Here is a 115,343-nt window from a genome sequence, read left to right on the forward strand (position 1 = left end):
GATAATTTCACCTTGTGTTGCTGTACTTTGACGTTTAATAATTATAGTATCTTTATCAATAATACCTGCCTCAACCATAGAATCACCTTTAACTTCCAAGGCATAATACTCACCTAAACCAATCATGTCTGATGGGAGAGAAAGTGTATTTGTTTGCTGTTGTATTGCCGAAATAGGTACGCCAGCAGCAATACGGCCCATAATAGGGATAGTAATATTTTGTTTGTTTTTCTTGTCAGAACGATCAAGATTATCAAAGTTTTGAAATGTTTTTTTTGTGTTTTTTTCTACCGTACTTGGAAAAATTTTACGTGCAGAGGAAAGATTGAATGTTATTTTATCAGGAAGCCTGATAACTTCTACTGCACGAGCACGGTTTGGTAAACGACGTATAAAACCACGCTCTTCTAAAGCTGTAATAAGCCTATGAATGCTGGATTTTGAAGCAAGCTCTAATGCATTTCTCATCTCATCAAAAGAAGGGGGGATACCAGTTTCTTTCATATGATTGTAAATGAATAAAAGTAGCTCATATTGTTTACATGTCAGCATTCAACATTCCAATCAAAAAATCGAAAAAGAAAAATAGAAGACAAAGCATAGGTATTTCATGATTGTTCTTACAATTTTTCATAAAATAACGCAAAAGTCTTTACTTTATTTTTCAGTCTAGGAATTTGAGCCTAGAAAAAAGAGTGCGGATTCATTTGTTTTTTATCTGACAATTATTCGTATATATTATCGTCAAATTTATTTTTATAACCTAACGGCTATATGTGGAGTATCGTATTTAGAATTGCTCAGACTTAATTTATATTAGTTATATTTTAAATAGATATATAGTTTGTAGTGCGATTTTATAGGTATCAACCAAGACTTTTCTCAAGTTGAATAAATAATTTACATGATTTTATGATCAGTTTTTAAAGAGTGTTATCTCTACCTTATAAGATAGACATAAATATTTTGCTTACTTTCTATTATAAAATAAATCAATTAAAGAACAATTTTTCAATTGAGTGTGGCCAGTTACATTACATAGTTAAAATCACTTTATCAAATGATTAATTCACAACAATGTTGCTACTGTTTAAAAGATTAAGTCACACTAAAATTGCGCAAAAAAGAAGTAAAGGATTCTTAAAAATTTGAGTCATTAATATTCTGTTTTTATTTGAATGATGTCATTTGCATTTACTGAAAAGCATATCTTCTACCTATATTAATGGGTATAAAGAGTACAATATGCTGTCGTGTATTATTTTGTATCCTAAAGAGTGCATAAAATAAGTAGGAAAGGTGGGTGCAATAAAGAGTATTTCGCTAAACAAAGTAAAAAATAATATTTTTTCATAAAAAGTGTTGACCAAATGAAAAGTCGACCGTATGTTCCCATTCATTTTCCACAAGCAAAATAATTGTGTGGGAGCGCGTAGCTCAGTTGGTAGAGCAACTGACTTTTAATCAGTAGGTCCAGGGTTCGAATCCCTGCGCGCTCACCATAAATAATGTTTCCAAATTCCTCGTAAATTGGTAAAAATTATTTATGCTATTTGTAAATTATACCTGTTTGCTATTATTCATATAAAGTACGCTCGGCTTAATTCACAGTTTATATTATGATGTTTTATTTCTGATTTTATATTTATAACTTATTGATTTTGTTTAACTTTCATCAACGTTAGGTATACCTCACCTCTTATAAATTATAACAAATATTCTTTTATATCACGTTAATAGCTTGATGGAAGATTGATTTTTAGAATACCATAAATCTAACAAATATGGTCATTAACGGATATAAATTTTCCTACCATACACAAAGAATGTAATTTCCATGTTTACAATAAAAGCTAAAAAAGGGTAAGCGGGCTGATAAATGCTTTTAAATAGTAAAAGAAAGTTAACCTCCGTTGTTGAAATGATATTTCAATTTATGCCTATGATTGCTGCTGTTGGTTTATTAACAGCTTGTGCAAATCAAACAACACAATTTGCAGAGAAAAGTCCCACTAATACAACATCTAAGGTAAAGGTGGTAAAGGCTGTTACTGTACCTGAAAAGGTTTTAAATACACAGCATAAATCAAAAAATAAAGGCAGTAGAGCTGTTGTTGGTAAGCCTTATCAAATAAAAGGAAAATGGTATTATCCAGAAGAAAATCCAACTTATAAACGTGTTGGTCAAGCATCATGGTATGGTTCAGATTTTCATGGACGTTTAACTGCAAATGGTGAAATCTATGATATGAATCTCTTAACTGCTGCTCATCCTACGATGCCTTTGCCCAGTTATGCTCGCGTTACAAACCTAGAAAATGGTTCTTCTATTATTGTTAGGGTAAATGACCGTGGTCCTTTTATAAAGGATAGAATTATTGATTTATCCAAACAAGCTGCAATAATTCTTGGTTATGTCAATAAAGGGGTGACAAATGTTAAAGTAGAGTATATCAGTAAAGCGCCTGTAAATGATTATGATAGTGCTTATTTAATGGCTTCTTATACATCTGGAGATTATAATTCATCTATGATGTTAGCATTAGCAAATACTCTAGAAGACAAGGAAGATAATGTATTTTTTGCGTTTAATACAAGTCATCCAAAACAGCTGATGAAGGCTACAGTAAATTCAAAACAATCAGTTGGGACTTTTTTGATAAAATTACCAGATATTGGCCCTGTTTTGATTAATAAACCCACATCACTTAATCAAGTAGCTTTTGCTCATAAACTCAATAAAGAAAATTCAGGATAAACCTATTGTAATTGTCTTAAGAAAAAACGCTGTATTTTTTATAATATGCATAAAAAAGTAACAAATGATCCAGAAAAATATAAAAACAAAGCTGAATTAAATATATTTACAGCAAGCCAATAACTGAATGAAATGTTATAAGTAAATTTTATATAACAAAAAAGTTATAGTATATAATGCATTACACTGTTTATATAATGTATTATATGAGTTTTCTTTGCTAACTATAAAAAACATAAAAAATTTTTCAATTTATAACTATATTTTTTGTGAAAAATGAATAAGCTCTTTTCTTATACAATCTGCTTTTTATGCTGATTTTTTGTGCAAAAAGGAAACAATCGCATAATAGTAATAGCATTAAAGTTTTTTCCTTATTTTTGGGATTAATGTTTAATGGATAAAAGCGCAAAATTTAAAATCTCTACACCATAATCGCTATTATTGATGATGCGTGATAATATTAAAAAAGATAGAGTAATATTATCTTTTTCCTATTTTCATTAGCAAAATTAATGACAATTGAAGTAATATTTTATTTATTTTAAAAATGCGCTTTATAAAATAACAATTGGATGCTTAAAAAAATACTTATAATATAAGCCAAAGTAAGAAATTAAGGTTTATACGTGTCAGGTTATTTTATTACATTTGAAGGAGGGGAGGGAGCGGGTAAAACGACTCAAATTTCTTTGCTTGCGCAGTATCTTCGTAGCAAAAACTATGATGTTGTTATAACCCGAGAACCTGGAGGTACAGCGGGCGCTGAAGCAATGCGCTATGTTTTATTATCAGGTAATACGGAACAATATGGTGCATTCATTGAAGCAGTCTTATTTACAGCAGCACGTGTTGACCATGTTAGTGAAGTTATTTTACCTTCTTTGCAGGCAGGAAAAATTGTTTTATGCGATCGTTTTATTGATTCTATGCGGGTTTATCAGGGGCTTAATAGTAAGGTGAATTCTCACCTTCTTTCTGTTTTAGAACGTATCGGTCTGGGTACAGTTATGCCCAATTTGACATTTTTGTTAGATATACCAGCAACGTTTGGTATGAAGCGCACAGATTTACGAAGGAAAGAAATCGGAAAGATCGACTATTTCGAAAAAGATCAATTAAATATTCAAGAGCAAAGACGACAGGCTTTTCTCCAATTGGCTAGAAATGAACCCTTTAGATTTCGTGTAATTGATGCAACCTGTGCAGTGGAAATGATAGCATCACAAATAAAAGATATCTGTCATCAGTTAATATTGAGTCATGTGCCATGAGTGATATCAATTTTTTGCGTCAATATGACGATATCGAAGGGATTTTATCACCATCACAAAATAACATCATCATTGGTCATAAAGAAGTTCGTCACTTTTTGGCGCAAATACGTAAAGAAGGGCGTGTACATCATGCATTATTATTTGAAGGAGAGCGGGGAATTGGTAAAGCAACATTAGCATTTCACTTTGCTTGGAATATTTTAAGTAATCAAGAAAGTGGTTTTTTGCAGCCAGAACATGATTCAGTTGTATGGCACCAGATAATGCAGGGTAGTCACCCTGGTCTTATACACGTTTCTCGCCATTTTGATTTAAAAACACAAAAGTTCAAGACAAGTATATCAATTGATGATATCCGCGATGTCGCACATTTTTTGAACCAAACATCGCAAGATGGTGGATGGCGTATTATTATTATCGATTCTGCAGATGATATGAGTAGAAGTGCTGCTAATGCAATTCTTAAAATGCTTGAAGAGCCTCCCGTAAAGGCTTTATTTATTATTATTACACATTGTTCAGGAAAATTACTTCCGACAATTCGTTCACGCTGTCAACAGATCTCTTTGCGGCCATTGTGTGATGATGAGATAAAACAGGTTATTTCACATATTTTTTCTGATCAAGGGGAAGTTGATAGAGAGACTATGGAAATGGTTATTCAGAAATCCCAAGGAAACCCTCGAAAAGCGCTCCTACTTACATGTTATGGTGGGCTTGAAATTGTTCAAACTATTGATAGTTTGTTAGAACAATCGGTTTGTAATCTAGCTCTTGTTCACAATCTTGCTCAGACACTTTCGTCATCGGATTCGGATGTCAAATTTCAACAATTTTGTGATGAAATTCTTAATAAGATTCAAAAAAGAGCTATTATTTCGGCCGAAAAGGGGATTCTCGCTCTTTCAAAAAAATATGCACAAACATGGCAAGAGATTTATCAGGAAATAGCACAACTGCAATCATTTAATCTTGATAAAAAGCAATTTATTATCAATCTGCTTTTTAAAGTTCATAAGATCGTTCATGAATCTAAGCTTTTTCCGTGACAATGTAATTAATAGGCGTTATGTCATTGTATCCTTTTTTATATTTCAACTGGGTATAACATGCGTGACACATATTATATAACGACTCCAATTTTTTATCCTAATGGTGCTCCGCATATTGGGCATGCTTATAATGCAATTGCGAGTGATTGTTTAGCCCGTTTTCAACGATTAGACGGTAAAGACGTATTTTTTCTATCTGGCACGGATGAGCATGGTCTCAAAATGCAACAGACAGCAGAAGCGTTGAACATAACACCTCAGCAACTTGCAGATCGTAACAGCGCTATCTTTCAAAAAATGCTTACAAAATTAAATTGCTCTAATGATGATTTCATTCGCACGACAGAAGAAAGACATTACCAAACCTGTCAAGTGATTTGGAAAAAAATGGAAGCTAATGGAGATATTTATCTTGATCGTTATGCTGGTTGGTATTCGGTCCGTCAAGAATCTTATTATGAAGAAAAGGATACCCAAATTGGGGAAGATGGAATCCGTCGTGAAAAAGAGCTAGGATCTCCAGTTGAGTGGAATGAAGAAGAAAGTTATTTTTTTAAGCTTTCCCGTTATGAAAAAGCTCTTCTTGAGCATTATGAAAAATATCCTGATTTCATTGCTCCCAATAAACGGCGTAATGAGATTATAAGTTTTATCAAATCAGGTTTGAAAGATATTTCTATTTCACGGACAAATTTTAATTGGGGGGTTGGTGTCCCAAATAACTCAAAGCATGTAATGTACGTTTGGGTTGATGCACTTACAAATTATCTTACAGCAATTGATTTTTTCAATGAAACATCAAAAAAACGTCATTTTTGGTCTGCAAGTACTCATATTATTGGCAAAGATATTATTCGTTTCCACGCAATCTATTGGCCGGCGTTTTTGATGTCAGCTGGGATTGAACTACCTAAACGTATTTTTGCACATGGTTTTTTGTTAAATCGCGGTGCAAAAATGTCAAAATCTGTTGGAAATGTAGTTGATCCTTTTGAAATAATCGACCGTTATGGTCTTGATCAAGTCCGTTATTTTTTTCTTCGTGAAGTACCATTCGGGCAAGACGGTAGTTATAATCACGAAAGTTTTGTAAATCGTATCAATGCAGATCTTGTTAATGATCTTGGCAATTTAGCGCAGCGCTCTTTGTCTATGATACAAAAAAATTGTGATGCAAAAATTCCTGTGCCAACTGAATTTTTAGCTCAAGATGAACAACTTTTAGAACAATCTCTTCAGATAGTTGAGGTTGCACGCCAAGCTATGTTACGCCAGGCACCCCATTTAGCGCTCTCAGCCATTTTTTCAGTTGTGGCAGATGCTAACCGATATTTTGCCAGTGAAGAGCCTTGGAGTTTATGTAAAAGTAATCCAGAAAGATTTTTTACAGTTCTTTATGTAACTTTGGAAGTTTTGCGACGGATAGGTATTATGCTTTTGCCTTTTATTCCTCAATCAGCTGCTAAACTTCTTGATAGTCTTGCAATTGCTAAAGAAGATCGCTTATTACATCATATAGGCGATTCAAAAATTAAAGAAGGTGAAAATCTTCCATTGCCGGTACCGATTTTTCCCCGTTATGTCTTTAAGAAAGCTGATGTGAATGATGTTGATTGATACGCATTGTCATCTTGATTTTGAAGATTTTTCTCGGGATTTGGATGGTGTTATTCAACGGGCTTTAGCTGTTGATGTTGGACGTATGATAACAATTTCGACACATGTTCATAAGTTGGATAAACTTTTAGCAATCGCAAAAGCTTATGAACAGGTTTTTTGTTCTGTTGGTACTCACCCCAATCATGTGTGTGAAGAGCAAAATATTAAAGCTGAAAATCTTATTTGTTTATCAAAACATCCCAAAATTATCGCATTTGGTGAGTCTGGGCTTGATTATCATTATAATTATACTTCATCAGAAGAACAAAAGAAGAGTTTTCAGGAACATATCATTGCTTCTCGGGAAACACAGTTACCTCTTGTAATTCATTCACGTAATGCGGATGCTGATATGGAACAGATATTACGTGAACAAATGAAGGAAGGAGAATTTCCATTTATTTTTCATTGTTATTCGTCTGGCATGCAGCTTGCTCGTGCTGGCATTGAGCTTGGTGGCTATATATCTTTTTCAGGTATTCTCACTTTTAAAAATGCACTCGAAATTCGTGAAATAGCAAAAATTGTGCCTCATGAACGTTTGTTAATTGAAACAGATTCACCATTTTTAGCACCTGTTCCTTACCGTGGACAAACAAATGAGCCGTCTTTTGTGCGTCATACAGCGGTTATTTTGGCTGAAACTATCGGCTTAAGTATTGAAGAAATCGCTCAGATAACAACACAAAATGCTTTTCGTTTATTTAGCAAAATGAAATAAAAAGAATGTTTGATTGTTACCGATTTACGATATTGGGTTGTGGTTCGTCTCCAGGAGTACCGCGTCCCAATGGTTATTGGGGAGCCTGTGATCCGAATAATCCGAAAAATAAACGCTATAGAACTTCTCTTTTAGTTGAACGAATTGATAAATCTGGAAAGAAAACAACAGTTGTTATTGATACAGGTCCAGATTTTCGATCACAAATGATAAAATCGCATGTTAACCATCTTGATGCTGCTGTCTATACACATCCTCATGCAGATCATGTCCATGGTATTGATGATTTACGTAGTTATGCGCTTGCACAAAAATGTTTAATAGATATTTATGCAAATGCATTTACGTTAAAGTATCTTAACGAGTCTTTTGGCTATTGTTTTCAAACACCAAAGGGTTCCAATTATTCCCCTATTTTAAAGGCACATCTTATAAATGAAAACAGTGAATTTATAATTCAAGGGCAGGGCGGAGCAATTACTTTTAACACACATTTACAATTTCATGGTGCCATTAACTCTTTGGGTTTTCGTATTGGCAATGTTGCTTACTGTACAGATGTAAATCAATTTCCTGTAGAATCATTGCAAAATCTTATAGATTTAGATGTTTTAATTATTGACTCTCTTCAGTTTAAACCTCATCCAAGTCATTTTTCGGTTGATCAAGCATTGCACTGGATAAAATATTTAAAGCCTAAGCGGGCTATATTGACTCATATGGATAATTCTCTTGATTATAATGATGTTTTAAATCACATCCCACCAAATGTTGAGCCTGCTTATCAAGGTCTTACTTTTGAAACAAATGTACTTTAGAATATATAAAATTATTAAATTTGCGTACAATAAAGTCATAAAATAGAGAATAATTCGAATTTTAATGTCAATTGAAAGCAAACTAAATTAAACAGAGTATATGGCTTTATCTAACAATCGTAGTGTATATTACATATTCTTTACATAATTATTCTCCCTTTTTTGCAAAATTAAGTGTCAATATATTTCCTTTGAGAAGTGGATCCAATACAATTTTCTAGGTACTATAGTGTTACAAAAAAGGTTTGTGTAGAAAAATTAAAAAAAGAAAATATGCATTTTAGTTTATATTTTCTATTTTTATAGAAGGGTAAATTTTATTAATGTTAAAGAAAGTCATGATCGTAGAAGATAACGAACTGAATATGAAGTTGTTCCGTGATCTTGTAGAGGTGAGTGGCTATGAAACCGTTGAAACACGTAATGGTCTTATTGCATTAGATTTAGCGCGCTCAACAATGCCCTCTCTTATTATTATGGATATTCAGTTACCTGAAGTTTCAGGGATTGATGTTATTAAACAACTAAAAGAGGATGAAGAACTTAAATCTATTCCTATTGTCGCTGTAACAGCTTTCGCTATGAAGGGAGATGAAGAGCGTATTCGTGCAAGTGGGTGTGAGGAATATATGTCAAAACCTATTTCTGTTCCGCATTTTATTACAATGCTGAAGTCTTTTTTAGACTAAAGTTGTTATTCAGTTTTCTTTTTTAATGGTAATAGGAAGATAAACTGAGAGTACAATTTCCAAAAATAATTTTTAAATATACAGTTAAAATAAAAACCCCACTAAAAAGTGGGGTTTTACGTATCATACAAGAATTGAAAATTAACGTTTTGAGAATTGGAAAGAGCGGCGCGCTTTCGCTTTACCGTATTTTTTACGTTCAACAACACGACTATCTCGTGTAAGAAAACCACCTTTTTTTAAGATAGGACGAAGTTCTGGTTCATAGTAAGTTAAAGCTTTAGAAATTCCATGACGTACTGCACCTGCTTGGCCAGAAAGACCACCACCAGCAACAGTTGCAACAATGTCAAATTGGGTATCTCTATTGGTTATAACAATCGGCTGACGAAGAATCATTCTAAGAACAGGACGGGCAAAATATTTATCAAACTCTTTATTATTAATAGTAATTTTTCCAGAGCCTGGCTTGACCCATACACGAGCAACAGCATCTTTACGTTTTCCTGTTGCATAAGCACGCTTTTGTGAATCAAGTTTTTGCACGTGAATAGGAGCAGCAACACGTTCATTTTTATTATTAACTTCTACAGTTGATATTGTTGCACCAAGTTCAGAAAGAGAATTAATTTCAGCCATAATTTAAGCAATCCTTTTATTTTTGCGGTTTAGAGCACCGACATCAAGAGCTTCGGGCTGTTGCGCTGCATGCGGATGTTGACTACCGGCATAAACACGTAAATTTTTCATTTGACGGCGACCGAGTGGACCACGGGGAATCATGCGCTCTACTGCTTTTTCAACAATTCGCTCAGGAAAACGACCTTCAAGAATTTGACGAGCTGTACGCTCTTTAATGCCACCGATATAGCCAGTATGCCAATAATATTTTTTATCAGTATATTTTTTGCCAGTAAGAGCCACTTTCTCTGCATTGATAACAATAACATTATCACCATCATCAACATGGGGGGTAAAAGTAGTTTTATGTTTGCCACGTAAGCGATTGGCAACGAGCGTGGCAAGACGACCTAAAACAAGGTTTTCTGCGTTAATAATAACCCATTTCTTTACCACTTCAGTTGGCTTTTGTGAAAAAGTTGCCATAGAAGTATCCTTTATTAAAGCCCTTTAATATGAAAACATCTTTTATTATTTTATGTTGTGAATGATTGCCACAACAAAATACATCTCAGTATATATTATCTGTCTGATATAATGTCTTATGATTTGCGTCAAGAAAAATAAAAGCTAAAAAATAACGCAATTACAAATAAGAGCATTATAATGCTCTTAAGTGTAACAGTCTATTCATATCATGAGACAAAATATGATGCTATATAAAATGTTTCATCTTTTAAGTGGTAATTGTATTTTAGCTACTTTCGTTGTACATAAAAGGTAATGCAGTTACCCTATTATTGTCTCAATGTTAAATCTTCTGCTTGTGATCAAGCTTGGGTAGATCCTCTTGATATTCAAGGGATCAATAATGCTCGTGCTATTTCTCAAAAATTTGGTTTTCCAGATCAATTAGCTCGGGTTCTTGCAGCAAGAAACGTTGATGAATCTGAAGCTGTTTCTTTTATTAATCCCACGCTACGCAATCTATTACCTAATCCAGAAAGTTTTACGGATATGCAATGCGCAGCAGAGCGCTTGGTTAAAGCTATTATGAACCGAGAGAAAATAGCTGTTTTTGGTGATTATGATGTTGATGGAGCTTGTTCATCAGCGCTTTTGGCGCGTTTTTTACGTTATTTTGGTATGACAGTTAAAATCTATATTCCTGATCGTATCGTTGAGGGCTATGGCCCAAATGAACAAGCAATGAAGATGTTGGCACAAGAAGGGGCGAGTTTAATTATTACCGTTGATTGTGGTGCAAACAGTCCAGATGCAATAAAGGCAGCTAGGCTTGCAGGTGCTGATGTTGTGGTTTTAGATCATCATCAAATGTCAGATGTTCATCAAGAGGCTGTTGCTCTTGTTAATCCTAATCGTCCTGATGATTTTCTGAACAAGGGCATTTATGTGCTGCTGGCATCGTATTTGTTACATTAGTATGGGTAAATCATTTATTGCGAAAGCAAAAATGGGTAGAGACTGTTCCTGACCTTTTAAGTATGCTTGATCTTGTTGCATTAGCCACTGTATGCGATGTGGTTCCATTGCGAGGTGTTAATCGCGCTTTTGTGGTTAAAGGGCTTCAAGTAGCGCGTTCTATGCACAATGCTGGGATAGCTGCTTTAGCAAAGGCTGCACGTATAGGTGAGCCAATTAATAGTTTTCATTTAGGTTTTTTATTAGGGCCTAGAATTAATGCAGGAGGGCGCATTGGGGACCAAGCTTTGGGAGCGCGCTTGCTTAGTTGTGATAATAGAGATGAAGCTGATAAAGTGGCAGAACAATTAAGTCAGCTTAATCAGGAACGTCAAGAAATGGAAGCTATTCAATTAGCTCAAGCAGAGGCTTATATTGATTCTGTTCATCACGATAAAGAAATGTCGTCATCACTTGTAGTTGCTTGCCAAGAATGGCATCCAGGAATTGTTGGTATTCTTGCATCCCGTTTAAAAGAACGTTTTTTTTGTCCTGTTTTTGTAATTGCTTTGAAAGAAGATGGTAGCGGTACAGGATCAGGGCGTTCAATTAGTGGTGTAGATTTGGGAGCACTTGTTCATGAAGCTGTCGCATTAAACTTATTAGAAAAAGGGGGGGACATAGTATGGCGGCTGGGATTACGATTCAATCTACGAAAGTTAAAGCTTTTCAAGAATGGTTAGAAGAAAAAGTTTCTGTGATAGTTTCGCAATTACGTGCTAAAAAGTCTCTCAGTATAGATGGCTTTCTTTCTGCTTCTGGTGCTAATAAAGATCTTTTTGATATGATTGAAAAAGCAGGTCCTTTTGGTTCAGAAAATGCTACACCTGTTTTTGTTCTTCCTTCTCATCGGTTGGTTAGTGTATGTGAGGTTGGGAAGGGGCATTTACGCCTATTTGTTTCTGATCTTGAAGGTAAAAAGCTCCAAGGAATAGCTTTTCGTTCAATAGGAACATCCCTTGGTAATTTTCTTTTTGAAAATGTTGGTGAAACTATTCATATAGCGGGTAATCTTAGTTTAAATTACTGGAATGGAACGGTCACACCACAATTGCGTGTTATTGATGCGGCGGCAGTGGTTTGATAAATATTTTTTCGATCAGATATCAAGATTATGGGCGAAAGTTGAATTTTCTTGTATGAATCGAAACCGTGCTTCTGGTTTTGACCCCATTAAGCTTTCTACTGTATCTTTAGTTTTTTGCATTTCAACCGCGTTGATAGAAATGCGCAAAAGTATGCGTTTTTGGGGATGCATAGTTGTTTCTTTAAGCTGTTCAGCACGCATTTCTCCAAGACCCTTAAAACGTCCAATTTCGATTTTAGCTTTTCCAGTAAATTCAGTTTTTAGCAACTCATCCTTATGGGCGTCATCACGCGCGTAGGCAATTTTCCCCCCTTGTGATATTCTGTAGAGAGGAGGTACAGCAAGATACAAATGCCCTCCATGGATGAGATCAGGCATTTCTTGAAAGAAAAAGGTTATTAAGAGTGAAGCAATGTGTGCACCATCAACATCAGCGTCAGTCATAATAATAATACGTTCATATCTAAGATCATCTTCACGATATTTAGAACGTGTTCCACATCCAAGCACGAGGATAAGATCACTAATTGTTTGGCTTGTAATCATCTTCTCGCGTGCAGCACTGGCTACGTTTAAAATTTTTCCCCGAAGAGGTAAAATTGCTTGGTTTGCTCTATTGCGTGCTTGTTTGGCAGAGCCACCAGCGGAATCTCCTTCAACAATGAATAATTCAGCACCAGCTGCAGAATTTTGGCTGCAATCTGCTAATTTACCGGGCAGACGTAATTTACGTACAGCCGTTTTTCGATTTATTTCTCTATCTTGACGTCGTTTTACACGTTCTTCTGCTCGTTCAATAACCCACTCAAGAAGCTTTGTTGCTTCTTGTGGAGAATTAGCAAGCCAATGGTCAAAAGGATCACGTATTGCATTTTCAACGATACGTTGTGCTTCAATTGTAGCCAATCGATCTTTAGTTTGCCCAACAAATTCAGGCTCTCTAATAAAGACTGAAAGCACCGCGACGGCTGATGCCATAACATCATCGGAAGTAATAATAGCGGCGCGCTTGTTTCCTATTAATTCAGCGTATGCTTTCAGTCCACGTAAAAGAGCTTGTCGTAACCCTATTTCATGGCTTCCACCTTCCCGCGTAGGAATGGTGTTACAGTAGGATTGTACACCAGCATCACCACTATGCCAAGCTACTGCCCACTCAACTGAGCCATGATTGGCACGTTGTTTCGTTTTACCAGAAAAGATTTCAGTTGTTATACAATATTTATTATTCAATGATGATGATAAATAGTCTTTAAGCCCATCTGGAAAATGAAAAGTAGCTTTTTCAGGAATGTTATTAATACCTTCAAGTACTACCGGATCACAACTCCAGCGAATTTTAACTCCACTAAAAAGATAGGCTTTAGAACGTGCCATTTTATAAATTTTTTCTGGTTCAAAAGCTATTTTTTCTCCAAAAATTTTACTATCAGGATGAAAACGAACTCGTGTACCGCGACGATTGTAGACATCACCTAAGTCTTCTAATTCAGATTGAGGAATACCGCGTGAAAAACGCTGACGGTAAAGTTTTCGTTCTCGTGCTACTTCGACTTCTATATCGTCAGAAAGAGCGTTGACAACGGAAATACCAACTCCATGTAAACCACCAGAGGTTTGATAAGCTTTCCCATCGAATTTCCCCCCTGAGTGAAGTTGTGTCATAATGACTTCAAGAGTAGATTTATCTGGCATTTGAGGATGGTTTTCAATGGGAATTCCACGTCCATTATCTGTAACTGTTAAATAACCATCTTTATCCAGTGATACATCAATTAAATCAGCGTAACCAGCAACAGCTTCATCCATTGCATTATCAATGATTTCGGAAAATAAATGATGAAGTGCTTTGCTATCTGTTCCACCGATATACATTCCAGGTCGCAAACGCACAGGCTCCAAACCTTCAAGTACTCGTATAGATGACGCATTGTAGTCATTTGTTTCTGTATTATCTTTAGAGGTCGATACAGACACTTTTGAAGGTATTGCTTTTGAATTTACAGGAGTTTTCTGACTGTTCGCTTTCGTTTCCATACGAAGCTGAGCTTTATTTAAAATACTAAAAAGATCTTTATTATTATCGCTCATAGCATTCAATTATCTATCTAAATTTAAGTTATTTAAAATAAACGTTTAATCTAAATAAGTTTTATGCCTGCTTTTCGTTTAAAAATCAACGTACTTAAGAAACATCAATTGTTGGGCCAAAAATTTGTTCAAATGCGTGTTTTAAAGCAATATCAACATCATGTATCGTTACAGGTAAACCCAGATCAATTAAGCTGGTTACACCATAATCTGCAATTCCGCACGGAACAATTCCTGAGTAGTGATCTAAGTTAGGATCAACGTTGATAGCAATTCCATGAAAACTTACCCACTTACGTACACGGATACCAATAGCAGCAATTTTATCTTCACAAGAAGTGCCTTTTATTGTTTGTGGACGATCTGGCCGTGTAACCCAAACACCAATCCTATCTTCACGGCGTTCACCTTTAATATTAAATTGTACAAGTGTTTGGATAATCCACTGTTCTAATGCACTAATAAAAGCGCGTATGTCTTGTTTTCTGTGTTTCAGATCAAGCATAATATAAGCAATACGCTGTCCTGGGCCATGATATGTAAATTCACCACCACGGCCAGCTTCATAAACAGGAAATAAATTAGGTGTTAGAAGATCCTTTTTGTTGGCACTTGTACCAGCTGTATAAAGGGGAGGGTGTTCAAGAAGCCAAACTTGTTCATGTGCGGTTTTTGCAAAAATATTTTCTACGCGTTCTTGCATATAACGGAGTGCTTCCGGATATTCGACTAAACCATCGCTTATTTTCCATTCAATTGGTGAGGTGGAAGAAGCTGTTTTAAAATCATACGATAAATGATCACGATTAGTGCGTTTCAATTTAGATGTCATCGGAAATATTTATATTAATAAAGGTTATATTGTATTTTTGCCATTAGCAACATTGTGTAACAAGATATGGGGTTATGGATTAAAATCAAAATAGAAAAAGAGTGATATCAATATTTTTATATATTAGTGAAAGCATTTAATTATTTCTACCATTTTAGTTGAGTAGAAAGCTGTTAATTAAAATATAAACAAATAAGTCAGAATTTGATATGAAACTAGCTAATTAAACTATAAATATATGATGTCACTGCATTGCAGTAACTGACCCAAAATTTATATCATTAATTGTCGTTATGCTTAAAAGATGAAATAAGTATTAGGATATCGTTTTAAACGTAACATTGAAGCATAAAAAAAATACTTTACTCCATCTGAGCAGCTCAGAAATAAGTTAGAAATTAAGGTGTTTTGTGACAAATACCAATGAGCATTTTACCATTTTCTTGATGCTCTACCATTTCCTGATGAATCTCCTCTACCTTTAAACCTACTACCAGTTGAATATCTTTCCAATCTTCCATCAGAATGTTTTTTCTAGTATTTATATTAGTAAACCAAAGCGTAAAAACTATACCCATCCCGTGATATTTTCATAGACTTACTTTTTATTAAAAATTATTGCAAGAATCGGCAAACTAATCACTAGAAAAAAGATTAAAAAGAAAATAGTATTCGCTATCATTTTTTTCAGTTTGTTTACTTTCCATTTCAACAATTTTAGCCTTTGCTTTGATTCTAGACATAACATCGGAATCACTTCCTGTAATAACTTTAGTAATTGCGTTAACTGCTTTAATGATTCTTTTTTGATGATTTTCTTCACGAAAATTAGACAGAATAAAATTGTTAATAATGACTGCAGAAATCGCATCTGTTAGCTCTTTTTCCAAACTATAGCCGACTTCAATACATACTTTGCACTCGTTTGATGCAACGACAAGTAATACACTGTTATTGATCTTTTTTGCCAAGCTCTATGTGCGAAACAGAGAATTGCTGTAAGTTTTTATATCGATTCCCGAAAGGGTAGGTACAGGTTATAATGACAATTTTGTTACCTGTTTTGTTTTCTAATATGTAGACAGTTTTTCTATCAGACTTTTTATCGTCGTAATATCAAGCAAATGAACTATATCATTAATATGGCTTGTTAAGAGGGAAAATTAGATTTGCGAATACACAATATTATTCAATGTAACAGCCAAAAATAAAGAACTTATGAAGGACCATGAAGGTAAAGAAGCATTACGTTAAATGAGTTAAATAGGATATTGAAATGATACCATTAATTGAAATTAACTTTCGATTATAATACGCTTTTTAATTTCTAATTTATTTCGTCTATGGTCTACGAAAAAAATAAAACAATTTTCAATTTACTTACCCATTGGTTGAAGAGCTTAGAAATTTACTATTATATTTGAAATTTATTGATGTATAAAAAGATTTGGAAAGAGGGAATTATTACAAATTAAATAAACATTTTTGTATGAGATCTATAAAAAATCTTTTCTCTAGCATATTAAGGTTAAACGTTTGCAATTGATTAAGTTTTAACATCGAAGGAGAGGTAAAAGGAGGGGTGTTTTCATAATTTGCTAATTATCACTTTATGCTTTCTAAGATATTGAAAAAGTAGAATAAAAGTAGAAATACTACAGTGATATAGATTGCATAATTTTTAATCGAGAAATCCTATTGGTACTTCCTCTAATGGAAAAAGCCGTATTCGTAATGTTAACTTTAGGAGTTGCTTTACAAATAGAGAATCTAGCGTTGATTATATAGGTTTTTTCTTGGATCTGGGAGGTTATTAGCGGGTAATGATTCAATTCAATGGCTTATAGTAAACAATTATGATTTAGTTTTCGGTATAATATTGTTTTGTTGTTTAATATTTTTGGTAATCATGATAATTTTTTTACTTACAAATCATTGAATTATAATAAAAAATCATTATTTAACATTCTGTAGAACTTATTTTTTATGATTGTGTCATTTTTATTATAGCTCTTTTTGAAAAGATTATGTAATGGGGATAATGTATCATTATGTGGTTCTCAACATTATCTTCGGAGTAATTCATGAGCACGAAATGTTTAATTAGCACATCTATTATCACTCTATTTACAGCTTCTATAGCACATGCAGCAGATATTATGGTACCTCGAGAGTCGAGGCCCGTTGTTTCATCCACTCAAATGTCAAAGCAAGTTTCACCACCTGTTGAAATGAGTCCTAATTCTGATGTTCCACCAGTTATTTCTGCACCTACTTTTTCTTGGAATGGTTTCTATCTTGGAGGGCAGATTGGTGGCTTTTCAGGTAAAACGGGTATTAGTTTATACGCCAAAAAAGGCTCTGGTACGAGAGAATGGACACCAGTTGAAAAAGACACATTGCCTCAACTTTCCGGTTTTATGGGAGGTCTTTATGCAGGAGCCAATGTTGATTTAGGAAACAGTCTTATTCTAGGTGTTGATACGGATATCGTTTGGTCTAATAAACAGGATACAAAGGTTGTTGCAAAAAGAAATTTTGAAGAACTAGAGTTAGAAGAAGTAGAGGAGGTAGAGGAAGTAGTACAGCCAGAAAGGAGAGAGCGCCAATTATATGGACATGCATCTGTACAATCTCAGCGCGCTGAAAGTCAAGGTAGCCAAGAACATCAAGCATCTAGTGCAAGTAGTTTAAGCGATAGTGCACAATCAAGACAGAGGAGGAGTACTGGCAGCGATGACAGTAGTAGACAAGGAAGAAATACATCATCCACGTCAGATTCTACTGAGCTTCTTCGTGATCTTGTTCAACAAAGGGTTTCAATTTCAGCACATAGTAGTAGTCCAAGGTATGAACCGCGTCTAGTTAACCCTTCTCTTCAACCTCAACAAGCACGACAGTCAGAAATCACACATATAAGGGAAATGGAGCAGGTAGATGAAATAGTGGAAACTGCTAAGATTTATAGTAATACTTTAAAACAAAAATGGTCTGGTGCTACACGGGTACGTATAGGTTTTGCAGTTGATCGTATTGTGCCTTATATTGCTGGTGGTGTTGCTTATGCGCAGATTCAAAATACCTTTTTACGATCAATTGAGGTGGAGACTCGAGAAGTAAGTTCTTCTAGCTTATCAGATACAAAAATGATGGTGGGTTACACCCTGGGTGGCGGTGTTGATTTTGCGATGGCTGATAATGTTATTTTACGTGCAGAATATCGCTATTCAGATTTTGGCAAACAGAAATTTGCTAAAGATAAATTAGAGCTTGATTACCAAACCAATGATTTTAGAGTTGGTGTTGCTTATAAATTCTAATTTATTGTACGACTCAAATCGCTTTAAAAGCTCTATCCTATGGTAGAGCTTTTATTTTTATTCGTTGTTGTGTTTCTCTAAATCAGGGAAGAGGGGTATATTATAGCCGTACCTATATGAAAAGAAAGTTGGAAAACTTTAGAATCCTGGCTTTATCACCTCGTTTCTAAACTTATAAAAATAATAATACAATAAAAGAAACATAAGAAGGTAAAAGATATGGTGGGCAATGAGATCGCCTTATAATACAATAAAATCAGTATGTTATGTAAAAAATAAGGGAATCTAAGACTCTTGATTTTATTGAGTTTTTTTGTGCTCTATCCCTTATTTTTTTGGAGCTTTTCGATTGATTCGAGAGCCAATCTTTTGCGATCAGCAGTCTTTGTGTAGAGAGATGCCATTTGATCATCAGTCCATCCAAAAATTGCTTTAAGTTGTGCGACCGTAGCACCTGCATTGGCAGCTCTTGTTGCAGCTAATTTTCTTAAACCATGAGCTGATTTTTTTATTCCCGCTGCATTGCAAGCATCTCTAAACAGGTTCCCAAAGGTTTCTTTGGTTAGTTTTTTCCCCCCTTTCCCACAAATAAATGTTTCATCACCAATAGGACCCATTTCAAGAGTTTTTGCTAATTCGGGTAGAATGGGAAGAAACACATCTGTTTGAAATTTGCTTTTTTCTGTCTTTAAATGAATGACATTATCCGTGACATCCTTCCATCCGATGCGTACAACATCTCCCCGTCGTAAGCCTGTGTAAAGAAGAACATCAATCCATACCCGTTCATGCGTTCCGAGAGGCCATTGTTGATAATATTTGTCGATGTCCTCTTCTATCCAAGCAGGGAATCCATCCTTGTTTTTGAGAAATGGTGTTTTAACCCCTAAAGCAGGATTATTTTCTAAAAGTCCTTGTTCAACTGCCCATTTAAAAAGGCCATTAACTGCTTTGAGAAAATTCCGAGCATTTGCAGGTGTTTCTTTGCGTCGTTCAACGCCGGCTATGATATGCGACTTTTTAATTGCTTTGTATGGAATATCTCCTATGGCATCTGACACTTTCATTAGAATAAGTTCTTTTTGCCTTTTCGTAGCATGAGCTAGGTTATGCCAAGTGACGCTGTCAAAATATTGTTTCAGGAGCCATATAAAACTACCTTCAACGAGTTTACCAGGTTTAGATTTAGGAAGCTTGTATCCTTGTAACTCAGAAAGAGCATCTTTATAGTCGTCAACAAATTCTTGTGTACCATAGGTTCCACGCACTCTACGCCTTTGACCATGGCCAATACGCACGTACCATACGATTTTACCATAGCGCGTAATTTCTTTGACAAGGTGGGGAGGCCGTGGTTTAGGCATAGCGTGACCTTACATACCAATATCAAAGTCATAATCACCCTTTGAGAGATCTAATAATCTGTCTGGATGAGTAGCAGTATTTGGTATGGCGATATCAGCTTTGAGATAAATTAAGAGTTCACCAGTTGGTTTGATTTCCATTAACTCACAACCTTGCTTTTTAGCTTCTCTTAAAGCTCTTGCAATAGCGGACTGTGTTACGGCAGCGTGGCGACGAGCCATGTTGAATTTCCTTAATTTTGATTGCACTTCACCTGTGGTGAAAAGTGCGCATGTGTGAGAGAGTGATTGAAAATGGGTGGGGGCGCTTAGGGGAGGGAGAACAGCGCCCCCTATGGGTTTAAGCAGCTTGCGTCAAGAATTGCATATCTTGTTCTATTTCTGCTAAAAATGCTTCAACAGCTTTATTGATGAGCTCAATCTGTTCATCATCACGTGGGATGCGTAAAGTTTTGATACACAAATGAGGTGATTTATCTATAAACCAAGGATGATAGCTAACAAAATCACACCATTTTCGTTCTGTGCAAGCCATTTGGAATTGCATTTGTAAAATATATTCAGGTTTGATTTTACCGTCTCGCAAAAAACGGACATGGGTTGTTTCTTGAGGGCATTTGACTTCTATGAGGCCCCCATCTCCAATGAGACCATCAGGACTAGCGCCTGCCATTTCAATTGTCGGATGGGGAATAAACCCACATCGTGTGACAGGAGTATCGTAAAGAAAGCTATATTCTTCAATTGCACTGTCTTCATATTCATTGCCCCATCGCATGGCAGGTGTTTCATAAGATGATATTGTTTTACCAGTTAAACGTTCTGTAATGAGCTTGATTTTGTACTCTTCATATTTACTTGTGGGTAAGCCTTTAGCTGTTTTATCGACGATGCTGTTAATGTTTGAAGCTGTGACTTTACCTAAACGCGCTTGAAACCATTCTGCTGTTCTTTGTTCCATATCACACCCCCGTTGAAGCTTGTTGAATTGGTGTGTGTGGTTGTTTTGGTAAAGGTAAAGCTTGTTGTGCTTCTTCCATTTGTAAGTGTTGTTTTGCTTCCAAACGCCTTAAAACAATTTGCCCTGTCTCATGAGACATTTCTGCGAGATTTGTGACCTTTGCATAAGAGAGTACTTTTGCTTCTTCTGTTTTTGTTTGTTCCATTAAATCTTTGATTTGCTCAAGTAAATCATGAGATATTCTCTCGTTTTGGGGGAGATAGTTAGCCTCATTAATACGATCAGCTTCATCTTCATCATAGATACCAGATAAACCGAATGCATAACGAGCACACTGTATCAGTGCCTTATGACGTAACATGCGAGCAGGACATTGATTCCAAGGTTCTGTATTTCGCTTACATTCTTTGAGATATTCTGTGATTTTTATGGGATATTTCTTATCTTTTAAATGTATAGTGCACGTAACAGAAAACAGATTGCCTTCATTATCAAAGTTTTCTTCAAGTTCTACCCCATCGAGACTAGGGTGTGAATTTATGACCTTAAGCCACCCATCAACAGAGACAGTTGCGATAATGCCGCCCCCTCTTTTAGGGATGGCATATATTTCTTTGTTTAGAGGGTCTAATCCATATTTTTTGGCAAGATAAACAAAGACCAAAAACTCAGCATTAGAAATATTACCGCTAATACATGTTTTGAAAATTGCTTCACGAAATTCTTGTTCTGATAAATCATATTGTTGCGCCATTTTTGCAACGAGAGGAGTTGTCATTATCGTTATCCTTAACTTTGGGTACACCCCACCTGTGGCGTGAAGCACGCGTGTTTTGAAAAAGGTGTGTTTGAATTAATTTTTAGATGTATTGAGAAGAAAACGTTGTTGCTGTTCTTTTAAAATCAGCAACTTTGGCATTAGCAAAGCCGTTAATTTCTTCTTGAGTGTGGATTTGTTTGCAGAGTATCATACTCAGGCGTTTTAATCCTTTAGATGTAATTTTTGCGCTAGGAACGGTTCTTTCTCGTCCACTGATTGTTTGAATGGTTTCGGGTATATAAGCCATCAATCCTTCATTGATTTTACTATAATAAGGCATCAAACTTTTATCAGTACGACAATAAATCCAACGACGATTAATCAAATAGTTCGCTAAATCTTCAGGACACATGTCTAACATTTTTGCTACATCATTTATACTAAGCAAATCATCAGAGCGTTCTAAAGGTTTAAGTGCTTCTGTCTTTGGTGTTAATTCAGCAATGATATAATCTTTACGTTCATTTTCATTTTTTAAGTACGTAAAAACACCTAAGATGACCTGAGGATTAGAATAGTCAATTTGAGAAGGGTTCATTTGTTTTGTTTTTCGTTCACACTCAATGAAATATTGACGAGCTTGCTTACCTTTCTCATTACGTTCAATCATAGCAAGTTCTTTAGCCATGTCTAAAGTAAGGTAGTATTCTGTACTTGGACGAGCGTTTTGTTTGGATTTTACTAAAATTTTAGTAAAACTCACAAAGTCCTTATTTTCTAGGAAACCGTACTCTTTAATACGATTAGCTATCCAATCGTTAAAATTGAAGTTAACTTCCAAGAACGTATACAACTCACGTGCATTGACTGTTTGTACAGTTTCTTGATTAATTGTGTGTTCCCAAATGGCGATAGGCATTTCCATTGCAGACCTCATAGTGTTTGGATTGATTTTTCAGATGTGTTGAAAAGAAAATATTATTGCTGACAAGTACTGTAGAATGGATTTTGATATTCCCGTTCTTCTATCTTGTCTAAGACATCACTGTATGCACAGCTGTGAGCTATAAAATGATACGGATCGTCCTCTACAAAGTAATAATTGTCATAATCGTCTAAGTATTTTTGAACATAAAGTTCAGCAACTTCTTCAGAAATATCATCATAGCGGTTTGACATAAGATCAATGCGAAGAATGCTCACAACGGTTTCCATCTGCCCCACAATGTCCATGATTTCAGTTTCATCAATTGGTCCAGGCTTAGCGTAGTAATCATCGTCATAAGTAGACACAATCAACAAGATTTCATTCGCACCTACAAAAACCTGTTTATTCATTTTCCATCCCCTCTCATTCACGTTGGCAAATGGTTCTTTCTAAGTTATGGGGATATTAATACGCTTTTCGTAATAATTAGTCAAGAAATAAATTACGATATACGTATTTTTTTGGATTTATAATCCACATAATAATTATGATTTTAAATATAAGTTGGGAATGTTATGCTAAACAATGAAAGAGAAAAACAGTTATCTGTAATGCTAGATAAGTTATCTGAAAAGGAAAAAATAGCTTTTATAAATTTCGTGCTGCAAGCAAAGATTTTAAAAGGTCCTCAACAATCTTTTTTTCAGAATCATTCGCTTGAGAATATAAATAAAGAAAATCATCTGAGCAAAATCCAGAAACAGGTGAAGAATCTTTAAAAAACTCCATAATTTTAACAAGCTCATCGGCTTTAACATCTCTCATTTCTTTATCTGGATTAAGATTAACAATGTTAGATATAGCTGGTCTACGCACTCCAAGATGGGCTGCAAGTTTTGCTTGACTTCCACGGCCCATTTTATCGAGTTCCTTTTTTATCCAAATTTTTAGCTCTCTTTGTTTAACCATATTTGAATTATTTCTCATTTTCAAAAGTCTTACAATAATTAAAAAAATATAAATACGTTTATCGTATTGACTAAATGTTTCTTATATCGTATTTATTATACATGATAAAAACATGTACAGAAACAGCAAAACTTATAATTACGTATCTTGGTGGATACCAGGCAGTTGCTAATATTATTAATCGCAACGTTGTTGTAGTCAGAAAATGGACTTATCCTTTTGAGAAGCGTGAAGGAAAAGGTGGCATTATTCCCGCTAAATATCAAGTTATGCTTTTGAATTACGCTAAACGCAACGACATAGACTTACGTCCTGATGATTTCTTTTATCCCGAGCGTTTGCAAGACTTAATGCAGAAAAAAGAAACACCCCCATCGTGTGAGTTTGTAGATGGTTGTGTAGTAAGCAGGGCAGGGTATGAGCAAACCGATGCGCAACAGTCATTAGGTGGGTAGAGATGAGTATATCAAAGAAATACGAGTTTGTAGAAGAAGGTACGTTGTTTAAGCCTTTCAGTTTTAATAAGGCATATATCTGTACTCTTTACCGAATTAGAGCCTTAAGAGATTTTGGTAATGTTAGCGCCGGTGAGCTTGGTGGTCTTATAGAGAAAGAAGATAATCTTTCTCATGATGGTGATTGTTGGGTTGGGTATGGTGCACTAGTTTACGAAAATGCTCGCGTTCACGGTGATGCAGAAGTTAGCATTAATGCACGGGTTTGCGGTAGTGCACAGGTTTATGATGATGCTCATATTTGTGGTAATGCATATGTTTCCGGTAAAGCAGAAGTTTACGGTGGTGCTTGGGTTTATGATCATGCTCGTGTTTACGACAATGCTCGTGTTTACGGTCGCGCACAAGTTTACCGTGATTCACGAGTATATGATAATGCAGAAATTTCCGGTGATGCACAAGTTTATGATGATGCACGCGTTTATGATGATGCTTTTGTTTACGGTAATGCTCACGTTTATAGGGATGCACGGGTATATGAAAATGCGCATGTTTATGGGGATGTAAAAGCTGGCTATAATACACACATTTGTGGCGATACACGAGTTTATGAAAATGCAAAGATTAAAGACGAAATATGCTTTGCAAGTGGTATTTTTAATTGTTGGCAGTCTTCCCCGGCTTTAAACCAGTTTAGATAAACATTTTAACGAAACGTCAGATGACTGACACGCTTTTCTGTCTTTGTTTAGAGGCACGAAGACAGGCTGGGCAATTTTATACTTAAAGAAAGAAGGAGATATGTGATGGCCACGAAATCATCCTGGGTAAAATTTTATCCTGGCCAATTTTTAATTGAGCTTATGCTTTTGAAGCCAAAAGAAACAGCTATTTATACAACACTGGTCTTGCTCATGCTTCATGAGCGCGCACCTATTTTTAATGATGCTTCTCATTTATCAAGTTTGTGCAGCTGTTCAGCGTGGACGTTTCGAAACATATTAGAATCTTTAATGAGCCGTGGTTATATCATTCGTTTAGAGAGTGGCCGTTTGTGGTACACATCATCAGCAGTTGATCTTGATATCAGTAGTACATCTTCAGAAAAAAAGGGGGAAAGCTATGTCAACTAAAATGCCGTGGATAAGATTCTACCTGGATGACTGGACCAGCGGTACAGGCGGAATGACACCAGAGCAAAGAGGAATTTATATTATGCTTCTTATTCGCATGTATGACAAAAAGTCACCTGTGAAAGAAGATTTCAAAACACTTGCACGCATATGCAATTGCACTCAAAAAAAGTTCACAACTGTTGTCGATTATTTAATCAAAAATGACAAGTTAATCCAAACAGATGAAGGATTATGGAATCTTCGTGTTGAAGAAGAGCTTAAAGATTTTACTGATAAACAAGAGCATATATCACAAGTGCGCAGTGAAGCTGGAAAAAAAGGTGTACAAGCAAAAATGCTTAAAAAACAATTTGCTAATGATTTTGTTGAAGCAAACGATAAGCAAAACGATTTTTTGCTTCAAGCAAACGACAAGCAAAATCAAGCTATCCAGAATCAGAACCAGATATATAAAAAAACTAACACTATCGTGTTATCAAAAAAGAAAATGCTTCAGAAGATTTAGCAACTGAAGTTTCGGTTCAGAGTGAAACAACCGATGATGCTGTTGAGCAGCAGTTGGATCACGATACACCCTCATCAGAAAACCAATCACCCATTTCACAGCAAAAAAGCACTGAAAAGAAAACCAAACGGTCTAGGAGTGAACGGGGATGTCGCATTCCTGAGGATTTCGAACCTGATTACGATTTTGCAATTCAAGAGGGATTGCCTCCAGAGCGGGTTAAAGTCGAGATTGAAAAATTTCGAGATTATTGGAAAGCCAAGTCTGGTCAAGGTGCAACCAAAACGGATTGGCCAGCAACATGGCGTAACTGGGTAAGAAAGGCTGTCGAGGATCTTAAGAAAGGAAAAAACTATGGAAAACCAGGCATTGAACAAACAAAACAACAACGTGGGTGGAATTATCGAGTTGCACAGCACATGTCCAATATCAAAACTTCAGACAGTGTTTTCAAATTTTTATTCGAGGATGACGAAAGAACCACCGTTCCTTTGGAAGACGGGGCAAAAACCATCGATTGCAGAAGCGAAGAAAGCTACCTCATTGGTCCATGATGCACTGAAAAAACTTGAGAAAAAGGCCACTGAGGAAGAAATCCAAACAGCGTATCTTGTCCTTTCAAGCGGTTTAAAAAACCAATTAGGATCAGATGAAAAATCAACATCGCTTGCGTATTTCTACGCTCTTGATGGCATAAGCAGCTGGGTATTGCAAACGGCGACAAAGGATGCCTTGAAAGGAAAAGCAGAAGGATTAAACACGACCTTTATGCCATCAACAGCAGATTTTTATCATTACTGTGAAAAAGTTGAACACCGTATTCGCACAAATGCTAGGTGTATTCTTAAAGATCTTCAAAAGCCCGAGTTAGAGAGCAAGAAACAGGAGAAGTTGGTAACGTCAGAACGTCTGGAAGCTTTTAGAAAAGAACTTCGCAAAACATTTGAGACAGCAAAATAGAGAGAAATGGTGATCACTTTTGGATTAGATATGCGTTTAAATCGACAGAAAGGCACCTTAGAGAGAGATTTAGAAGTTTTTTGATGAATTCCACATTGGGAACATAGAATGCTCTGTACGGGGCTAATTTAAGGAAATTACAACAGATGTAAAAATCAGGATGATAATTATGAAATTTATAAAACGTTTTTTGCAAAGAATCTTGACAAGATTAAGGAAATGCGTTTATGTGCAAATCAGGTGCTTGAAAAACACCTTCACTTCACAGCGGATTGGTTACCGAAATAATCAATTTTCCGTGCATTTTTAAAGACTTTGACTCGTTGTATGCGTGTAGCGTATAGTGATCTTGTCGGGTGTAGTTATGCTATACAAGACCCTCACGGGGAAAACATAACGACGGACTGTGAACCGTGTTTTTCAGCGCCCGGCGCTCTTTTTTGAGTGTCAATGAAAAACCTTTAACTTTCACAGGAGTTCATCATGAACGATTTAGTAAACAACACACAAACTATACTGACAATGTCTAGTCGTGAAATTGCAAAATTGTGTGGTAAAAGGCATGACCATGTTATGCGTGATATCAAGAAAATGCTTGAAGAACTTAACGCCCCCAAATTTGGGGTGGTTAATTTTGTCGGTAATTACTTTGATAAAAAAGGGGAAAGCCGCCCTTGCTACAATCTTCCTAAACGTGAGTGCCTTATTTTAATCTCAGGTTATAGTACAGTGTTACGTGCTAAAATTATTGATCGTTGGATGGAACTCGAAAGTCAATTACGATTCGATCATGAATTATTTTCTCGTGATTTATTTAAATCGCCCTCAGGTATTGGTAAAGTTTTAGGAGTAATTGCAAGACGTCTGTCAGATGTAAATGATCTCGAAAACGAGCTTGAACATTACAAATCAGTTACAACAGAAGTAAGACGTGTTTTAGAAAGCCCTGTTGCAAAGGCTGCCTAATTGAAAGAAATATAACTCATACCTTTCCCCTAAAAATGGGGAAAGTGTTGTTTAAGCTTTTTCTAAAGATGTGTGTTCTTTATTTTGGGTGGGTGTTAAGCTAATTTGCAAATTTAAGGCACTCAAAACATTAAGAAAGGTTGAGAGTTTAGGATCACCTTTGTCGCTTAAAGAGCGATAAAGAGATTCTCTTGACAACCCAGCGTTTTTAGCGATTTTGCTCATTCCTTGGTTTTTTGCTATTATCCCAAGAACATGTGCAAGATACTGACTATTTTTAGTTTCTAAAGCGTCTTGTAAAAGAATTTGTTGAGCTTCAGGAGTTTTAAAATACTCACTTGTATCAAATTTAGTGATTTCCATGTTTGAGTTCCTTTACTATTCTCAGGGCTTTTTCGATATCCTTTTGTTGGGTAGATTTATTACCGCCATTAAGGAGTAAAATAATTTCTTGCCCTTGTTTTATAAAATAAACCCGATAGCCAGGGCCATGATTTATTTTTAATTCTCCAATGCCATGAAAGAATTTTACATTACCAAGAAGCCCCGTTTCTATTCTTGCTATCCGTGTCACAATGTGTGCTTGCGCAATCTCATCTTTTAAAGAATCTAGCCACTGTATGAAATATTTTGTCTTGTACACTGTAAACATATGTAACTTATAAGATACAGTTGTTGCAATGTCAAACACAATCTTTTGTTTCAGTGACAGACAAACTTTTCATTTATAGAAGCCATTTTATTAGTTTTATCAGTTAGTTATGAGTATAAGATGAGAAAAACATTTAGATATTTGTAAAATGCTATAAAATGTTTATTTTCAGTTATTTATTTTGTTTATTTATATTAAATAGTTTAATATATTGTGATATAATTCTGTAAAATATAGAAAAAATAGTTTTTTATTCCTATATTTTGTTTCATTAAAACACACACATAATTTTTCTTAGAAAAGATATCCAACATGATCAACAAAGTAATTTTAGTCGGTAATCTTGGTGCCGATCCTGAGAGCAGGACAATGGCATCTGGTGCAGAGGTAGTGAACTTTCGTATAGCCACGTCACAGAGCTATACAGATAAAGCAACAGGTGAAAAGGTAGATAAAACAGAATGGCATTCTGTCGTGGTTTTTAATCCACATCTTGCAAAGGTTGCACTTCAGTATCTGGGCAAAGGTTCCAAGGTTTATGTTGAAGGTCAATTACAGACGCGTAAATGGCAAGATAAAAGTGGGCAAACACGTTACACAACAGAAATTGTTTTGCCGCAATATAAGGGTGAATTGAGGATCCTTAATAGCATTCAAAAAGATGGTATTGATATGGCTTTGGAAGCGATGGAGCAAGAGGATAAGCAGTACTTAGAAACAACTTTGAATGATGATGTCCCGTTTTAATTACTAGGTTTACTGATGAAAAAACGTAAGAAACGGGGAAGACCTAGAATAGAAGGTCAAATAAGAGAACCCAATGGACGTATCTCGCGTGCAAAAACGCCTCGTAAGCCTGTTGATCAGTTAACTCTTGAAATGCGTGCAAAACGTTATGGGGTGAGTATTCAAGATGCGAAAAACCCGATTATGGGCACTTATGTAGGGCGGTTATATTTATTGGAAAAAAAGATTAATCAAGATCAGTATGATGCGTCACAACAGTATATTCAGGTAAGAGATGATTATTTGTGTGCGAAAGGGTTGCAGGGTGGTTATTATGACGGTGTAACGGCTAGCCACGATCAAGATAGTCTTGAAAAGTGGGTTAAAATAACAACTGATCGTTATGAAGCTGTGCGAGACGTTATTAGAGAAACACAAGGATTATATCGTCAGTATAATCTACATGCTGCGTTGCAGTATATTGTTATAGAAGACCAACAACTAAAACATCTTGTCAGTTCTCTATACATTGCTCTGAATGCTCTTCATAAGTTTTTTTCGCAAAAGCGTTAAAATAAGATACACAAACTTTCGAAAAAAAAGACATGACGTAAAACGTTTTTCTGTACAATGCGTTATACTTGTATTACAATGAACACAAAAGGTGAGGAATGTACTATGACGATATCTATTCGATTGCCAAGTGAGCTTGAAACGCGTTTAAATAATTTAGCCCTTAAAACAGGACGTACAAAGTCTTTTTATTTGCGTGAGATTATTGAACAGGGAATAGAGGAAGCTGAGGATTATTATTTAGCTTCACAAGTAAGAGAACGTGTTCGAAAGGGAAATGCTACTTTTTATAGCTCTGAAGAGGTGAGGAAAGAGCTTGGCTTGGACGATTAGATATGAAAAAAAGGCTCTCAATTTTTTAAAAAAATGTGATAAAAAAGAAGCACGACGGATTGTTGATTTTTTAGATAAGCATATTGCTCTGCTTGAAGATGTGCGTGTAGTGGGTAAGCCTTTGAAAGGTCCATTATCAGGTTTGTGGAGATATCGTGTGGGAGATTACAGGATATTATGTGATCTCCACGATAAAGAGCTTTTGGTCTTGGTTTTGGCTGTGGGACATAGAAAAAATATATATAAAAACTAAAATGACCATTTGCGCTTAGAAAATACCATATTTAGATTAATTGAGATAAAAAATACCAGATCATGATTTTTTAGTTGACAGGGAGGTAAAAGTAGTATTTAATGACATCGTGGTGCTGATTTTGCTGCGCCTAAAATTAGGATATGTAATACATTTTTATACCTTTGAAAGCCCTGCGAAAGCGGGGTTTTTTGTTAAAGCAATCCAGTTTATTCATTTTTATTTATTGACATTAATTGACCTCCTCTCTTCCTCCCGAGAGTGAGGTCTTTTTTGTTTAGATCACTTTAAAGGAATCCCCCATGGCATCTGGATCAGATAAGCCTGTGAAGGGAACACCACCTAATGCAGGAGCAGGGCGTGTGAAAGGTGTTCCCAATAAGACAACGCGTATACTTAAAGAGGCTGTGATTAAGGCAGCAGAGCAGGCTGGCAACAAATATGGCAATGAAGGGCTGATCTCTTATCTTGAACGCCAGGCTGTAAAATGCCCCGCTGCTTATTTAGCGTTGTTGGGAAAGATCTTGCCTTTGCAGGTTACCGGTGAAAATGATGAAGCCATCAAGATGATTACACGTGTTGAGATTGTAGCACCTGTTATCAAGGACAAAGATGCTGTTTAAGGGTAATTGAGATGGCTACAGCTCAAGTTGTGATCATCGAGAAATTAATCCCCTTGTTTCAAGGAGCTGCTGATGTGCGTGCTGCGTGGGGAGGGCGAGGATCAGGAAAGACAAGGTCCTTTGCCTTAATGGCGGCCTTAAAGGGCTATGAATATGGTATGGGTGGGATATCAGGGATTATCCTTTGTGCTCGCCAGTTTCAAAATTCGCTTGCTGAGAGTTCATTGCAAGAGATTAAACGAGCGATTGAGACTTATGATTTTTTAAAGGATTATTACAACGTTGGAGAGTCGTCCATTAAGTCGAAAGATGGACGTATATCTTTTCAGTTTTCGGGGCTAGATCGCAATATTGCGAGCATTAAGTCGATGGGACGTATTTTGCTTTGTTGGGTTGATGAAGCTGAACCTGTGACAGAAACGGCTTGGCAAACACTGATACCGACATTGCGGGAAGAAGGAGAGGGCTGGCGTGCAGAGCTTTGGGTGACGTGGAATCCGTTGCGTGAGAATGCACCTGTTGAAAGACGCTTTCGTTTTACAAAGGACGAAAACATTAAAGGAGTAGAAGTTAACTGGTCTGATAATCCTTTGTTTCCCCAAAAGCTGCAAAGAGTACGTCTTGATGATCTTCAAAACCGTCCTGAGAGCTATAAGCATATTTGGGAGGGTGATTATCTTAAAGCTGTGCAAGGGGCTTATTTTCAAAAGGAGATGTTAGCAGCAGAGCAAGAGGGGCGCATAGGGCATGTTGCACGTGATCCTTTAATGCCCATTCGTGCTTTTTGGGATATTGGGGGCACTGGAGCTAAAGCTGACGCAACGGCTATATGGATTGCACAGTTTGTGGGAAGAGAGATCAGGGTGCTTGATTATTATGAAGCACAAGGTCAACCCTTATCGGAGCATATAGGATGGTTGCGTCATAATGGTTATGACAAGGCAGTGATGGTGCTTCCTCATGATGGGGCGACAAGAGACCGTGTTTATAATGTGAGCTTTGAGAGTGCTTTAAATGAGGCTGGTTTTGACACACAGGTTGTGCCCAATCAAGGAGCAGGGGCTGTTAAGATGCGCATTGAAGCGGTGCGTCGTATTTTACCTTGTGTTTGGTTTCATGAAGAAACAACGGTTGCTGGCCGTAAGGCGTTAAATTGGTATCACGAAAAATGGGATGAAAAGCGCGCCATTGGTTTGGGTGCTGAACATGACTGGGCAAGTCATGGAGCCGATGCCTTTGGTTTGATGTGCACTGTTTATGAAGCACCACGTACTCCATCAAAACCAGAGCGTTATAGCGCGACAGAAAGAGAAACGGCATCATGGATGGCATTTTAGAAAACGATGTACAAAAGACGACAAGTCTTGATGATGATGCGCTTTATAGACGTCTTAAGTCTTGGTATGCAGAAGATATAGAGCATGCCAATGAATGGCGTGAGCAAGCGCGTGAAGACTTTGACTTTTATAATGGACGTCAATGGGCAGAAGAAGATTTAGCTGTTTTAAAGGCACAGCGGCGCCCTGTGATGACGTTTAACCGTATTGCTCCTTTGGTGAATGCCATTGTTGGAGCAGAGCGTAACAATAAACGGGAAGTGCAGTTTCAACCAAGACAAGTTGGTGCAGCGATATCCAATGAATTACTCACCGGAGCAGCAGAATGGTTTCGTGATGAAGCTGAAGCTGAATATGCCGATTCCGATGCCTTTCAAGATATGGTCATTTGCGGTATGGGGTGGACAGATACACGGCTTGATTATGAAGAAAACCCTGAAGGTAAACCCACAGTAAGACGCTTAGATCCACTCAAGATGGTGTGGGATGTGAATGCTGTAAGGCCTAATCTGGTTGATGCACAGCGTATGTGGTATGTTGATCGCAAGCCCATTGAGGATGCAAAAAGCTTGTTTCCCAATGTGGCCAGTGAAGATCTGAATGCTGATTGGGCTGTCGATAACACAACCGATCTTGAAGATTATCATGTTTCCCTTGATGCTTATAGTGATGACAATAATAGGATAGATGCCGTTTCAAGGAAACGCTATGTCACGCTTGTTGAGTGTCGTTGGTTTGAACATGAGACCTATTACAAAGCACCTGATCTTCAAACAGGACAGATGCGTGATTATAGTGCCCAAGAGTTTGAACAACTGCAAATGCTTGTGCCGCAAATCCAAGGAGCGAGCTTTCATAAAAAGGTGGTTAAGCGTGCTTTTTTAGGGCGTCGTCTTTTAGGCAAGCCTGACAGACCATTAGCGCCTGATGGGCAACTTGGATGGGAGTGCATTACAGGCACGTTGGATAAGCTTAAAAACCAGTTTTATGGCATTGTGAGGCCGGCGAAAGACCCACAAAAATGGTCGAATAAATATTTTAGTCAGGTGATGTATATCCTCAATAGCCAGGCTAAAGGTGGGATTATGGCTGAACGAGGTGCTTTTGATGATGAGCGCCAGGCCGTGGAGAGCTGGGCAAAGGCTGATACAATCACATGGCTTAAAAGTGGTGCTTTAACTCGTGGAATGATACAGTCTAAACCACGTGCAGAGTTTCCTAATGGTTTCTTTCAGCTGTTTAATGAGGCCTGTGAGGCGCTTACACATGTGACAGGTTTATCTGCTGAGTTTATAGGAACAAGGGAGGTTAATCAGGCGAATGTGTTGGAGAATACACGTCGCCAGTCAACACTCAATTTGCTTGCAGGTTTATTTGATAATTTAAAGCTGTATCGGTGCCGACAAGGAAAGATCATTCTTTATCTGATTCAAACCTATCTTTCCGATGGTCGTTTGGTGCGCATTTCTGGACCAGAGAAGGCTGAGTATGTACCCTTAACGCGTGAGGCTGTCACCACCCTTGAGTATGACATTATCGTTGATGATTCACCAACCAGTCCGAATGAGAAAGAAAGAACCTTTGCAGCGGTTACTCAGATGTTGCCGTTGCTCGGGAATTTCTTAACGCCTGATATGATCCCCGATCTTTTGAAACTCTCGCCATTGCCAGCAACTCTTGTAGCCAGTTTAACGGCTAAAGCCCAGCAAGCGCAAATGCAACAGCAACAACAGCAGATGATGATGCAAAACCAAGGGCCACAATTAAGCCCCGAGCAACAAGCAAAAGTTGCAGCCATTCAACAAGAAACTCAGGCGAAAGGCGTGCTCAATCAACTGGATGCCCAAAGCAAACAAATGGCACTGCAGCAAAAGAATATTGAGCTTTTCTTAAAGCAAGAACAAGCGCGTATGCAGCTTGAACAGCAAAGAGCAAGAAATGAGATAACCCAGCGAGAGATGCAGATCAGAGCATTACAAATAGAGCTTGAAGGTTATCGAGCAGCAACCATCAGAGGCAAAACTTAAACGAAAAGGAACGAAACAATGGAAGAAAAATTAACCCCTGAAGAACAAGCCCTTTATGATGAACAATTTGCAAGCAATTCTCCTGTTGGCGATTATTCTATTGAAAGCGTGCAAGTGGATGAACCTGAGCAAGATGTTAAAACAGATGGAGCAAATGACACAGGTGGGCTAGATGAGGCATCTGAGCAGCCAGGAGAAGAGGTTTCTCAAGAGCCGTTAAATGATGATGCTGGTGAGCAAGAGTCTGAAAAGCCTGATTACGGTGTTGTAGAGCAAGAGCGCCAAGCGCGTCAAAAAGCGGAGCAAGATGCTGCTGAGGCTCGTGAGCTTGCACTGGAGATGGCACAAAAATATGCCACCATGCAGCAAGAAATTACGCGCCGTTCTGATGAAAATGTTCCTTCTTTGGAAAAGGATCCCAAGGCGCATATGGCATGGCTTAGTCAGAAGGTGCAAGAACAGCAAAGATTGCTTCATGAGTTTTCATCGATAAGAGAGCAACAAGAGCGCGTCAATCAAGAGCACTATGAGCGTCAGCAATTAGGGGATTATTTTGAAGCAGCCAAGGCACAGGTTCAAGATAAATACCCTGACTTAGATAGCATGATGGATTATCTTTATGAGTATGCAGACAATGATTTGAAAGAAAATGCCAATCTGTATCCGCAACTTAATGACCCTGCGGTAAGGCAAGAACAACTTGGCACTCAATTGCGTGATATATGTAAGCAGTGTCAAAGGGCAGGTATTAACCCTGTGGAGTTTCTTGTGCAAAAAGCAAAGAAGTCTGGATACTCTGGCCCACAGATGAGAGATGATGTGAGTGCTCTTCAAGAACGCACAACAGCAGCACGTACATTGACAGCCCGTGGGGGGCAAGCTCCAACAGGGGGTGTTGATGTAAAAACACTTTCTTCCATGCCGGAAGCTGAGTTTGCAGCATGGGTTGAGAAAAATCCTGGGAAATTTGAACAAATTATGAGCGGGATGTGAAGGACATGCATCTTAGCTCATCAGAGATAACCAAGTGATGGTGCTTGGTTATGCCGTACTTTTTGCGGCAATTTTTTAAACAATACGAAGAAAGGCATTTTAAAAAATGGCGACAACACAAATAACGATCAATGACCCATTAGCGGTTAGCGCTTGGGCTAAGATGCTCAATACAGAGACCTCAAAAGCGTTGTCTATTGCACCGCTTATGGGGACAAACAAAAATAGTGTCATCCAAGTTCAGGATGAATCAGGAAAATCAGCGGGTGATTCAATCACCATGGGATTGCGTGTTCAGCTTATGGGTGATGGTGTTAGCGAGGGCCAAACGCTGGAAGGCAATGAGGAAGCACTTCAGTTTATGAGTGATAAGATACGCATTAATGAGCTTTCTCATGCTGTACGTGTTAAAAATGAAGGATCGATTGATCAGCAACGTGTTTTGTTTAACTTGCGTAATGAAGCAAAGGATGGACTTGTTGATTGGTATGCAGACCGTTTAAGCATGATGTTCTTTATTCAGGCTGCAGGCTATACAGCACCATGGATGAAGTTTGAAGGGCATACCGTAACGCTTAAGCCTGTGCATTATGGTTTTAATGAACCTTTAGAGCCAAGCAGTAAGCGTGTTATTCGCCCAGGTCAGAAAAAAACGGATGAGACGCTTGCGAAAGAGGATGTGTTTAATCTCAAATTGATTGATCAAGCTGTGCAGCGTGCAAAACTGGCTAATCCTAAGATTAGACCGGTGCGTATCAATGGAGACAGTGTCTATGTGATGTATCTTCACCCAATACAGGTGACCCAATTGCGCACCAATACAGATCCTGGTCAGTGGCTTGACATTACCAAGGCAGTTTTTAATGGAAGCCGCTCTAAAAACCCCATTTTTGATGGATCATTAGGGATGTATAATGGTGTTGTTTTGCGTGAATCTGAACATGTGCCCAATGGTGTTGATTCAAAGACCAAAGAGCCTGTTTTGTCTGTTCGGCGTGCTGTTTTGCTTGGTGCACAAAGTATCATCATGGCTTATGGGCGTTTTAATGGTGGAGCGAAAGGCAATGGAGCAACACGCTATAAATTAGTGGAAGAGATGTTTGATTATGAACGTGAGTTTGGTGTGGCTGCTAAGACTCTTATTGGCATGAAAAAGCCACGCTACGCTTTACCCTATTCTAATCAGGGAGCACAAGACTTTGGCACCATTGTCATTCCATCTTTTGCTGAAGATAACGTATAAACATCAATGAAATGAGTAGGATTTAATTATGACAAAACAACGTCTTATGACACAGACATTTGTTGATTTTACACAAACAACGGATGAGGGCATGCCACCTGTTTTGCAGGGGCGTGATATTCATACACAACAAGTGAGCTTTTTTCGCTCACGTATACAAGCAAGTGACACAGGGCTTACCACATCGGTTGGTGTTTTACCACGGGGTGCTTTGATTAAAAGCATTACTGTTTATACACTGACAGATTTTGAAGGGGCCACTGCAACGATTGGCAAAAAACCAGGGGACAGTGATTATGGGACACAAGTGCTTGAAGCGGAAGGTGTTAAAGAGGTTGAATTGCCTTTAAAAGCACGCAGCGTTCCCCTTCAGTTTGAAAATACGATTTATGTTACACGAGACAAGAAAAGCTCCAAAGGGGATGCTGAGATCATTGTTGAGTTTTACACAAATCGTTAAAAGAAGGGGGCGTTTGTTCCTTACGCTCCCTCCTTTTTAAATGTTGGGAATATTATTGATGGCTATTACGATTCATACAGGCGGTCCCCTTGAGATAAAAGGAGAGATAGTTCCTCATGATCAAAATTTCATTCAGATGGTCGATGATATTCAAGATGAGATTGATGATCAAACCAATGAATATGTTGACCAAGTACAAAAGGTGATATTTTCAGCTATTCGTTTTTGTGAACGGTTTCCCTTTTATTTTAATGAAAGCCGTGAGGTTGTTTTAACCACATTGCAAGGCAAAAGCCGATATGGAGATGAGGCTCACCCTTCAATCAGTGGAGCTATTCAGATTATTGATGCTTATATTGATGGGAATAATCATAGCAAGTCAAAGCTTTTGCGGGTAGATCCGATGGAGATTGAAGGGTTTGATGAGGCTCATCGTGGTTTGCCCACACGCTATGCTTATTTTGCACAAAGGCTTGTTTTCTATCCAACACCCGATAATGTTTATTCTATCAGGCTTATTCTTGATCCTATACGGGTTAAAACTATTGAGAATGCGAGGCAAGCATCTGTATGGTTTTTGGAAGCTTATGAGCTTATCAAAACCCGCGCAAAATATGAGTTATATGCCAATATACTCAAAGAACCACAGATGGCAGCAACAGCCCTTGCGATGTTTCAAGAGCAGTTAAACGCGCTTCAAATTGAGACCTCACGGCGTAAAAACTTTGCACAGATTCAACACACGGATTTCTGATGACTTTTATCCCTATTGCTGAATTTAGACCAGACACTGCATTTATAAACAGTGGCTATTCGAATGAGATTGTGAATGTTTTGCCTGCCCCTCAGGCTTATATTCCCTTTCCAACGGTTGCACCTATTTCAGAACCATTTCCCGATGAGATCTTAGGCGTGTATGCTGTACGCTCATCAGGTGGTGTGCGTATCATTGTGGGTTCACCAACCAAGCTTTACGCGTTTGATAATAGTACGCGTGGATGGAAAGATATCAGCAAGCCTGATACGCTCTATCATGCCAATGAGACAGCACCTTGGTCATTTGCTTCTTTTGGGGATTATATCATTGCTGTTAATAGTAATGATGCACCACAGGTGCTTTCTTTAAAAAAGGATGAGAGGTTTGATGATTTGGGAGGGGAGCCTCCACGGGCTGGTATTGTGCGTGTTTGGGGTGATTTTGTTTGTTTGATGAAGCTTACAGATTATCCAAACCGTGTGCATTGGTCAGGGTTAAATGATGCGCAGTTTTGGACTGTTGGGGAAAACAGCTGTGATTATCAAAATTTTCCAGATGGTGAATATGTTCAAGGTTCAACACAAGCAACCAACCCATTTATTTTTATGCGATCTTCTATTTACCATGCGACATTTGTACCAGGCTCGAAGATTATATTTAGTTTTACGAAAGTAAAGGATAAAATAGGAGCCAAAAGCAGCACAGCCATTGCAAGCCGTGGGGAACATACTTTCTTTGTCGCTGATGATGGGTTTTACCAGATCAATAATGAAGGAGAGATGCTGCCTATTGGTTTTGGTAAAGTCGATAAAACGGTTTTTACACTTTATCATAACTTTTCTATTGATGACATGCACGCGTGCATTGATCCAGTTTATTCACGGGTATACTTTTCGATCAATGACGATATCGCTGGAATGCATATTTATGTGTATGATTGGATCTTGCAAACATGGAGTGTCATCAAGGGGCATGATCTTTTCTTATTTCCCTTATTTGCAGTGGGGTATACCTTAGAAGGTCTCGATGAAGTCTCTAACCGTTTGATAGATTTGCCCGCTTCTCTTGATAGTAAGATATGGCAAAATGGTGCCCCTGTCTTAGGAGCGTTTAATCAAGACAATAGATTTGGGCTTTTTGCTGGCCCGCCGATGGAAGCGGTGATTACCTCACAGACGATGGGTAATACGACAAGACAGATCAACCTGATGAGTGAGGCTTTTGTTCAAGCCGATACAACAGAGGGTTTGTTAAGTGTTGGGGCTGCTTTTATTCTGGATGATGACAATCGGTTTCATTGGGCAGACGAACGTTATGCGGGCTATAATCACGGGATGTATAATATTCGCTCACGAGCGCGTTATCATGGGTTGCGTCTGAGAATACCAGAAGGCACACCATGGACGCATATGACAGGTTTTGAAGTAACGCTCAAACCTGCAGGTATCAGATGAATTTGAAAGTTTATAACACACAGCAATGGAGTGCTGAACAAATAGCACCTTATTGGCGTAATATCTTAAAATCGATTGCTTATTTTATTGATAAGTTTCCCGATGATTATGATCTTGAGACACTTTTGAGCGATATTTTAAAAGGGGAAAAGCTTCTTTGGATTATCGTTGATGAGCACGAAAATTTTATGGCTCATATCACTACACAATTGGATCATCTTATTACAGGGGTAAAGCGTGCGGTTATTGTGACGCTTGGTGGAACAGGTGGGCAGCATTTAAGTCAGATTATTCCACATATTGAGGACTATTACAAAGAACAAGGGGCAGACGAGCTTATCATCATAGGCCGGCGTGGATGGGAGAGATCTCTTAAAGCGCATGGCTACTGCGTTAATCTTTTAGAATATAGAAAGCAGCTTTAACATGGGAAAAAATAAAAAACCAAAGGTGACACAAAACACGACACAGACAAATGCACCTCCTGCGTGGGCACAAGGTATTTTTGAGCTTGGTGCCAATGATGCGATGAATCTTTACAATAGTGGCAGTGGGAAGGAGGTTTATCAGGGGGATCGTGTTACCAATTTGAGTGATCAGACATTGGGTGCGATTACAGGGCTTAACAACACGGCTCAAAGCTATAATAACAGCTATTTAAATGGGCTTGCCACGGGACCAAATGCAGCAAGTCAAAATTTAAGCAACATGGCTTCTGGGGCGCAAATAGGCGCTAACCCTTATTTTAATGAAGCCCTTCAAAACACCTTAAACAATACGGCGAACTCTATTAACAGTTCAATGTCAGGGGCAGGGCGTTATGGTTCAGGGGCACATACGGGTGTTCTTGCCAATGAATTGGGGGGTATTGCAACCCAAGCGATGGCACAGCAATATAACCAAGATGTCAACAATATGATGGCTGCCAATAGTTTGATTGACCAGGCTAACCAAAACCAGCTTGCAGGGGCATCGAATTTCTTCCAAGGTCAAGGTCAGGCGAATATAAATGCGCTTGCGGGAGGCAGTTTGATTGATGCCAATAATCAGCAGAAACTTGATGCAGAGCGGGAAAAATGGGAGCAGCAGAATAATCTTGAATGGGATCAGTTAAGTAAGTTACTGGCCGCAGGAGGGGCTGTTTCTGGCAATTACGGTACACAAACAGGGCAATCGACAACACTTGTTCCAAACAATCCATGGGCAACTATTGGAGGTATTGGGGGTATTTTTGGTGGAATGCCGGGGTTAAGTGATCGAAGAGCAAAAGAGAACATTGTTGAAGTTGGGTATAGAGATGGACACAAGCTCTATGACTATAATTACAAAGGGTGCTCTAAACGCTATCGAGGGGTAATGGCGCAAGATATTCTTGCAACAAATCCTGAGGCTGTTTTCTTAAATACTGTCACCGGCCTTTTGCATGTTGATTATAGCAAGCTTGGTTTTAATATGGAAAGGGTTGCTTAATGTCTAGATTTGATGAGTTAGATCCACCTTTGGGTCAAGAAAATGGCCGCAATAATAAAGGGTTTATGCATTTTTTTGCTCGTTCTGACCCGTTCCTTAAGCATATCAATAAACAAGACAGGCGTTATAATCGACAAAAGGCCACTCTTCAGGATCTTATTCGAGGCGTTTATGATGAACCTGAAGAAACGGGTAAAAAAGGGCTTAAAGATTTAATTGTATCTGTTACAGATTTAAAAAGTCAGATGCCTCCTTTATCAGATTACTCAATCAAAACAAACAATACACCCCAACTCTATCAAGGCAATTCTTTAGAGAATGCTGTGTCGTTGGCGCCCCAATCTGAATTTGTTTCTCCTATTGATATGCCTTCACAAGATGAAGCAGAGCAACAGCAAAAGGATGCAATGAATTATATTGCTGAGCTCAACAGAGGAGGACCTGCCCCAGAGCAATTGCAGGGTGATGCGCCTTTGAATGAAGAGGAGGCTTTGAGTGAGGAAGGGGCTTTACAAGCAAATGATAAGCCAGAGCAAGCTGTAAATGGTGAAGCAGAAGATTTTTTCCAAAGGTTAGTGGGGGGCAATGGAGATACACAGGCGCATGATAAATACAGTGCGAGCGGTTTATGGGATCGTTTTAAGAACTCGGAATTTTCAGAGCGTTTAATGGATTCTTTTGCTGGTCTTGCTTCGGGGCAAACACCTCAAGAGAGCTTTTCAAATGCAGCACTTAAATTGCGCCAGGGCAATAGTGAGCGGGCTCAACGTCAGCAAATTTTAAAAGTTTTACAATCCAAAGGATATAGTGATCAAGAGGCGCAAGCAATTGCACAAAACCCTGATCTTGCTACGAAAATCATGAGCGATACGTTAAGCCCTACTGGCCTTCAGGAGGGGTATAGAATACTCACACCCGAAGAAAAGGAAGCGCACGGCTTGCCCGGTGATATGGCTTACCAAATATCAACACAGACGGGCAAGATTGAACCTCTCAAGGGAACACAAAGAACAGATGATCCTAACAATATGCTTTCAAGGCCTGAGCTTGGACATATGTATGTTAAAGATGAAAATGGCAACATACGTTCTGTACTTATTCCAGGAAGTGATGCAGAGCGTAAAAGAATAGATGAAGAGAACAAGAAAAAAGTAGAATTTGCAAACAAATCTTTTAAAGCAGAACAGTTCATTGGAATGGTAGAAAAATTACAGGAAAAATTGGATAAAAATCATAGCATTGTTGGTTTTTTGGGTTATTGGGAATCGCTCATACCAGGAACACCTGCTTCTCAATTTAAGTCTATGCTTAATGTTATTAAAGCAAACATTGCAATTGATAGATTGATGCAAATGAAAGATCTTGCGCCAAATGGAGCATCAGGCTTTGGGAACTTATCTAACGTTGAATTTATGGCACTGCAGAACTCTATAGCTGCTTTAGAACAAGACCTTTCACCTGAGCAGATGAAAGAATCTTTCCAAACGATTATTGATACTTACAAGAAAGCCAATAAAGCAACGCGGATACTTCTTTTTAGTGAAGGAGAAGTATCACCTGAACTTGTTCAAGAAGCATACGGAATTGAAGCTTATAAAAATCAAGATAAGGCGCAACAGACGCAAGATGAGCAGCCACGTGTGACGGAATATACGCAATTTGATACGTTACCAGAAGGTTATGCATTCCTTGATAGTGACAATCGCGTTAGAAGGAAACAAAGCAATGGCTGAGTTAAGACAACCCATGACAAACGAAAAGCCTTTTGATAAGCGATTAGTTGATAAGCGATTGCTTGATACAAACTATAATAATGCTGAAGTTCTTGGTCATATAAGTGACTTTACTCCAGAACAACTCCGAGAGATTTTCTCAAAAAATAAGGAGTTGCTTGAGAAAGCAAAAAAAAATAAAATTTCATCTCCCCCTCCTTTTGATAAGCGATTAGTTGATAAACGATTGCTTGACACAGACTATAATAATTCTCCTGTTCTTGGTCATATAAGTGACTTTACCCCAGAACAGCTCCGAGAGATTTTCTCAAGGAATAAAGAATTACTTGCTAAAGCAAGACAAAATGGTTCTATCACAAACAATAATAAACCAACGACACAAGAAGATAGTCCTAAAACGAGTACTATGGAGGCTTTGGGATGGGGGACAGTTCACGGAGCGACTTTGGGCTATGATGATGAAATAGGAGCACTTTTTGGAAAAGAAACATATGACGACGGAGTGAAGAGACGGCGTGACTATCAAAAGTTGTTGGCTAAAGAGCATCCTTATGCTTATTTCGCCGGTAATTTAGCTGGTGGTGTGGCAGCCCTAGTTCCTGCAATAGTTGCAGGCCCTGTTGCAGCAGGTGGTGCTGCTGTTGCACGTGGTGCGCTTGCTGCTGGACGTGCTGCTCCTGCTATTGGACGAGGTATAGCTGGTGCTATACGTGGTGCTCCTGCTGCTATGCGCGCTATGCCTTCAGCTGTACGCGCTGTTCCCGCTGCTATGCGTGCTGCTCCTGCTGCTGTTGGACGTGGTGCACTTGCTACTGGACGTGCTATTCCCGGTGCTATACGTGCTACTCCTACAGCAGCAAAAGCTGTAGGTAAAGCTGTAATGAGTCCTGTAAATAAGGCAGCCACAAGAACTTCAGGTGCAGCTGCAGATTATGTAAGTAGAGCAGAGGCAAAAGCATTTCATTCTGCATTAGCGCAAGGAGCCACACGGGCAGAAGCAAAACTTGCAGGGGAAGCAGCTGCAAAGAAAGCCGTAGCAAAGTTTAATACAATACGCGCAGCAAAAATCGGTGGAATCTATGGAGCTATAGCAGGAAGTGGTGAAGGGGAAGGTTGGGGGAATACTATAGTAACTACTGGATTTGGTGGGGCATTTGGTGGTCTTACACCCTTTGCTCTATCAGCAGCAGCGCCTCTTGTCACAAAACCAGCTAGTGCAACGACTTCTTTTGTTAAAAAAACGCTTCCAAAATGGGTTCGTGGAAGTCAACCAGGTGAAGTTCAAATAAGCAACAAAGCGCTTAAAGAGATAAGTCGTGCTTTAGACAATGCAGGTATTCATGATCTTGACAAGGCTTTAAAGTGGAAAGGCTCTGATTCAATGATCATTGATTTAAGTGATCAGCTTGCTGCACGGGCTTTAAGAGAGGCAAAAAAAGACTATCCTACACATTCAATAATGAGCAATCGTTTAGGAGCTAGGCAAGCTGAAAGTACTCAACGTGTAAGGGAAAGACTAAATGAAACACTCGGTAAGAAAGTTAATACACTTGATTTAAAGCAAGACATTATTAACACCGCAAAAAGAGAGGCTGAACCGCTCTATGAAAAGGCATTTACTGCACCCATTGCAGAGTCTGTTATGAAAGATTTACAGCTTTTAGAAGAAAGTCCTGCATTTAATGACGCACGTAAAAAAGCAATTGCGGGCTTGTTAAACGTGGGAGATGAAACAGTTATAGCAAATCGTAAAAATCCAGAAATGAGTATGCAGATTTTGCACAGAATAAAGGGGGACATAGATAATCAGATTAAATTAGCTCTCAGAGAAGATAATCAAACACATGCTGCAGATTTGATGAATGTGAAGGAACGTCTTCTTCGTGTTTTAGATACGTCATCTCCACATTATACCCAAGCAAGAAAGTTTTACCATGATGAGCGCACTCTTGGCAGCGCCTTATCTCAAGGTGAAAAAGCGTTTGATAAGAATGTTACGCTTGATATGATCAAAAATCAGCTTTCAGGCTTGGAATCTAAAGAACTGGATGCGTTTAGAAAAGGTGCACGTTCACAGATAGAACATGCAGCAGCCAATGTACAAAGCCCTGAGAATAGTCTTTCCAATTTGTTTAATACGCAAAGTGGACAAGAGAAATTACGGCTCATTTATGGTAAGGATAAAGCAAACCAAATGGTGAAAGCTTTACGGCCAGAGGTTGAGAGATCAGAGTTATTTGCTCGCCTTCCAAGGAACGAGGGTGAGCTCGGATCAAAGGCAGGAGAAGCACTTGATAATGTAAGTAAGTCTAGCCTTCGTACTACAATAATGAATTTTTTTACAGGGTCAGTCAAGCGTGGAGTGTCGTCAATCGATAGAAATGTCGAGAGAGATATTGCAGAACTCATAACAGCCCATGAACGTGGGGATGTTAGGTTATCGAGACAAAAATCTGTTGAGTTAATTAACAAGTTTCGTAAAGCAGAACAGAAGCGTTTAATCACACAAGAAGAATTTGTAAAGTTCATCAATTTGCTTAATGTTCTATCGACGGGCAGCTATATTAGAGGGCTTAAAAATTAATGATTAATTTTCATCCTGATGTTCACAGTGCCATCTCCCAGGCGGCACAAAGGTATGATTTACCCGAAAGCTTTCTTAAACGCGTGGCGATGATAGAAAGTGGTGGTGATCCCAATGCAAGAAATAAGAACAGTAGTGCAGGTGGGCTTTATCAATTTTTAGATTCAACAGCACGCCAATATAAGTTGGATAACAAGTTTGATCCACTTCAATCGATTGATGCGATGGCACGGTTTACCAAAGACAATATCCGTTATTTGCAAACAGCTTTGGGAAGAGCACCTTCAGAAGCTGAACTTTATTTAGCACATCAACAAGGGCCAGCGGGGGCTGCAAGGCTTATTAAAAACCCAAATGCACCAGCAAGCCAGCTGTTAACCCCCCAGGCAATAGCCCTTAATGGTGGCCGCCCTGGTGCAACAGCAGGTGATTTTATGAATCATGTTTATCAGCTGTACAATAAAACAGCACAGCCTGAGCAAGGTTATAGGCAAGCGGTTCCACCACGTGGCATGCAAAGGCTTCAAAATGTAATGCAGGGTGATCAATTGGTTGCACAGAATATGGCAATGTATCCTCAAATGGTGCCTCCTGAAAATGTTGCACGTACTGATTTTCTAAAAAAAGGCGTGGATGGTTTAACGCAGTTAATCAAAGAGAATGCGCAAAATTATGATCAACAGATACAGATGGCACAAAATCACATGATGCAGCAGCCTGTGTTTTCACAAGCAGGGGCACGCCCTGCAGATCTAACGCCTTTGATTGACCCGTCACGACGTCAACCTGTTTCTTCTTTAAATGGTCGACAAAGAGGAGATCAATTGCGCAAAGAGTTCTTAACAAGGGCAGGAGTTTATAATGTCTGATATTTATGATTGGTCACTGACAGCGGATACAAACGCACACTCAGATGATATTATTAATTGGGCACAAGGTCAGCCGCCCAGTTCTGTTAATAATAGTGCACGTGCTATGATGCAGCGTATACGAGAATATCTTGCAGATAATGGCGGGAGTATTGAAGCAAAGTTTGTCGTCAACAGTCAAGAAAAGACGACATCAATTACACTCAATACAGTTTCTCCTATCACGGAATATAAGAATGATATCTTTATACGTTTTAAGGCAAGCGACACAAATGTTGGTGCGACAACAATAACCGTCAATCGTTTGAGTGAGAAGCCTGTTTATAAGATGACCGATGCAGGTGTTATGCCTTTAGAAGGTGGTGAACTGCAAAAAGATGGCATTTATGAACTGGTCTATAATAACAACACACTAACAAGAAGTCTTGATGGTTGGTATTTATTAAACCCAACCCCAAAAACACCTCCTAAGATAGAAATTTTTCCAGCTGGGTTTATTGCGACATTTGCAATGAAAGAAGTGCCAGGTGGTTGGCTTTTGTGTGATGGTGCAAGCTATGAGCGCAAGAAATATCCTCGGTTGTTCAAGGCAATAGATATATATTGGGGAGCAGATAGCGATACTACTTTTAGAGTACCCGATTTTAGGGGGATGTTTTTACGTGGTTTTGATAATGGGCGTGGTGTAGATCAGGGTAGAAAATTTGCTGAAAAGCAGCAAGATAGCTTGAAAACGCATACACATGGCTGCACCATTGAAATGTCAGGGGCGCATGTACACCAGTATCAGTATGAGGCGTTAAGAAGACCTGGCAGTCCTATTGGTGGAAGAAACCCTGCCTTTTATAGCCAAAATATAAGAGCAAATACAGCCTCAGCAGGTGCACATACGCATAGTGCAACGATTTATTCAACAGGTGGAGCAGAAACACGCCCTATTAATACAACGGTTGTTTACGCCATAAAATCATAAAGGTTTTTTAAAGATGATCAATAATCCCTCGGCAATTGATGAGATTGCCGACACAGGGCAGATTCGTGTTCTTTTTTATGCAAGTCATAAATTAGTTCATGCGCCATTAAATAAGGTTCTTGATAAGGTCAAAGACGATATTCAGCATGATCTTTTGAATGTTTTTACAGCTTACCAAAAAGAGACAGAGCAACGCATTGAGACTTTGCAAGAAGCCGTTGATGAATTGCGTTTGCAACTTGTCAATCTAACACATCCCGAAGATACAAATTAAGGAATTCAAAGCGATGCCTATTCCCTATCACACACACAAGTTTGAAATTGAGCCAGCGACAAATAAGGAAGTCAAAGAAGGTATTTTAGACAATAAAGTTGTTGCACCCTCTTCATTGGGGAGTGCAGCGGCTTATTCTATGGGTTATTTTGCGACTGCTGCTCAAGGAAAGAAAGCTGATGAGGCCGTTGCAAAAAGAGATGTTGGGGCACTTGCTTATAAAGATACGGTTACAGTTAATGATATAAGCACAAGTGGGGATCCTAGTGAGAATACAGTTCTATCGGGTACTGGCTGGATAAAGCTATCGCCTTTGGGAATTGGCGATATGAGTGCTGCTATTTATGATCCTTCTAATGTGATGTCAGATGCCTTTTCTATGGAGAATATGGTTGAAGGTGATACAAAGAAGATTTTGACTGCAGAAGAAAGAGTAAAGCTACAATGGATAAGTTCTGAGTGCCCTACAATAGAAAAATGGAAGAAGGCAGATGAGGATATCAATTATCCTATATCTCCTGCTGATCTTAAAGATACTATCACTCATTTTACATTATCAAAATCTCTTGCGATGTCAAAATCAGTTTATGATCCAGATAAAATAGCAAAGGATGTTTTTGCTATGGATCATATGAAAGAGGGGGAGAAACACCTTATCTTAACGCCTCAAGAACGTATCCAGATTACGAAGATTAATCAAATTGAAGAGGTTGCACAGCAAGCACAAACGACAGCTCAATGTGGGGTCAATGCAGCAGGTGAGGCTAAAGAGACTGCAGATAAAGCACAAGTGGCCGCAGAGAGTGCAAAAGAAACGGCGGCGGTTGCAAAAGAGGCGGCAGTAGCTGCACAAACGACAGCTAATAGTGCAAAGAAAGCCGCTGATACTGCACAAAGCACTGCCAATAAAGCACAAGAAACTGTAGATAAGGTGCAAAGCACTGCAGAGAGTGCAAAGGAAACGGCAGCAGATGCTTTAAGCACAGCAAAGGATGCGCAAAGCACTGCTGATAAAGCACAAGTGGCTGTAGAGAGTGCAAAAGAAGCAGCGACAAGTGCAAAAACAGTAGCTGATAAGGCGCAAGAAACTGCCGTGGATGCAAAAGAGACTGCAGACAAAGCACAAAAAGCAGTTGATCTCATTCACCCTCTTGAAAAGCAAGATTGGATTGATGGCATCAAAGCAGAAAATGCACTGATATCACCGGCTCATCTTGTTGCTTCTATCAAAGCAAATAGTGGCGGCAGTAGTGGGGGCAGCAGCAATAGTGTGGGTGTAGGTGTTAGCAAACCTGTTGAGATTTTCATGACGGAAAGTGGGGAAATTGCATGGCCAGAAGGGACAACTGGAGACACCGAGCTTGAAATATGGGCTTGGGGTGGTGGTAATGCTGGTGATGATAGTGGTCGTCATGGTGGTAATGGTGGGTGTTGTACTTATGTGAGAACAAGGAAAAAGTTTCTTGGCAACAGTAAAGTAACTATCGGCAAGGGTGGAAAAACAGCTGAGAATAGCGGTTTCGCTGGGGAAAAAACAAAAGTTGGTCAGTTTATTACAGCTTCTGGTGGTTCTATCGGATACGATCCTAGTGGTATTCATGGTGCCAGGGGCGATAATGGAGCTGATGCAGAGGATCAAAGTGGTATTGGGGGTGATGGCAAGAATGGTGAAGTTGGTAGGATAGGTGGATTTGGTGGTAATGGGGGGAAAGGGGGCAAAAGCGGTAAAAATAGTACTGGAGGGCGTGGGGGCAGTGGTGGCAGAGGGGGCGATAATTTTTTAAAAAGTGCCGGTAATGGAGGTAAAGGCGGTGATGGTGGGCGTGGCGAGAATGGTGGTAAAGGCGGCGGAGGTGGCGATGGTGGAAACAATATATATAACGGTGGCGGTGTTGGAGGTTGGGGTGGTAAAGGAGGAGATGTAGGTGCTGGTTTAGGTGGTGGAGGTGGTTGGGGTGGTGGAGGTGGTAATAGTATGTGGGGTGGTGGTGGTGGTGGTGGTATTGGAGGTAATGGCGGTGATAGTAACCAAGGAATTGGTGGTAAAGGCGGTTTAGGCGGACGTGGTGGAGACAGTATTTATGGCGGTGCAGGTGGAGGGGCAGGGGGTGGCAAAGGTGGAAAAGGCGAGAAAAACGGTAATAATGGTACTAGTGGACTTGGGGGTCATAGCATGTGGGGTGGTCGTGGTGGACAGGGAAGTATTGGTTACTATGGTGGTGGCGGTGGATATTTTCCCGGAAAAGATGCGACACCTTCATCAAGCGGTGCTGGGGGAGATGGTGCTGTGTTAATTAAAGTGTATTTATAGAAATGGAATGAAACAATGGCACGAAGGATTAGTAAAGACTGTTTAAACTGTTTAAAAAAATGGGAAGGCTTACGATTAAACGCTTATCAAGATGCATCTGGTGTTTGGACCATTGGGTATGGTCATACCGGAAAAGCTGGTAAGCCATTTGTTGTTGAAGGTATGACGATTACCAAGCAAAAAGCTGAAACTATACTTTTAACTGATTTGCAAAAATATGAAGCAGCAGTAGAAAAAGAGGTTTGCGTTGATTTAAATGATGAACAGTTTGGGGCTCTGGTTTCATTTTGTTATAATGTTGGTGTAAGTGCTTTTCAACGTTCTACCTTGCTTAAAAAGCTTAATAAAGGGGATTATGAAGCTGTACCGGCTGAATTACAAAAATGGACAATGGCAGATGGCAAACGTTTGAAAGGTTTAGTTCACCGGCGTGCTGCTGAAGCGGGGTTATGGGCAACGAGTGCTTATGTTTCTTCTAATTATCAAGCTGTAGAAGCAAAAGAATCAACAAGTGCTTTTAAAGTAGAAATGTTAGCGCCTATCATTGGGTCTTTCTCGGGGCTTGGAGGATTACTTGCTGGTAATGGTCCAGTTCAGTGGGCTTTTGCTGCAATTATGGTTTTAGCAGCTTGTGTTGGTATTGCATTTGTTGCTCAACGTTTTTGGGAGCAACGGCTGTGATTTGGTGGGGAAAGAAATATTTACTAATGGTGGCGGCGGCTTTAGCCGCTTTTTTTGTAACTTTAGCTAAGGTTTTTCGGTTTGGAAAGAAAGTTGAGCAACGCAAACGGACTGAGAAAACTTTAAAAATAGCTATAACACGGTTTGAAGTAGAAGATGAAGTTAACAAGAAAAGTGATGTGGATATACGCTCTGATCTGTCTGAGTGGGTGCGTAAAGAATGACTATGTTTCTTGCCTAGGATGGATGCCAATTTATTTGGATAGGCAAGACTACGATGGAATCAGTTCAAACTTAGCACGAGACATTTTAAAGCATAATGAGAACGGAAAACGTTCATGTGGGTGGATGCCTATTAACACAAGTTAAAGGTGATTTATAAGGGTAAGTTGCAAAATCCTATTCCCTAACCTGATTATTTTATCCCTAACCTTAAATAAATATCAATAAAATCAATGGGTTATAGGGGTAAAAAAGGCATATGGTGGGCAATGAGAGACTCGAACTCCCGACATCCTCGGTGTAAACGAGGCGCTCTACCAGCTGAGCTAATCGCCCAATCAATGATTTATCATCGGATGGAAGCTTTTTAAGGAAAATTTTATTTAAACGCAAGAATAAAAGATATTTTTGTTTGAGATTTTTTAAAGGATGCTAAATTTTTATTTTTTTTTGAAAAAAACGTATTAAGAATGCTTGACAGAAACGAATGAACCTCTTACACCAGCTAAACAATTGGTTCGAAAGAAGTGCGCGGGTGTAGCTCAGTTGGTTAGAGTGCTGGCCTGTCACGCCGGAGGTCGCGGGTTCGAGCCCCGTCACTCGCGCCATTTTATAGTATCTTCCTAATTTTTTCTTGTAGTGTACACATTTCATTCGCAAAGTACTAAATTTAGTGTTGGCTATAAAAATCTTTTTAACATCTCACTTTTTTTCCTTTAATTTGATAGTTTCTGAGAATAGGGGCTTGCGTCTTTTTTCGCACTGCTGTACCTATATCAATAAAGAAAAAATTGCACGACATGCCTTTTGAAGCTGTACGAGCGGGAGTAGCGGGACAATTATGATAATTTATGTGCTTATCTAGACAATATCAAATAATTACGTTACTTCAGGCACTTTATTAAAGCGGAAGAAGATGATGACTCATTTGTTGAGTTCTTACTTACCAGTGTTGATTTTTATTATTGTTTCAGCAGTTATTGCAGGGGCTCTTTTAATTACGCCTTACATTGTGGCTTATCGTGCTCCCGATCCGGAGAAATTATCAGCTTATGAATGCGGGTTTAACTCTTTTGATGACGCTCGCATGAAATTTGATATTCGGTTTTATTTGGTTTCAATTTTGTTTATTATTTTTGATCTTGAAATTGCTTTTCTTTTTCCTTGGGCTGTTTCATTTGGCTCAATAGGTATGTTGGGTTTTTGGTCAATGATGATGTTTTTAGCAATTTTGACGATTGGATTTATATATGAGTGGAAAAAGGGGGCTCTTGAATGGGATTAATATTAAATAATTCAACAGTTATAACTCCAAAGTCAAAAGAAGTAACGGGGTTGAGTGCTGGTGAATTGATAGGTTCTCATGATAAATTTTTTCATGATATAAATGCTGAATTGTCTGATAAAGGTTTTTTAGTAACCTCAGCAGATGCTTTGATAACTTGGGCGCGCACTGGCTCATTGATGTGGATGAGTTTTGGGTTGGCTTGTTGTGCCGTTGAAATGATGCAATGCTCAATGCCTCATTATGATAATGAGCGTTTTGGGTATGCACCGCGCGCTTCACCACGTCAATCAGATGTGATGGTGGTTGCTGGTACTTTAACCAATAAAATGGCGCCTGCTTTACGTAAAGTTTATGATCAAATGCCTGAGCCGCGTTATGTGATCTCTATGGGTTCGTGTGCAAATGGTGGTGGCTATTATCATTATTCTTATTCAGTTGTGCGTGGATGCGATCGTATAGTACCGGTAGATATTTATGTTCCAGGGTGTCCTCCTACAGCAGAGGCATTGCTTTACGGTATATTGTTGTTGCAGAAGAAAATCCGTCGTACTGGATCTATAGAGCGATAGAGGCTTCAGAGTGATGTTTGAATCATTAAATGAGCTTTCTGCCTATTTGAAGAATCAATTAGGGGATAAAGTGGAAGAAAGTGTACTTGCATTTGGCGAATTGACGATTGTGTCACGTCTTGATGCAATTACTGATGTTTTAATGTTTGTGCGTGATGATTCTCGCTGTCAGTTTGTTAATATTACAGACATTAGCGGTGTTGATTATCCTTCTCGAGACAAACGTTTTGATGTCTCTTATCAATTATTATCTCCTCGTCATAATTTACGGTTACGTGTTAAGGTGCGGACTGATGAAAATGTTCCGATTCCTTCTGCGTGCTCAGTTTATCCTGGAGCAGAGTGGTATGAGCGTGAAACGTACGATATGTATGGTATTTTATTTTCTGGTCATCCAGATTTAAGACGTATTTTAACTGATTATGGGTTTGAAGGGCATCCTTTACGTAAAGATTTTCCTGTGACAGGATTCGTTGAATGTCGTTATGATAATGAAGTTAAGCGAGTGATCTATGAACCTGTTGTTTTGCGGCAAGAAATGCGTAATTTTGACTTTCTTTCACCTTGGGAAGGTGCTGAATATATTTTGCCGGGTGATAAAAAGGTAAGTGATGAAAAATGATATTGGAACTAACAAGAATAACATTGAAATAGGCAGATTTTAGATGGTTGAATGTTTTTCAAGTGGAGAGGGGATAAATGTTTGCGTGTAGTAAATTGTTATCTTGTATTTTTCGATATGGTAGGCAAAACTTTATTCGCGTTCAATTAGGAGCGTATTTGAATAAGCAAGGGGTTGATTGTGGCTGAAGTCAGTGTCCGAAACTTTAATATTAATTTTGGTCCTCAACATCCTGCGGCGCATGGCGTTTTGCGTATGGTCCTCGAGTTAGATGGTGAAGTTGTTGAGCGTGTGGATCCACATATTGGGTTATTACACCGTGGTACTGAAAAGTTGATGGAAACAAAAACGTACCTTCAGGCATGCCCTTATCTGGATCGTTTGGATTATGTTGCTCCTATGAATCAGGAGCATGCTTTTGTACTTGCTATTGAGAAACTATTGGGTATTGAAGTTCCTAAACGAGGACAGTTGATCCGTGTTCTATTTTCTGAGATTGGGCGCATTCTTAATCATTTACTTAATGTGACAACGCAAACGATGGATGTTGGTGCTTTAACACCACCACTTTGGGGATTTGAGCAGCGTGAACGTTTGATGATTTTTTATGAACGTGCATGCGGTGCGCGTCTTCATGCTAATTATTTTCGTCCTGGTGGTGTGCATAAAGATTTGCCAGAATCTTTAATTGAAGATATTGGTAATTTTATTGATCCATTCCTTGTTGCTCTCGGTAAGCTTGATGCACTTATAACACCAAATCGAATTTTTAAACAGCGAAATGTAGATATTGGAGTGGTAAGTAGTGATGAGGCTTGGGCTCGTGGTTTCTCTGGGGTAATGATTCGTGGTACCGGTGTGCCGTGGGATTTGCGTAAAAGTCAACCTTATGAATGTTATGATGAAATGGAATTTGATATTCCAGTCGGCAAAAATAGTGACTGTTATGATCGTTATCTCATTCGTATGGAAGAAATGCGTCAATCAGCAAGAATTATGCACCAATGTGTGAATCGCTTGCTTAGTACAGAAAGAAACGGGCCGGTTTCAAATTTGGATCATAAAATTGTGCCGCCAAAACGTAGTGAAATGAAAAATTCAATGGAGGCACTTATTCATCATTTTAAACTTTATACGGAAGGATTTCATACTCCTCCTGGTGAAGTTTATGTTGCTGTAGAGGCTCCAAAAGGTGAATTTGGTGTTTATCTTGTTTCTGATGGAACAAATAAGCCTTATCGAGTTAAGTTGCGTGCTCCTGGTTTTGCTCATCTTCAAGCTATGGATTTTTTAACTCGAGGTCATATGCTTGCAGATGCAACAGCTATTTTAGGTTCAATTGATATTGTTTTTGGGGAGGTTGATCGCTAATGTCTGTGCGTCGTCTTGCAGATGATACCCACCAACCATTAGAGTTTTCTTTTACAAAAGAAAATCAAGTGTGGGCGAAAAATACCATAGCAAAATACCCTGTAGGGCGTGAGCAGTCAGCTGTAATTCCCCTCTTAATGCGTGCTCAAGAGCAAGAAGGTTGGGTAACACGTGCTGCAATTGAGTATATTGCTCAAATGCTTTCAATGGCTTATATCCGCGTTTTAGAAATTGCTACTTTCTATACTCAGTTTCAACTTAAGCCAGTTGGTACAAAGGCACATATTCAAGTTTGTGGTACTACTCCTTGTATGTTACGTGGTTCTGGTGAGTTAATTAAAGTTTGCCAAAAGAAAATTCACCCTGAACCTTTTATTACTAACAAAAATGGAACTTTATCGTGGGAAGAGGTGGAGTGTCTTGGTGCCTGTGTTAACGCACCAATGGTTATGATTTTTAAGGATACTTATGAAGATCTTACAGCAAAACGTCTTGAAGAAATTATAGATGCATTTGAGGCGGGAAAAAATTCTGATATAGCTGTGGGACCACAAAATGGTCGTAAATCATCGGAACCTATAGATGGTTTAACTTCTTTAATTGACGAGAATGAGGGGAAGAAGAAATCATCAAAACTTTCAAGAAAAAAATAGTAAAAAATAAAAACAGAGTAAATAACGCTTTGTTAATAGAGTGTTTATTGTTTGTTTATTTGGAAATATTTTAGTAGAAGTAACAAATCTTTTTAAAATACTGAAAAATTATTGGATTTAGGAAAATGTTGAGAACATATTCGATGTTAGAGAAAAAGGTGGGGTATGCTAACTGATAAAGATCGCATTTTCACTAATATTTACGGTTTAAAGGATAAATCATTAAAAGGTGCTATGCTGCGTGGGCATTGGGATGGTACCAAAGCGATTATCGAAAAAGGCCGTGACTGGATTGTTGATGAGGTAAAAAAGTCAGGTTTGCGTGGTCGTGGTGGTGCTGGTTTTCCTACTGGTATGAAGTGGTCTTTTATGCCAAAGCAAAGTGATGGTCGACCACATTATTTAGTCGTGAATGCGGATGAATCAGAACCTGGAACATGTAAAGATCGTGATATTTTGCGGCATGATCCTCATACTTTAATTGAAGGATGTGTTATTGCTACTTTTGCAATAGGAGCAAATGTGGCTTTTATTTATATCCGTGGTGAATATATTCGTGAACGTGAAGCGCTTCAAGCTGCAATTGATGAATGTTATAATGCTGGTTTGCTTGGTAAAAAAACCAAATATGGGTATGTTTGCGATATTATTGTTCATCATGGTGCTGGAGCGTATATTTGTGGTGAGGAAACAGCTCTTTTAGAAAGTCTTGAGGGGAAAAAAGGGCAACCTCGGCTTAAACCGCCATTTCCTGCTAACATGGGGGTTTATGGTTGTCCAACAATAGTTAATAATGTGGAATCCATTGCAGTTATTCCAACAATTTTGCGTCGGGGTGCTTCATGGTTTTCATCGATTGGTCGCTCAAACAATGTTGGAACAAAATTGTTTATGATTTCTGGCCACGTCAATGCTCCTTGTACATTTGAAGAAGCTTTAGGTGTTTCTTTTCGTGAGTTAATTGAAAAACACACAGGAGGTATTCGTGGTGGGTGGGATAATCTTTTGGCGGTTATTCCAGGTGGAGCTTCTTGTCCAGTTGTTCGGGGTGAAGATATGATAGACGCAGTCATGGATTTTGATGGAATGCGTGATGTCGGTTCTTCCTTTGGTACAGGTGGCGTGATTGTTATGGATAAATCAACAGATATTATTAAGGCAATTTGGCGGATAGCAGCTTTTTTCAAACATGAAAGTTGTGGGCAGTGTACACCGTGTCGTGAGGGCACTGGTTGGATGATGCGCCTTTTAGGACGTATGGTTGAAGGGAGAGCTCAAAAGCGTGAAATTGACCTTCTATTTGAAGTTTCTAAACAGGTTGAGGGGCATACTATTTGTGCGCTTGGTGATGCTGCGGCCTGGCCTGTGCAAGGATTGATACGCAATTTTCGCTCAGAGATTGAGCAAAGAATTGATGATTATACGCGAAACATGGTTCAAAGCAAAAATGTTGCTTTGGAAACAGTAGAGTGAAAATTTTATTCTAATGAATAATAAAATGTGAGTTTAGGTGAATTATCTGCGGACTGGATTGATGATGATAAGTATCAAAGTTGATGGTAAAGAGATTAAAGTTCCGGACTACTATACATTGCTTCAAGCCGCTGAAGCTGCTGGTGCTGAAGTGCCACGTTTTTGTTTTCATGAAAGTTTGTCAATTGCTGGAAATTGTCGCATGTGCTTAGTTGAGGTTAAAGGGGCTCCTCCAAAACCTCAAGCTTCTTGTGCGATGGGAGTTCGCGATTTACGATTAGGACCCAATGGTGAAATACCTGAAATATTTACCAATACACCGATGGTTAAAAAAGCTCGTGAAGGTGTTATGGAGTTTCTCCTCATTAATCACCCGCTAGATTGTCCTGTATGTGATCAAGGTGGTGAATGTGATCTTCAGGATCAAGCAATGTTTTATGGTCGTGATTGTTCTCGTTATACGGAAAACAAGCGTGCTGTAGAAGATAAATATATTGGTCCGCTTGTAAAAACTGTTATGACACGGTGTATTCATTGTACTCGTTGTGTTCGTTTTACGACAGAGGTTGCAGGTGTTTCAGAGCTTGGTTTGATTGGTCGTGGTGAAGATGCTGAAATTACGACTTATCTTGAAAAAGCAATGACATCTGAATTACAGGGAAACGTTATTGATCTTTGCCCGGTGGGTGCTTTAACCTCAAAGCCTTATGCATTTCATGCACGTTCATGGGAATTGACTAAAACAGAATCAATTGATGTGATGGATGCGCTTGGTAGCGCCATTCGCATTGATAGTCGGGGTCGTGAAGTTATGCGAATAATACCGCGTACGAACCAGGACGTAAATGAAGAATGGATTTCTGATAAGACACGTTTTATTTGGGATGGGTTACGCACTCAGCGACTTGATAAACCATATGTTCGCAAAAATGGAAAACTTCAGCCTACAAGTTGGTCAGAAGCTTTTACGAGTATTAAGATGGCAGTATCTAAAACATCAGCAGAAAAGATTGGTGCAATTGCAGGAGATCTAGCGTCTGTTGAAGAAATGTATGCACTTAAAGTATTGCTTACTTCACTAGGATCAAAAGTGTTTGATTGTCGTCAAAGAGGTATGGCCTTGTCACCTGAATTAGGGCGTTCAAGTTATATTTTTAACCCGACTATTGTGGGTATTGAGCAAGCTGATGCATTGCTCATTGTGGGCTCTAATCCGCGTACTGAAGCTGCTGTTTTAAATGCGCGTATTTTAAAGCGTCAACGGATGGGGCAATTTCCAATTGCATTAATTGGAGAACAAGTTGATTTACGTTACCCATATTCTTATCTTGGGGCTGGTACTGAAGCGTTAAATGCACTTATTAATGGAGAAAATGCGTTTTTTGATGTTCTGAAAAAAGCTAAACGTCCACTTATTCTTATCGGAGAAGCCGCTGTTTCAGGTAAAGAGGGTTTATCTGTTTTAAAAAATCTTGCAAAATTATCTGATGTTGTCGGTGCTCTCAATAAAGAATGGAATGGATTTGGTGTACTTCATAATGCTGCTTCGACTGTTGGGGGGTTAGATATTGGTTTTGTTTCTAAAATTGGAACTGAAAATATTGTTAAGACCTGTGAAGTTTTATTTTTACTTGGTGCCGATGAAGTAGAATTAACCCATAAAAAGGCATTTACAATTTATATTGGTAGTCACGGTGATAATGGTGCGCATGCTGCTGATGTAATTTTGCCAGCATCAGCTTATACTGAGAAATCAGGGCTTTACGTTAATACAGAAGGTCGTGTTCAAATGACAAATCGAGCCGGTTTTGCTCCGGGTGAAGCAAAGGAAGATTGGGCAATTTTGCGCGCTTTATCTGACGTTTTAGGAAAAAAGCTTCCTTTTGATTCTTTATCTCAATTAAGGCAGAATTTGTTCAATGATTTTCCACATCTTTGTGCAATTGATGATATAGCGCCTGCATGTATAAGTGATCTCAAAGCGCTCGGTTCACAATTAATTGGTTTGAGCAAGCAAACATTCGCTTCTATAATTAAGGACTTCTATTTAACAAATCCAATAGCACGTGCTTCCGCAGTTATGGCTGAATGTTCAGCTCTTGCAAAGAATCATGTTTCTGGATCTGTAGAGTAAGAATAGAAGGGAAAAGGAATATTATGTATGATTTCTTTATGACCGGGCTATTACCATTGCTGATTATAGTAGGTAAGACACTTTTCCTTTTGGTTGTTCTTCTAGTTTTAATTGCGTATCTTCTTTATGCAGATAGAAAAATTTGGGCTGCTGTGCAATTGCGGCGGGGTCCTAATGTTGTTGGTCCGTGGGGGCTATTTCAATCTTTTGCAGATTTAATTAAATTTGCGGTTAAAGAACCTATTATCCCTGCTGGTGCCAATAAAGGTGTTTTTCTTTTGGCTCCTTTTGTTTCTGCTATGCTTGCATTATCAACTTGGGCTGTTGTGCCAGTTAATGAAAATTGGGAAATTGCCAATATTAATATTGGTTTGCTTTATATTTTAGCTATTTCATCTCTTGAAGTTTATGGCGTTATCATGGGGGGTGGGCATCAAATTCAAAATATCCTTTCTTAGGAGCTCTTCGTTCAGCAGCGCAAATGGTTTCTTATGAGGTTTCAATTGGATTTGTTCTTGTAACTGTTATTTTGGTAAGTGGTTCATTAGATCTCACAACAATTGTTCTTGAGCAGAGTAGGGGACTTGGAATGAATCTTGGTTTACCTTTTAACAGTTTTCTTGATTGGAATTGGTTGGTTCTTTTTCCAATGTTCATTATATTTTTTATCTCTGCGCTTGCTGAAACAAATCGTCCTCCTTTTGATTTAGTTGAAGCAGAATCTGAGCTTGTTGCTGGTCACATGGTTGAGTATTCCTCAACTCCTTATATGCTTTTTTTTCTTGGTGAATATGTTGCTATTGTTTTAATGTGTGCATTAACAACCATTTTATTTTTAGGTGGTTGGTTGCCTCCTTTGGATGTTTGGTGGCTTAATTGGGTTCCAGGTGTCATTTGGTTTGTTTTAAAGGTTTGTTTTGTGTTTTTTGGTTTTGCTATGGTTAAAGCATTTGTGCCGCGTTATCGTTATGACCAGTTAATGCGGCTTGGTTGGAAAGTGTTCCTTCCTATTTCATTGGCAATGGTTGTGATAACTGCTGCTGTTCTAAAATATACTAGTTTCGCTTAAAGAGGGGGCGTTTCGTATGTCAGGTCTTATTCAAGCGGCAAAATCATTGCTTTTATTAGAATTTATAAGTGCCTTTTTTTTGGCGATGCGTCAGTTTTTTTCACCAAAACCTACGATTAATTACCCTTATGAAAAGGGAGTTGTTTCTCCGCGTTTTCGTGGTGAACATGCTTTACGTCGTTATCCAAATGGTGAAGAACGGTGTATTGCATGTAAATTATGTGAAGCAATTTGTCCTGCACAAGCTATTACAATTGAGGCGGGACCACGATGCAATGATGGTACACGTAGAACTATTCGTTACGATATTGATATGGTTAAGTGTATTTATTGTGGTTTTTGTCAGGAAGCTTGTCCAGTTGATGCTATTGTGGAAGGACCAAATTTTGAGTTTGCAACAGAATTGCGTGAAGAACTTTATTATGACAAAGAAAAGCTTTTAAGTAATGGAGATCGTTGGGAGAGAGAAATTGCTCGTAATATATTGATGGATGCGCCTTATCGTTAGATGTATCATCAAATAAGTAGTCGAATGATTCTAACTGGCAAATTGTGGTCTGGTATGAATTTTATGCTAATTAGTGGTTATTAATTGAAGGAAATCCTATGCTAACAGGTTCAGCGGCGGTATTTTTCTATATATTTTCTTTTATCATGCTCATAAGTGCAGTTATTGTTGTTGCTGCACGTAATCCAGTGCATTCAGTATTATTTTTAATCTTGGCATTTTTTAATGCAGCGGCTTTATTTATACTTTTGGGGGCTGAGTTTTTGGGGCTTATTTTACTTGTCGTTTATGTTGGTGCTGTAGCGGTTTTATTTTTATTTGTGGTTATGATGCTTGATGTGGACTTCGCTGAATTGAAAAGTGGAGTGCTTCGATATATTCCTGTTGGAGCTTTTATTGGTGTTGTTATTATTGTAGAATTGGTTTCTGTTTTTATTAGTAGTCACTTTTCTCCCATTTTAAGATCTCATGTTACGCAACCGATGCCAGATTTAGCGCAGCGGACAAATACGCAAGCGTTAGGAGATATTCTTTATACAGATTATATTTTCTATTTCCAAATTGCTGGAATGATTTTATTAGTTGCAATGATTGGCGCTATTGTTTTAACGCTTCGTCACAAGTCTGGTGTCAAACGACAATCAATTGCAGTGCAAGTTGCTAGAACAGCAAAAAATGCAATTGAAATTAAACAAGTTGAGTCAGGTAAGGGTATTTAGCGGGGAGACGACTATGCATATTGACATTTCTCATTATCTCACTGTTTCTGCGATAATGTTCACGATTGGCATTTTTGGCATTTTCCTAAACAGGAAGAACGTGATTATTATTCTTATGTCAATTGAGCTTATATTGCTTTCAGTCAACCTTAATTTTATTGCTTTTTCAGCATTTCTTCATGATCTGGTTGGTCAAATATTCGCTTTATTTATTTTGACAGTCGCGGCTGCTGAAGCAGCAATTGGTCTAGCAATTCTTGTTGTTTTTTTCCGTAACCGCGGTTCTATCGCAGTTGAAGATGTTAATGTGATGAAAGGCTGATAAAATGTATTATGCAATTGTCTTTCTGCCGCTTTTGGGTTTTTTAACTGCTGCTGTCGGTGGAAAAACTATAGGCTCTCGTGCAAGTGAAATTGTGACGTCTAGTTTCATGGTAATTGTTGCTGCATTATCATGGATAGCTTTTTTAAATATTGCTATTGGTTATACTTCAGCGGTTAGTGTGCCGGTTTTGCACTGGGTAGCTGTTGGTAACTTAGTTTTTGATTGGACTCTGTACATTGATACATTAACAGCCGTTATGCTTGTTGTGGTTAACAGTGTTTCAGCATTAGTGCATATTTATTCAATTGGTTATATGCATCACGATCCTTCAAGGTCTCGTTTTTTTGCTTATCTTTCTTTATTCACATTTATGATGCTTATGCTGGTGACAGCTGATAACTTAATCCAAATGTTTTTTGGTTGGGAAGGTGTTGGGCTTGCATCTTATTTATTAATTGGCTTTTGGTTTCAGAGAGCTTCTGCTAATAAAGCAGCGATGAAAGCTTTTGTGGTTAACCGTGTTGGTGATTTTGGTTTTCTTCTAGGTATCTTTAGTATTTTTGTTTTGTTTCAATCAGTTAATTTTGCAGATATTTTTGCAAAGACTATAGACAGTAGTTTTATACAAAATATAACATTTTTAGGTTGGCGGCTTGATGGACAAACAGCAATTACTGTGACGTGTCTTCTTTTATTTATCGGTGCTATGGGTAAATCAGCGCAATTTCTTCTACATACGTGGCTTCCTGATGCAATGGAAGGGCCAACACCTGTATCTGCTCTTATTCACGCAGCAACAATGGTAACCGCTGGCGTTTTTATGGTTGCACGTATGTCACCAATTTTTGAACTTTCTTCAACTGCTTCCACTGTGATTGTTATTGTTGGAACAATGACTGCATTTTTTGCAGCAACTGTGGGGCTTGTACAAAATGATATCAAGCGCGTTATTGCTTATTCAACATGTTCACAGCTTGGTTATATGTTTGTTGCTTTAGGGGTTGGAGCTTACGGAGCAGCTGTTTTTCATCTCTTTACACACGCTTTTTTTAAAGCTCTATTGTTTCTCGGTGCAGGTTCTGTAATTCACGCAGTATCTGATGAGCAAGATATGCGAAAAATGGGGGGGTTGCGTAAACATGTACAAACAACTTATTGGATGATGGTTATAGGAACTGTTTCATTAACAGGTGTTGGAATACCGGGAACTTTTTTTGGTACAGCGGGTTTTTTCTCAAAAGATGCAATTATAGAATCCGCTTTTGCGTCACATAATATTGTTTCAGAATATGCTTTTTGGATTCTTGTTTTGTCTGCCTTATTAACGAGTTTTTATTCGTGGCGGCTTATATTTATGACATTTCATGGTAAACCACGTGCAACCGTTGATGTTATGCATCATGTTCATGAATCACCTCCGGTTATGTTGATTCCTTTGTTTGTTTTATCTGTTGGAGCATTATTTGCAGGTGTGGTTTTTCAACCTTATTTTTTTGGTAATTTATATGACACTTTTTGGAAAGGTGCATTGTTTACAAGTAACCACAACCATATTCTTCATGAAGCGCACAATGTGTTAAATTGGGTAAAGTGGTCACCATTTACAGCAATGGTTCTTGGATTTGTTTTGGCTTGCCTATTCTATATTTTTATTCCGTCACTTCCCAAAAAACTCTCTGAATTTATGCCTGCATTCTACCGTTTTCTTTACAATAAGTGGTATTTTGACGAACTTTATGACTTTTTGTTTGTCCGTCCTGCTTTAAGAATTGGTTGCTTTCTTTGGAAGATAGGTGATGGTAAAATTATTGATGGCTTGGGGCCAAATGGTATTGCTGCACGTGTTGTTGATATTACAAACAAAATTATCCGACTGCAGACAGGTTATCTTTATCACTATGCGTTTGCGATGCTTATTGGTGTTACAGCGCTGATCACGTGGATAATGATCGGGAGTTTAAGTTGATGACCGACTGGCCTATTCTTTCTACAGTTACATTTTTACCGCTTGTTGGTGTATTTTTGATTTTATTAATCAAAGATGATACCGAGGCTGAAAAACATAATATACGTAATGTAGCGTTTTTTACATCTGTCTTTGTTTTTATTATCTCGTTAATTATTTGGGTAAGGTTTGATAATACAAGTTCCGATTTCCAAATGGTTGAGAAATTCGATTGGTTAGGTGGCGGTATTAGCTATCATATGGGCATTGATGGTATTTCTATCCTTTTTGTCGTCCTTTCAGCTTTTTTATTACCATTCTGCATTTTAGCAAGTTGGGAAAATATTAAAGATAGATTAAAAGCTTATATGATTGCTTTTCTTCTCCTTGAAGTTGCAATCATTGGAGTTTTTTGTGCTCTTGATGCAATGCTATTTTATGTTTTTTTTGAAGGTAGCCTCATTCCAATGTTTATTATTATTGGTGTTTGGGGTGGAGCACGCCGTGTTTATGCGAGTATGAAGTTTTTCCTATATACTTTGCTTGGTTCAGTACTCATGTTAGTTGCTATTATGGCTATGTATTGGGAAGCGGGAACACTTGATATACCAACTTTATTGACCTATCAATTTTCTACACATATGCAGATGTGGTTATGGCTTGCATTTTTTGCTTCTTTCGCAGTTAAAATGCCAATGTGGCCGGTCCACACATGGCTACCTGATGCGCACGTAGAAGCACCAACAGCGGGCTCTGTTATTTTAGCTGGAGTATTGCTCAAATTAGGTGGTTATGGTTTTCTTCGTTTTTCTTTGCCAATGTTTCCCGTTGCTTCAGCTGATTTTGCTCCTTTAGTTTTTGTATTATCGCTTATTGCAATTATTTATACATCGTTAGTTGCGCTTGTTCAAAATGATATAAAAAAGCTTATTGCCTATTCGTCAATAGCTCATATGGGTTACGTAACAATGGGTATTTTTGCTATTAACGAGCAAGGTATTCAAGGTGCTATTTATCAGATGCTATCACATGGGGTTGTTTCTGCCGCTTTGTTTCTTTGTGTTGGAGTTATATATGATCGCTTGCACACGCGTGAAATTTCGGCTTTTGGTGGTTTAGTAAATAACATGCCAAAATACGCGGTTGTATTCTTAATCTTTACTATGGCGAATGTCGGTTTACCTGGAAGTTCAGGGTTTTTAGGTGAATTTTTAACTTTAATAGGTGTCTTTCAAATTAATAAATTAGTTGCAGTTTTTGCTACAACTGGTGTTATATTATCCGCCGCTTATGCACTTTATCTTTATCGACGTATGATTTTTGGCCCCTTAGATAAGGAAAGTCTGAAAGTGCTCCATGATCTCTCTTTAAGAGAAAAGATTATCCTTTATCCAATGGTTGTTCTTACAATATTTTTTGGTGTCTACCCAATGCCGATTCTTAAAACCACGGCGTTTACAGTAGAAACCCTTATTAACCAGCTGCACTAAATAAGAAATAAATACTCATGCAAACTGATATAATAGCTCAATTAATATTAATTTTTCCAGAAATTTTGATGGCACTAGGGGGCATGGTACTCCTTTTAATCGGTGTTTATTCCGGTGCACGTTCATATTTAACTATCACTGGTTTAGCAATTGCTCTACTTGTTGCAACTATTATTATTATGGTTGTCTTTCCGCAAAATGGCTTTTTCTATACAAACACACTCATTATTGATTCCTTTAGCCGTTATATGAAAGTTCTAACTCTTATCGGTGCACTCTTTGCTCTCATTATGTCTGTTGGTTTTGCTTGTGCTCAGAAATTTGATATATTTGAGTTTCCCGTATTAGTCATTTTTGCGACTTTGGGTATGATGTTAATGATTTCAGCTGGGAATACGCTGTCTCTTTATATGGGGTTAGAATTACAATCTTTGGCTTTATATGTCCTTGCTGCAATCAATCGCGACAATATAAAATCTTCTGAAGCTGGTATAAAATATTTTGTTTTAGGTGCGTTGTCTTCAGGATTTTTACTTTATGGTATTTCATTGCTTTATGGTTTTACTGCTCAAATTGGTTTCAGCGAAATTGCTTTTGCTTTAAATAATGAAACTTTACAGTTGGGTATTATTTTAGCTATCGTTTTCATTTTAGCTGGTTTGGCTTTCAAAATTTCTGCAGTCCCATTTCATATGTGGACACCTGATGTTTATGAAGGAGCACCAACACCTATTACAGCATTTTTTGCTTGTGCTCCTAAAATTGCAGCAATGGCATTAATTATTCGTATTATTGTTGTTACTTTTATTCCATTAGGAAGTTCTGATAGTTCTATGCCTGCATGGCAACAGATTTTAATTTTTATGGCAATTGCATCAATAATACTAGGTGCATTTGCTGCAATTGGCCAGAGTAACATTAAGCGTTTAATGGCTTACTCGTCCATCGGTCATATGGGGTATGCACTTGTTGGTCTAGCTGCTGGAAGTATAATTGGAGTAAAAGGTGTTATTCTCTATATGACTATTTATCTTGGCATGACTCTTGGTTCATTTGCATTTATTCTTGGAATGCGATCTGGTGACAGAAATGTTGAGAATATTTATGACCTTGCAGGATTGGTAAAAACTAATCCATTTATGGCTATTACGATGACGATACAGCTTTTTTCTTTAGCAAGTATACCTCCTATGGCTGGTTTTTTTGGTAAATGGTATACATTTTCTGCAGCTGTTCACGCAGGTCTTACTCCACTTGCTGTTATTGGTATGGTTACCTCTGTTATTGGCGCTTTTTACTATTTACGGATTATTAAAATTATGTGGTTTGACGCTGCAAAAGATAGTTTTATTGTTTTATCAAACGAACTTAAGCTTTGTCTTGGGCTTTCTACATTATTTATTTTATTTTATGTGTTTTTTGGAATTTGGTTTGCTGAATTTGCAGAAAAAGTAGCAATATCATTATTTTAATAAGCATGGTTTATGCATTATCAGATTTTGCTTTAAAACAAGGGTATGTTCTTGAATCATATGAAAGTGTAGATTCAACAAATCTTATTGCACAACAAAAAGCAAATGCTGGTCATTGTGGTTATCTTTGGGTTGTTGCGGAAAAACAAACACAAGGAAGAGCTAGAAGAGGTAGGACATGGTATAGTCCGAAAGGAAATTTGTACTCTAGCCTTTTATTAATTGATGATATTGTTTGCCAAACTGCTTCTCAACTTAGTTTTGTTGCTGGAGTAAGTATAGTAGAAGCTATAAGACACTTTATAAAAGATAAAGAAAATAGCATTGTTAGTTTGAAATGGCCAAATGATATTTTACTTAAAGGGATTAAAAGCTCTGGAATCTTACTTGAGCTCTTTACTTTAACTCCACAAAAATATGCATTGGTTATTGGTATCGGTGTAAATGTAAAACATCATTTTAAAGATGCACCATATTTAACATCAAGTATAAAGAATATTGGATTAGATATTGATAAAGAAGAATTATTTATGGTTTTAACGAAATGTTTTGCTGAAAATTATCTTCTTTGGAAGCAATCGGAAGGGTGTAGTATAATCCATAAGAAATGGCTTTCATATTCAGCTCATCTTGGACAACCTATCAAAATAATCAATGGTGAAAAACTTACTGAAGGTATTTTTGATGGTCTTGATCATGATTTTAACTGCATTGTCAAACAAAAAAACGGTCAGAAAGCAATTATAACGGCTGGAGATGTTTATTTTGGTTTAGCTGCTTCTGTTAAGACAAATCATTATTAACTTATAAATTTTATTTCACCATGAGATTATCTTAATAGTTTAGGAGATATTTATGGTTTCTACCAATGAAAATGAATTGGTTTTTCTACCCTTGGGAGGGGTAGGGGAAATAGGGATGAATTTGGCTGCTTATGGATTTGGTCCAAAGGATCGCCGGGAATGGTTGCTTGTCGATATGGGAGTTAGTTTTGCTGGCCCTGAATTGCCAGGAGCAAATCTTATTTTGCCAGATATTCATTTTCTGGAAAATGAAAAACATAATGTGCGTGGTCTTGTTTTGACACATGCACACGAAGATCACTATGGTGCTGTCCTTGATTTATGGCCAAAACTTCAGGTTCCGCTTTATTGTACTCCTTTTACCGCAGGATTATTAGAGAGTAAAAAGCGATCAAATTTCAAATTTAATAAAGTCTCATTAAATATTTTTCAAGCTGGTGATTGCTTTCAAATTGGTCCATTTACAATTGAAGCTATTGCTGTCAATCATTCAATTCCAGAAGCTGTTTCTTTGGCAATTACAACATCTTTAGGAAATGTGATCCACACTGGAGATTGGAAAATTGATCATACACCTTCACTTGGGCCTGTGACAGACGAAAAAAGATTACGGATTTTAGGAAATAAAGGTATTTTAGCATTAATATGCGATTCCACTAATGCTCTCCAAGACGGTATATCACCATCAGAACAACAAGTTCGAGATAGTCTTTCTGAAATTATTTTGAAAGCTGAAGGCCGTATTGTTATTGCAACTTTTTCATCGAATATTGGTAGGATACGTTCAATTGCTCTTGCGGCAGAATCTGCTGGGCGCCAAGTTCTTTTGGTGGGGCGTTCTATAAAACGTAGTGTTACTGTAGCACAAGAACTTGGTTATTTAAATAATTTAGCACCGTTTGTAACGGAAGATGATTATAGTCACATTCCACGAAAAAACATGGTTTTGGTAGTAACAGGAAGCCAAGGTGAACCATGTTCTGCTTTAGCAAAACTTTCACGAAATGAAATGAGAAATATTGCGCTCTCTCCTGGTGATACAATTATTTATTCATCACGCAGTATTCCGGGAAATGAAAAAGCTATTTTTGAGATACAAAATCGTTTTATTGATCAGGGAATTAAAGTAATTACAAATAATGATGCTCTTGTTCATGTTTCAGGCCATCCCCGCCGTTTAGAACTTCTACAAATGTATGATTGGGTAAAACCGCAAATACTTGTTCCTGTGCATGGTGAGGCAGTACACCTTGTGGCCCAAGCAGCTTTAGCACGTGAGGCTAATATTAAAACTATTGCTGAAATTAGAAATGGCGATATGCTCCGTCTTGCTCCCAAACCAATAGAAATCATTGAGAAAGTACCTGTTGGTCAAATCTATAAAGATGGTTACCTGATTGGTAATGAAGATGAAGTAGGGATTAATGAACGCCGCAAATTAAGTTATGTTGGTTATGTTGCGATTTCTCTCCATATGAATAGTAAGCATGATTTACTTGATGATATTGGTTTTACGGCATTTGGATTACCTAAAAACGATGGAAAAGGGAAATCATTAAAGGATGTTCTTTTAACTGTTGTAGAAAATACTATTAATAATATTCCGCAGATTAAAAGAAAAGATAATGAACTTATTCAAGAAGTAACACGTCGGGCTGTTAGAGCAGCTGTTAATGAAATTTGGGGAAAAAAACCTGTTTGTACAATTTTCTTACATCGCTCAAAATAAAAAATTGCTCTTATAATTATTTCTTTTAGTTAAATTAAAAGAAAAGAATTACTAAGTTAGCTTTATTACTAATACGTATCTGCACTTTACTGAGGATAAGTAAACTAAAAAATATATCAAATAAAATTTTTATAACATATTGGTTTGTTATATTTGCAAGCTTTCAGAATACAGCTATGATTAATGCATAACATTATTTGAACTGCTCCGATTTGATGAGCTTAATTAGGAGTTAATGATTTCAATGCGCTTTTCTCAATATTTTATACCTATTTTAAAAGAAAATCCTAAAGAAGCAGAAATTGTTTCACATCGACTTATGTTGCGTTCAGGCATGATTCGTCAACAAACAGCAGGGATTTATTCTTGGTTACCATTAGGTAAAAAAGTACTTGATAAAGTTTGTACAATTATTCGTGAAGAACAAAAACAAGCTGGCGCTTTAGAAATATTAATGCCTACGATTCAATCTGTTGATCTTTGGTATGAAAGTGGTCGCTATGACGACTACGGTTTTGAAATGTTACGTATTAAAGATCGACAAGAACGTGATTTGCTTTATGGCCCAACTAATGAAGAAATAGTAACAGATATTTTTCGTTCATATGTTCGTTCTTATAAGGATCTTCCTCTCAATCTTTATCAAATTCAGTGGAAATTTCGTGATGAGATCCGTCCGCGTTTTGGTGTGATGCGTTCACGAGAATTTTTAATGAAAGACGCATATTCTTTCGATCTTGATTATGAAAATGCAAAAATATCCTATAATCGTATGTTTGTTGCTTATTTACGTACTTTTTCTCGCATGGGGTTGAAAGTAATCCCGATGCGCGCTGATACAGGCCCGATTGGTGGCGAACGTAGCCATGAATTTATCATTCTAGCTGAAACAGGTGAAAGTGCTATATTTTGTGATAAACAATTTCTTGATATCAATGCTCCACTTTTTTCAATTGATTTTACTGATAAAACTGTTTTAGCTGATATCGTTAAACAGTGGACAACTTTTTATGCTGCAACGGAGGAAATGCATAATGAGGAAGAATGGAGTAAAATTTCTGAATCCAATCAGCTTTCAGCACGTGGCATTGAAGTAGGGCACATCTTTTACTTTGGCACTAAATATTCTGTACCAATGGGAGCAAAAGTGATGGGGAAAGACGGAAAAGAACACCCAGTTTTTATGGGATCCTATGGGATTGGTCCTTCACGTCTTGTTGCAGCAGCAATTGAAGCTTCTCATGATGAAAATGGTATTATTTGGCCAAAACCAATAGCACCATTTGATTTTGGTATCATCAACATGAAACCAGATGATAAAAAATGTAACCATATGTGTGAAACTCTTTATCAGGGACTTATACGTGCTGGCTTTGATCCATTGTTAGATGATAGAAATGAGCGTCCTGGTGTGAAATTTGCAATAATGGATTTGATCGGCTTACCAACACAAATAATCGTTGGACCCAAAAATGCTGCGCACAATGAGGTTGAAATTAAAGACAGAAAAACAGGTACTAAAGAATCTTTAACAATTGAATCAGTATTTAACCGACTTTCTACAACTTAAGTAGGCAATGTTATGAATGGTTTGAGAAGAAAATGGTTTTTATCTTATGAATGGATGATTTCATTTCGTTACATGATTCCTAATAAAAAACATATGTTTACATCTGTTGTTTCAATTATTTCTTTAATTGGGATTATGTTAGGGGTTTTCGCCTTAGTTGTTGTTATGGCAGTAATGAATGGTTTTCGCACAGAACTTCTTAATCGCATTCTCGGTATGAATGGACATCTTATCGTTCAAACGACTGATTCTGGTTTTTCTGATTATAATACCTTTATTTCTTATTTGGAATCCATAGACGGTGTAAATTCTGCTTTGCCTGTTGTTGAAGGGCAAGCACTTGTTCAAGGTGATGTTGGTGGGGGGACTGGTGCTTTGATTCGTGGCATGCGTCAAGAAGATTTGGAGAAGCTTAAAATAGTATCTCAAAATATTAAATCAGGTACACTTGCTCAATTTGAAAAAGAAGAAGGCATTGCAATCGGAAGTGGTCTGGCAGAAAAATTAGGGCTAACAATTGGAAGTGATCTGCGTATTATTACACCAGATGGTGATGTAACGCCTTTTGGAGTTATGCCACGTATCAAAGCTTATAAAATAATTGCTATTTTTGAAGTAGGTATGTCTGAATATGATTCAATATTTGTTTTTATGCCTCTTTCTGAAGCACAAGCATTTTTCAATCTGGGGCAAAAAATTCAATCACTAGAGTTATTTCTTAATGATCCCGATACTGTTGAGCAAATAAAGAAAGTAATAGAAAAAGAGATGGATCAACAAGTTTATTTAATTGATTGGCGCATGCGTAATCAAGCTTTTTTTTCAGCTTTACAGATTGAACGTAACGTCATGTTTTTTATTCTTTCTCTTATTATCCTCGTTGCTGCTTTAAATATTATTTCGGGATTAATTATGCTGGTGAAAGATAAAAATCATGATATTGCAATTTTGCGTACTATGGGAGCGCAACAGAGTGCAATCATGCGTATATTTATCTCTACCGGCATGATGATTGGGTGTATTGGGACAATATTGGGAGTAGTTTTAGGTATTATAGCTGCTACAAATATCAATTATATTCAGCATTTTGTATCTTGGCTTTTTAATGTTGATGTTTTTAATCCTCAATTTTATTTTCTAACAAAGTTGCCAGCACGGATTGAATGGGGACAAACTGTTATGGTAGCTATGATGTCCTTACTTTTATCGTTTTTTGCAACACTCATTCCAGCGTGGCAAGCTTCTAAACTAGATCCCGTACAAGCTTTGAGGTATGAGTAATGTCTGTTGTGTTAGAACTTGTCGAGATTGAGCGACGTTTTTTTGATAACGACAAATCTTTAATTATTTTAGACAAAGCTAATTTTATTCTAAATCGCGGAGAACTTGTAGCACTTGTTGCACCATCTGGTGCTGGAAAATCAACACTTCTTCATATTGCTGGATTACTAGAAAAACCAACAGCTGGTGATGTTTTATTGCATGGTGTTTCTTGTGCAAAATGCTCTGATAGTGAACGAACAGCTATGAGACAAAAAAATATTGGTTTTGTTTATCAATTTCATCATTTGTTACCAGAGTTCACAGCTTTAGAAAATGTAATGATACCCCAAATGATAGCAGGATTGAAAAAATCGACTGCGGAAAATCGCGCACTTAAATTATTAACATATCTTCGGGTTTCTCATCGTGCTAAACATCGTCCATCAGAATTATCAGGCGGCGAACAACAGCGTGTCGCTATTGCCCGTGCTATAGCAAATGCTCCTTGTGTACTGTTAGCTGATGAACCTACAGGAAATCTTGATCCTGTAACTTCAGTTTATGTATTTCAGGCTTTATCAGCTCTTGTTCGTCAATCTGGGCTTGCTGCTCTTATTGCAACACATAATTACAGTTTGGCTAAGTTGATGCATCGTCGAATTACACTAAAAGAAAGAAAAATTATTGAACTTCCTTAAAAATACAGTACACCGTTTATTATAGAAAATTAATACTATAGCTGTATATTTATATTCACCTATTGAAGAGTTTTTATGACAAATTTTGTAATTGATAAAAATCAATTAAATGCACGGTGTCGGCGATTGATTTTTCGGGCGTGGCATAGAGGCATTCGTGAAATGGATTTAATTTTAGGGCAATATGTTGATTCGCATATCATTGAGATGAGCGATGAAGCAATCTCTGAACTTGAATATATTATGTCTTTTGAAGATCGCGATTTACTTATGTGGATTACAGGGGAAATTCCTACACCATCTGAGGTAGATAGCCCGCTTTTTCGTGACATTGCAAATTATCGTATTTGCACAAATTTTAATTGATCAAAATGTCCATATTTCAAAAAATTATTCTTCCTAAAGATGTGCAGGATTTAATGATTCTTGATGGCATTATTGATGGGTTTGAATCTTTCGCGCTTGCTCAATTAAGCTCAGAAATTGCTCAAGATAAGCCACTTGTTTACATTGTTCGTGATGGAACAAAGATTTCCCATGTACAGCAAGTTTTAAATTTTATTGAACCCAATTTACCTGTTTTTCAGTTTCCTGCATGGGATTGTTTGCCTTATGATCGTGTATCGCCTGGAATAGCCATTACTGCGCGACGCCTTTCAGCTTTGGCACATATATCACATTTGCGTAAAAATCCACGTTCTGCAATTATATTGACAACAGCAAATGCAATTATTCAAAAATTACCACCTCGTGCCATAATCGATGATCAAATTATTCATACAAAGGTTGGTCAATGTATTAATATGAATAATCTAATCCATTATTTAGAACGTAGTGGTTTTGAACGCGTTGCGATTGTGCACGATGTTGGTGAATTTGCTATCAGAGGAGGAATTATTGATATTTTTTCTCCTAATGATAGTGAACCTTTGCGTCTTGATTTTTTTGGTGATACTCTAGAGACTATTCGCGTATTCGACCCAGTTACGCAACGTACAACAGGCAACAAAACTGAATTTTTTTTACAACCAATGAGTGAGGTTATCCTCACGCCTGAGCGGATTAATTTATTTAAAAATAATTATATCCGTACACTTAGTGTATCACAAAGAAATGATATGCTTTATGAAGCCATTTCTCAAGGGCGACGTTTTGCTGGTATGGAACATTGGTTGCCGTTTTTTTACGAGAATCTTGATAATTTCTTTGATTATTGTGGTAATGTACCTATTATTTTTGAGCACCTTATAGAAGAAGTGCTAACTGAACGCTATCGTCTCATTGAAGATTTTTATAATGTTCGTAAAGAGCAAGAAAACAATCAAGAAAGTAATGCTTCTTATCACCCAATAGAGCCTAACCTACTTTATCTGACACCAGAACAAGTTTTAACACGTGCACAACAATCGGGACAACGTATTGATTTTATACCCTTCAATGTTCCACAAACCTCTGGACAGACAGTTATTCATACGAATGTTGTGCCGGGATACGATTTTGTAAAAGAACGTAATGCACAGGAAAAAAATGTTTTTGCAAATGTGGTTGATTATATTCTTTCACTACAATCAGCTGGCAAGAAGGTACTCTTAGCTTGCTGGAGTGAAGGATCTATGAATCGCTTGTTGCAGATTCTTGATGAATACGGATTGAAAAAAATAGAAATTGCAAAGTCACTACAAGCTGTAAAGGCAACATCACATGATCAGGTATCGGCAGCTATCATAGCAATTGAGCACGGTTTTGAAATTGACGATTTTGTTATTATAGCCGAACAGGATATCCTTGGTGATCGGTTAATAAGGTCATCAAAACGGCGCAAGCATAATGCGCATTTTATCTCTGAAATTGCTACATTAAATTCTGGTGATATTGTTGTGCATATTGATCATGGTATTGGACAGTTTATCGGTCTTAAAACCATCATGACAGCTGGAATTTTACGTGATTGTCTCGAAATCAATTATGCTGAAGGTGATCGATTATTTTTACCTGTTGAAAATATTGAACTTTTATCACGTTACGGATCAGCAGATACAGATGTAACGTTAGACAAGTTAGGCGGCGTTGCTTGGCAAACACGTAAAGCGCGACTAAAAAAACATTTATTGAAAATTGCTGGCCAATTGATCCGTATAGCTGCAGAACGCGCCACACGCTCTGCACCTGCGTTAATTCCACCAATTAGATTGTTTGATGAATTTGTTGCATGCTTTCCTTATGAAGAAACAGAAGATCAGATAGATGCAATTGATGCAGTTTTAGGTGATTTAGCAGCAGGAAAACCAATGGACCGTTTAATATGTGGTGATGTTGGTTTTGGAAAAACAGAAGTTGCTATTCGAAGTGCTTTTGTTGCTGCATTAAATGGTTATCAAGTTGCTGTTGTTGTGCCTACAACTTTGCTCTCACGGCAACATTACAAGACTTTTATCTCACGTTTTCAAGGGTTACCTGTTAAAATTGGCCATGTTTCAAGGCTTGTAAAAGCCAAAGAATTAGCGCAAGTCAAAAAAGATATTTCAAATGGTACAATTGATATTGCCATTGGAACACATGCATTACTTAGTGAATCAATTAATTTTTCACGGTTGGGGCTACTTATCATTGATGAAGAGCAGCATTTTGGTGTTAAGCATAAAGAACGCTTAAAAGAAATTAAAAGTGATATTCATGTTCTCACGCTTTCAGCCACTCCTATACCACGAACCTTAGGGCTTGCTTTATCAGGACTGCGTGAACTTTCATTAATAGCAACTCCACCCATTGGTAGAACACCGGTTCGAACTTTTATTTCACCTTTCGATGCAATTGTTATACGCGAGGTATTGCTTCGTGAATATTATCGGGGCGGACAGAGTTTTTATGTTTGTCCTCGTATTTCTGATCTTCCCTATGTAGAAGAATATCTTAAAACACACGTACCTGAACTTAAATTTGCTGTAGCTCATGGTCAAATGCCAGTTACACAATTTGATGATATTATGAATGCATTTTATGATAGACAATATGACGTACTGCTTTCAACAACCATCATTGAATCAGGTCTTGATATTCCAACCGCAAATACATTAATTGTGCACCGTGCTGATATGTTCGGTCTTTCTTCACTTTATCAGTTGCGTGGCAGGGTAGGGCGTTCAAAACAACGCGCTTATGCACTTTTTACTTTTCCTGCCGGTAAAGTTTTAACGCCTGCTGCTGATCGCCGTTTTAAAGTCTTGCAATCTCTCGATACATTGGGTGCAGGCTTCCAATTAGCTAGTTATGACATGGATATTCGCGGTTCAGGTAATTTCTTAGGCGAAGAGCAATCAGGGCACGTTAAAGAGGTTGGATTTGAGCTCTATCAAAAAATGCTTGAAGAAGCAGTTGCCGAATTAAAGGATGGTAAACACAATGAAGATGGCCAATGGTCACCCCAAATTTCACTTGGTATAACAGCAATAATACCAGAAAGTTTTGTGCCTGACTTATCACTGCGTATGAGTCTTTACCGCCGTTTAGTAGAACTTGATGATTTGCAACAAATCAACCAATTAGGAGCTGAATTGGTGGATCGTTTCGGTTCTCTTCCAACTGAAGTCCAACATCTTCTTAAGATTGTTTATATTAAAGCATTATGTAAAAAAGCGCATGTAGAAAAATTGGATGCTGGCCCAAAGGGTATTGTTGTGCAGTTTCGTAATAATTATTTTGAAAACAGTGCTGGCCTTATTAAATGGATTGGAGAACAAGGCTCTCTGGCAAAAATCCGACCAGATCAAAGTATTATTTTTATTCGTGATTGGCCCACAGCTGATGAAAGACTTTCAGGTGCAGAAACGATTATGACACAACTTGCAACAATAACAGAACAATGTCCTGCTTAGCAATTTCGGCATTTTCTAGCTTTTTTAAACATAACCATGGTTAATTTTTGCGCAAATTCTATAAAAATCGACTTTTTACTCTTTCATATAAACATTTTTGATTCACGATAAAGGCACAAAGTTCTTTTCAAGATCTTATAGTATTGTTTATGTAATAATAACCTTTAAGTTTAAAATCGTATTTACATTGCATTTCATAGTTTGAAAAACTGCTGTAAAAATATTTTATATCTAGAATATTTCATTTTCCTTCGAAATAACATGAAATAATGTTGTTATATTATTCTCTTTATATGGCCGTTCCTAGATACTATAAGTAAATACCAATTGTGTGAGGCACTACTTTTATAAACTAGCAACTAAATCCGATATTCTCCTTTTAAAATATGCATTAGAATTTATATAAAGATTTTTATTTTCTATAACTTTTCTTATTATGTAACCTAATGCTGCAAGTTCAAATAATCTAAACAATAAAATCCCTTTTTATAATTGTAACCTAAATGGAATCATGAAAAACGAAATTATAAAAACAATTTATAAAATTGTTTTTATTTGTTTTTCTTTTACTCACGCCACCAAGTTGGAAGATAATACCCATATAAGGATGTATAAACAGGGTGTTTAATATATGACCAACGTGCTACTCGTTGTTCGGGCAAGTGGTACAATGGTATATAATAGCTACCAGAAATAAGAACTCTATCCAAAGCACGCACTGCTGCAATGAAATCAGCATCAGAACGTGCATTGAGCATTGCGGTTATCATCGCGTCTATAGCAGGATCAGCTGTTCCTGCAAAATTAAAACTTCCTTTCAAATTCTTAGAAACCGAACCCCAACGGTTTATTTGTTCATTGCCCGGTGATAGAGAATTCTTTAATTTTGCAATAATCATATCATAATCAAATACACTTAAGCGATTTTGATATTGGGTATCATCGACGGTCCTTATCTCAATATTAATACCAAAACGTGATAATGTACTTTGAAATGCAAGAGCAATTTTTTCTTCATCGAGTGTTTGAGTCATGATCTCAAATTGAAATGGCAAACCATCCGGAGCAATAACCTTGTTGTTTTTTCTGGTGAAACCTGATTCTTGCAAAAGTTTCCAAGCTGCTTGCATAATAAGCCGATCCATACCTGAGCCATCTGTTTTAACAAGACGCCAGCTTCCATTCATCACTTCGGGAAGAACTGCATTAAAATGAGGAGCTAAGAGCCTTTTTTCTTCTTCGCTTGCTGGTTTTCCTACAGATGAAAGTATAGATCCTGCCCAATAACCTTCTGTTCTTGTATAGATATTATTAAAAAGATGACGATTAACCCATTCAAAATCGAAAAGCATTGATAATGCTTGTCGCACTTTTTTATCTTTAAAAATAGTACGACGGGTATTAAAAACAAAACCAATAGTATCAGCAGGTGTCCCTTTTGAAAAAGATTCTTTGATAATGCGCCCCTCATGAACAGCCGGAAAATTATAAGCAAGTCGCCAGCGATTTGGATTAGAAGATTCTTCAATAAAGATATCGACAACACCTTTTTTAAAAGCTTCAAAGTGTGCTGTATCATTTCGAAAGTATTCAATTTGAATAATGTCAAAATTATGCAATCCTTTATTAACAGGAAGATCTCTCCCCCAATAATTGGGATCACGTTTATAGATAATGCGTTCACCAGGATCAGCATGTTCAATAATATAAGGACCACTTCCTGGAATTTTAACTAAACCGTTTTTTTCAAAATCATCAACATTAATAGCATGTTTGGGTAATATTGGCATTACACCTGCTAAAATAAGCGGAAATTCACGATCCTGTGATTGTGGAAAGCGCATCTTAATACAATGATTATTAATTACTTCGATAGATTCTATACGCTTCATGTACCTATCAAATGGAGGTCTGCCCTTGTCTTTAAGAAGATTAACAGTGAATAAGACATCTTCAATTGTTATGCGCTTCCCATCTGAAAAATGCGCTTTTGGATTAAGAAAAAAAGTAATCTCTGTACGTTCATCATTTAATTCAACTTTTTCTGCTAAAAGAGGATAAAGTGTAAAAGATTCATCACGAGAACGTACCATCATTGTTTCATAAACAAGGCCAGAAAGTTGCTCATCTGCAAAAAGCCCTCGTGCAGTTGTCCGAAAACTACGAATAACAAAGGGATTTAAACCATCAAATGTTCCAACAACACCATAGGTGATTTTGCCTTTACTGTTTGCATTGGGGGAAGCATAAGGAAAATATTCAAATTTATCTGGTAGTTTTGGCGCTTCACGCATTGCAATACCATTTGCAATCACATCATGGCACAGAAGAAAAATTATAAAAGCAAGAGAAAATTTTAAACGATACGAACTGTAGAATAACATTTAATAATAGCGCAATAGTAATTCGTTTATACAAATTTAGTTTTATTCATTATGCGAAGCATTTTATGAATAAATTTTATCAAAAATAAAGCAATTGAGAAAAAAATGAATCATATAAATTGTACAAAAATTCAATCAATTATTTAATTGTTTTCTCTCTCTAGATTTTACTTTTCTCTTTGTATATAATGAAAAATACAAAGAAGTGTTATTTTTTTGATTAATTTTAATACAGTTGATTAAAAATCAACTTAATATCCTTCTATTGGGATCATCATACAAGCACATTGAAAGGATTAGCTTAATTATGTCGCACAAAAATACCTATACTGCTATTTCAGTATTGGCTGGAGCCGCTACTTTTTTTCTCATGGCCTATACTCCAGCAGGTGCAGAGAATTTATCTCAAGGTTGGTACAAAGTTTGCAGTAAGCAGAATGATATTAACATTTGTAACACAATGAACTCTGTTATATCAGAGATTGGTCAACCTTTGACTGCTGTTAATTTAGTTGAAGTAAAAGGAAAAAAGGAAGAAAAACGTATAGGTATTCAAGTACCTACGAATCGTCTTCTACCAGAAGGCGTTCATATCCAAATTGGAAATGACTTCTCTATGAAAATTCCTTACGTTGTTTGTAACGGAGCAAGTTGTATTGCCAATGATGTTTTAAGTGACAAGTTAGTTTCTGCCATGAAAGCTGGTTCGAAAATGGTTATAATTACAACTAATATTCGGGGTGGTGCTAATCCTATCGAATTTTCTCTTAGCGGATTTAAAGCTGCATACACAGGTCCTGGTATAGACGAAAAAACTTTTCAACAAAAACAAATGAAGTTACAGCAAACTATCCAAGCAAAACAAAAAGAAATTGAAGATCGTATGCGTGCTGAGCAAGAGAAAGCTCAGAAAAAATAATAACAAGTAATATAAAAACTTTAAAAGCTTTTTATATTTTGTTTATATCTAAAAACGCTATAGAATTATTCTATAGCGTTTTTTAATTGTTTAGCTCTTAGAGAAAACTTTGCGCTTCCACCATCCAATGCGCCCAGTTTTATTCTCCCCCTCAGGCACTGAAGATGTAACAACAGGTTCAGTAGAAACTTGTTCAACAGCTTGCTTGGTTATAGGTTCTTTTTCTGATACTTTAGTTATTTGAGCTGTTTCTTTCGTAACAGCCTTTTTTCGCGTTTGACGTGTTGATTTTTTTGTATCTGTCGAGATTTCTTCAGTTATCTCACGAGTTTGTTTATTCTCTTTTTTTGTTTTAGATTTACGAATAGAGTTGGTAGCATTTTTTTCTTCAACAAGTGTTGATGTTGTCACGCTTTTATCATTTTCGGGCATTTTTTTGCCTTGAGATGCCTTTCGGGGATGTGCATTACGATTCTTCTTAGCTTTAAAAACAGCATTTTGTTGCACATTGACACGATATTTTGCATCACTATTTTGTTCATCAAATCCTACAGGCTCAGCAGCTGGAATAGAATATCGGCGATGCGCTGCTTTAATTTCTTTTAAAGCTTGCTTGGCAAATTCTCCGACTGGTTCAGCATAAGGAACACGAGATTGATAAAAACCGTTATTTTGATTACGCCTACCTCTACGATGCCCACGACGACGTCCACGACGGCGGGTATCCTCATTATTTTGAATATCATCTTTATGAGAGGATGTAGAAAAGTTGTCATGTAATTCACTTTGGCGATTTTTACGCTGACGCCGTTGATTATTTTCAACAGGGGACTCGTCATGAGTTAATTCGCTTTCCATAAAAATTGCATCTTCGTCTTCCTCTTTATCACCATCTTCAATAGCTATTGGAGATAAATGATCTTTTTCTGCCATTGTTCCTTTGGAAATAACTAAATGCTGTGCTCCAACGCTATCATCTGCTTCAATACTAATATTAAGCTTAAAGCGCGTTTCTAAATCAACAAGAATACTGCGTTTATGGTTGAGCACATAAAGTGCTATCACAGCAGATGTCCGCACAATGATATTATATTGCGAATTACTAAGAAGATATTTTTCAATTGAGCGCATAACATGCAAGGCAATTGATGATTCTGATCGTACATTTCCAGTTCCAGCACAATGAGGACAAGGCTGCATTGTACTTTCTAAAACTGATACACGAATGCGTTGACGGCTCATTTCCATAAGGCCAAAATGTGAGATACGACCAACTTGAATACGGGCACGATCATTTTTTAAACAATCTTTCAACTTTTTTTCAACAAGCTTAATGTTACGATTTTCAAGCATATCAATGAAATCAATCACAATTAGGCCTGCTAGATCACGTAACCGCAATTGACGAGCTATTTCTTCAGCAGCTTCAAGATTGGTTTGTAGCGCTGTTTTTTCAACAGAATGTTCTTTGGTAGAACGGCCAGAGTTTACATCAATAGCGACAAGTGCTTCCGTCTGATTGATAACAAGATAACCACCAGATTTTAAAGCAACTTGCGGCTGCAACATTTTATCTAACTGAGCTTCAATATTATTACGCGTAAAGATCGGTATATGATCACGATAAGGCTGAACAACTTTTGCATGACTTGGCATCAACATGCGCATAAAATCTTTAGCTTCACGATATCCTTTATCACCAGATACGAGAATTTCATTAATATCTTTATTATAAAGATCGCGAATAGAGCGTTTTATTAGATTGCCTTCTTCATAAACTAAATATGGTGCAGTTGATTTAAGTGTTAAAGTACGAACAGTTTCCCATAACCGCATGAGATATTCATAATCACGTTTAATTTCGACTTTTGTTCTATTAGCTCCAGCAGTTCGTAGAATAACACCCATACCTTTTGGAACTGCTAATTCTTTTACAATTTCTTTGAGCCGTTTGCGATCTTGTATATTGGTAATTTTCCGAGAAATACCACCACCCCGTGCCGTGTTCGGCATTAAAACTGAATAGCGACCTGCCAATGATAAATAGGTTGTGAGTGCTGCACCTTTATTACCACGCTCTTCTTTGATCACTTGTACTAATAAAATTTGACGCCGTTTAATAACTTCTTGAATTTTATATTGGCGTACCGGTTTACGCTGATAAGTAGGGAGCTCTTCAAGAGCATCTTCCGCACCAACCATTTCAATATCATCATCACAAACATTTCCATCAAGTGCTTCTTCTCCATCATCAATTGCTATTGATTCAGATATGATATTGTTTTCACTATCTACAGAAAGAGCGCTATGGCTCTTACTTTTTTTTGTTTTTCTTGAACCCTTTGTATTCTGTTTTATTTCCTCAACAAGATCATCTGCTTGATTTTCGTCAATAGCAGCTTTCTCTTCTTCTTCAAGAAGAGCAAGACGATCAGCAATAGGAATTTGATAATAATCAGGGTGAATTTCTGAAAATGTTAAAAAACCATGGCGATTGCCACCATATTCTACAAAAGCTGCTTGAAGTGATGGCTCAACACGTGTGATACGTGCGAGATAAATATTCCCCTTAAGCTGTTTTTTATGTTCTGACTCAAAGTCAAGTTCTTCAATTTTGTTGCCGTGAACAACAACAACACGCGTTTCCTCCGGATGGGAGGCATCGATAAGCATTTTGTTTGACATAAGTTAAAATCCTAAAGGCGACACGCACAACTTTATCTAAACAAGCATTATCACTACTTGCAAATATAAAAGGCTGTCTGCCGTAAAAGGGGGGTGCCGACATAACATCACGGACTTTCGTTCGCAAACACGTTACAGCGTTTACGATATTTACAATCATCAGTTCCATCTGTTTTGTATGACTCACGTTTTTATAAGTCTCCGGCAAAACAATTTTGAAAATAGTTCGGATATCCGAACCAGCGAATTTAAAATAACATAATCCTGCTTTTTAAGGTATGAAGACTTATCACCTATAAAAAGCCTAAACGCATAATATACGATAAACCTTCAAAGATAACTTAACAAAATTATTGATAATTTAAGTCAATAATAGATGGTTATATCGCTTAAAGAGCGTAAATATTCTTTTATGTTGATATCATGCTTTTGGCAAGTAACAACTACAAATACGCACCATTATAATGCATCCATTCTCCCAGTTTTATTTTTTTTGATAATTGTAGTTAAAAGATTCAACATTTATGAAGAAGACTAAGATCGATTATTGAAATAATATAACCTATATTTACAGTGTAATTTTACACAATAAAACCAATTTATTAATACAGAAAAAGTGTTTTACTTAAATGATTAAACAATTCTCCGTCAGAATGCTGAAAGCAGTCTATTGGAATATTATTTGGTATTTTATATGCTATTTATCCTTTTTTTTGATATCTCAAACATATATTCAAGGTGCGGATGCGTTAAAACTTATTAGCCTGCGAACAATTGGTGATAATACATCTACACGTATTATCGCAGTTTTTAATGCTAAACCAAATTTTCATTTAGAAATTTCTGATAACCCTTCACGTTTGCTTATCAAGCTACCTCCAGTTGACTTTTCAACACAAAATATGCCTCCAAACAAACAAAATATACTATCAAGTATGCTATCCGATGTACATTATAGTTTTTCCAATACACAAACCTCATACATCACTCTGACCAGCAAAACCTCTTTTATTATTGAAAACAGTACAGTGCAAAAATTAGAGAATGGTTTATGGCAGGTGTTGATTGATATCACCCAAAATACACAGAAAAAATTTAATGAAATTTCGACAAAACAACAAAAAACCGACCAAAATATAAAAAAACAGTCCAATCCAAAGCATCATTTTCATGTCGTGCTTGATCCTGGTCACGGTGGAATTGACAGTGGTGCACAAGGCATTACTGGAATCTTAGAAAAAAATATAACATTAGCTTTTGCCCGTGCATTGCAAGATGAATTAGAAAAAGACTCTGATATTAATGTGATTTTAACACGCGATTGCGACATGTTTCTAAGGTTAAGTGAAAGAGTTAAAAAAGCACAAAATTTTAATGCCGATCTTTTCATATCTATCCACGCAGATAGTATTAATATTCCTTCTCTTCGTGGTGCTACAGTCTACACCTTGTCTGATAAAGCCTCTGATGCAATTGCAAAAACTTTAGCTGAAGTCGAAAATAACGCAGATCTTCTTGATGGACTGCCTGCAGAAGAATCGCATGAAGTTACAGATATTTTAATTGATTTAGCTAGGCGTGAAACTCATATACTTTCGCTTAATTTTGCTGATCTTATTATTTTAAACTTGTCAAATAATAATATTAATCTAATTAAAAATCCTCATAGATACGCTGATTTTCAAGTTTTAAAAGCTCCAGATGTACCTTCTGTATTGATAGAAATAGGCTATTTATCTAATAAAGAAGATGAGAAATTATTAAATAATTCTGAGTGGAGGAATCAAATAGTTGTTTCTCTTGCCCATTCTATTCGTCAATTTGCCCAGTATCGGAAGGAAATTATGCAGTTTCCTTAAATATTTGAAAAAGTAGAGTATTGATATTAAATTTTGATAACAAAATAATAGAGATTAATCTTGCATTTGTTTTAATTTAATAACACCTAGTAATGATAAAATTAAAATATGTTTCCTTTGATCAATTTTAAAGAAAGCGATATTCGTTTCAATGATGACTTTTTTTAGATATCTGCTTAGTTCCCTCACAGCTCTTGGATTTTGTGGAGTTATGGTATGGGTAGCAATGACGAGTAGCCAAGCTGATGAACTTCCTGATTATGAGGTCCTCTCATTGTATGAACCACCTGTGATGACACGTGTTCACGCAGCCGATGGTCGTCTTATGGCAGAATTTGCGACGAAACATCGCCTCTATTTACCAATCGAATCAATTCCAAATCTTCTTAAAGAAGCTTTTATTTCAGCTGAAGATAAAAATTTTTATAACCATTTTGGTTTAGACCCTGAAGGTCTTTCTAGAGCTTTAATTAACAATATCATTAATATCGGTTCTGGCCGACGTCCAGAAGGAGCATCAACCATTACACAACAAGTTGCTAAAAATTTCCTTTTAAATTCAGAAGCAACATTTGAACGTAAATTAAAAGAAGCTATTCTTGCTATACGTATCGAGAAGACTTACTCTAAAGATCATATTCTTGAACTTTATCTTAATGAAATTTATCTGGGGCGTGGTACTTATGGTGTCGCAGCAGCTTCATTGACTTACTTTAATAAATCTGTCCACGAACTTACTTTAGAAGAATGCGCTTATCTGGCAGCTCTTCCTAAGGGACCAGGAAATTATGATCCATTTAAAAATACACAACGCGCTATTGAGCGACGTAATTGGGTTATAGATCGGATGGTGGCAAATAAATATGTAACACAAGAGCAAGGTAAACAAGCTAAAGAAAAACCTTTGGGAGTAAAAGTGCGTGGGAGCGATAGTTATGTTTTTGCTGCAGAGTATTTTACTGAAGAAGTACGTCGTCATTTAATGCATCACTACGGAGCTATAACACTTTATGAAGGTGGTCTTTCAGTTCGTACAACACTTGACCCACATTTACAACTTATTGCGCGGCGTGCTTTGCAAAATGGTTTAATTAAATTTGATCATTCACAAGGGTGGCGTGGAGCTTATAAACATATCGATATTACAGATGATTGGGGTATAGCACTTGCAGATATCACTGGACTAAGTGATGTACCTGAATGGAATTTAGCAGTTGTTCTGTCTTCTAGCGCTGATAAAGTAGAGATAGGTTTGCAGCCAAAGCGTGAAAATTCAGGTTTATTATCAAAAGAACGAGTAATTGCTGCATTATCTATAGAGCAATCAAAATGGGCATTGAATGTTATTGGCGAAAATGACCGTCGAACAACTGCTCAAAATTTATCAGATGTCCTACATGTTGGTGATGTCATTTTTGTTGAAAAAATATCAAATACAGACGATGTCTATCGTTTGCAACAAATACCAAAGATTGAAGGAGCCATTGTCGCTATGGATCCTCATACAGGACGCGTTCTTGCAATGATTGGTGGTTTTTCCTTCTCTGAATCCGAATTTAATCGTGCAACACAAGCTTATCGCCAATCTGGTTCTGCATTTAAGCCTTTTGTTTATGCAGCAGCACTGGATAATGGATATACACCAGCATCAGTAGTTTTGGATGGTCCTGTTGAGATTCTTCAAAGTAATGGTCAAATTTGGCAACCCAAAAACTATGGTGGTACTTTTGCCGGGCCTTCAACATTGCGTTACGGTATTGAACATTCTCGTAACCTTATGACCGTACGGCTTGCTCATCATATGGGAATGCCATTGGTTGCTGAATATGCAGAACGTTTTGGAGTTACCGATAAATTGCAGCCTTATCTTTCCATGGCTTTAGGAGCTAGTGAAACAACAGTTTTACGGATAGTAACAGCTTATTCAGTTATTGCAAATGGAGGGCATTCGATTAAACCTTCTTTTATAGATCGAATTCAAGATCGTTATGGAAGGACTATTTACCATCATGATGATCGTCTTTGTGAAAATTGTAATGTTCAATCATGGAATAATCAAAGCGAACCAACATTAATTGATGAACGAGAGCAAGTTCTTGATCCTATGACAGCTTATCAGATTACGTCAATGATGGAAGGAGTTATCCAGCGTGGAACCGCTGCACGTTTGCGTTATCTTAATCGGCATATTGCTGGCAAAACAGGTACAACTAATGAATCAAAAGATGCTTGGTTTATAGGATTTACACCTGATCTTGTGGTTGGCGTTTTCATTGGCTATGATCAACCAGCTTCATTAGGACGCACTGGAACGGGAAGTTCATTGGGAGCACCTATTTTTGGTGAGTTTATGCAAGCCGCTTTAAAAGACAAGCCAAACGTGCCATTTAAAATGCCAAAAGGTATGATTTTAATGAAAATTAACCGTAAAACCGGTATGCTTGCTAAAGCTAATGATAATGATGTTATTTTAGAAGCATTCAAACCAGGAACGGGACCCTCTGATGTATATCAGGTTATTGGTGAAACTAATTCGTTCCAAGAAGGTGTTCCCACGGCAACCACTTCTCCGCAGGTTAATAAAGCCCTTCAAAATGGTTCTGGTGGGCTATATTAATTGAAAAGTATTTTTTTCATATGGTAGATATAACTATGAATGATATGCAATTATTTCTACACTATAGCTATAATCAGATAAGTTTATGAGAGCATAATATTCATTCTTATTGCTATTATTGATATCAAATAAAAGAATTTATAACGAAAAAATTAAAACTAAGGGGTTAAATTGTGCGAGCAGAAATAGAAACTTTGGTTGATGAAATACAGCAGGCTATTAAATTGCTAAGGAGGCATCTTTGACTGGGATCAGTCATTAAAACGTCTTGAATATCTCAATCAAAAAGCTGAAGATCCGTCACTTTGGAATGATACACAACAAGCGCAAGATATGATGCGTGAGCGTCAATGTCTTGAAGATTCAATAAATGGTATTCGATTATTTACGCAAACACTTGAAGAATGTATTGAATTAATTGCAATGGGCGAAGAAGAAAATGATGAAGAAATTATCACTGATGCAGAAAATACAATACGTAAACTTAAAAGTGAGATAGATAAACGGCAAATTGATTTGCTTCTCTCAGGAGAAGCGGATTCAAATGATACTTATTTAGAGATTCACGCTGGGGCAGGGGGAACAGAAAGCCAAGATTGGGCTTCTATGCTTTTACGCATGTACATCCGCTGGGCTGAACAGCATAAAATGAAAGTTGAAATATTAGAAATTCATGACGGAGAAGAAGCTGGTATAAAATCAGCTACGATTCTCGTAAAAGGGCATAATGCTTATGGTATGCTAAAAACAGAATCAGGCGTTCATCGCTTGGTACGCATTTCACCTTTTGATTCGAATGCAAGACGTCATACTTCTTTTGCAAGTGTTTGGGTTTACTCCGTTGTTGATGATAATATTGAAATTGATATTTCAGAGTCAGATATCCGTATTGATACCTACCGTGCATCAGGAGCTGGAGGACAACATGTTAACACAACAGATTCTGCGGTTCGTATTACCCATATAAAAACGGGCATTGTTGTTCAATGCCAAGTAGAGCGTTCTCAGCATAAAAATAGGGCAACAGCTTGGTCTATGTTGCGTGCACGCCTTTATGAAGAAGAACTGAAAAAGCGTGAAGAAGAAACCAATGCAATTGAAGCTTCTAAAACGGAAATTGGATGGGGGCATCAAATTAGATCCTATGTTCTTCAACCCTATCAGCTTGTTAAAGATTTACGTACAGGTATTGAAAATACTGATCCACAAACTGTCCTTAATGGTAATTTAGATGCGTTTATAGAAGCAGCGCTTGCCCAACGTGTTTACAAACAAGACCCTCTAATTGAAGAAAAGACTGAATGACGATACCAATCTACCATATTAAAATCTTCACTGGTATTATTACGCGATATATCAAACCATTAATTGATAAAACTAAATTAAATTCAGAATAATAACATTAAACTCTTATCAAGAATGTTAGCTGAACTCACAACTATTAATTAGATAATGCACGCGCAGCGGTTAAGACATTTTCGGCATGTCCAGATACATTAACTTTGCGCCATTCTCCTGCTATCTTTCCTGCTGCATCAATGAGAAAGGTGCTCCGCTCAACCCCCATATATTTACGCCCATACATGCTTTTTTCAACCCAAACACCATAAGCTCCAAGTGTAACTTTTTCCTCATCTGAAACAAGGATGATATCAAGTTCATGTTTTGTTTTAAATTTATCATGTTTGCTAACATTATCTGGAGATATACCAATAATGGTAACTCCTATTTTATCAAACTCTATTTTTAATCGTGTAAAATCAATTGCTTCACTTGTGCATCCGCTCGTATCATCTTTTGGATAAAAATATAAAACAACTGGCTTTCCTCGAAGATCAAAAAGACGTAATTGCCCTCCGCCATCACGTGGCAAATCAAAATCAGGAGCGATATCACCTTTCGTTGGTTTTGTCATTGCACTTTCTTTCTTTTTTACAAGTATCAAATTTCAGATTACATAATATAGTAACGCTTCAATTATATACATATTATTACGTATAATAAAAATGAATTACGAGAACTTGATCATTATAAGAAGTTAAAATTTTTATGATTTAACAAAATATAAGAAATTACAAAAAGAGATTAAGAATAGAGATAACTTATAACGGCTTAACTAAGACATGCTTCTTCTTACCAAAGGAAAGCTTAATTACTCCTATTTCATTGACATCATCTTCCAAAATAAGGCGCGTTTCATCTTCAACAATTTCATCATTCACACGTACACCACCACCTTGAACATGTCGTCGTGCTTCACTATTGGACTTGGCTAATCCTGCTTGTACTAAAAGAGAAAGCAATCCAGTACCTATTTTTAATTCTGTAGCGTTAACTTCAATAGTTGGAAGATTATCTGCAAGTGTTTTTTCTTCAAAAGTCTTACGTGCAGTTTCTGCAGCTGCATTAGCAAGAGCCTGCCCATGTAACATGGCTGTAATTTCTGTTGCAAGAATCTTCTTTACTTCATTAAGTTCAGTGCCTTGTAATTTAGAAAGTCTAGCAATTTCATTCATTGGCAACGTAGTATACAGTTTTAAAAATCGTATAACATCAGCATCTTCTGTGTTACGCCAATATTGCCAAAATTGATAAGGTGAAAGCATATCTGAATTAAGCCATATTGCACCATTCAATGATTTGCCCATCTTTGCACCAGAAGAAGTTGTAAGCAATGGTGAGGTTAATGCATATAACTGCGGCGCTCCCAAGCGATGTCCCAATTCAATGCCGTTGATGATATTACCCCATTGATCTGAACCACCCATTTGCACACGTAATCCATAGCGCTTATTAAGTTCAACAAAATCATAAGCCTGCAAAATCATATAGTTAAATTCAAGGAATGATAAAAAATTCTCACGTTCAAGTCTGAGTTTAACAGAATCAAATGATAACATACGATTGACTGAAAAATGTTTTCCTATATCACGCAAAAATTCTAGATATTTTAAATCACACAACCATTCAGCATTATTGACAATGCGTGCATCAGTTTCTCCATTACCAAATGTTAAATAATTAGCAAAAACTTTTTCAATGCTAACAATGTTTTTAGCAATATCATCTTGTGTTAAAAGACGCCGCGCTTCATCTTTAAAAGAGGGGTCACCGATTATACCTGTTCCACCCCCCATTAAAACAATGGGGCGATGACCTGTCTTTTGTAGCCAATGGAGCATCATAATTTGAAGAAGACTTCCAGCATGAAGGCTTAAAGCAGTGGGATCAAATCCAATATAAGCAGTTACAATCTCTTTTGAAAAAAGATCATCTAGGCCTTTTTCATCTGAAATTTGATGGATAAAACCACGTTCGCTCATAATATGTAAAAACTCAGATTTAAAGGCAAACATGGATTTCTTCCTTAAATATTAACTATCCGTTTTTATAGCTGAAAGCTCATCATTATTTTATACACATGGTATGTACATAATTTACAAAGAAACTAAAAATGTTAAGCCAATAAAGAACACATGAAAGAAACTTCAAGAAATGACATTGATATATTTTGCTTAACTATTGATTCTGTTCATATCATTAATTGCACAGCATAGCTTTGTATTTATAAAAAAGTATACTATAAATTCAAAATACTTCTTACGAAATACCGTTTAGCCACTAGTATGATCTTTTTTTTAATACTTTCAAGAAAGTGCCAATATTTCACGTGGATAACCTGACAACTCGCCCGCAAGATGATTGTCTAAATATTGTGAACATCGTTCAATAAGTTCTTTATGACATCCACTAAAAAAGTGGTTAGCACCTTCTAGTGTTTCTTGTGTAATAGTAATACTTTTTTGCGTTTTTAATTTATCTACAAGAGCTTGAACATCTTTTGGGGGAGCAACCTTATCGATATCCCCATGAATTATAAGGCCAGAAGAAGGGCAAGGAGCAAGAAATGAAAAATCGTAAATATTAGGTTGAGGAGCAACAGATATAAAGCTCTCAATTTCTGGTCGACGCATTAAAAGTTGCATACCAATCCACGCACCAAACGAATATCCTGCTACCCAACAATTTTTAGAATCAGGATGCTGTGTTTGCACCCAATCAAGTGCAGCAGCAGCATCTGAAAGCTCTCCCGTTCCATAATCAAATTCGCCTTGACTGCGACCAATACCACGAAAATTAAAACGTAAAGTAATAAATCCACGTTGCTGAAACATATAAAATAAATCATAAACGATTTTATTATTCATTGTTCCACCAAACTGAGGATGAGGATGCAGAATAATTGCAATTGGTGCATTTTTTTGTTGTGACGGCTGATAACGTCCTTCAAGACGGCCTGCAGGACCGTTAAAAATGATTTCTGGCATTCACTGCTCCTTAAAGTTTAAAGAGGCTCTCATTGACCTTGATTAACTTTCATATAAAATTTATTTATATGATTTTACTTTATTAATCGTTAGATATTCTGTTTTAGGTGCATTTTTCAAGAAAATTGCATTATTTTTCTTAAAATCAATTAATAAAATTACTGGTTGGGATTTAAAATGGCCGTAAAACGCCGATATTTTGATCATAATGCAACAACACCGCTTACAAAAAAAGCAAAAATAGCATTATTCGAATCTTTAGAAACATTTGGTAACCCATCATCTGTTCATGCAGAAGGCCGTGCTGCTAAAGCTTTATTGCAAAAAGCACGCCGGCAAATTGCCAGTAGACTTAATGCAAACCCAAATCACATTATATTCACATCCGGCGCGAGTGAAGCAGCAATGACATTACTGACCCCTTTTTATAACATGGGGTATTCTAAAGTTCAATTTTCTCACCTTTATATTGGTGCAAGTGAGCATCCATCTATTGCACAAGGGGGGCGTTTTTCTAAAGAATTGATCAGTAAAGTTACTGTTGATCACAATGGTTTAATCCAACAGGATAATCTAAAACTCTTATTGTCTTCTCACGATAATACAAAAGGCTTACCCCTTGTTGCTATTCAAGCAGCTAATGGTGAAACTGGTGTTGTTCAAAAAATAAAAGAAATAGCTGCCATTGTTCGAGACGCTGGAGGTATTCTTATTGTTGATTTAGTACAATATGTGGATAAAAATCCTATTGAAATCAATCAATTCGGGGGTGATTTTTTTATATTATCAGCCCATAAAATCGGTGGACCTAAAGGGATTGGTGCTTTTGTTTCATGCGGGAACCTTCTCATGCCGCAACCCCTTATTATTGCTGGTGGGCAAGAAAAAGGACTGCGTGGTGGAACAGAAGCGTTACCACTTATTGCTTCTTTTGGAGCTGCGATGAGTGATCCTTTTACACAAGAAGAAGTAGAAAGGTTACTTTACTTACGCGATAAATTAGAAAACGGCCTCCAACAAATTAGCAATGACGTTGAAATTTTTGGTAAAAACGTCCAGCGTTTACCTAATACCACTTATTTTTCTGTACAAAATATCAAAGCTGAAACAATGCAAATTAGTTTTGATTTGGCAGGATTTGCTGTATCGGCAGGTTCTGCTTGTTCTTCAGGAAAAGTAAAACAAAGTAAAACCTTAGAAGCAATGGGGTACCACATTCCAAACGGTGCAATTCGTGTTTCAACAGGACGCTGTACAACATCTGAAGATATTGATGATTTTTTATTGGTCTTTTCTCAAATAATAAGTAATAGTAAAAAATAAAATTTGTCATTAAAAAAATAAAGCTAATTTTAAAGCTTGATTGAAATTTTCCTCTTTTGCATATATTTTAAAAACTGAAGTACTCGCTTTGGTCTTGTAAAAATAAGATCTTTAATCACCGGTCCTTGAAGCCGGTAAGAATGGAGAAAACTGATGCCGGCAGTACAAGAGACGATACGCCAGGTACGTGAGATAGACGTTGATCAATACAAATATGGCTTTAAAACCAATATTAAAACGGATAAAGCACCAAAAGGCTTAAATGAAGATATTATCCGATTCATTTCTGCAAAAAAAAATGAACCTGAATGGATGCTAGCTTGGCGTTTACAAGCTTTTCATCGTTGGACTACAATGGAAGAGCCTCAGTGGGCGCGTGTTGAATATCCCAAAATTAATTTTCAAGAATTTTATTATTATGCTGCTCCTAAAAATCATACGGGGCCAAAATCTTTAGATGAAGTTGATCCTGAATTATTAGCAACGTATGAAAAGCTTGGTATTCCTCTTAAAGAACAAGAAATCTTAGCAGGGGTAAGAAAACAAGCTGATCGCTCTCCTCTTAATGATAATATTTATGGATCAGGACAAGTAGCCGTTGATGCAGTCTTTGACTCTGTTTCTATTGTGACGACATTTAAAAAAGAATTAGCACGTGCCGGTGTTATTTTTTGTTCTATTTCAGAAGCAATTATCGAACATCCTTCCTTTATTAAAGAATATTTAGGAACAGTTGTACCAACTGGTGATAATTATTATGCTGCTTTAAATTCTGCTGTCTTCACAGATGGTTCATTTGTTTACATTCCTAAAGGGGTTCGTTGCCCTATGGAGCTTTCAACCTATTTTAGGATTAATGAACGCAATACAGGTCAATTTGAACGGACATTGATTATTGCAGATGAAGATTCTTATGTTTCTTATCTTGAAGGATGTACAGCACCTCAACGTGATGAAAATCAGCTTCATGCTGCTGTTGTTGAACTTGTTGCGCTCAAAAATGCAGAAATTAAATATTCTACAGTACAAAATTGGTACCCTGGTGATAAAGAAGGGAAGGGGGGGATCTATAATTTTGTAACTAAACGTGGAGATTGTCGGGGAAATAATTCCAAAATTTCATGGACACAAGTTGAAACTGGTTCTGCAATTACTTGGAAGTATCCGTCTTGTTTGTTACGTGGTGACAATTCACGTGGAGAATTTTATTCTATTGCTGTCGCAAATGGTTATCAACAAATCGATTCTGGTACTAAAATGATCCATTTAGGCAAAAACACCTCAAGTCGTATTATTTCTAAAGGCATTTCTGCCGGTTTTTCAAACAATACTTACCGCGGGCAAGTCACAGCACATAGAAAAGCGCAAAATGCACGTAATTTTACTCAATGCGATAGTTTATTAATTGGGAACAATTGCGGTGCTCATACAGTTCCTTATATTGAAGCAAAAAATGCAACAGCTCACTTTGAACATGAAGCAACAACATCAAAAATCTCTGATGATCAGCTTTTTTATGTGATGCAGAGGGGAATTTCTGAAGAAGAAGCTATCGCATTAATTGTTAATGGTTTTGTAAAAGAAGTCATTCAAAAACTTCCTATGGAATTTGCTGTTGAAGCGCAAAAGCTCATCGCTATCAGCCTTGAAGGTAGTGTAGGCTAATTCGTGTATTTGATAAAATTTAATGAGAGTTAGATTATAAAACAGCAAGACCAGGATTAAATTATGTTAGAAATAAAAAATTTGCATGCCCGTATTGTTGGAGCCAATACAGAAATTATTCGCGGTTTAAACTTAACTGTTCAAAACGGCGAAGTTGCAGCCATTATGGGACAAAATGGAGCAGGAAAATCTACTTTATCATATGTACTTGCTGGCCATAATGATTATGAAGTAACAGAAGGCGATATTCTTTATAATGGACAATCTATTTTAGAAATGGATCCAGCAGAGCGTGCAGTGTATGGCATTTTTTTAGCATTTCAATATCCAATGGAAATACCTGGTGTTGCAACAATGGAATTTTTAAAAGTTGCAATAAACTCTCAGCGTAAAGCTCGTGGTAATGAAGAGCTTAAAATTCCTGAATTTATCAAGCGCATCAAAGAAATTGCTTCTAAGCTTGAAATAGATATGGCCATGCTTAAACGTCCATTGAATGTTGGTTTTTCTGGTGGAGAAAAAAAGCGAGCTGAAATTCTTCAAATGACACTCCTTGAACCTACTCTTTGTATTTTAGATGAAACAGATTCTGGTTTAGATATTGATGCATTAAAAATTGTTGCCAATGGCGTCAATAAACTCCGCAATTTAGAACGTTCATTTTTAGTTATTACTCACTATCAGCGCTTACTTGATTATATCGTTCCAGATACAGTCCATGTCCTTTATCAAGGTCGCATTATTAAAAGTGGAGATAAAACACTAGCGCTTTATCTAGAACAAAATGGATATACTGACATTATCAGTAAAACAGCCTGAGGTCATTGAATATGAGTATAAACTCAAAGCAAGAATTGATAGCTGTTGAAAAAGATATTATCAATAAATTTGTCCAACGTATTGACCATTTGCCTGGCAATAGTGCAGTGCAAACAATACGTAAACAGGCCATTGAATTATTTCAAAGGACGGGGCTTCCTTCTCGTAAAATTGAAAATTGGCATTATACTAATTTACGTACTTTATTAAAATCTATTAGTGATTTTTCAGAAACAAATAATGAGCAACTAATTGATGCATTACTTTCAGAAAATGTTGTCTTTTCTATTGAAAACGGCAAAATACGTACGTCATCGCAAATAGCAGGTGTCATAATAGAAAGCCTTGCAGATGCATTGAAAAAAAATCATGCAAAAATTAATCAAGTTACGGCAGATAAAGATTTTATTGCACAATTAAATACAGCTTTTGTTACAGATGGTTGGCTTTTTCAAATTCCTGAAAATACAAAATTAGATAATCCAATTGAATTGCAAAATATTCAAATGGGTGGACAATCACATATTTTTTCAGACATTAAAATTGGCAAAAACAGTCAAGCTATGATCATTGAACGCCAAATTGGTGGCAATAAAGATACTTTTGCCAGTTCGATATTTTCATTACATGTTGCAGCATATAGTAATGTTACGTGGATTCTTATCCGAGATAGGGGTTTCGATTCTACACAATTTAGTCGATTTCACGCAGTGCTTGATAAAAATGCTCAATTATCACTTTACGTAGTTAATATAGGTAGCCAGCTTAACCGCCAAGAAATTGATATTGAATTGCAAGGGCAAGAATCTAATTTTCAACTACGGGCAATAAATTTATTATCTGGGCAAACGCACAGTGATCTTACAATGACTGTTCGTCATATTGAAGAAAAATCAACTTCTACAGAAATTATACGTAATGTTGTTACAGATAAAGCGTATGGTGCGTTTCAAGGGATGATACATGTTGCACAAAAAGCCCAAAATACAGATGCACGCATGGCTTGTAATAGCCTTATCCTTTCTGATGATGCACAATTTAATGCAAAGCCTGAACTAGAAATTTTTGCTGATAATGTTGCGTGTGGTCATGGTGCGACAGTTGCGAAAATTAATCATGAATATCTTTTTTATCTGATGGCACGTGGTATCCCTCTTAAAATCGCTCGTGAGCTTTTAGTTAAAGGATTTATTTCTGAATTAATTGATGACATCAAGCAAGATAACATTCAAGCTATCTTGAGTGATATCATTGGTGAGTGGTTAAAAAAGAATATTTAAGGCATAGAAATGGAAAATTACGGACAAACATTGAATTATAATGTAGAAGCAATTCGATGTGATTTTCCTATTTTACAACATGATATTTACGGTAAGCGGTTGGCTTATTTGGATAGTGGAGCATCTGCTCAAAAGCCTCAATGCGTTCTTAATGCAATGAATAATCTCTATCAGTGCCATTATGCCAATGTGCATCGAGGAATGCATTTTTTATCAAATACGGTAACACAATCTTATGAAAATGCTCGTGAAACAGTTCGTGCTTTTTTAAATGCTCAATCAGCTCAAGAAATTATTTTTACGAAAAGTGCGACAGAAGCTATTAATACTGTAGCTTATGGTTGGGGTATGCCCAAATTGAGTGAAGGTGATGAGATTGTTCTCACAATTATGGAGCATCATTCAAATATTATTCCTTGGCATTTTATCCGTGAACAAAAAGGCATTAAACTTATTTTTGTACCAGTCGACGAAAATGGTATTTTACATATTGAAGACTTCCAAAAAGCTTTAAGTGATAGAACGCGCCTTGTTGCTATTACCCATATGTCCAACATATTAGGGACTGTTCCTCCCGTTAAAGAAATGATTAAGCTAGCGCACCAAAATGCTATTCCTGTACTTATTGATGGTTCTCAGGGAGCTGTACATTTAATTGTTGATATGCAAGATCTTGATTGTGATTGGTATGTTTTTACTGGTCATAAGATTTATGGCCCTACGGGTATTGGTGTTCTTTATGGCAAAAAATGTCGGCTAGAAGAAATGCGCCCCTTTCAGGGAGGAGGGGAAATGATTAACGAAGTGACAATTGATAAGGTTTCTTATAATAGTCCTCCATATCGTTTTGAAGCTGGCACTCCTCCTATAGTGGAAGCTATTGGGTTAGCAGCTGCCATTGATTATATGCAAGAGAAGGGGAGAGATACTATTTACGCGCATGAAATGGCACTTTCAACCTATGCACATGAAGGACTTGAAACCGTTAAATCATTACACATTTATGGCCGTTCTCCAAATAAAGGTGCTATTATATCTTTTCAAATTGAAGGTATTCACGCACATGATATCGCGATGTTTATTGATCGGCAGGGGGTTGCCATACGTGCAGGAACACATTGCGCGCAACCTTTATTGCAGCATTTTGGTTTAACATCTACTTGTCGTGCATCATTAGCTATGTATAATAATCATGAGGATATTGATCAATTAGTTGAAGCATTGGAAAAAGCAAGGAAATTTTTTAATGGTTAAACCAATTGAAGCATGTCACTCTGCTGAATCTGTTGACATAAAAAATGAAGAAGAAAAAACTTGTATATCAACAATTCCAAAAGCTGAAATTGAGCGTATGACAGATGATATCATCTCTGCTCTTAAAACGATTTACGATCCAGAAATACCTGCTAATATCTACGACCTAGGACTAATTTATCGTGTTGATATTGAAGACGATCGTTCAGTAAAAATCGAAATGACACTCACTGCACCTGGTTGTCCTGTAGCAGGTGAAATGCCAGGGTGGGTAGAGAATGCTGTAAATGCAGTTGAAGGTGTTTCATACGTTGAAGTGATTATGACATTTGATCCACCATGGACACCTGATTGTATGTCAGAAGAAGCACAAGTTGCTACTGGATGGTACTAAAAAACATAAAAAAAGTGGCATTTTCTTCCTTCATTTACCTGTGAAAGAAATGCCACCTTATAATTTCTCCTCATATTTCTTTTAGAAAAAATATGGCAGAAAGCTAAAATAAGAGCATTGTGATTATTTTATAATACCACATGCCAAACGCGCACCACCAGCACCTACTGATGAAAAGGTGTCTTCTCCTATGTGAACCATCAACGAACGGTTTTTAATTTCAGTAAGTTTCCTAATACGTGGAGCAAGAACACTCATGGTGGCTCGACCTTGCGCATCAACATACAGCATGGGCAAATCACCAAGATGGCCATTTACATTGTAAGGTCCAAGATGTTTGTTAGTATTTTGTGGATCATAGTGCCCTCCTGCGGCACCACCAATCACACCATCCTTCGTATCACATGAAGGATACATATGTACGTGAAAGCCATGAAAACCTTCTGGTAAGGCAGATAAATCTGGTATAAAAATCAAACCGTATTCATTTTCTTGAATTGTAATCTTACCAATAGACTTCTTTACATTGTTTTCTTCCAGCATATAAATTGCTACTTGAGTTGATTCTGCTAAAGCAAAAATGCTAGAATATAAAACCATGAGTAATGTTAATAAGGGAAAGAATTTATTCATAGAGCACCTTTCATATCTAATTTAAATTAAACAAAAAAGTTTTCTTTTTAATAATCTAATGTATAATTTCCCCGCTTCATATTCTATCTGTTACAATATTTTTATGAGTTTGTAAATTTTGTGACAAAATTTTCCTTTTATGATGTAAAATCAATGTGTTAGTATGCACCTTTATTAGTCCTTAATTTTAAGTATCTCCTGAACATACTCAAAAATATCCTCACACATTTCTAAGCTTATCTGTATCAATAATCGAAATCTGCTAAAAGCTAGCAGTCAATCTTAATTTCCTGACTTATAATCAAAATCATTATTTAACATTCTGTAGAACTTATTTTTTATGATTGTGTCATTTTTATTATAGCTCTTTTTGAAAAGATTATGTAATGGGGATAATGTATCATTATGTGGTTCTCAACATTATCTTCGGAGTAATTCATGAGCACGAAATGTTTAATTAGCACATCTATTATCACTCTATTTACAGCTTCTATAGCACATGCAGCAGATATTATGGTACCTCGAGAGTCGAGGCCCGTTGTTTCATCCACTCAAATGTCAAAGCAAGTTTCACCACCTGTTGAAATGAGTCCTAATTCTGATGTTCCACCAGTTATTTCTGCACCTACTTTTTCTTGGAATGGTTTCTATCTTGGAGGGCAGATTGGTGGCTTTTCAGGTAAAACGGGTATTAGTTTATACGCCAAAAAAGGCTCTGGTACGAGAGAATGGACACCAGTTGAAAAAGACACATTGCCTCAACTTTCCGGTTTTATGGGAGGTCTTTATGCAGGAGCCAATGTTGATTTAGGAAACAGTCTTATTCTAGGTGTTGATACGGATATCGTTTGGTCTAATAAACAGGATACAAAGGTTGTTGCAAAAAGAAATTTTGAAGGATTAGAGCTAGAGGAAATAGAAGAGGTAGAAGAAATAGAAGAAGAACCAAGTGTAGAAAATGAAAGACATCAATTATATGGATATGCATCTGTATCACAGCGGCAAATCATGAATTACTCAGCAATTTCAGAATCTCACACAGCTAATGCAAATAGCCCAAGCAATGAAAGCACAACATCTGCAGGACGGGAGAGGAAGCATACTAGATCAAAACGGACAGATGCAATGCAATCGAGTCAATTGTTATCTTTATCAAGCCAAACGCAAATGCAACAAACACATACTCAAGCTCAAAGTCCTTCAGTAGCACAGCCACATAGTTCACAACAAGAAGCACAACAGCAAGGATTAGAAGCTAGATCTCCAGTTCCAGGACATTCACACGAGAGACTACCAGCTTTGCCTGTAAGGCCTACAAGGGAAACAGAGCAAGTAGATAAAACAACGGGAGCTACTAAAATTTATAGTAGCACTTTAAAACAAAAATGGTCTGGTGCTACACGAGTACGTATAGGTTTTGCAGTTGATCGTATTGTGCCTTATATTGCTGGTGGTGTTGCTTATGCGCAGATTCAAAATACCTTTTCACGGTTAATTGAGATGGAAGGTCAGGAAATAAGTTCTTCTAGCTTATCAGATACAAAAATGATGGTGGGTTACACCCTGGGTGGCGGTGTTGATTTTGCGATGGCTGATAATGTCATTTTACGTGCAGAATATCGCTATTCAGATTTTGGTAAACAGAAATTTGCTAAAGATAAATTAGAGCTTGATTACCAAACCAATGATTTTAGAGTTGGTGTTGCTTATAAATTTTAATTTATTGTACGACTCAAATCGCTTTAAAAGCTCTATCTATAGTAGAGCTTTTATTTTTATCTGGTGTTGTGTTTCTCTAAATCAGGGAAAAGAGATATTATAGTTCATGCCTATAATGAAAAGAAAGTTGGACAATTTAGAATCCCAGTCTTAGTTATCTTACTCACATAACCTTAAAAAAAACAAATACATTATAAGTTGTGCAAACTTTAGTGGCGGAGGGGGTGGGATTCGAACCCACGGTACAGTCTCCTGCACGCCGGTTTTCAAGACCGGTGCCTTAAACCGCTCGACCACCCCTCCAAAAAATATGCCTTTTAAATAAGGTACTTTTTACAAGCTTCTTCGAAAAGGTCAATCACTTAAATATGATTTTAAGTATTTTAATTAAAGCTCCTAAGCTTAATTAATCTTAACTCTTAAGCCATATACTTTTCTATAAAGTATTTCAATTAAAACATAACAATTTCACTGCCTTTATTTAGTGGTTTGGTATTATAATGAAAAATTAGAATTGCCAATTATTCATAAAACTAAAAATTATACCAATAACAACACCTATTATTAACCCTATCACTGCACCAGTTAGCATACCAATAAAAAGCGCTATACCTATACCCATTACGATGATTGGACCAAATCCTGGTAAGGCAATATAACCATAAGTCGCAAGAATTGTTGCAATTGCTCCTGAAATACTACCATTCAAACTTCCAATGAATGCAGATTTTTTAATAAAATGATAAATCTGCTTTAAAGAAATTCTCCCATGGTTATTTGATGTAACGTCGTTATAAATTTTAAAATCAATCATATTTTTTTCTTTCATTTCGAACGCTAACTACCCCAGAATAATCGATAGATATGAGAAAATTACAATTTTTAAATTCTACTAAAGCACGCCAAATACCCTTGTCATCTAAATATAATTGTTTAATATTCTGAAAACCATTTTTCATGAGGCGGTTTCTAATTTGCGAAGCAGTAAATGAATTTTGGCCTGTTTTAATGACCTTTTGAATAAAAACATATTCTGACCTTTTATAATAAAGATCATAGAAAATTTTATATGGTGAATCTATAACTATAGATGAAATACAAGTCATTATTGCAAAAAAAAATAATTAATCTAAAATTTCTAGCTAATATCATCTTGTCACTATTTATTTAAACGATGCTTTTTTATTTTGTGTGCATAATTAAACCCTTGTATTACTGACAAGTTCCAATCCATTTTATTTTTGATATTTATGCTTAATAAAGGAGTATAGGTTTTTTTTAAGTTTAAAACTTTACTATCCAAACTACTCTTCTTGCTTTATTGCTTTGATTGCACAACTATACGAGAACCAACTTTAAATAATTCGTATTTTGGACTATTTTTTCAAATTTACAATTTTACAGCGTTTATATTGGCAAACGACTGATAAAAAATAGTATAAAGACAAGATATCACACACTATCATTTAACATGGTTTATAGTGCAGTAAAATTTCTTTTAATTGTGGTTCATTAACACGTTTCACTGCTTCCGAGACTGTAACCCACTCATACATACGTTGACTTTGTTCTGGCCATTTTTTTTCTTGATACGAATACAGTACAGAAAAAACATAGACACAGAATTTACTGTTTTTTTCTATTGGTAAATCTAATTTTTCATATTCATATGTGCCTACAGGAAATGTCCCCACGGCACCTCGCACTCCAGCTTCCTCAAAAGCTTCTTGCAATACAGCCTGTGAAAAAGACTTCTTTGGAATTGGCCATCCTTTTGGTATAATCCACCGACCAGATCCTCGGCTGGTAATAAGGAGAAATTCAAGATTTCCATTTTTTATGCGATAAACTAATGCACCAACTTGTAAAAAACGTGCACCATCTACTAAAATATATTTACTATGAGCTATATCAGCACCGTTCATTTCTTCTTATCATACCAGCGTAGTTAGATATTTGAGAATTAATGGTAAAATTTATATTATTGCTTTTAATCCATCACCAGGATGCATTCCTTCTCGCATCAATAAATTACGTAATGGTGAGAAATTACGTAATAATTCGAGCCCAACGTTTCGTACAATATGAACAGGAAACATATTGGAAAGTAAAGTATGATTAAGTGTATGAACAAATCCGCTGCGAATAAATACATCAGGTTTACGGCGCCGGTTATATTGTGCAATAATTGTTTTAAAATTAGAATTGGATATCTGGTTAGGTAAAATATCAATCAAAGTTTGAACATCACGAAACCCTAAATTAAATCCCTGTGCCCCAATAGGGGGAAAAACATGAGCTGCTTCACCTACTAAAACTGTTCTGTTTGCAGCAAAACAATGAGGGATAAGGCCCCAAAGAGGGCACGTTTGAATTGCCGTTTTTACTGTTATCTCACCAAGCATTGATTGCATCTGACCTTCGATCACTTTTGCTATTGTCTTTGGTTGCATATTCAATAGCTCTTTGGCGCGTGAGGGACTAGTAACCCATACAAGACTAGATGTATTTTCCGGTAACGGAACCTGTGTAAAAGGACCATCCTCTGTGTGAAATTCAGTTGATATATTTTGATGAGGTAACTTATGTGCAAAATTTAAAATAAGTGCTGTCTGCGGATAATTCCATTGTTTAACTCCAATTCCAGCAGCTGTTCGCGTTGGAGAATGACAACCATCAGCTGCAACAACAAACGATGCTTGAATAATTTTGCCATCCGAAAGGGTAATATTTACATGATCTTGTTCATGATGAAAAGATTTTGCTAAAGAACAAAATTTTTTAATGCCTGATGTATGCTCAATGGCATTCATTAAAGCATTGTTCAATCTTAAATTGGGAATATTATAACCAAAAGCCTTTTCACCAATTTCAGAAGAACAAAAATTTACAGTAGGAGCACGTACAACCCTAGACGTTGCATCAACGATTCTCATTAAAGATAAAGCTGCAGCATGAGATTTGACAGTTTCCCAAATATTTAATCTTTGAAGCGCATAAATTGCCGGCATCATAAGAGCAGTTGTCCGTAATTCATCTGCACGAGTAGGGGGACCAATGAGAAAAACAGTGTAACCTTTATGCGCAAGACTAAGTGCTGCTAACATACCAACAGGACCTGCACCAATAATAGCTACATCTCTATGTTCATTTTTTTCAAATATCACAACAGCTTAAATCTTTTTAATTTACTAATTACTTTAATGATTTTAAATAAAGAATTTTTTTCTTATTACATAATGTAATAAATTTTGCGATACAAAAAAGTGGTAATTCTGTACTCTTTTTACAGATTAGTCATACAATATAAAGAGAAAAATGATACACGGATAACACGAACAACGCTTAAAAAGTGAGGATAGAAAAACATTGAGACGTAAATTAACAAGAAAAATCAAAACCAACACTGATCGATTGCGCTCCAAAACAGTAACAATGCCGCAAGCAAGGGCTTTTTCTGTTCATTTGCTAACAGCTTCAGGTTCGTTTTTAGCATTCCTTTCCTTAATAGCTGCATCTAAAAAAGAATGGATTGCTATGTTTTATTGGCTTGGACTTGCACTTCTCGTTGATGGTATTGATGGGCCAATAGCACGTAAACTTAATGTAAAATCTATACTTCCAACATGGTCTGGTGAACTGCTAGATAACATTATTGATTACGTGACTTATGTTTTAATTCCAGCCTTTGCACTTTATCAAAGCGGTTTTATGGGGGCAGGGCTATCATTTTTATTAAGCGCTATTATCGTTATTTCATCCGCTATTTATTATGCAGATACTGGAATGAAAACTAAAGAAAATTTCTTTAAAGGATTTCCTGTTGTTTGGAATATGATGATTTTCACACTTTTTGTGGTGCGGCCTGAAGAATGGATTGCCTTCGTTATCATTTTCTTATCAGCAATTTTATCATTTTTACCAATTTATTTTATACACCCAATAAGAGTTATTCGCTTACGCATGCTTAATCTTTCAGTTTTTCTTGCGTGGTGTTCATTTGGTATTGCTGCATTTTTTTATCAACTTAACGCTCCACATTGGATTAAAATAGGAATCTCAATCACCGGTATTTATATCTATTGTATTGGTGCCATCATGCAATTATTTCCTGCATTAGGCGCACAAAAAAATGATCGGAAAATATAATTACTGTCTGAAAAATATAGAATGCGAAATTAACTAATGAAGCACTACATTTAAAGTAATATTCTCCATATCGCGAATATAAGTATAAAAACGATTAAAATCCTCTGAAAAGCCATTATGAAACATTGATCAACAGAATTCATTATAGACTCATAGTGCTGTTGTTGCCTATTAGTCTAAAAAGTTCCATAATATATATTATGCGATTTTAGATATTCTAGGTTGCAAGCGTAACTATCGTTTCTTTAAAACAGTATTTGATGAAATTTCAGACAGATGTTTTTCTCCCCTATTTTACCCGAGCTAGCAACAATACTTGAAATGAAACCTCGTCGGAAATGAGACATTTATTTGTGGAAAATGGGGTAAAAAATTTACCAAAGAAAGTTTTGGCAACCTATTTAGGGAAAGCTTGCAATGAAGATGGCGTTAAGAAATCGGCCCATGGATTTGAGAAAATTAGCCGCAACAAGAGCTACCAATGCAGGTGCTACGGATTTCAAAACTTAAAGCAATTTTGGATGGACTGAAGACAGAGTGGCATCACTCTATACAAAAAACTGCTGATAGAAAGCGACTCGCCATAGAAGCAATTAAAAAGCTTCAAAAAGGTGCAGGATAGTATGCAAAAAACTTAATAGAATCAATGGAATCAAAAATCCCTAATTTCTATATAACTCATTGATTTTATTGATATTTGGTGATCCCGACAGGATTCGAACCTGTGACCCACGGCTTAGAAGGCCGTTGCTCTATCCAGCTGAGCTACGGGACCAACTGATGATCACCTTTTAAAAAACATTTTTTTGTTAGTGCGTCCAAGATTGTTGCCGATCACTACGAAAATTATCAGAATAAGAGATAGCACGCCGAAAAGAAGGCTTACATGAATTTTCTACACGATAAGGAATAGAATTTTTGAGAGCAAAAGCAATGGCTTCTTCTTTCATTTTAAACCGGATTTTTATCTGACTATTCATATCTGATGTCGCTGTATATCCCATAAGAGGTTCAAGCATTTTTGCTTGCTCCGGCTCATACTGTAGAACCCAAAAACCAATATTAGCCTTGCCCGACTGCATTGATGTTTTCGCCGGACTATAAATACGTGCAACCATATTCTTTCCCTTTAGACGACACAACGCTTAAATAACAATACTGCATGCTACTTAATAAATCCATTTTTTACATCAAATAAAACATATGGTCGGAGCGATAGGATTCGAACCTACGACCCCCTGATCCCAAATCAGGTGCGCTACCAGACTGCGCTACGCTCCGCGATTTATATCTGATGTCCCTTCCCTAAAATTTTCACAACAGAAGTGCAAGTGTAAAACACATTTTTTTTAAAATTTTGTTCTCTTTTTTTATGGATAATAACTTTTTTAAAACATTTCTTATCGCCAACGACATATTACAAGCAGAAAAGAATGATATTTCTAAAAAAGCTTAAACTGCACAAATTTAAAATTTCCATACATAAGTTTTTTAAACTAATCTTATTATTTTATCCATAGAATGCCGAGACTAATGTAATTTAAAATACAAATCATTTGAACATAATAAAAACTATCCCCCTACTTTCGTATTTATAAACAATTCTACTCAATAAAGTTTGCAGCTTATTGATAACAGATCAATGTACAATTAAAATAAATGTTGCAGTACTCAAACTACAAAAAACTTCTTACAAAAGGAAAACAAATCAGCTTCTCACCCCTTTTTATATGAAATAATTAGATTCTTGACTTTTCAACGTTAAACCAATGATGCATTACTGTTTACACAAACATTATCAGTTAATAAAATCAGAAAATTGGGCGATTTTTCTCCTGTCTTATGTACTTTAAGACCAATAGCAAAACTATATATTTTTATTAAACAACTAAAGACAATATTTAAAATAATATTTATTGCATTTGCGTATTAATGACTTCACAAATGACAGCACGTGTTATTTTGCTTTTCCTTTGTAATGCTAATTTGTCAACAGAATCAATAACACATCTTAATGCAAATAAAGAACGTTCACAACGACTTACAAGATAGCGGATAATATCTGAATGAACAGTAATCTGCCGATCTGAAAAAAGTTTAAATGCGATAGCCGTTAACAATGCATCATCAGGCTGATCAATCTCAACTAACATAACTGAATTAAGACGACTTCTTAGATCATTTAGCTTTAAATCCCATGTAGATGGTAGTGTACGAGCAGTCATCAATAAAGTAGCTTGACCTTGACACACATTGAGATTTGCCTGCTTAATACTATTAATCAAATGAAAAAGTCCAGTTTCATTGATTTTCCCCGTATCAATATCTTCAATTAAAAGCGATCTACCTGAAGAAGCTGCAGTAATTACTTGGTCAATTTCATCACGATGAACAATTAAAGCATTAGCTTTTTGTGCCCATACACTAGAAAAATGTGTTTTTCCAGATCCTTCTTTTCCAACCAAAACAGCAATAGGTAATACCCAATTTGGCCAATGATCAACCAACTGAAAAGCCATACGATTACTATCTGTAACCACCAAATCATCTCGTCGGAAAACCGACTCATAGGAAAAGTCTAAAGGTAGTTGTGTCTTATGTTCATTCATTCTACTGACCCCGAATTCCCACTTTGTGAATACATTTGAGAATTAAGATAAGTATGAAGAGCAAAACGAACCAAAACACCAATGGCAGCAGAAGCAGGAACAGCAACCAACATGCCCGTGAAACCAAATAATGAACCAAAAGCAAAAAGCGCAAACATCAACCATACCGGATGAAGCCCTACTGATGAGCCCACAAGCTTTGGTTGAAGAATATAACCTTCAATAAATTGGCCAATAAAAAAAACAGCCATAACAATAACAATCTGGCTCCAATTATCGGGATAAAACTGAACCCATGCAACACCACCAGATAAAATAAACCCACTCATTGTACCAATATAAGGGATAAAACTGATGAGGCCAACAAACATACCAATTAAAAGACCAAAATTAAGCCCCGTAATAGTTAGGCCAATAGCATAATACCCCCCTAATATCAAACAGACCGTTCCCTGCCCACGAACAAAACCTGCAATGGCTCTATCCATTTCGTAAAAAATACTGCGGACAGTTTCAAGATGATTTCGTGGTATCCAAGAATCAACGGCTTCAACCATACGCTGCCAATCCAGTAACATATAAAATGCTACAACAGGTGCTACTACAAGTAGACTGACAATATTAACAATGGATTTTCCTGATCTTAAAAGTGAATTTAAAAGAGATGTAATAAAATCAGAGCTTTGCCCCAAAAGAATTTTAATATCGGTTTGTAATTCATTTGGATCACTACCAAAATAACGCCCTACCCAATCAAAATTAGATTCAGTCAAAAAATTTTGAATACGACTAACATAAATTGGTAAACCACTACTCACAAATTGTTGTATTTGCCAACTGACAATAGGAATTAAAATTGTTAAAGCAGCAACAAAAATAATAACAATAAATAAGGTAATTAAAATTGTACCAAAAACACGACGAATACCAACTTTTTCAAGCAATTGTACAATCGGATTAAGAAAATATGCCAATACAATCCCTGCTACAAAAGGAAGTAAAACTGATCCAAAAACAAACATAAAGATAACAAAAAAAACCAATGTCCCAAGCCAGAAAAAAACTTGTTTTTTCATACTGTTTGGTAAAGGTACTTGTTCATAAGCTGGAACATAAGAAGTATAACGATCTTGAAGGCTACTTTTTTTGATTTTCTCTTTCATTGACTGTAAATTAGGGTCATTATGACTATCTGATATTTTATTCATCGATATCCTCAAAAAATCCTTTACAAAAGATTATGCAACTTCTTTCGCTTAGGTTCAAGGTCAAGGTAAACAATCATTTATTTCTGGATGTTAAATATTAAATTTCTTGCAGAGATAGCGCTATCATGGCATTGCGTAAACAACATTAAATTGATTTTTCATAAAGAAGGCTCCAATGAGCAACAAAAACCCAACAAATAATAAATCCAATAATCTTACTTATGCAGCAGCTGGTGTTGATATTGATATGGGTAACACCATGATAGAAAACATCAAACCTTATATACGCTCAACAAAACGAGTAGGTGCAGATGCAGAAATCGGCGGTTTTGGTGGCTTATTTGATTTAAAAGCAGCAGGCTTTACAGATCCCATTCTTGTGGCAGCTAATGATGGTGTAGGTACAAAATTAAAAATTGCTATTGAAATAGGTATTCATAATACTGTTGGTATTGATCTTGTAGCCATGTGCGTTAATGATTTAATTGTTCAAGGTGCTGAACCTCTTTTTTTCTTAGATTATTTTGCAACTGGAAAGCTTGATGCTACACAAGGTGCTGAAATCATTTCAGGCATTGCAATAGGATGTCAGCAAGCAAACGCTGCTCTTATTGGAGGAGAAACTGCCGAAATGCCTGGAATGTATGCAAACGGAGATTATGACTTAGCAGGTTTTGCTGTAGGAGCTGTTGAACGCAATTCATTGTTGCCTTCAAAAAATCTTACAGAAGGTGATGTTATTTTAGGTCTTAGTTCATCTGGTGTTCATTCTAATGGTTTTTCTCTTGTCAGGCAGATCGTTAAACAAAGTGGTTTAAAATGGAATGACCCTGCCCCCTTTAACCCTAAAATGAACCTTGGGGAAGCACTTCTTACACCAACTCGCATTTATGTCAAATCACTATTGCCAATTATACGCAATTATAAAGGGATTAAAGCTCTTGCCCATATAACAGGTGGTGGTTTCCCAGAAAACATTCCACGCATACTCCCTCCTTCCCTTTGCGCTGAAATTAATCTTTCTGCTATTAATGTTCCGTCAGTATTTTCATGGATTGCCAAACAAGGTGAAATACAGAAAACAGAAATGTTACGGACATTCAATTGTGGTATTGGTATGATTATTATTGTAGCGCAAAACTCAGTTGAATCTGTTACACAAACACTCAAATCGCAAGGGGAAACAGTTACTTCGCTCGGTATTTTAACAAAATGCCAAAATAAAAGAATTACTTATAAAGGTGAGCTTCATTTATGAAAAAAAAAGTAATTATTTTTATTTCCGGCAATGGTTCAAATATGGTCTCTCTTGCTAAAGCAAGCAAACAAACCAATTATCCTGCTGAAATCATTGCAGTTATTTGTGATAGACCCCATGCTGCTGGTATTGAAAAGGCACGTGCCAATGGCTTGCCTATTCATATTGTAGATCGTAAAAATTATCCAACTAAAGAAGCCCATGAAGAATCTATTCTTACTATTTTAGCTCAATATCAACCAGATGTTATCTGCCTAGCTGGCTATATGAGGCTTATTTCACCGCATTTCATAAAACCCTATGAAGGACGGATCCTTAACATTCACCCTTCCCTTTTACCTTCGTTTAAAGGTTTAAATACCCATGAAAGAGTTCTGCAAGCAGGTGTTAAAATTACTGGTTGTACAGTTCACCTTGTTACAGAAGCAATGGATGAAGGAAAGATTCTTGCTCAAGCCGCTGTTCCAGTGTGCCCTAATGACACTCCTGAAATGTTAGCGCAAAGAGTCCTTCAAGTTGAGCATAAACTCTACCCGCAAGCTTTAAAAGCATTCATTAAAGGTAATGATAACGATAAAACAATAGATTATCAACAGCAGCTTTTATCATTTTAAAACAATCTATTATATAAAATACTTCTCCTAAATTTACTTATTTATTTTCTAGATTAATGAGTACAAATTTTGATATAAACTTATTATCTTCATTAACTATTTTTGCTAATTTTACTGCGCTAACATTTCTTTAACAGCTAAAGCGAGCTGTTTGAGTGTAAATGGTTTAGATAAAAATCCGAAAACAGCATCTTTTGAAAGATTCTTAGTAAAAGCATCTTTTGTATATCCTGAAACAAAAATAAATTTGATATCAGGATATTTTTTACGCACTTCCTTGAGCAAAGTTGGCCCATCCATCTCCGGCATAACTACATCGGAAACAATAATATCAACAGCACCTTTATTTTCTTCAAGTACAGCAAGCGCTTCCACCCCACTCGCAGCTTCTAAAACAGTATATCCTCTAATTTGAAGAGCTTTTACTCCGCCCATTCTAACAGCGTCTTCATCTTCAACCAATAAAACAGTCGCAAAACCTGTTAAGTCTGTATTTTTTTCCTGCTCTTCTACTTTTTCAATTTGCGGAGAAACCTCATTGCCATTGCTGGCATCAGAAATATAACGAGGTAAAAAAATATGAAATGTCGTTCCTTTTCCTTCCTGGCTATCACAGTAAATATAACCACCTGTTTGCTTGACAATGCCATAAACCATTGATAACCCAAGCCCTGTTCCTTTACCAACTTCTTTTGTTGTAAAAAACGGTTCAAACATTTTTTCTTGTACAAAAGCAGATATACCTTCTCCTGTATCTGAAATGGTTAATTGTACATATTCACCACTCACAAAGCCAATATAATTAAATTCAGTGCTTTGCTGTTTTGTAATATTGTTTGTTTTAATTGTTATCAGACCTCCATCCGGCATAGCATCACGCGCATTAATCACCAAATTCATAATAACACGCTGAAAAGAAGCTTGATCAACTTTAACGCTCCACAGATCTCTCCCATGAATAATTTTCAACTGAATATTATTTCCTAAAAGAGACAAAATAAGATTGCGAATATCAGATAAAAGTTCTGTAAAATCAACTTTCTCAGGTTTAAGTGTTTGCTTTCTAGAAAAAGCTAATAATTGCTGCACAAGTGCAGCAGCACGATTAGCATTATTTTTAATATTGATAAGATCAGCATGCGCTGGATCAGAACTGCGGTGCGTGTTTAAAAGAAGATCGCACGACATTAAAATTGCTGTTAAAACATTATTAAAATCATGAGCAATACCACCAGCTAATTGCCCAACGGCTTGCATCTTTTGATTTTGTACCATTTTATCTTCAAGTGTTTTTTGTTCTGTCGTTTCTATGACAGACACAATCACCAAATCTTCTAATGCATCATTATGATATTGCATCATAGGCATAAGATGAAGATGAAAATGGCGCTCTTTATTATTTTCTAATACTATGTCTATTGAAATTGGATCATTTTTATTCTTTGCAATCTTCTCAAATGCATGCTCTAGCTGAGCACGACCTTGGTGCGACATAATATCATAAAAATTGATAGTTTTGCCAGAACACTCCATCAATAATAAAAAAGAATTATTGATATGAATAAACTGCCCTTTCTGGTCAACTATAGCTATTGCAAAAGGACTTACATCAAAATACTCTATCAATGTATCAAGCAATTTTAATTGATAATCACTTTCCTTCTTTTGTATTGACTGCGGAGTCATAACAATGCGATAGACAGCATCATCTTCTAGGAGAGAAGAGATACACATAAAACAATTCAATATTTTCTTATCACCAGTTTGTGAAGTTAAAAACAAAGAAAACGTATAAGGTGTAGTACAATTTAAATTGTAATGTTCGTGACTTTGTAAACAAATATCACTCCATACACTATTAACTTCAGAAGCATTAAAAAACTGATCAAAACTATATTGACCAACAGTAAAATTTGCCAAATCGATCGAAAACCATTCGGCAAAAACTGCATTTGCATAGATAATAACTCCTTGTGCATTAACAGATAAAAATCCAACAGGAGCTTGATCTAAATGATTGATAGCTTCTTGAAGATTCAAACAAAAAGTTTCACGGCTTTCTTCCAAATGTGAAATATCAGCGATACGCCAAAATAAAAACTTTTTTCTCCATTGTAGTATTGGTTGAACAGAAATATTATACCATACAATGTTTTTCTGAATAGAATGAACAAAAATTGACCGATCTATCTTTAATGTTTCTTGAGCTGAAAGATTGTTAAATGCCGCAACTTTCAAACGATATAAAAGTGCGCTAGCACCTGGAAGATCAGCAATAACTGCATAACAAGAAGCCTCAGGTTTATAAGTAAAAATTTTCTGATAATTCTGATTAGAGTAATAAACAAAACCTGATAAATCAGATATTATAATTGCATCATCTATTTCATCAAAGACACTAAAATCTAAGCTCTTATGCAATGGCCCGATATCATATCTCAAAACACCCATTCCTATCAGAAAAAGCGCAGAAATGCCTATAATCGCTAAAACTAAAAAAGATATCAAAGAAGCTTGATGAAAATAGCTTTGCGGATAAAAAATGCCTAAAAACCCCACAACAAGCAAAAAAATTATAACAAAAAAAAGCCCGCAAACCATAGCTCCCCACCGCATGAAAGGAGGTAATAATTTGTCCATGCCATTAAAACCTTTGTTCATCTCTATCTGTCTCGATTGTAGACGCTTTATGAAGCTTAAAATATCTTCAATAATCACTATTATGAAGGATATGCTTAACCTCTCTATTATACATAATATAAGTATATTTGCTCAATGGAAATCACTCAACACTTCACATTTTATTGAACTTCTTAAAATGATTTATAAACTTACATAATAAAAAATAATGATTTCATTATGAAATGAGGAAAAAATAGTATGAATATTTGGTTATCAAACTATATAGGAACATCTGCAGCAAATATAATTACAAGTCTCGTGTTTCTTATAATAATAATTGCAGCAATTGTTGTGGTTATAACGCTTTTGCGCTATTTGAATAAAAGAGGATTTAATTTTAACAGAAAACAGCATCCATTACGATTAATTATATCTGACACAATCGCTATTGATCGTACACGCCGCCTTGTTCTAATACGTCGCGATGATGTAGAGCATTTAATTCTCATCGGTGGAACGACAGATACTATTATAGAATCTAATATTGTCAAAACACAAACCTCATACGAAAATTATAACAGAGCACAAAAAGATATACAGCCAACATCAAAAATGGCAGAAACTAATTTCAATACTGACTTTACTGAACAAACCTCTTTATCCAGCAGTACAATAAAACCTACACAAGATAATATCTCCTCCCCCTCCTGTGAAAATAAACAGTTAAAAGATTCGGCACTTACAGCTGAAATTGAAGAACGGCAAGAACCATCTTTCTTTATTCCTACTCCCAAATAAAGTACTTTATTCTGATATCAAATATTTTGTTTTTTGATCGTAAATCGATTTTAATCATCACGATAGACCTTTTCTCGTCGTTCGTGGCGTTCTTGTGCTTCTAATGATAAAACTGCAATTGGTCGTGCCTCAAGACGTTTTATACTAATAGGTTCTCCAGTTTCCTCACAAAACCCGTAAGTACCATTATCAATACGCTCCAAAGCTGCATCTATTTTTGCAATGAGCTTTCTCTGGCGAGCACGAGCACGCAATTCGATTGCACGATCAGTTTCATAAGATGCCCGGTCAGTCAAATCGGATTGATTAGCATTTTCTTTTTGCAAACTCTCTAAAGTTTCACGGGTTTCCTTTAATATATCGCATTTCCAAGAAATTAATTTAGCACGAAAATATGCCTTTTGCCGCTCATTCATAAAAGGCTCATCTTCACTAGGACGATACTGACCGCTAACAACTTTATCCATGCCATAAAACCTCCACATATGGTATGTGTGGTCTATATATTGTAAACCCCAAATCAACACAAGTGTAAAACATATTTCTATAAAAATAAGAATATTTTGAATTCATTATTCAAATTTTTAGCTCTTTTTTTGAGTAACATTTTGAAATTTCATAATATTTTTATTTAAAGAAGCTTTGTAAATTCTTTTATCTCAGCATAAACTATAGAATCTGCCGTATTAATTCTAGAAAATAATTTTATTAATTGAATGTAAAAAAATTCTGCAGAAATAAAAGGATAGTTTTTTGGTTGTTTATTATTTTCAAAAATGAAACTTCAACCATTTTTAAATCATTAAAAGCTTGAGCACAAAATTTTGTAATCTCTGCTCTAGCAGTTAAGTCTCATTTCCTTTTCAAAAGCAAATAAAACAATTTTCACAAACAACGCGCATAAGCACGTGAATTGCAAGTAATGGGTATATTAACCCGCCTTTCTTTTAGCAAGATTAAGGTTAAATGACCTTACAAAATTTGATACACTTTATTTATTCATACAAAAATTAAACACCAATACAGAAACTTGAACCCCATAAAAGCATTAATTGTTTTTATATAAAACTTCTATAACAAGGAGTTAGTGTAGAAGATATTGAACACTCTATATTACCTGATATGACTTGACATAAAATGATAGCAATATGAAATTAATATCTATTCTATATATAATTCATATTTTTATTTACTAGTTTTGATAAAAATTATGAAATAAAATGCTTCATTCAGTCCCCAGTACCTGATAAGACCCTACAAAAGCGCACCTGGAATATAAAAGTGTTTTGTGTTATCTTTTTTTGAAAAAATACCCTTAAAAACCTATTATATCTGATTAAATGATAATTGTTATATTAATATTTTTTCAACTCATAAAAACAAAACATTTTTAAAGAAAAATCAAGTCACACAAATATATACAAATCATAGCTTAAAAGTTAGTAATAGTAGTATTTCTATTTTAAATTAGCCAAAATCATATCGTTATCATGATTAACAAAAATAAGACTTTTTAAGTTTTACATCAATATTTTTAAATAGAAAATTGATAAATATAATTATTTTACTTTACAAATGATAATAACCTAATGCTAATTATTAAAAATTTAAGCATGAAGGAAATGAATAACCAAAACTTACCCAACAAAAAAGCAGAAATTATAAAGACAAAACATGATAGTCCCGATTAAAATACATTAAAGCGTCTTTTTCTTGATTACGGTTTATCGCAACAACTTCACCAATCAAAATATAATGAGTCGCATGTTGGTGCCAACAAATCAAACGGCAATCAAATGAAGCCAAGGCACCTGATAAGCTAGGTGCACCAGTCTGTAAAACATTCCATTGAGCTGTATTAAAGCGTTCAGTTTGTGTAAAACCACATCGCCCAGAAAAAACTTCTGACAAAGAACGATGTTTTCCTGCTAAGCTATTGACACAAAAATTTCCATTTTCCATAAACAGCTTATTTTCAGGATTATGCCGCATTAAGCAAACAAGAAGCATTGGAGGATCATCTGATAAAGAACAACAAGCCGAAACTGTCACTCCACGCTTTCCTTTAGCACCATTTGTCGTTACAATATGTACTGCCCCTGCCAGACAACTCATAGTATCCCGATATTCTTGTGAAGAAACCGTAGCAACTTGTTGAAATTTAGGCATTAAATTTTTTGTATGATTTTGCATATTTTTTACTTAGATAGCTCTCAAAATTTTAATGGATATTTCAATAAATTGATTTATTACACATTCTTATTCTTTTATATCATATATGAGCAACAAAAATGTATATTTTATCACACAATATTATACGCTAAAAAGGGCTCACTCAGGAGATCTTAATGCCCCGTTCCCATTTCATTTCACCCTCACTTTTGGCTGCTGATTTTTCTAAGCTCGGTCAGGAAATATCAGATGTTGTTGACGCTGGTGCAGACTGGCTTCACCTTGATATTATGGATGGCCACTTTGTTCCTAATATCACCTTTGGCCCTGATATCGTCAAAGCACTACGCCCACTAACCAAAGCAATATTTGATGTTCACCTCATGATAGCACCTGTAGATCCTTATCTTGAAGCCTTTGCGCAAGCTGGCTCAGATATTATAACCATTCATGCAGAAGCAGGTCCTCATATTCATCGTTCACTGCAGACAATCAAAGCGAT

The 115,343-nt window shown here is 36.7% G+C and carries 103 protein-coding genes, 6 tRNA genes and 4 pseudogenes (2 of these 113 running past the window's edge); 78 read left to right on the plus strand and 35 right to left on the minus strand.

Annotated features, from left to right (window positions below; all coding sequences use genetic code 11):
• On the minus strand, positions 1 to 552 hold the 5' portion of the coding sequence (gene lexA / locus BWD121_RS02970; protein WP_078663331.1) for a transcriptional repressor LexA. Its footprint begins 162 nt before the window's first position; only the first 552 of its 714 coding nucleotides appear in the window; its start codon is at positions 550 to 552; its stop codon lies beyond the left edge, outside the window.
• Positions 553 to 1,426: 874 nt separating this feature from the next.
• Here lexA and BWD121_RS02975 point away from each other — a divergent pair.
• The 8 genes from BWD121_RS02975 (at position 1,427) to BWD121_RS03010 (ending at position 8,974) form a co-directional block, all read left to right on the plus strand.
• A tRNA-Lys gene (locus BWD121_RS02975) sits at positions 1,427 to 1,502 on the plus strand.
• A gap of 377 nt (positions 1,503 to 1,879) precedes the next feature.
• Positions 1,880 to 2,758 carry a septal ring lytic transglycosylase RlpA family protein gene (locus BWD121_RS02980; RefSeq protein WP_078663332.1) on the plus strand — a complete coding sequence of 293 codons (879 nt, stop codon included), beginning with the start codon at positions 1,880 to 1,882 and terminating at the stop codon, positions 2,756 to 2,758.
• A gap of 629 nt (positions 2,759 to 3,387) precedes the next feature.
• Complete coding sequence (tmk, locus tag BWD121_RS02985; protein WP_078663333.1) at positions 3,388 to 4,032, plus strand: dTMP kinase; 645 nt, start codon at positions 3,388 to 3,390, stop codon at positions 4,030 to 4,032.
• Positions 4,029 to 5,084, plus strand: coding sequence for a DNA polymerase III subunit delta' (locus BWD121_RS02990; RefSeq protein WP_078663334.1), 1,056 nt, complete (start codon positions 4,029 to 4,031; stop codon positions 5,082 to 5,084). Before tmk ends, BWD121_RS02990 begins: the two co-directional genes overlap by 4 nt.
• Before the next feature lie 60 nt (positions 5,085 to 5,144).
• The gene (metG, locus tag BWD121_RS02995; RefSeq protein WP_078663335.1) at positions 5,145 to 6,704 is read left to right on the plus strand and encodes a methionine--tRNA ligase; all 1,560 of its coding nucleotides are present in this window, start codon (positions 5,145 to 5,147) and stop codon (positions 6,702 to 6,704) included.
• Positions 6,694 to 7,467, plus strand: a complete 774-nt coding sequence (locus tag BWD121_RS03000) for a TatD family hydrolase (RefSeq protein ID WP_078664055.1) — start codon at positions 6,694 to 6,696, stop codon at positions 7,465 to 7,467. The genes metG and BWD121_RS03000 overlap by 11 nt, the downstream gene beginning before the upstream one ends.
• A 5-nt stretch (positions 7,468 to 7,472) precedes the next feature.
• On the plus strand, positions 7,473 to 8,285 hold the full coding sequence (locus BWD121_RS03005) for an MBL fold metallo-hydrolase (RefSeq protein ID WP_078663336.1): 813 nt from the start codon (positions 7,473 to 7,475) through the stop codon (positions 8,283 to 8,285).
• Positions 8,286 to 8,608: 323 nt separating this feature from the next.
• Complete coding sequence (locus BWD121_RS03010; protein WP_078663337.1) at positions 8,609 to 8,974, plus strand: response regulator; 366 nt, start codon at positions 8,609 to 8,611, stop codon at positions 8,972 to 8,974.
• A gap of 141 nt (positions 8,975 to 9,115) precedes the next feature.
• Here BWD121_RS03010 and rpsI read toward each other — a convergent pair whose 3' ends face one another.
• On the minus strand, positions 9,116 to 9,613 hold the full coding sequence (rpsI, locus tag BWD121_RS03015) for a 30S ribosomal protein S9 (RefSeq protein WP_078663338.1): 498 nt from the start codon (positions 9,611 to 9,613) through the stop codon (positions 9,116 to 9,118).
• A gap of 3 nt (positions 9,614 to 9,616) precedes the next feature.
• Positions 9,617 to 10,081, minus strand: coding sequence for a 50S ribosomal protein L13 (rplM, locus tag BWD121_RS03020; RefSeq protein ID WP_010703755.1), 465 nt, complete (start codon positions 10,079 to 10,081; stop codon positions 9,617 to 9,619).
• Positions 10,082 to 10,378: 297 nt separating this feature from the next.
• Between rplM and recJ the strand changes: the two are divergent.
• Positions 10,379 to 12,161, plus strand: a pseudogene (gene recJ, locus BWD121_RS03025) (single-stranded-DNA-specific exonuclease RecJ).
• 15 nt (positions 12,162 to 12,176) lie between these two features.
• Here recJ and parE read toward each other — a convergent pair.
• The 4 genes from parE to BWD121_RS08665 form a co-directional block, all read right to left on the minus strand.
• Complete coding sequence (gene parE, locus BWD121_RS03030; RefSeq protein WP_078663339.1) at positions 12,177 to 14,255, minus strand: DNA topoisomerase IV subunit B; 2,079 nt, start codon at positions 14,253 to 14,255, stop codon at positions 12,177 to 12,179.
• A 94-nt stretch (positions 14,256 to 14,349) separates the two neighbouring features.
• A complete protein-coding gene (gene lipB, locus BWD121_RS03035) occupies positions 14,350 to 15,087 on the minus strand; it encodes a lipoyl(octanoyl) transferase LipB (RefSeq protein ID WP_078663340.1) in 738 nt (245 codons plus the stop codon).
• Between the two features lie 398 nt (positions 15,088 to 15,485).
• On the minus strand, positions 15,486 to 15,608 hold the full coding sequence (locus BWD121_RS08660) for a hypothetical protein (protein ID WP_346418118.1): 123 nt from the start codon (positions 15,606 to 15,608) through the stop codon (positions 15,486 to 15,488).
• A 114-nt stretch (positions 15,609 to 15,722) separates the two neighbouring features.
• The gene (locus BWD121_RS08665; RefSeq protein ID WP_346418119.1) at positions 15,723 to 16,058 is read right to left on the minus strand and encodes a TPM domain-containing protein; all 336 of its coding nucleotides are present in this window, start codon (positions 16,056 to 16,058) and stop codon (positions 15,723 to 15,725) included.
• A gap of 1,113 nt (positions 16,059 to 17,171) precedes the next feature.
• On the opposite strand from BWD121_RS08665, the gene BWD121_RS03045 reads away from it, so the two are divergent.
• The gene (locus tag BWD121_RS03045) at positions 17,172 to 18,407 is read left to right on the plus strand and encodes an outer membrane protein (protein ID WP_078663341.1); all 1,236 of its coding nucleotides are present in this window, start codon (positions 17,172 to 17,174) and stop codon (positions 18,405 to 18,407) included.
• 320 nt (positions 18,408 to 18,727) lie between these two features.
• Here the strand turns inward: BWD121_RS03045 and BWD121_RS03050 are convergent, their stop codons facing one another.
• From BWD121_RS03050 to BWD121_RS03080, 7 genes are all read right to left on the minus strand, one after another.
• Positions 18,728 to 19,771 carry a tyrosine-type recombinase/integrase gene (locus BWD121_RS03050; RefSeq protein ID WP_078663215.1) on the minus strand — a complete coding sequence of 348 codons (1,044 nt, stop codon included), beginning with the start codon at positions 19,769 to 19,771 and terminating at the stop codon, positions 18,728 to 18,730.
• A gap of 9 nt (positions 19,772 to 19,780) precedes the next feature.
• On the minus strand, positions 19,781 to 19,993 hold the full coding sequence (locus BWD121_RS03055; protein ID WP_078663216.1) for a hypothetical protein: 213 nt from the start codon (positions 19,991 to 19,993) through the stop codon (positions 19,781 to 19,783).
• Positions 19,994 to 20,111: 118 nt separating this feature from the next.
• Positions 20,112 to 20,732 carry a lambda exonuclease family protein gene (locus tag BWD121_RS03060; RefSeq protein WP_078663217.1) on the minus strand — a complete coding sequence of 207 codons (621 nt, stop codon included), beginning with the start codon at positions 20,730 to 20,732 and terminating at the stop codon, positions 20,112 to 20,114.
• A gap of 1 nt (position 20,733) precedes the next feature.
• Positions 20,734 to 21,510 (minus strand): recombinase RecT, encoded by a 777-nt coding sequence (locus BWD121_RS03065; protein ID WP_078663218.1) that lies wholly within the window; start codon positions 21,508 to 21,510, stop codon positions 20,734 to 20,736.
• A gap of 82 nt (positions 21,511 to 21,592) precedes the next feature.
• Positions 21,593 to 22,417: an antA/AntB antirepressor family protein gene (locus BWD121_RS03070; protein WP_078663342.1), complete on the minus strand. Its 825-nt coding sequence runs from the start codon at positions 22,415 to 22,417 to the stop codon at positions 21,593 to 21,595.
• Between the two features lie 53 nt (positions 22,418 to 22,470).
• Positions 22,471 to 22,830 (minus strand): hypothetical protein, encoded by a 360-nt coding sequence (locus tag BWD121_RS03075; protein WP_078663343.1) that lies wholly within the window; start codon positions 22,828 to 22,830, stop codon positions 22,471 to 22,473.
• A 238-nt stretch (positions 22,831 to 23,068) separates the two neighbouring features.
• Complete coding sequence (locus BWD121_RS03080; protein WP_051101984.1) at positions 23,069 to 23,389, minus strand: transcriptional regulator; 321 nt, start codon at positions 23,387 to 23,389, stop codon at positions 23,069 to 23,071.
• A gap of 101 nt (positions 23,390 to 23,490) precedes the next feature.
• Here BWD121_RS03080 and BWD121_RS03085 point away from each other — a divergent pair, with 101 nt between their 5' ends.
• From BWD121_RS03085 to BWD121_RS08220, 7 genes and pseudogenes are all read left to right on the plus strand, one after another.
• Positions 23,491 to 23,844, plus strand: coding sequence for a hypothetical protein (locus BWD121_RS03085; RefSeq protein ID WP_240536687.1), 354 nt, complete (start codon positions 23,491 to 23,493; stop codon positions 23,842 to 23,844).
• 2 nt (positions 23,845 to 23,846) lie between these two features.
• The gene (locus BWD121_RS08215; protein ID WP_240536688.1) at positions 23,847 to 24,545 is read left to right on the plus strand and encodes a hypothetical protein; all 699 of its coding nucleotides are present in this window, start codon (positions 23,847 to 23,849) and stop codon (positions 24,543 to 24,545) included.
• A gap of 105 nt (positions 24,546 to 24,650) precedes the next feature.
• On the plus strand, positions 24,651 to 24,977 hold the full coding sequence (locus BWD121_RS03095) for a DUF1376 domain-containing protein (protein WP_078663346.1): 327 nt from the start codon (positions 24,651 to 24,653) through the stop codon (positions 24,975 to 24,977).
• Positions 24,967 to 25,485 (plus strand): YdaU family protein, encoded by a 519-nt coding sequence (locus BWD121_RS08670; protein WP_078663347.1) that lies wholly within the window; start codon positions 24,967 to 24,969, stop codon positions 25,483 to 25,485. The genes BWD121_RS03095 and BWD121_RS08670 overlap by 11 nt, the downstream gene beginning before the upstream one ends.
• A gap of 53 nt (positions 25,486 to 25,538) precedes the next feature.
• Positions 25,539 to 26,039, plus strand: a complete 501-nt coding sequence (locus BWD121_RS08675; RefSeq protein WP_197684859.1) for a hypothetical protein — start codon at positions 25,539 to 25,541, stop codon at positions 26,037 to 26,039.
• Positions 26,029 to 26,445, plus strand: coding sequence for a hypothetical protein (locus tag BWD121_RS03110; protein ID WP_197684860.1), 417 nt, complete (start codon positions 26,029 to 26,031; stop codon positions 26,443 to 26,445). Before BWD121_RS08675 ends, BWD121_RS03110 begins: the two co-directional genes overlap by 11 nt.
• A gap of 483 nt (positions 26,446 to 26,928) precedes the next feature.
• A pseudogene (locus BWD121_RS08220) lies at positions 26,929 to 27,225 on the plus strand (Rha family transcriptional regulator); the annotation flags it as partial.
• Positions 27,226 to 27,462: 237 nt separating this feature from the next.
• Here BWD121_RS08220 and BWD121_RS03125 read toward each other — a convergent pair.
• A complete protein-coding gene (locus BWD121_RS03125; protein ID WP_078663350.1) occupies positions 27,463 to 27,774 on the minus strand; it encodes an addiction module antidote protein in 312 nt (103 codons plus the stop codon).
• Positions 27,761 to 28,063 carry a type II toxin-antitoxin system RelE/ParE family toxin gene (locus BWD121_RS03130; RefSeq protein WP_078664057.1) on the minus strand — a complete coding sequence of 101 codons (303 nt, stop codon included), beginning with the start codon at positions 28,061 to 28,063 and terminating at the stop codon, positions 27,761 to 27,763. The genes BWD121_RS03125 and BWD121_RS03130 overlap by 14 nt, the downstream gene beginning before the upstream one ends.
• A 312-nt stretch (positions 28,064 to 28,375) precedes the next feature.
• Here BWD121_RS03130 and ssb point away from each other — a divergent pair, with 312 nt between their 5' ends.
• The 22 genes from ssb (at position 28,376) to BWD121_RS03240 (ending at position 49,961) form a co-directional block, all read left to right on the plus strand.
• Positions 28,376 to 28,810, plus strand: coding sequence for a single-stranded DNA-binding protein (ssb, locus tag BWD121_RS03135; protein WP_078663351.1), 435 nt, complete (start codon positions 28,376 to 28,378; stop codon positions 28,808 to 28,810).
• A gap of 15 nt (positions 28,811 to 28,825) precedes the next feature.
• Entirely contained in the window at positions 28,826 to 29,362 is a 537-nt protein-coding gene (locus tag BWD121_RS03140; RefSeq protein WP_078663352.1) for a hypothetical protein, read from the plus strand.
• A 105-nt stretch (positions 29,363 to 29,467) separates the two neighbouring features.
• A complete protein-coding gene (locus BWD121_RS03145; protein WP_078663353.1) occupies positions 29,468 to 29,695 on the plus strand; it encodes a DUF6290 family protein in 228 nt (75 codons plus the stop codon).
• Positions 29,679 to 29,948 carry a type II toxin-antitoxin system RelE/ParE family toxin gene (locus tag BWD121_RS03150; protein WP_078663354.1) on the plus strand — a complete coding sequence of 90 codons (270 nt, stop codon included), beginning with the start codon at positions 29,679 to 29,681 and terminating at the stop codon, positions 29,946 to 29,948. The genes BWD121_RS03145 and BWD121_RS03150 overlap by 17 nt, the downstream gene beginning before the upstream one ends.
• A 302-nt stretch (positions 29,949 to 30,250) precedes the next feature.
• A complete protein-coding gene (locus BWD121_RS03155; RefSeq protein WP_078663355.1) occupies positions 30,251 to 30,571 on the plus strand; it encodes a hypothetical protein in 321 nt (106 codons plus the stop codon).
• 11 nt (positions 30,572 to 30,582) lie between these two features.
• On the plus strand, positions 30,583 to 31,908 hold the full coding sequence (locus BWD121_RS03160; protein WP_078663235.1) for a phage terminase large subunit: 1,326 nt from the start codon (positions 30,583 to 30,585) through the stop codon (positions 31,906 to 31,908).
• Complete coding sequence (locus BWD121_RS03165; protein ID WP_078663236.1) at positions 31,893 to 33,935, plus strand: portal protein; 2,043 nt, start codon at positions 31,893 to 31,895, stop codon at positions 33,933 to 33,935. The genes BWD121_RS03160 and BWD121_RS03165 overlap by 16 nt, the downstream gene beginning before the upstream one ends.
• 18 nt (positions 33,936 to 33,953) lie before the next feature.
• The gene (locus tag BWD121_RS03170; RefSeq protein WP_078663237.1) at positions 33,954 to 34,928 is read left to right on the plus strand and encodes a hypothetical protein; all 975 of its coding nucleotides are present in this window, start codon (positions 33,954 to 33,956) and stop codon (positions 34,926 to 34,928) included.
• A gap of 106 nt (positions 34,929 to 35,034) precedes the next feature.
• Positions 35,035 to 36,171, plus strand: a complete 1,137-nt coding sequence (locus BWD121_RS03175) for a N4-gp56 family major capsid protein (RefSeq protein WP_078663238.1) — start codon at positions 35,035 to 35,037, stop codon at positions 36,169 to 36,171.
• A 28-nt stretch (positions 36,172 to 36,199) separates the two neighbouring features.
• Positions 36,200 to 36,631 carry a hypothetical protein gene (locus BWD121_RS03180; protein ID WP_078663239.1) on the plus strand — a complete coding sequence of 144 codons (432 nt, stop codon included), beginning with the start codon at positions 36,200 to 36,202 and terminating at the stop codon, positions 36,629 to 36,631.
• A gap of 58 nt (positions 36,632 to 36,689) precedes the next feature.
• On the plus strand, positions 36,690 to 37,385 hold the full coding sequence (locus tag BWD121_RS03185; RefSeq protein WP_078664050.1) for a hypothetical protein: 696 nt from the start codon (positions 36,690 to 36,692) through the stop codon (positions 37,383 to 37,385).
• The gene (locus BWD121_RS03190; protein ID WP_078663240.1) at positions 37,385 to 38,842 is read left to right on the plus strand and encodes a hypothetical protein; all 1,458 of its coding nucleotides are present in this window, start codon (positions 37,385 to 37,387) and stop codon (positions 38,840 to 38,842) included. The genes BWD121_RS03185 and BWD121_RS03190 overlap by 1 nt, the downstream gene beginning before the upstream one ends.
• Positions 38,839 to 39,267, plus strand: a complete 429-nt coding sequence (locus tag BWD121_RS03195; protein ID WP_240536682.1) for a hypothetical protein — start codon at positions 38,839 to 38,841, stop codon at positions 39,265 to 39,267. The genes BWD121_RS03190 and BWD121_RS03195 overlap by 4 nt, the downstream gene beginning before the upstream one ends.
• A 1-nt stretch (position 39,268) precedes the next feature.
• Positions 39,269 to 40,312 carry a tail fiber domain-containing protein gene (locus tag BWD121_RS03200; protein ID WP_078663241.1) on the plus strand — a complete coding sequence of 348 codons (1,044 nt, stop codon included), beginning with the start codon at positions 39,269 to 39,271 and terminating at the stop codon, positions 40,310 to 40,312.
• Positions 40,312 to 42,045 carry a hypothetical protein gene (locus tag BWD121_RS03205; RefSeq protein ID WP_078663242.1) on the plus strand — a complete coding sequence of 578 codons (1,734 nt, stop codon included), beginning with the start codon at positions 40,312 to 40,314 and terminating at the stop codon, positions 42,043 to 42,045. Before BWD121_RS03200 ends, BWD121_RS03205 begins: the two co-directional genes overlap by 1 nt.
• Positions 41,993 to 44,629 (plus strand): hypothetical protein, encoded by a 2,637-nt coding sequence (locus BWD121_RS03210; protein ID WP_143245246.1) that lies wholly within the window; start codon positions 41,993 to 41,995, stop codon positions 44,627 to 44,629. The genes BWD121_RS03205 and BWD121_RS03210 overlap by 53 nt, the downstream gene beginning before the upstream one ends.
• Entirely contained in the window at positions 44,629 to 45,498 is an 870-nt protein-coding gene (locus tag BWD121_RS03215; RefSeq protein WP_078663244.1) for a transglycosylase SLT domain-containing protein, read from the plus strand. The genes BWD121_RS03210 and BWD121_RS03215 overlap by 1 nt, the downstream gene beginning before the upstream one ends.
• The gene (locus BWD121_RS03220) at positions 45,491 to 46,471 is read left to right on the plus strand and encodes a phage tail protein (RefSeq protein ID WP_078663245.1); all 981 of its coding nucleotides are present in this window, start codon (positions 45,491 to 45,493) and stop codon (positions 46,469 to 46,471) included. The genes BWD121_RS03215 and BWD121_RS03220 overlap by 8 nt, the downstream gene beginning before the upstream one ends.
• 13 nt (positions 46,472 to 46,484) lie before the next feature.
• The gene (locus tag BWD121_RS03225; protein ID WP_078663246.1) at positions 46,485 to 46,745 is read left to right on the plus strand and encodes a hypothetical protein; all 261 of its coding nucleotides are present in this window, start codon (positions 46,485 to 46,487) and stop codon (positions 46,743 to 46,745) included.
• Between the two features lie 13 nt (positions 46,746 to 46,758).
• Positions 46,759 to 49,056, plus strand: a complete 2,298-nt coding sequence (locus BWD121_RS08605) for an alanine-zipper protein (RefSeq protein ID WP_078663356.1) — start codon at positions 46,759 to 46,761, stop codon at positions 49,054 to 49,056.
• 15 nt (positions 49,057 to 49,071) lie between these two features.
• Complete coding sequence (locus BWD121_RS03235; protein ID WP_078663357.1) at positions 49,072 to 49,737, plus strand: lysozyme; 666 nt, start codon at positions 49,072 to 49,074, stop codon at positions 49,735 to 49,737.
• Entirely contained in the window at positions 49,734 to 49,961 is a 228-nt protein-coding gene (locus tag BWD121_RS03240; protein ID WP_078663358.1) for a hypothetical protein, read from the plus strand. The genes BWD121_RS03235 and BWD121_RS03240 overlap by 4 nt, the downstream gene beginning before the upstream one ends.
• Positions 49,962 to 50,219: 258 nt before the next feature.
• On the opposite strand, the gene BWD121_RS03250 is transcribed toward BWD121_RS03240, so the two are convergent.
• A tRNA-Val gene (locus BWD121_RS03250) sits at positions 50,220 to 50,295 on the minus strand.
• A gap of 195 nt (positions 50,296 to 50,490) precedes the next feature.
• Between BWD121_RS03250 and BWD121_RS03255 the strand changes: the two genes are divergently transcribed.
• From BWD121_RS03255 to mfd, 22 genes and pseudogenes are all read left to right on the plus strand, one after another.
• A tRNA-Asp gene (locus tag BWD121_RS03255) sits at positions 50,491 to 50,567 on the plus strand.
• Between the two features lie 311 nt (positions 50,568 to 50,878).
• Positions 50,879 to 51,244 (plus strand): NADH-quinone oxidoreductase subunit A, encoded by a 366-nt coding sequence (locus tag BWD121_RS03260; RefSeq protein ID WP_078664058.1) that lies wholly within the window; start codon positions 50,879 to 50,881, stop codon positions 51,242 to 51,244.
• A complete protein-coding gene (locus BWD121_RS03265) occupies positions 51,235 to 51,816 on the plus strand; it encodes an NADH-quinone oxidoreductase subunit B (protein WP_078663360.1) in 582 nt (193 codons plus the stop codon). Before BWD121_RS03260 ends, BWD121_RS03265 begins: the two co-directional genes overlap by 10 nt.
• A gap of 13 nt (positions 51,817 to 51,829) precedes the next feature.
• Complete coding sequence (locus BWD121_RS03270; RefSeq protein ID WP_078663361.1) at positions 51,830 to 52,438, plus strand: NADH-quinone oxidoreductase subunit C; 609 nt, start codon at positions 51,830 to 51,832, stop codon at positions 52,436 to 52,438.
• Between the two features lie 180 nt (positions 52,439 to 52,618).
• A complete protein-coding gene (locus tag BWD121_RS03275; RefSeq protein WP_078663362.1) occupies positions 52,619 to 53,809 on the plus strand; it encodes an NADH-quinone oxidoreductase subunit D in 1,191 nt (396 codons plus the stop codon).
• Positions 53,809 to 54,462, plus strand: a complete 654-nt coding sequence (gene nuoE / locus BWD121_RS03280; protein WP_078663363.1) for an NADH-quinone oxidoreductase subunit NuoE — start codon at positions 53,809 to 53,811, stop codon at positions 54,460 to 54,462. The genes BWD121_RS03275 and nuoE overlap by 1 nt, the downstream gene beginning before the upstream one ends.
• A gap of 165 nt (positions 54,463 to 54,627) precedes the next feature.
• Entirely contained in the window at positions 54,628 to 55,935 is a 1,308-nt protein-coding gene (gene nuoF, locus BWD121_RS03285) for an NADH-quinone oxidoreductase subunit NuoF (protein ID WP_078663364.1), read from the plus strand.
• Positions 55,936 to 55,999: 64 nt separating this feature from the next.
• Positions 56,000 to 58,069 (plus strand): NADH-quinone oxidoreductase subunit NuoG, encoded by a 2,070-nt coding sequence (nuoG, locus tag BWD121_RS03290; RefSeq protein WP_078663365.1) that lies wholly within the window; start codon positions 56,000 to 56,002, stop codon positions 58,067 to 58,069.
• Positions 58,070 to 58,092: 23 nt separating this feature from the next.
• A pseudogene (nuoH, locus tag BWD121_RS03295) lies at positions 58,093 to 59,138 on the plus strand (NADH-quinone oxidoreductase subunit NuoH).
• 16 nt (positions 59,139 to 59,154) lie between these two features.
• On the plus strand, positions 59,155 to 59,646 hold the full coding sequence (gene nuoI / locus BWD121_RS03300) for an NADH-quinone oxidoreductase subunit NuoI (RefSeq protein WP_078663366.1): 492 nt from the start codon (positions 59,155 to 59,157) through the stop codon (positions 59,644 to 59,646).
• A gap of 98 nt (positions 59,647 to 59,744) precedes the next feature.
• The gene (locus BWD121_RS03305; RefSeq protein ID WP_078663367.1) at positions 59,745 to 60,365 is read left to right on the plus strand and encodes an NADH-quinone oxidoreductase subunit J; all 621 of its coding nucleotides are present in this window, start codon (positions 59,745 to 59,747) and stop codon (positions 60,363 to 60,365) included.
• A gap of 13 nt (positions 60,366 to 60,378) precedes the next feature.
• A complete protein-coding gene (gene nuoK, locus BWD121_RS03310; RefSeq protein ID WP_010703771.1) occupies positions 60,379 to 60,687 on the plus strand; it encodes an NADH-quinone oxidoreductase subunit NuoK in 309 nt (102 codons plus the stop codon).
• Positions 60,688 to 60,691: 4 nt separating this feature from the next.
• Positions 60,692 to 62,656, plus strand: coding sequence for an NADH-quinone oxidoreductase subunit L (gene nuoL, locus BWD121_RS03315; RefSeq protein WP_078663368.1), 1,965 nt, complete (start codon positions 60,692 to 60,694; stop codon positions 62,654 to 62,656).
• Positions 62,656 to 64,125, plus strand: coding sequence for an NADH-quinone oxidoreductase subunit M (locus tag BWD121_RS03320; protein WP_078663369.1), 1,470 nt, complete (start codon positions 62,656 to 62,658; stop codon positions 64,123 to 64,125). Before nuoL ends, BWD121_RS03320 begins: the two co-directional genes overlap by 1 nt.
• A gap of 17 nt (positions 64,126 to 64,142) precedes the next feature.
• Positions 64,143 to 65,597 (plus strand): NADH-quinone oxidoreductase subunit NuoN, encoded by a 1,455-nt coding sequence (gene nuoN / locus BWD121_RS03325; RefSeq protein ID WP_078663370.1) that lies wholly within the window; start codon positions 64,143 to 64,145, stop codon positions 65,595 to 65,597.
• Entirely contained in the window at positions 65,597 to 66,400 is an 804-nt protein-coding gene (locus BWD121_RS03330; protein WP_078663371.1) for a biotin--[acetyl-CoA-carboxylase] ligase, read from the plus strand. The genes nuoN and BWD121_RS03330 overlap by 1 nt, the downstream gene beginning before the upstream one ends.
• Positions 66,401 to 66,452: 52 nt before the next feature.
• Positions 66,453 to 68,129 (plus strand): ribonuclease J, encoded by a 1,677-nt coding sequence (locus BWD121_RS03335; protein ID WP_078663372.1) that lies wholly within the window; start codon positions 66,453 to 66,455, stop codon positions 68,127 to 68,129.
• 244 nt (positions 68,130 to 68,373) lie between these two features.
• Entirely contained in the window at positions 68,374 to 69,699 is a 1,326-nt protein-coding gene (gene proS, locus BWD121_RS03340) for a proline--tRNA ligase (RefSeq protein ID WP_078664059.1), read from the plus strand.
• Positions 69,700 to 69,711: 12 nt separating this feature from the next.
• Positions 69,712 to 70,980 carry a lipoprotein-releasing ABC transporter permease subunit gene (locus BWD121_RS03345; protein ID WP_078663373.1) on the plus strand — a complete coding sequence of 423 codons (1,269 nt, stop codon included), beginning with the start codon at positions 69,712 to 69,714 and terminating at the stop codon, positions 70,978 to 70,980.
• Positions 70,980 to 71,660, plus strand: coding sequence for an ABC transporter ATP-binding protein (locus tag BWD121_RS03350; protein WP_078663374.1), 681 nt, complete (start codon positions 70,980 to 70,982; stop codon positions 71,658 to 71,660). The genes BWD121_RS03345 and BWD121_RS03350 overlap by 1 nt, the downstream gene beginning before the upstream one ends.
• Positions 71,661 to 71,735: 75 nt before the next feature.
• A complete protein-coding gene (locus tag BWD121_RS03355; protein ID WP_078663375.1) occupies positions 71,736 to 72,026 on the plus strand; it encodes a succinate dehydrogenase assembly factor 2 in 291 nt (96 codons plus the stop codon).
• Between the two features lie 5 nt (positions 72,027 to 72,031).
• A complete protein-coding gene (mfd, locus tag BWD121_RS03360; RefSeq protein WP_078663376.1) occupies positions 72,032 to 75,532 on the plus strand; it encodes a transcription-repair coupling factor in 3,501 nt (1,166 codons plus the stop codon).
• Between the two features lie 566 nt (positions 75,533 to 76,098).
• Here mfd and BWD121_RS03365 read toward each other — a convergent pair.
• A complete protein-coding gene (locus BWD121_RS03365; protein ID WP_078663377.1) occupies positions 76,099 to 77,916 on the minus strand; it encodes an extracellular solute-binding protein in 1,818 nt (605 codons plus the stop codon).
• A 307-nt stretch (positions 77,917 to 78,223) separates the two neighbouring features.
• Between BWD121_RS03365 and BWD121_RS03370 the strand changes: the two genes are divergently transcribed.
• A complete protein-coding gene (locus BWD121_RS03370) occupies positions 78,224 to 78,835 on the plus strand; it encodes an invasion associated locus B family protein (RefSeq protein ID WP_078663378.1) in 612 nt (203 codons plus the stop codon).
• A 90-nt stretch (positions 78,836 to 78,925) separates the two neighbouring features.
• On the opposite strand, the gene BWD121_RS03375 is transcribed toward BWD121_RS03370, so the two are convergent.
• Complete coding sequence (locus BWD121_RS03375) at positions 78,926 to 81,520, minus strand: ribonuclease E/G (RefSeq protein WP_078663379.1); 2,595 nt, start codon at positions 81,518 to 81,520, stop codon at positions 78,926 to 78,928.
• Positions 81,521 to 82,149: 629 nt separating this feature from the next.
• Between BWD121_RS03375 and BWD121_RS03380 the strand changes: the two genes are divergently transcribed.
• The 3 genes from BWD121_RS03380 to prfB all read left to right on the plus strand — a co-directional run bounded on the left by BWD121_RS03380 (position 82,150) and on the right by prfB (position 87,301).
• On the plus strand, positions 82,150 to 83,379 hold the full coding sequence (locus BWD121_RS03380; protein WP_078663380.1) for an N-acetylmuramoyl-L-alanine amidase: 1,230 nt from the start codon (positions 82,150 to 82,152) through the stop codon (positions 83,377 to 83,379).
• A gap of 211 nt (positions 83,380 to 83,590) precedes the next feature.
• Complete coding sequence (locus tag BWD121_RS03385; protein ID WP_240536706.1) at positions 83,591 to 85,996, plus strand: penicillin-binding protein 1A; 2,406 nt, start codon at positions 83,591 to 83,593, stop codon at positions 85,994 to 85,996.
• A gap of 173 nt (positions 85,997 to 86,169) precedes the next feature.
• Positions 86,170 to 87,301 (plus strand): peptide chain release factor 2 gene (gene prfB, locus BWD121_RS03390; RefSeq protein ID WP_143245249.1). Its coding sequence is split into 2 segments (ribosomal slippage): positions 86,170 to 86,238 and positions 86,240 to 87,301, totalling 1,131 coding nucleotides; the frame shifts between segments, so codons are not numbered across the junction.
• A gap of 136 nt (positions 87,302 to 87,437) precedes the next feature.
• Here the strand turns inward: prfB and BWD121_RS03395 are convergent.
• The 3 genes from BWD121_RS03395 to BWD121_RS03405 form a co-directional block, all read right to left on the minus strand.
• Positions 87,438 to 87,911 carry a peroxiredoxin gene (locus BWD121_RS03395; protein ID WP_078663383.1) on the minus strand — a complete coding sequence of 158 codons (474 nt, stop codon included), beginning with the start codon at positions 87,909 to 87,911 and terminating at the stop codon, positions 87,438 to 87,440.
• A gap of 187 nt (positions 87,912 to 88,098) precedes the next feature.
• The gene (gene tyrS / locus BWD121_RS03400) at positions 88,099 to 89,352 is read right to left on the minus strand and encodes a tyrosine--tRNA ligase (protein ID WP_078663384.1); all 1,254 of its coding nucleotides are present in this window, start codon (positions 89,350 to 89,352) and stop codon (positions 88,099 to 88,101) included.
• A 291-nt stretch (positions 89,353 to 89,643) separates the two neighbouring features.
• Positions 89,644 to 90,324, minus strand: coding sequence for an alpha/beta hydrolase (locus BWD121_RS03405; RefSeq protein ID WP_078663385.1), 681 nt, complete (start codon positions 90,322 to 90,324; stop codon positions 89,644 to 89,646).
• A 177-nt stretch (positions 90,325 to 90,501) separates the two neighbouring features.
• On the opposite strand from BWD121_RS03405, the gene BWD121_RS03410 reads away from it, so the two are divergent.
• The 6 genes from BWD121_RS03410 to BWD121_RS03435 all read left to right on the plus strand — a co-directional run bounded on the left by BWD121_RS03410 (position 90,502) and on the right by BWD121_RS03435 (position 97,059).
• The gene (locus BWD121_RS03410) at positions 90,502 to 91,647 is read left to right on the plus strand and encodes a cysteine desulfurase family protein (RefSeq protein ID WP_078663386.1); all 1,146 of its coding nucleotides are present in this window, start codon (positions 90,502 to 90,504) and stop codon (positions 91,645 to 91,647) included.
• Between the two features lie 153 nt (positions 91,648 to 91,800).
• Positions 91,801 to 93,312: a Fe-S cluster assembly protein SufB gene (gene sufB / locus BWD121_RS03415; protein ID WP_078663387.1), complete on the plus strand. Its 1,512-nt coding sequence runs from the start codon at positions 91,801 to 91,803 to the stop codon at positions 93,310 to 93,312.
• Between the two features lie 63 nt (positions 93,313 to 93,375).
• Positions 93,376 to 94,131 carry a Fe-S cluster assembly ATPase SufC gene (gene sufC, locus BWD121_RS03420; protein ID WP_078663388.1) on the plus strand — a complete coding sequence of 252 codons (756 nt, stop codon included), beginning with the start codon at positions 93,376 to 93,378 and terminating at the stop codon, positions 94,129 to 94,131.
• 11 nt (positions 94,132 to 94,142) lie between these two features.
• The gene (gene sufD, locus BWD121_RS03425; RefSeq protein WP_078663389.1) at positions 94,143 to 95,411 is read left to right on the plus strand and encodes a Fe-S cluster assembly protein SufD; all 1,269 of its coding nucleotides are present in this window, start codon (positions 94,143 to 94,145) and stop codon (positions 95,409 to 95,411) included.
• A gap of 9 nt (positions 95,412 to 95,420) precedes the next feature.
• On the plus strand, positions 95,421 to 96,665 hold the full coding sequence (locus BWD121_RS03430) for a cysteine desulfurase (protein WP_078663390.1): 1,245 nt from the start codon (positions 95,421 to 95,423) through the stop codon (positions 96,663 to 96,665).
• The gene (locus BWD121_RS03435) at positions 96,658 to 97,059 is read left to right on the plus strand and encodes an SUF system Fe-S cluster assembly protein (protein ID WP_078663391.1); all 402 of its coding nucleotides are present in this window, start codon (positions 96,658 to 96,660) and stop codon (positions 97,057 to 97,059) included. Before BWD121_RS03430 ends, BWD121_RS03435 begins: the two co-directional genes overlap by 8 nt.
• Positions 97,060 to 97,182: 123 nt before the next feature.
• Here BWD121_RS03435 and BWD121_RS03440 read toward each other — a convergent pair whose 3' ends face one another.
• Complete coding sequence (locus BWD121_RS03440; protein ID WP_078663392.1) at positions 97,183 to 97,692, minus strand: superoxide dismutase family protein; 510 nt, start codon at positions 97,690 to 97,692, stop codon at positions 97,183 to 97,185.
• Positions 97,693 to 98,130: 438 nt separating this feature from the next.
• Here BWD121_RS03440 and BWD121_RS03445 point away from each other — a divergent pair, with 438 nt between their 5' ends.
• A complete protein-coding gene (locus tag BWD121_RS03445; protein ID WP_078663393.1) occupies positions 98,131 to 99,411 on the plus strand; it encodes an outer membrane protein in 1,281 nt (426 codons plus the stop codon).
• Between the two features lie 213 nt (positions 99,412 to 99,624).
• Here the strand turns inward: BWD121_RS03445 and BWD121_RS03450 are convergent.
• The 4 genes from BWD121_RS03450 to BWD121_RS03470 form a co-directional block, all read right to left on the minus strand.
• Positions 99,625 to 99,714, minus strand: a tRNA-Ser gene (locus BWD121_RS03450).
• 205 nt (positions 99,715 to 99,919) lie between these two features.
• Positions 99,920 to 100,240, minus strand: a complete 321-nt coding sequence (locus BWD121_RS03455; protein WP_078663394.1) for a hypothetical protein — start codon at positions 100,238 to 100,240, stop codon at positions 99,920 to 99,922.
• 637 nt (positions 100,241 to 100,877) lie between these two features.
• Entirely contained in the window at positions 100,878 to 101,336 is a 459-nt protein-coding gene (locus tag BWD121_RS03465) for an NUDIX hydrolase (RefSeq protein WP_078663396.1), read from the minus strand.
• 51 nt (positions 101,337 to 101,387) lie between these two features.
• On the minus strand, positions 101,388 to 102,578 hold the full coding sequence (locus tag BWD121_RS03470; protein WP_078663397.1) for a UbiH/UbiF family hydroxylase: 1,191 nt from the start codon (positions 102,576 to 102,578) through the stop codon (positions 101,388 to 101,390).
• A 202-nt stretch (positions 102,579 to 102,780) separates the two neighbouring features.
• Here BWD121_RS03470 and pcsA point away from each other — a divergent pair, with 202 nt between their 5' ends.
• Together pcsA and BWD121_RS03480 are read left to right on the plus strand one after the other, a co-directional pair.
• On the plus strand, positions 102,781 to 103,560 hold the full coding sequence (gene pcsA, locus BWD121_RS03475; protein ID WP_078663398.1) for a phosphatidylcholine synthase: 780 nt from the start codon (positions 102,781 to 102,783) through the stop codon (positions 103,558 to 103,560).
• Between the two features lie 263 nt (positions 103,561 to 103,823).
• Positions 103,824 to 104,182 (plus strand): annotated as a pseudogene (locus tag BWD121_RS03480) (integrase); the annotation flags it as partial.
• 76 nt (positions 104,183 to 104,258) lie between these two features.
• On the opposite strand, the gene BWD121_RS03485 reads toward BWD121_RS03480, so the two are convergent.
• From BWD121_RS03485 to BWD121_RS03505, 5 genes are all read right to left on the minus strand, one after another.
• Positions 104,259 to 104,335: transfer RNA gene (locus BWD121_RS03485), tRNA-Arg, on the minus strand.
• Positions 104,336 to 104,369: 34 nt separating this feature from the next.
• Positions 104,370 to 104,678 carry an ETC complex I subunit gene (locus BWD121_RS03490; protein WP_078663399.1) on the minus strand — a complete coding sequence of 103 codons (309 nt, stop codon included), beginning with the start codon at positions 104,676 to 104,678 and terminating at the stop codon, positions 104,370 to 104,372.
• 86 nt (positions 104,679 to 104,764) lie between these two features.
• Positions 104,765 to 104,841, minus strand: a tRNA-Pro gene (locus BWD121_RS03495).
• A gap of 632 nt (positions 104,842 to 105,473) precedes the next feature.
• Complete coding sequence (gene hdaA, locus BWD121_RS03500) at positions 105,474 to 106,169, minus strand: DnaA regulatory inactivator HdaA (RefSeq protein WP_078663400.1); 696 nt, start codon at positions 106,167 to 106,169, stop codon at positions 105,474 to 105,476.
• Positions 106,166 to 107,377 carry an AI-2E family transporter gene (locus BWD121_RS03505; RefSeq protein WP_078663401.1) on the minus strand — a complete coding sequence of 404 codons (1,212 nt, stop codon included), beginning with the start codon at positions 107,375 to 107,377 and terminating at the stop codon, positions 106,166 to 106,168. Before BWD121_RS03505 ends, hdaA begins: the two co-directional genes overlap by 4 nt.
• Before the next feature lie 175 nt (positions 107,378 to 107,552).
• Between BWD121_RS03505 and purM the strand changes: the two genes are divergently transcribed.
• Both purM and purN read left to right on the plus strand, forming a co-directional pair.
• Entirely contained in the window at positions 107,553 to 108,635 is a 1,083-nt protein-coding gene (purM, locus tag BWD121_RS03510) for a phosphoribosylformylglycinamidine cyclo-ligase (RefSeq protein WP_078663402.1), read from the plus strand.
• The gene (purN, locus tag BWD121_RS03515; RefSeq protein ID WP_078663403.1) at positions 108,632 to 109,249 is read left to right on the plus strand and encodes a phosphoribosylglycinamide formyltransferase; all 618 of its coding nucleotides are present in this window, start codon (positions 108,632 to 108,634) and stop codon (positions 109,247 to 109,249) included. Before purM ends, purN begins: the two co-directional genes overlap by 4 nt.
• Positions 109,250 to 109,360: 111 nt before the next feature.
• Here purN and BWD121_RS03520 read toward each other — a convergent pair whose 3' ends face one another.
• The gene (locus BWD121_RS03520; protein ID WP_078663404.1) at positions 109,361 to 111,910 is read right to left on the minus strand and encodes a response regulator; all 2,550 of its coding nucleotides are present in this window, start codon (positions 111,908 to 111,910) and stop codon (positions 109,361 to 109,363) included.
• 219 nt (positions 111,911 to 112,129) lie between these two features.
• Here BWD121_RS03520 and BWD121_RS03525 point away from each other — a divergent pair, with 219 nt between their 5' ends.
• Entirely contained in the window at positions 112,130 to 112,669 is a 540-nt protein-coding gene (locus BWD121_RS03525) for a flagellar biosynthetic protein FliO (protein ID WP_078663405.1), read from the plus strand.
• Between the two features lie 50 nt (positions 112,670 to 112,719).
• Here the strand turns inward: BWD121_RS03525 and dksA are convergent, their stop codons facing one another.
• Together dksA and BWD121_RS03535 are read right to left on the minus strand one after the other, a co-directional pair.
• Complete coding sequence (gene dksA / locus BWD121_RS03530) at positions 112,720 to 113,136, minus strand: RNA polymerase-binding protein DksA (RefSeq protein WP_078663406.1); 417 nt, start codon at positions 113,134 to 113,136, stop codon at positions 112,720 to 112,722.
• Between the two features lie 1,192 nt (positions 113,137 to 114,328).
• Positions 114,329 to 114,862 carry a flavin reductase family protein gene (locus BWD121_RS03535; RefSeq protein ID WP_078663407.1) on the minus strand — a complete coding sequence of 178 codons (534 nt, stop codon included), beginning with the start codon at positions 114,860 to 114,862 and terminating at the stop codon, positions 114,329 to 114,331.
• A gap of 155 nt (positions 114,863 to 115,017) precedes the next feature.
• On the opposite strand from BWD121_RS03535, the gene rpe reads away from it, so the two are divergent.
• Positions 115,018 to 115,343 carry the beginning of a ribulose-phosphate 3-epimerase gene (gene rpe, locus BWD121_RS03540; RefSeq protein WP_078663408.1) on the plus strand. The gene runs 349 nt beyond the window's last position, so 326 of the gene's 675 nt are visible here — the first part of the coding sequence; its start codon is at positions 115,018 to 115,020; the stop codon falls past the right edge of the window.

The sequence above is a fragment of the Bartonella sp. WD12.1 genome, assembly GCF_002022415.1.
GTDB lineage: Bacteria > Pseudomonadota > Alphaproteobacteria > Rhizobiales > Rhizobiaceae > Bartonella.

What these genes read in the sequence shown, in the direction of transcription:
- BWD121_RS02980 (WP_078663332.1), top strand. Translation starts at nt 1,880, where the DNA reads ATGCTTTTAAATAGTAAAAGAAAGTTAACCTCCGTTGTTGAAATGATA.
- BWD121_RS02990 (WP_078663334.1), top strand. Translation starts at nt 4,029, where the DNA reads ATGAGTGATATCAATTTTTTGCGTCAATATGACGATATCGAAGGGATT.
- metG (WP_078663335.1), top strand. Translation starts at nt 5,145, where the DNA reads ATGCGTGACACATATTATATAACGACTCCAATTTTTTATCCTAATGGT.
- BWD121_RS03000 (WP_078664055.1), top strand. Translation starts at nt 6,694, where the DNA reads ATGTTGATTGATACGCATTGTCATCTTGATTTTGAAGATTTTTCTCGG.
- BWD121_RS03005 (WP_078663336.1), top strand. Translation starts at nt 7,473, where the DNA reads ATGTTTGATTGTTACCGATTTACGATATTGGGTTGTGGTTCGTCTCCA.
- BWD121_RS03010 (WP_078663337.1), top strand. Translation starts at nt 8,609, where the DNA reads ATGTTAAAGAAAGTCATGATCGTAGAAGATAACGAACTGAATATGAAG.
- rpsI (WP_078663338.1), bottom strand. Translation starts at nt 9,613, where the DNA reads ATGGCTGAAATTAATTCTCTTTCTGAACTTGGTGCAACAATATCAACT.
- rplM (WP_010703755.1), bottom strand. Translation starts at nt 10,081, where the DNA reads ATGGCAACTTTTTCACAAAAGCCAACTGAAGTGGTAAAGAAATGGGTT.
- parE (WP_078663339.1), bottom strand. Translation starts at nt 14,255, where the DNA reads ATGAGCGATAATAATAAAGATCTTTTTAGTATTTTAAATAAAGCTCAG.
- lipB (WP_078663340.1), bottom strand. Translation starts at nt 15,087, where the DNA reads ATGACATCTAAATTGAAACGCACTAATCGTGATCATTTATCGTATGAT.
- BWD121_RS08660 (WP_346418118.1), bottom strand. Translation starts at nt 15,608, where the DNA reads ATGGAAGATTGGAAAGATATTCAACTGGTAGTAGGTTTAAAGGTAGAG.
- BWD121_RS03045 (WP_078663341.1), top strand. Translation starts at nt 17,172, where the DNA reads ATGAGCACGAAATGTTTAATTAGCACATCTATTATCACTCTATTTACA.
- BWD121_RS03050 (WP_078663215.1), bottom strand. Translation starts at nt 19,771, where the DNA reads ATGCCTAAACCACGGCCTCCCCACCTTGTCAAAGAAATTACGCGCTAT.
- BWD121_RS03055 (WP_078663216.1), bottom strand. Translation starts at nt 19,993, where the DNA reads ATGGCTCGTCGCCACGCTGCCGTAACACAGTCCGCTATTGCAAGAGCT.
- BWD121_RS03060 (WP_078663217.1), bottom strand. Translation starts at nt 20,732, where the DNA reads ATGGAACAAAGAACAGCAGAATGGTTTCAAGCGCGTTTAGGTAAAGTC.
- BWD121_RS03065 (WP_078663218.1), bottom strand. Translation starts at nt 21,510, where the DNA reads ATGACAACTCCTCTCGTTGCAAAAATGGCGCAACAATATGATTTATCA.
- BWD121_RS03070 (WP_078663342.1), bottom strand. Translation starts at nt 22,417, where the DNA reads ATGGAAATGCCTATCGCCATTTGGGAACACACAATTAATCAAGAAACT.
- BWD121_RS03075 (WP_078663343.1), bottom strand. Translation starts at nt 22,830, where the DNA reads ATGAATAAACAGGTTTTTGTAGGTGCGAATGAAATCTTGTTGATTGTG.
- BWD121_RS03080 (WP_051101984.1), bottom strand. Translation starts at nt 23,389, where the DNA reads ATGGTTAAACAAAGAGAGCTAAAAATTTGGATAAAAAAGGAACTCGAT.
- BWD121_RS03085 (WP_240536687.1), top strand. Translation starts at nt 23,491, where the DNA reads ATGATAAAAACATGTACAGAAACAGCAAAACTTATAATTACGTATCTT.
- BWD121_RS08215 (WP_240536688.1), top strand. Translation starts at nt 23,847, where the DNA reads ATGAGTATATCAAAGAAATACGAGTTTGTAGAAGAAGGTACGTTGTTT.
- BWD121_RS03095 (WP_078663346.1), top strand. Translation starts at nt 24,651, where the DNA reads ATGGCCACGAAATCATCCTGGGTAAAATTTTATCCTGGCCAATTTTTA.
- BWD121_RS08670 (WP_078663347.1), top strand. Translation starts at nt 24,967, where the DNA reads ATGTCAACTAAAATGCCGTGGATAAGATTCTACCTGGATGACTGGACC.
- BWD121_RS03125 (WP_078663350.1), bottom strand. Translation starts at nt 27,774, where the DNA reads ATGGAAATCACTAAATTTGATACAAGTGAGTATTTTAAAACTCCTGAA.
- BWD121_RS03130 (WP_078664057.1), bottom strand. Translation starts at nt 28,063, where the DNA reads ATGTTTACAGTGTACAAGACAAAATATTTCATACAGTGGCTAGATTCT.
- ssb (WP_078663351.1), top strand. Translation starts at nt 28,376, where the DNA reads ATGATCAACAAAGTAATTTTAGTCGGTAATCTTGGTGCCGATCCTGAG.
- BWD121_RS03140 (WP_078663352.1), top strand. Translation starts at nt 28,826, where the DNA reads ATGAAAAAACGTAAGAAACGGGGAAGACCTAGAATAGAAGGTCAAATA.
- BWD121_RS03145 (WP_078663353.1), top strand. Translation starts at nt 29,468, where the DNA reads ATGACGATATCTATTCGATTGCCAAGTGAGCTTGAAACGCGTTTAAAT.
- BWD121_RS03155 (WP_078663355.1), top strand. Translation starts at nt 30,251, where the DNA reads ATGGCATCTGGATCAGATAAGCCTGTGAAGGGAACACCACCTAATGCA.
- BWD121_RS03160 (WP_078663235.1), top strand. Translation starts at nt 30,583, where the DNA reads ATGGCTACAGCTCAAGTTGTGATCATCGAGAAATTAATCCCCTTGTTT.
- BWD121_RS03165 (WP_078663236.1), top strand. Translation starts at nt 31,893, where the DNA reads ATGGATGGCATTTTAGAAAACGATGTACAAAAGACGACAAGTCTTGAT.
- BWD121_RS03170 (WP_078663237.1), top strand. Translation starts at nt 33,954, where the DNA reads ATGGAAGAAAAATTAACCCCTGAAGAACAAGCCCTTTATGATGAACAA.
- BWD121_RS03175 (WP_078663238.1), top strand. Translation starts at nt 35,035, where the DNA reads ATGGCGACAACACAAATAACGATCAATGACCCATTAGCGGTTAGCGCT.
- BWD121_RS03180 (WP_078663239.1), top strand. Translation starts at nt 36,200, where the DNA reads ATGACAAAACAACGTCTTATGACACAGACATTTGTTGATTTTACACAA.
- BWD121_RS03185 (WP_078664050.1), top strand. Translation starts at nt 36,690, where the DNA reads ATGGCTATTACGATTCATACAGGCGGTCCCCTTGAGATAAAAGGAGAG.
- BWD121_RS03190 (WP_078663240.1), top strand. Translation starts at nt 37,385, where the DNA reads ATGACTTTTATCCCTATTGCTGAATTTAGACCAGACACTGCATTTATA.
- BWD121_RS03195 (WP_240536682.1), top strand. Translation starts at nt 38,839, where the DNA reads ATGAATTTGAAAGTTTATAACACACAGCAATGGAGTGCTGAACAAATA.
- BWD121_RS03200 (WP_078663241.1), top strand. Translation starts at nt 39,269, where the DNA reads ATGGGAAAAAATAAAAAACCAAAGGTGACACAAAACACGACACAGACA.
- BWD121_RS03205 (WP_078663242.1), top strand. Translation starts at nt 40,312, where the DNA reads ATGTCTAGATTTGATGAGTTAGATCCACCTTTGGGTCAAGAAAATGGC.
- BWD121_RS03210 (WP_143245246.1), top strand. Translation starts at nt 41,993, where the DNA reads ATGCATTCCTTGATAGTGACAATCGCGTTAGAAGGAAACAAAGCAATG.
- BWD121_RS03215 (WP_078663244.1), top strand. Translation starts at nt 44,629, where the DNA reads ATGATTAATTTTCATCCTGATGTTCACAGTGCCATCTCCCAGGCGGCA.
- BWD121_RS03220 (WP_078663245.1), top strand. Translation starts at nt 45,491, where the DNA reads ATGTCTGATATTTATGATTGGTCACTGACAGCGGATACAAACGCACAC.
- BWD121_RS03225 (WP_078663246.1), top strand. Translation starts at nt 46,485, where the DNA reads ATGATCAATAATCCCTCGGCAATTGATGAGATTGCCGACACAGGGCAG.
- BWD121_RS08605 (WP_078663356.1), top strand. Translation starts at nt 46,759, where the DNA reads ATGCCTATTCCCTATCACACACACAAGTTTGAAATTGAGCCAGCGACA.
- BWD121_RS03235 (WP_078663357.1), top strand. Translation starts at nt 49,072, where the DNA reads ATGGCACGAAGGATTAGTAAAGACTGTTTAAACTGTTTAAAAAAATGG.
- BWD121_RS03260 (WP_078664058.1), top strand. Translation starts at nt 50,879, where the DNA reads ATGACTCATTTGTTGAGTTCTTACTTACCAGTGTTGATTTTTATTATT.
- BWD121_RS03265 (WP_078663360.1), top strand. Translation starts at nt 51,235, where the DNA reads ATGGGATTAATATTAAATAATTCAACAGTTATAACTCCAAAGTCAAAA.
- BWD121_RS03270 (WP_078663361.1), top strand. Translation starts at nt 51,830, where the DNA reads ATGTTTGAATCATTAAATGAGCTTTCTGCCTATTTGAAGAATCAATTA.
- nuoE (WP_078663363.1), top strand. Translation starts at nt 53,809, where the DNA reads ATGTCTGTGCGTCGTCTTGCAGATGATACCCACCAACCATTAGAGTTT.
- nuoF (WP_078663364.1), top strand. Translation starts at nt 54,628, where the DNA reads ATGCTAACTGATAAAGATCGCATTTTCACTAATATTTACGGTTTAAAG.
- nuoG (WP_078663365.1), top strand. Translation starts at nt 56,000, where the DNA reads ATGATAAGTATCAAAGTTGATGGTAAAGAGATTAAAGTTCCGGACTAC.
- nuoI (WP_078663366.1), top strand. Translation starts at nt 59,155, where the DNA reads ATGTCAGGTCTTATTCAAGCGGCAAAATCATTGCTTTTATTAGAATTT.
- BWD121_RS03305 (WP_078663367.1), top strand. Translation starts at nt 59,745, where the DNA reads ATGCTAACAGGTTCAGCGGCGGTATTTTTCTATATATTTTCTTTTATC.
- nuoK (WP_010703771.1), top strand. Translation starts at nt 60,379, where the DNA reads ATGCATATTGACATTTCTCATTATCTCACTGTTTCTGCGATAATGTTC.
- nuoL (WP_078663368.1), top strand. Translation starts at nt 60,692, where the DNA reads ATGTATTATGCAATTGTCTTTCTGCCGCTTTTGGGTTTTTTAACTGCT.
- BWD121_RS03320 (WP_078663369.1), top strand. Translation starts at nt 62,656, where the DNA reads ATGACCGACTGGCCTATTCTTTCTACAGTTACATTTTTACCGCTTGTT.
- nuoN (WP_078663370.1), top strand. Translation starts at nt 64,143, where the DNA reads ATGCAAACTGATATAATAGCTCAATTAATATTAATTTTTCCAGAAATT.
- BWD121_RS03335 (WP_078663372.1), top strand. Translation starts at nt 66,453, where the DNA reads ATGGTTTCTACCAATGAAAATGAATTGGTTTTTCTACCCTTGGGAGGG.
- proS (WP_078664059.1), top strand. Translation starts at nt 68,374, where the DNA reads ATGCGCTTTTCTCAATATTTTATACCTATTTTAAAAGAAAATCCTAAA.
- BWD121_RS03345 (WP_078663373.1), top strand. Translation starts at nt 69,712, where the DNA reads ATGAATGGTTTGAGAAGAAAATGGTTTTTATCTTATGAATGGATGATT.
- BWD121_RS03350 (WP_078663374.1), top strand. Translation starts at nt 70,980, where the DNA reads ATGTCTGTTGTGTTAGAACTTGTCGAGATTGAGCGACGTTTTTTTGAT.
- BWD121_RS03355 (WP_078663375.1), top strand. Translation starts at nt 71,736, where the DNA reads ATGACAAATTTTGTAATTGATAAAAATCAATTAAATGCACGGTGTCGG.
- mfd (WP_078663376.1), top strand. Translation starts at nt 72,032, where the DNA reads ATGTCCATATTTCAAAAAATTATTCTTCCTAAAGATGTGCAGGATTTA.
- BWD121_RS03365 (WP_078663377.1), bottom strand. Translation starts at nt 77,916, where the DNA reads ATGTTATTCTACAGTTCGTATCGTTTAAAATTTTCTCTTGCTTTTATA.
- BWD121_RS03370 (WP_078663378.1), top strand. Translation starts at nt 78,224, where the DNA reads ATGTCGCACAAAAATACCTATACTGCTATTTCAGTATTGGCTGGAGCC.
- BWD121_RS03375 (WP_078663379.1), bottom strand. Translation starts at nt 81,520, where the DNA reads ATGTCAAACAAAATGCTTATCGATGCCTCCCATCCGGAGGAAACGCGT.
- BWD121_RS03380 (WP_078663380.1), top strand. Translation starts at nt 82,150, where the DNA reads ATGATTAAACAATTCTCCGTCAGAATGCTGAAAGCAGTCTATTGGAAT.
- BWD121_RS03385 (WP_240536706.1), top strand. Translation starts at nt 83,591, where the DNA reads ATGGTATGGGTAGCAATGACGAGTAGCCAAGCTGATGAACTTCCTGAT.
- BWD121_RS03395 (WP_078663383.1), bottom strand. Translation starts at nt 87,911, where the DNA reads ATGACAAAACCAACGAAAGGTGATATCGCTCCTGATTTTGATTTGCCA.
- tyrS (WP_078663384.1), bottom strand. Translation starts at nt 89,352, where the DNA reads ATGTTTGCCTTTAAATCTGAGTTTTTACATATTATGAGCGAACGTGGT.
- BWD121_RS03405 (WP_078663385.1), bottom strand. Translation starts at nt 90,324, where the DNA reads ATGCCAGAAATCATTTTTAACGGTCCTGCAGGCCGTCTTGAAGGACGT.
- BWD121_RS03410 (WP_078663386.1), top strand. Translation starts at nt 90,502, where the DNA reads ATGGCCGTAAAACGCCGATATTTTGATCATAATGCAACAACACCGCTT.
- sufB (WP_078663387.1), top strand. Translation starts at nt 91,801, where the DNA reads ATGCCGGCAGTACAAGAGACGATACGCCAGGTACGTGAGATAGACGTT.
- sufC (WP_078663388.1), top strand. Translation starts at nt 93,376, where the DNA reads ATGTTAGAAATAAAAAATTTGCATGCCCGTATTGTTGGAGCCAATACA.
- sufD (WP_078663389.1), top strand. Translation starts at nt 94,143, where the DNA reads ATGAGTATAAACTCAAAGCAAGAATTGATAGCTGTTGAAAAAGATATT.
- BWD121_RS03430 (WP_078663390.1), top strand. Translation starts at nt 95,421, where the DNA reads ATGGAAAATTACGGACAAACATTGAATTATAATGTAGAAGCAATTCGA.
- BWD121_RS03435 (WP_078663391.1), top strand. Translation starts at nt 96,658, where the DNA reads ATGGTTAAACCAATTGAAGCATGTCACTCTGCTGAATCTGTTGACATA.
- BWD121_RS03440 (WP_078663392.1), bottom strand. Translation starts at nt 97,692, where the DNA reads ATGAATAAATTCTTTCCCTTATTAACATTACTCATGGTTTTATATTCT.
- BWD121_RS03445 (WP_078663393.1), top strand. Translation starts at nt 98,131, where the DNA reads ATGAGCACGAAATGTTTAATTAGCACATCTATTATCACTCTATTTACA.
- BWD121_RS03455 (WP_078663394.1), bottom strand. Translation starts at nt 100,240, where the DNA reads ATGAAAGAAAAAAATATGATTGATTTTAAAATTTATAACGACGTTACA.
- BWD121_RS03465 (WP_078663396.1), bottom strand. Translation starts at nt 101,336, where the DNA reads ATGAACGGTGCTGATATAGCTCATAGTAAATATATTTTAGTAGATGGT.
- BWD121_RS03490 (WP_078663399.1), bottom strand. Translation starts at nt 104,678, where the DNA reads ATGGTTGCACGTATTTATAGTCCGGCGAAAACATCAATGCAGTCGGGC.
- hdaA (WP_078663400.1), bottom strand. Translation starts at nt 106,169, where the DNA reads ATGAATGAACATAAGACACAACTACCTTTAGACTTTTCCTATGAGTCG.
- BWD121_RS03505 (WP_078663401.1), bottom strand. Translation starts at nt 107,377, where the DNA reads ATGAATAAAATATCAGATAGTCATAATGACCCTAATTTACAGTCAATG.
- purM (WP_078663402.1), top strand. Translation starts at nt 107,553, where the DNA reads ATGAGCAACAAAAACCCAACAAATAATAAATCCAATAATCTTACTTAT.
- purN (WP_078663403.1), top strand. Translation starts at nt 108,632, where the DNA reads ATGAAAAAAAAAGTAATTATTTTTATTTCCGGCAATGGTTCAAATATG.
- BWD121_RS03520 (WP_078663404.1), bottom strand. Translation starts at nt 111,910, where the DNA reads ATGAACAAAGGTTTTAATGGCATGGACAAATTATTACCTCCTTTCATG.
- BWD121_RS03525 (WP_078663405.1), top strand. Translation starts at nt 112,130, where the DNA reads ATGAATATTTGGTTATCAAACTATATAGGAACATCTGCAGCAAATATA.
- dksA (WP_078663406.1), bottom strand. Translation starts at nt 113,136, where the DNA reads ATGGATAAAGTTGTTAGCGGTCAGTATCGTCCTAGTGAAGATGAGCCT.
- BWD121_RS03535 (WP_078663407.1), bottom strand. Translation starts at nt 114,862, where the DNA reads ATGCAAAATCATACAAAAAATTTAATGCCTAAATTTCAACAAGTTGCT.